The organism is Flavisolibacter nicotianae, assembly GCF_003628535.1.
Classification (GTDB): domain Bacteria; phylum Bacteroidota; class Bacteroidia; order Chitinophagales; family Chitinophagaceae; genus Flavisolibacter; species Flavisolibacter nicotianae.
In genome coordinates, this window is sequence record NZ_RBCI01000002.1 from 1 (window position 1) to 115,343 (window position 115,343).

General features: G+C 50.5%; 88 protein-coding genes and 1 pseudogene (1 of these 89 running past the window's edge). 55 read left to right on the top strand and 34 right to left on the bottom strand.

Features of this window, described 5'->3' with window-relative positions; genetic code table 11:
• Positions 1-327: 327 nt before the first annotated feature.
• From D6024_RS04965 to D6024_RS05010, 9 genes are all read left to right on the top strand, one after another.
• Positions 328-858 carry a hypothetical protein gene (locus D6024_RS04965; protein WP_162944551.1) on the top strand — a complete coding sequence of 177 codons (531 nt, stop codon included), beginning with the start codon at positions 328-330 and terminating at the stop codon, positions 856-858.
• Positions 859-1,695: 837 nt separating this feature from the next.
• A complete protein-coding gene (locus D6024_RS27560; RefSeq protein ID WP_121353510.1) occupies positions 1,696-1,902 on the top strand; it encodes a DUF3871 family protein in 207 nt (68 codons plus the stop codon).
• A gap of 217 nt (positions 1,903-2,119) precedes the next feature.
• Entirely contained in the window at positions 2,120-4,420 is a 2,301-nt protein-coding gene (locus D6024_RS27165; RefSeq protein ID WP_240409957.1) for an ATP-binding protein, read from the top strand.
• Positions 4,417-6,375: an ATP-binding protein gene (locus D6024_RS27170; protein WP_121353511.1), complete on the top strand. Its 1,959-nt coding sequence runs from the start codon at positions 4,417-4,419 to the stop codon at positions 6,373-6,375. The genes D6024_RS27165 and D6024_RS27170 overlap by 4 nt, the downstream gene beginning before the upstream one ends.
• 14 nt (positions 6,376-6,389) lie before the next feature.
• Positions 6,390-8,435, top strand: a complete 2,046-nt coding sequence (locus tag D6024_RS04985) for an ATP-binding protein (RefSeq protein WP_121353512.1) — start codon at positions 6,390-6,392, stop codon at positions 8,433-8,435.
• A gap of 240 nt (positions 8,436-8,675) precedes the next feature.
• On the top strand, positions 8,676-8,900 hold the full coding sequence (locus D6024_RS04990; protein ID WP_121353513.1) for a hypothetical protein: 225 nt from the start codon (positions 8,676-8,678) through the stop codon (positions 8,898-8,900).
• Positions 8,901-9,319: 419 nt separating this feature from the next.
• Positions 9,320-10,291, top strand: coding sequence for an IS481 family transposase (locus D6024_RS05000; protein WP_121353515.1), 972 nt, complete (start codon positions 9,320-9,322; stop codon positions 10,289-10,291).
• A 435-nt stretch (positions 10,292-10,726) separates the two neighbouring features.
• Positions 10,727-11,092: a hypothetical protein gene (locus D6024_RS05005; protein WP_121353516.1), complete on the top strand. Its 366-nt coding sequence runs from the start codon at positions 10,727-10,729 to the stop codon at positions 11,090-11,092.
• 360 nt (positions 11,093-11,452) lie between these two features.
• Positions 11,453-12,598 carry an alpha/beta hydrolase gene (locus D6024_RS05010; protein ID WP_205573226.1) on the top strand — a complete coding sequence of 382 codons (1,146 nt, stop codon included), beginning with the start codon at positions 11,453-11,455 and terminating at the stop codon, positions 12,596-12,598.
• Positions 12,599-12,601: 3 nt separating this feature from the next.
• Here the strand turns inward: D6024_RS05010 and D6024_RS27565 are convergent, their stop codons facing one another.
• Together D6024_RS27565 and D6024_RS05020 are read right to left on the bottom strand one after the other, a co-directional pair.
• Positions 12,602-12,814 (bottom strand): transposase, encoded by a 213-nt coding sequence (locus D6024_RS27565; RefSeq protein ID WP_205573247.1) that lies wholly within the window; start codon positions 12,812-12,814, stop codon positions 12,602-12,604.
• Between the two features lie 384 nt (positions 12,815-13,198).
• Positions 13,199-15,187: a M13 family metallopeptidase gene (locus D6024_RS05020; RefSeq protein WP_121353517.1), complete on the bottom strand. Its 1,989-nt coding sequence runs from the start codon at positions 15,185-15,187 to the stop codon at positions 13,199-13,201.
• 609 nt (positions 15,188-15,796) lie between these two features.
• Between D6024_RS05020 and D6024_RS05025 the strand changes: the two genes are divergently transcribed.
• The 3 genes from D6024_RS05025 to istB all read left to right on the top strand — a co-directional run bounded on the left by D6024_RS05025 (position 15,797) and on the right by istB (position 20,576).
• Entirely contained in the window at positions 15,797-16,237 is a 441-nt protein-coding gene (locus D6024_RS05025; RefSeq protein ID WP_121353518.1) for a DUF1569 domain-containing protein, read from the top strand.
• A gap of 2,036 nt (positions 16,238-18,273) precedes the next feature.
• Positions 18,274-19,812, top strand: coding sequence for an IS21 family transposase (istA, locus tag D6024_RS05030; RefSeq protein WP_162944552.1), 1,539 nt, complete (start codon positions 18,274-18,276; stop codon positions 19,810-19,812).
• Between the two features lie 14 nt (positions 19,813-19,826).
• Complete coding sequence (gene istB / locus D6024_RS05035) at positions 19,827-20,576, top strand: IS21-like element helper ATPase IstB (protein WP_121353520.1); 750 nt, start codon at positions 19,827-19,829, stop codon at positions 20,574-20,576.
• Positions 20,577-21,204: 628 nt separating this feature from the next.
• Here istB and D6024_RS05040 read toward each other — a convergent pair.
• From D6024_RS05040 to D6024_RS05050, 3 genes are read right to left on the bottom strand one after another with little or no spacing between them, the layout of a single operon-like run.
• Positions 21,205-21,600, bottom strand: coding sequence for a response regulator (locus D6024_RS05040; RefSeq protein ID WP_121353521.1), 396 nt, complete (start codon positions 21,598-21,600; stop codon positions 21,205-21,207).
• Between the two features lie 48 nt (positions 21,601-21,648).
• Positions 21,649-22,314 carry a GAF domain-containing protein gene (locus D6024_RS05045; RefSeq protein WP_121353522.1) on the bottom strand — a complete coding sequence of 222 codons (666 nt, stop codon included), beginning with the start codon at positions 22,312-22,314 and terminating at the stop codon, positions 21,649-21,651.
• Positions 22,315-22,331: 17 nt separating this feature from the next.
• Entirely contained in the window at positions 22,332-25,154 is a 2,823-nt protein-coding gene (locus tag D6024_RS05050) for a PAS domain-containing protein (protein WP_121353523.1), read from the bottom strand.
• Between the two features lie 870 nt (positions 25,155-26,024).
• Between D6024_RS05050 and D6024_RS26545 the strand changes: the two genes are divergently transcribed.
• Together D6024_RS26545 and D6024_RS05060 are read left to right on the top strand one after the other, a co-directional pair.
• Positions 26,025-26,198: an Arm DNA-binding domain-containing protein gene (locus D6024_RS26545; protein WP_162944553.1), complete on the top strand. Its 174-nt coding sequence runs from the start codon at positions 26,025-26,027 to the stop codon at positions 26,196-26,198.
• 593 nt (positions 26,199-26,791) lie between these two features.
• Positions 26,792-27,682, top strand: a complete 891-nt coding sequence (locus D6024_RS05060; RefSeq protein ID WP_121353525.1) for an alpha/beta hydrolase family esterase — start codon at positions 26,792-26,794, stop codon at positions 27,680-27,682.
• 38 nt (positions 27,683-27,720) lie between these two features.
• Here the strand turns inward: D6024_RS05060 and D6024_RS05065 are convergent, their stop codons facing one another.
• Positions 27,721-28,419: a GntR family transcriptional regulator gene (locus D6024_RS05065; protein ID WP_240409959.1), complete on the bottom strand. Its 699-nt coding sequence runs from the start codon at positions 28,417-28,419 to the stop codon at positions 27,721-27,723.
• A gap of 213 nt (positions 28,420-28,632) precedes the next feature.
• Between D6024_RS05065 and D6024_RS05070 the strand changes: the two genes are divergently transcribed.
• From D6024_RS05070 to D6024_RS27175, 15 genes and pseudogenes are all read left to right on the top strand, one after another.
• Positions 28,633-30,474: a class I mannose-6-phosphate isomerase gene (locus tag D6024_RS05070; RefSeq protein WP_240409960.1), complete on the top strand. Its 1,842-nt coding sequence runs from the start codon at positions 28,633-28,635 to the stop codon at positions 30,472-30,474.
• A 59-nt stretch (positions 30,475-30,533) separates the two neighbouring features.
• Positions 30,534-32,051 carry a sugar porter family MFS transporter gene (locus D6024_RS05075; protein WP_262670697.1) on the top strand — a complete coding sequence of 506 codons (1,518 nt, stop codon included), beginning with the start codon at positions 30,534-30,536 and terminating at the stop codon, positions 32,049-32,051.
• Between the two features lie 104 nt (positions 32,052-32,155).
• The gene (locus D6024_RS05080) at positions 32,156-34,504 is read left to right on the top strand and encodes a GH92 family glycosyl hydrolase (protein ID WP_121353528.1); all 2,349 of its coding nucleotides are present in this window, start codon (positions 32,156-32,158) and stop codon (positions 34,502-34,504) included.
• 120 nt (positions 34,505-34,624) lie between these two features.
• Complete coding sequence (locus D6024_RS05085; RefSeq protein WP_121353529.1) at positions 34,625-36,799, top strand: GH92 family glycosyl hydrolase; 2,175 nt, start codon at positions 34,625-34,627, stop codon at positions 36,797-36,799.
• Between the two features lie 246 nt (positions 36,800-37,045).
• Complete coding sequence (locus D6024_RS05090) at positions 37,046-40,144, top strand: SusC/RagA family TonB-linked outer membrane protein (RefSeq protein ID WP_162944554.1); 3,099 nt, start codon at positions 37,046-37,048, stop codon at positions 40,142-40,144.
• Between the two features lie 20 nt (positions 40,145-40,164).
• On the top strand, positions 40,165-41,793 hold the full coding sequence (locus tag D6024_RS05095) for a RagB/SusD family nutrient uptake outer membrane protein (RefSeq protein WP_162944555.1): 1,629 nt from the start codon (positions 40,165-40,167) through the stop codon (positions 41,791-41,793).
• Positions 41,794-41,828: 35 nt separating this feature from the next.
• A complete protein-coding gene (locus D6024_RS05100; RefSeq protein ID WP_121353532.1) occupies positions 41,829-42,974 on the top strand; it encodes a SusE domain-containing protein in 1,146 nt (381 codons plus the stop codon).
• Between the two features lie 107 nt (positions 42,975-43,081).
• Positions 43,082-44,245 carry a glycoside hydrolase family 76 protein gene (locus D6024_RS05105; RefSeq protein WP_121353533.1) on the top strand — a complete coding sequence of 388 codons (1,164 nt, stop codon included), beginning with the start codon at positions 43,082-43,084 and terminating at the stop codon, positions 44,243-44,245.
• 228 nt (positions 44,246-44,473) lie between these two features.
• Positions 44,474-45,382, top strand: a complete 909-nt coding sequence (locus D6024_RS05110; RefSeq protein WP_121353534.1) for an ROK family protein — start codon at positions 44,474-44,476, stop codon at positions 45,380-45,382.
• A 54-nt stretch (positions 45,383-45,436) separates the two neighbouring features.
• Entirely contained in the window at positions 45,437-46,453 is a 1,017-nt protein-coding gene (locus D6024_RS05115; protein WP_121353535.1) for a LacI family DNA-binding transcriptional regulator, read from the top strand.
• Positions 46,454-46,582: 129 nt separating this feature from the next.
• Positions 46,583-46,798: a hypothetical protein gene (locus D6024_RS05120; RefSeq protein ID WP_121353536.1), complete on the top strand. Its 216-nt coding sequence runs from the start codon at positions 46,583-46,585 to the stop codon at positions 46,796-46,798.
• Between the two features lie 71 nt (positions 46,799-46,869).
• On the top strand, positions 46,870-47,439 hold the full coding sequence (locus D6024_RS05125; protein WP_121353537.1) for an RNA polymerase sigma-70 factor: 570 nt from the start codon (positions 46,870-46,872) through the stop codon (positions 47,437-47,439).
• Between the two features lie 120 nt (positions 47,440-47,559).
• On the top strand, positions 47,560-48,978 hold the full coding sequence (locus D6024_RS05130; protein WP_121353538.1) for a glycoside hydrolase family 125 protein: 1,419 nt from the start codon (positions 47,560-47,562) through the stop codon (positions 48,976-48,978).
• An 87-nt stretch (positions 48,979-49,065) separates the two neighbouring features.
• A complete protein-coding gene (locus D6024_RS05135) occupies positions 49,066-49,524 on the top strand; it encodes a DUF4964 domain-containing protein (protein ID WP_121353539.1) in 459 nt (152 codons plus the stop codon).
• Positions 49,525-49,558: 34 nt separating this feature from the next.
• Positions 49,559-50,434, top strand: a pseudogene (locus D6024_RS27175) (DUF5127 domain-containing protein).
• 540 nt (positions 50,435-50,974) lie between these two features.
• On the opposite strand, the gene D6024_RS05150 reads toward D6024_RS27175, so the two are convergent.
• The gene (locus tag D6024_RS05150) at positions 50,975-52,582 is read right to left on the bottom strand and encodes an OmpA family protein (protein ID WP_121353542.1); all 1,608 of its coding nucleotides are present in this window, start codon (positions 52,580-52,582) and stop codon (positions 50,975-50,977) included.
• Positions 52,583-53,107: 525 nt separating this feature from the next.
• On the opposite strand from D6024_RS05150, the gene D6024_RS05155 reads away from it, so the two are divergent.
• From D6024_RS05155 to D6024_RS05190, 7 genes are all read left to right on the top strand, one after another.
• Positions 53,108-55,345, top strand: a complete 2,238-nt coding sequence (locus tag D6024_RS05155; RefSeq protein WP_205573227.1) for a glycoside hydrolase family 2 protein — start codon at positions 53,108-53,110, stop codon at positions 55,343-55,345.
• A gap of 10 nt (positions 55,346-55,355) precedes the next feature.
• Complete coding sequence (locus D6024_RS05160) at positions 55,356-56,369, top strand: glycoside hydrolase family 43 protein (protein WP_205573228.1); 1,014 nt, start codon at positions 55,356-55,358, stop codon at positions 56,367-56,369.
• A 34-nt stretch (positions 56,370-56,403) separates the two neighbouring features.
• Entirely contained in the window at positions 56,404-57,822 is a 1,419-nt protein-coding gene (locus tag D6024_RS05165; RefSeq protein ID WP_121353543.1) for a sulfatase-like hydrolase/transferase, read from the top strand.
• Positions 57,823-57,853: 31 nt separating this feature from the next.
• A complete protein-coding gene (locus D6024_RS05170) occupies positions 57,854-59,644 on the top strand; it encodes an arylsulfatase (protein ID WP_205573229.1) in 1,791 nt (596 codons plus the stop codon).
• A gap of 41 nt (positions 59,645-59,685) precedes the next feature.
• Positions 59,686-61,374 carry a sulfatase family protein gene (locus tag D6024_RS05175; RefSeq protein WP_121353544.1) on the top strand — a complete coding sequence of 563 codons (1,689 nt, stop codon included), beginning with the start codon at positions 59,686-59,688 and terminating at the stop codon, positions 61,372-61,374.
• Positions 61,375-61,699: 325 nt separating this feature from the next.
• The gene (locus D6024_RS05185; protein WP_121353546.1) at positions 61,700-64,768 is read left to right on the top strand and encodes a SusC/RagA family TonB-linked outer membrane protein; all 3,069 of its coding nucleotides are present in this window, start codon (positions 61,700-61,702) and stop codon (positions 64,766-64,768) included.
• A gap of 22 nt (positions 64,769-64,790) precedes the next feature.
• On the top strand, positions 64,791-66,224 hold the full coding sequence (locus tag D6024_RS05190) for a RagB/SusD family nutrient uptake outer membrane protein (RefSeq protein WP_162944558.1): 1,434 nt from the start codon (positions 64,791-64,793) through the stop codon (positions 66,222-66,224).
• Positions 66,225-66,426: 202 nt separating this feature from the next.
• On the opposite strand, the gene D6024_RS27180 is transcribed toward D6024_RS05190, so the two are convergent.
• From D6024_RS27180 to D6024_RS05200, 3 genes are all read right to left on the bottom strand, one after another.
• Positions 66,427-66,873 carry a family 43 glycosylhydrolase gene (locus D6024_RS27180; protein ID WP_240409961.1) on the bottom strand — a complete coding sequence of 149 codons (447 nt, stop codon included), beginning with the start codon at positions 66,871-66,873 and terminating at the stop codon, positions 66,427-66,429.
• A 72-nt stretch (positions 66,874-66,945) separates the two neighbouring features.
• On the bottom strand, positions 66,946-67,569 hold the full coding sequence (locus D6024_RS27185) for a family 43 glycosylhydrolase (RefSeq protein WP_240409962.1): 624 nt from the start codon (positions 67,567-67,569) through the stop codon (positions 66,946-66,948).
• 80 nt (positions 67,570-67,649) lie between these two features.
• On the bottom strand, positions 67,650-68,876 hold the full coding sequence (locus D6024_RS05200; protein ID WP_240409963.1) for a formylglycine-generating enzyme family protein: 1,227 nt from the start codon (positions 68,874-68,876) through the stop codon (positions 67,650-67,652).
• Positions 68,877-69,423: 547 nt separating this feature from the next.
• Between D6024_RS05200 and D6024_RS05205 the strand changes: the two genes are divergently transcribed.
• The 4 genes from D6024_RS05205 to D6024_RS05220 all read left to right on the top strand — a co-directional run bounded on the left by D6024_RS05205 (position 69,424) and on the right by D6024_RS05220 (position 77,857).
• Positions 69,424-70,752, top strand: a complete 1,329-nt coding sequence (locus D6024_RS05205) for an alkaline phosphatase family protein (RefSeq protein WP_121353548.1) — start codon at positions 69,424-69,426, stop codon at positions 70,750-70,752.
• Between the two features lie 71 nt (positions 70,753-70,823).
• Entirely contained in the window at positions 70,824-72,239 is a 1,416-nt protein-coding gene (locus D6024_RS05210; protein ID WP_121353549.1) for a sulfatase, read from the top strand.
• A 39-nt stretch (positions 72,240-72,278) separates the two neighbouring features.
• Positions 72,279-76,319 (top strand): hybrid sensor histidine kinase/response regulator transcription factor, encoded by a 4,041-nt coding sequence (locus D6024_RS05215; RefSeq protein WP_121353550.1) that lies wholly within the window; start codon positions 72,279-72,281, stop codon positions 76,317-76,319.
• A gap of 98 nt (positions 76,320-76,417) precedes the next feature.
• Entirely contained in the window at positions 76,418-77,857 is a 1,440-nt protein-coding gene (locus tag D6024_RS05220) for an arylsulfatase B (RefSeq protein ID WP_121353551.1), read from the top strand.
• Between the two features lie 137 nt (positions 77,858-77,994).
• Here D6024_RS05220 and D6024_RS05225 read toward each other — a convergent pair whose 3' ends face one another.
• The 4 genes from D6024_RS05225 to D6024_RS05240 all read right to left on the bottom strand — a co-directional run bounded on the left by D6024_RS05225 (position 77,995) and on the right by D6024_RS05240 (position 80,796).
• On the bottom strand, positions 77,995-78,708 hold the full coding sequence (locus D6024_RS05225) for an alpha/beta fold hydrolase (RefSeq protein WP_121353552.1): 714 nt from the start codon (positions 78,706-78,708) through the stop codon (positions 77,995-77,997).
• Positions 78,709-78,773: 65 nt separating this feature from the next.
• The gene (locus D6024_RS05230) at positions 78,774-79,622 is read right to left on the bottom strand and encodes a methylated-DNA--[protein]-cysteine S-methyltransferase (protein ID WP_121353553.1); all 849 of its coding nucleotides are present in this window, start codon (positions 79,620-79,622) and stop codon (positions 78,774-78,776) included.
• 124 nt (positions 79,623-79,746) lie between these two features.
• Positions 79,747-80,256: a DUF421 domain-containing protein gene (locus tag D6024_RS05235; protein ID WP_121353554.1), complete on the bottom strand. Its 510-nt coding sequence runs from the start codon at positions 80,254-80,256 to the stop codon at positions 79,747-79,749.
• 6 nt (positions 80,257-80,262) lie between these two features.
• Positions 80,263-80,796: a phosphatase PAP2 family protein gene (locus D6024_RS05240; RefSeq protein ID WP_121353555.1), complete on the bottom strand. Its 534-nt coding sequence runs from the start codon at positions 80,794-80,796 to the stop codon at positions 80,263-80,265.
• 379 nt (positions 80,797-81,175) lie between these two features.
• Here D6024_RS05240 and D6024_RS05245 point away from each other — a divergent pair, with 379 nt between their 5' ends.
• The 5 genes from D6024_RS05245 to D6024_RS05265 all read left to right on the top strand — a co-directional run bounded on the left by D6024_RS05245 (position 81,176) and on the right by D6024_RS05265 (position 85,625).
• Positions 81,176-82,426: a multidrug effflux MFS transporter gene (locus tag D6024_RS05245; RefSeq protein WP_121354119.1), complete on the top strand. Its 1,251-nt coding sequence runs from the start codon at positions 81,176-81,178 to the stop codon at positions 82,424-82,426.
• Positions 82,427-82,513: 87 nt separating this feature from the next.
• Positions 82,514-82,924, top strand: a complete 411-nt coding sequence (locus D6024_RS05250; protein ID WP_240409964.1) for a putative quinol monooxygenase — start codon at positions 82,514-82,516, stop codon at positions 82,922-82,924.
• Positions 82,925-83,027: 103 nt separating this feature from the next.
• Entirely contained in the window at positions 83,028-83,429 is a 402-nt protein-coding gene (locus tag D6024_RS05255) for a (R)-mandelonitrile lyase (protein ID WP_121353556.1), read from the top strand.
• Positions 83,430-83,547: 118 nt separating this feature from the next.
• Positions 83,548-85,167 carry a Na+/H+ antiporter gene (locus tag D6024_RS05260; protein WP_121353557.1) on the top strand — a complete coding sequence of 540 codons (1,620 nt, stop codon included), beginning with the start codon at positions 83,548-83,550 and terminating at the stop codon, positions 85,165-85,167.
• 140 nt (positions 85,168-85,307) lie between these two features.
• Entirely contained in the window at positions 85,308-85,625 is a 318-nt protein-coding gene (locus D6024_RS05265) for a heavy metal-binding domain-containing protein (RefSeq protein ID WP_121353558.1), read from the top strand.
• Positions 85,626-85,688: 63 nt separating this feature from the next.
• Here D6024_RS05265 and D6024_RS05270 read toward each other — a convergent pair whose 3' ends face one another.
• From D6024_RS05270 to D6024_RS05290, 5 genes are all read right to left on the bottom strand, one after another.
• A complete protein-coding gene (locus D6024_RS05270) occupies positions 85,689-86,780 on the bottom strand; it encodes a porin (protein WP_121353559.1) in 1,092 nt (363 codons plus the stop codon).
• Positions 86,781-86,791: 11 nt separating this feature from the next.
• Positions 86,792-88,756, bottom strand: coding sequence for a KUP/HAK/KT family potassium transporter (locus D6024_RS05275; protein ID WP_121354121.1), 1,965 nt, complete (start codon positions 88,754-88,756; stop codon positions 86,792-86,794).
• A 182-nt stretch (positions 88,757-88,938) separates the two neighbouring features.
• The gene (locus D6024_RS05280) at positions 88,939-89,625 is read right to left on the bottom strand and encodes a response regulator (RefSeq protein ID WP_121353560.1); all 687 of its coding nucleotides are present in this window, start codon (positions 89,623-89,625) and stop codon (positions 88,939-88,941) included.
• Entirely contained in the window at positions 89,597-90,682 is a 1,086-nt protein-coding gene (locus D6024_RS05285; protein WP_121354122.1) for a sensor histidine kinase, read from the bottom strand. The genes D6024_RS05280 and D6024_RS05285 overlap by 29 nt, the downstream gene beginning before the upstream one ends.
• A gap of 264 nt (positions 90,683-90,946) precedes the next feature.
• Positions 90,947-91,645, bottom strand: a complete 699-nt coding sequence (locus tag D6024_RS05290; RefSeq protein WP_162944560.1) for a GNAT family N-acetyltransferase — start codon at positions 91,643-91,645, stop codon at positions 90,947-90,949.
• Positions 91,646-91,929: 284 nt separating this feature from the next.
• On the opposite strand from D6024_RS05290, the gene D6024_RS05295 reads away from it, so the two are divergent.
• Positions 91,930-92,973, top strand: coding sequence for a sugar phosphate isomerase/epimerase family protein (locus D6024_RS05295; protein WP_121354123.1), 1,044 nt, complete (start codon positions 91,930-91,932; stop codon positions 92,971-92,973).
• 70 nt (positions 92,974-93,043) lie between these two features.
• Here the strand turns inward: D6024_RS05295 and D6024_RS05300 are convergent, their stop codons facing one another.
• The 4 genes from D6024_RS05300 to D6024_RS05315 all read right to left on the bottom strand — a co-directional run bounded on the left by D6024_RS05300 (position 93,044) and on the right by D6024_RS05315 (position 96,156).
• Positions 93,044-93,871 carry a phytanoyl-CoA dioxygenase family protein gene (locus D6024_RS05300; protein WP_121353562.1) on the bottom strand — a complete coding sequence of 276 codons (828 nt, stop codon included), beginning with the start codon at positions 93,869-93,871 and terminating at the stop codon, positions 93,044-93,046.
• Between the two features lie 72 nt (positions 93,872-93,943).
• On the bottom strand, positions 93,944-94,930 hold the full coding sequence (add, locus tag D6024_RS05305) for an adenosine deaminase (RefSeq protein WP_121353563.1): 987 nt from the start codon (positions 94,928-94,930) through the stop codon (positions 93,944-93,946).
• Between the two features lie 153 nt (positions 94,931-95,083).
• A complete protein-coding gene (locus D6024_RS05310; RefSeq protein ID WP_121353564.1) occupies positions 95,084-95,782 on the bottom strand; it encodes an HAD family hydrolase in 699 nt (232 codons plus the stop codon).
• Between the two features lie 80 nt (positions 95,783-95,862).
• Positions 95,863-96,156 (bottom strand): hypothetical protein, encoded by a 294-nt coding sequence (locus D6024_RS05315; RefSeq protein ID WP_162944562.1) that lies wholly within the window; start codon positions 96,154-96,156, stop codon positions 95,863-95,865.
• Between D6024_RS05315 and D6024_RS05320 the strand changes: the two genes are divergently transcribed.
• Positions 96,155-97,114, top strand: a complete 960-nt coding sequence (locus tag D6024_RS05320; protein ID WP_121353566.1) for an SDR family oxidoreductase — start codon at positions 96,155-96,157, stop codon at positions 97,112-97,114. The genes D6024_RS05315 and D6024_RS05320 overlap by 2 nt on opposite strands.
• A gap of 68 nt (positions 97,115-97,182) precedes the next feature.
• On the opposite strand, the gene D6024_RS05325 is transcribed toward D6024_RS05320, so the two are convergent.
• Entirely contained in the window at positions 97,183-98,133 is a 951-nt protein-coding gene (locus D6024_RS05325; protein WP_121353567.1) for a Ca2+-dependent phosphoinositide-specific phospholipase C, read from the bottom strand.
• A 358-nt stretch (positions 98,134-98,491) separates the two neighbouring features.
• Here D6024_RS05325 and D6024_RS05330 point away from each other — a divergent pair, with 358 nt between their 5' ends.
• Both D6024_RS05330 and D6024_RS05335 read left to right on the top strand, forming a co-directional pair.
• Positions 98,492-99,520 (top strand): sensor histidine kinase, encoded by a 1,029-nt coding sequence (locus D6024_RS05330; protein WP_240409965.1) that lies wholly within the window; start codon positions 98,492-98,494, stop codon positions 99,518-99,520.
• Between the two features lie 22 nt (positions 99,521-99,542).
• Positions 99,543-100,226: a LytR/AlgR family response regulator transcription factor gene (locus D6024_RS05335; RefSeq protein WP_121353569.1), complete on the top strand. Its 684-nt coding sequence runs from the start codon at positions 99,543-99,545 to the stop codon at positions 100,224-100,226.
• 117 nt (positions 100,227-100,343) lie between these two features.
• Here the strand turns inward: D6024_RS05335 and D6024_RS05340 are convergent, their stop codons facing one another.
• From D6024_RS05340 to D6024_RS05355, 4 genes are all read right to left on the bottom strand, one after another.
• On the bottom strand, positions 100,344-100,976 hold the full coding sequence (locus D6024_RS05340; protein ID WP_121353570.1) for an LUD domain-containing protein: 633 nt from the start codon (positions 100,974-100,976) through the stop codon (positions 100,344-100,346).
• 416 nt (positions 100,977-101,392) lie between these two features.
• A complete protein-coding gene (locus tag D6024_RS05345; protein ID WP_121353571.1) occupies positions 101,393-101,833 on the bottom strand; it encodes a VOC family protein in 441 nt (146 codons plus the stop codon).
• Between the two features lie 25 nt (positions 101,834-101,858).
• Positions 101,859-102,317, bottom strand: a complete 459-nt coding sequence (locus D6024_RS05350) for a VOC family protein (RefSeq protein ID WP_121353572.1) — start codon at positions 102,315-102,317, stop codon at positions 101,859-101,861.
• Positions 102,318-102,347: 30 nt separating this feature from the next.
• Complete coding sequence (locus D6024_RS05355) at positions 102,348-102,815, bottom strand: VOC family protein (RefSeq protein ID WP_240409966.1); 468 nt, start codon at positions 102,813-102,815, stop codon at positions 102,348-102,350.
• Between the two features lie 22 nt (positions 102,816-102,837).
• On the opposite strand from D6024_RS05355, the gene D6024_RS05360 reads away from it, so the two are divergent.
• Complete coding sequence (locus D6024_RS05360) at positions 102,838-103,827, top strand: GlxA family transcriptional regulator (RefSeq protein ID WP_121353573.1); 990 nt, start codon at positions 102,838-102,840, stop codon at positions 103,825-103,827.
• Positions 103,828-103,942: 115 nt separating this feature from the next.
• On the opposite strand, the gene D6024_RS05365 is transcribed toward D6024_RS05360, so the two are convergent.
• From D6024_RS05365 to D6024_RS05380, 4 genes are all read right to left on the bottom strand, one after another.
• Positions 103,943-104,674, bottom strand: coding sequence for a carbon-nitrogen hydrolase family protein (locus tag D6024_RS05365; RefSeq protein WP_121353574.1), 732 nt, complete (start codon positions 104,672-104,674; stop codon positions 103,943-103,945).
• Positions 104,675-104,809: 135 nt separating this feature from the next.
• Positions 104,810-105,820, bottom strand: a complete 1,011-nt coding sequence (locus tag D6024_RS05370) for an alpha/beta hydrolase (protein WP_162944563.1) — start codon at positions 105,818-105,820, stop codon at positions 104,810-104,812.
• A gap of 269 nt (positions 105,821-106,089) precedes the next feature.
• Positions 106,090-107,412, bottom strand: a complete 1,323-nt coding sequence (locus D6024_RS05375; protein ID WP_121353576.1) for a S41 family peptidase — start codon at positions 107,410-107,412, stop codon at positions 106,090-106,092.
• A 329-nt stretch (positions 107,413-107,741) separates the two neighbouring features.
• On the bottom strand, positions 107,742-108,458 hold the full coding sequence (locus D6024_RS05380) for a hypothetical protein (protein WP_121353577.1): 717 nt from the start codon (positions 108,456-108,458) through the stop codon (positions 107,742-107,744).
• Positions 108,459-108,763: 305 nt separating this feature from the next.
• Between D6024_RS05380 and D6024_RS05385 the strand changes: the two genes are divergently transcribed.
• Together D6024_RS05385 and D6024_RS05390 are read left to right on the top strand one after the other, a co-directional pair.
• On the top strand, positions 108,764-110,665 hold the full coding sequence (locus D6024_RS05385; RefSeq protein ID WP_121353578.1) for an AAA domain-containing protein: 1,902 nt from the start codon (positions 108,764-108,766) through the stop codon (positions 110,663-110,665).
• Between the two features lie 415 nt (positions 110,666-111,080).
• A complete protein-coding gene (locus D6024_RS05390; protein ID WP_121353579.1) occupies positions 111,081-111,488 on the top strand; it encodes a Dabb family protein in 408 nt (135 codons plus the stop codon).
• Positions 111,489-111,567: 79 nt separating this feature from the next.
• On the opposite strand, the gene D6024_RS05395 is transcribed toward D6024_RS05390, so the two are convergent.
• Positions 111,568-112,491, bottom strand: coding sequence for an alpha/beta hydrolase (locus D6024_RS05395; RefSeq protein WP_205573230.1), 924 nt, complete (start codon positions 112,489-112,491; stop codon positions 111,568-111,570).
• 305 nt (positions 112,492-112,796) lie between these two features.
• On the opposite strand from D6024_RS05395, the gene D6024_RS05400 reads away from it, so the two are divergent.
• A complete protein-coding gene (locus D6024_RS05400) occupies positions 112,797-113,954 on the top strand; it encodes a M23 family metallopeptidase (RefSeq protein WP_162944564.1) in 1,158 nt (385 codons plus the stop codon).
• A gap of 47 nt (positions 113,955-114,001) precedes the next feature.
• The gene (locus D6024_RS05405) at positions 114,002-114,235 is read left to right on the top strand and encodes a hypothetical protein (RefSeq protein ID WP_121353582.1); all 234 of its coding nucleotides are present in this window, start codon (positions 114,002-114,004) and stop codon (positions 114,233-114,235) included.
• A 134-nt stretch (positions 114,236-114,369) separates the two neighbouring features.
• Here the strand turns inward: D6024_RS05405 and D6024_RS05410 are convergent, their stop codons facing one another.
• Entirely contained in the window at positions 114,370-114,795 is a 426-nt protein-coding gene (locus tag D6024_RS05410) for a tellurite resistance TerB family protein (RefSeq protein WP_162944565.1), read from the bottom strand.
• A gap of 149 nt (positions 114,796-114,944) precedes the next feature.
• Here D6024_RS05410 and D6024_RS05415 point away from each other — a divergent pair, with 149 nt between their 5' ends.
• On the top strand, positions 114,945-115,343 hold the 5' portion of the coding sequence (locus D6024_RS05415) for an asparaginase domain-containing protein (RefSeq protein ID WP_121353584.1). The gene runs 111 nt beyond the window's last position; 399 of the gene's 510 nt are visible here — the first part of the coding sequence; the start codon lies at positions 114,945-114,947; its stop codon lies beyond the right edge, outside the window.

Consider the following 115,343-nt stretch of genomic DNA (forward strand, 5'->3'; position numbering starts at 1 on the left):
ACCTGTCCAATTGACCTGCCGGTCTCCCTCAGGCAAAAGGAAACCATTGTCTCGTATAGTTTAAATATACGGAAGAAGTCTAATTTGATGAACGTCGATGTTGGCTTGGTCATCTGGCAACTGGCAATTAATGTCCATACATCTTCACCCTTTAGGATTACGCCATATTTTCTTTGCTGCAATCTTAAAATGGAGTCTGCATTCTTATGAGTGCGTGTGCCTGAAGTACAACAATTTGGTTAATCCGGATACTGACAGGTGAACCGATGAGTAGCTTGATTTATAAAAATATCTTATGTATATTTATTTTAAACTAACGGTTATGAAGTGGATACGCCTGCTCCCGGTCTTCCTTTTTGTTTTTTGTTTACACGCCCCGGCCAATGCATTGCCTTTTCCTTTTTTATCAACCTGTGTTTTCAACGACACCACGTCAACCACAAAAATAAAAGTGAATGCACCCATAAAAGAGAAAAAGGGCTTTTTTATCAGTTGAAGGAAAAACTAACAGTGCTTTTTGCACGGACAGCACGACAGGATAACGTCGCAGCTGATCGGAAAAAGACGCTCACCATTGTGTCTGTAGCACTTGTGCTATTGAGTATAGTGCTTTGGGCTGCAACAGGCTCTCTTTTGCCTGGGTTGTTTGTAATGGGCGGACTTTTCACGGCAGTCATGGCCACACATGGGAAACAACAGGGAGAAATTCCAACAGCACCAAAAAACTCTGATACGCCTGGTGCCCCAAGCAAAAAAAGCTGGTTCAAGCGACATGCTGCAGTGATCATTGCCATCACCCTTCTCCTGGGTGGACTTGCGGCGCTAGCCATTGCTTTCGGAAATATGAAATTTCATTAGTGCTTTTTCTTTTCCGTCAGAAAAGAAAGATGCCGTTCGAAAAGCTACCTGCATTTTTCGTCGTTTCAACAAGGCTAAAAAATTGGTATAAGGCTATTCGCCTTGCAAGGAAGTGACTGATATTAAAATGTACTCTGTGGATCATGAGTAGCTTGAACCTTTTTAGGTAAGTTGTTCTTTATCAGTGAAATACGCTTGCAAAAAAGAAGTAGGTGACACGAGGGTGCACTGCCCGCGTTTGGCGTCGTTTCGGCTCGTTTTTAGAACTTCTTCGAAGATAAACACCTTTTTGTTTTTACAGTCATCGAAGATTAGTAACCAATGACAGATCGAAGATCTACGCTCTCAAATCTGTCAATGGTGTAGAATCGAGTAGAGGGAACACGCTGATTATTCTATTGCAAGAGACGCATTAATTCAAAGCTTTTCTTGAAAGTGACAGGGCATTCAGCCTTGGAATTCAAACTGGCAAAGGCGATAACCCGAGGACTGCTGAGGAGTGATGTCCTTACCAGGTACCTGGCGCAGAAAGAGCCTTGCCTTGGTGGTAGCTCACCTGCAGTTGCCCTTTCCCGGCGAGCGGTGGGGGCATTCCCCAAGGGGTATTTTCCGGGTGGGTCGGCAGGGATACTTTTGTAATTGATTGCGGACAATTGGCCTTCCGGAGCTGCTGGAGTTGGTGCGGCGTGACCAGGGAGTCCCGCCAGAAAGTGGCCCCAAGCAAAACCATGGCGCTTGTCCGCTTGCCGGTTTCGCTTTACCCTTCCTGTGACTGAGGCGTAGCAGCGCTTTGCCTTGACACATTGGGTAACCGCCTTTCAGTTTCACTCGTTTTAGGTGGCCAGGGATTATTACTCAGATGAACATTTTGGTCGGGAATGCAATGAAGAAATCAGCCTGTGGAAGTTCTACAACTTCCTCACGGCTGCCAACAAGTCGAGCTATATTGACCTGCTGCTCCCACGGGCTGCCAATGCCTCTGCGTTCGTGGATGGGGTGACTACGTCTTTCGAACACAGGAATCCGCATTGGTTCCTGAGTTAAGCTGCTGCTTTTTGCTGTCCGTTCGTCCATTTCTCTTTGGTGATTTGGATGGATGGACAGTTTTTCATTGGCATATTGTACAGAAAGTATTTTGTATCTTTTGCTACAACATATAGTTCCGATGCCTGCTTTGAGAAAATACTTGCTGTTTTTTTGGCCCTGTGCGATTTGGCTCTTCCATCCTGCTTTGCTTCTGGCTCAGCACAACGTCCGTTTTGTGGTAACCGAAAGGACAGCCATAAAGCACGACCGCATTTACCTGTCAGGGTCCTTCAACAATTGGGACTCCACAGCCAACGCAACGTACCGGTTGCAGCCTTCTGAGAATGGAGCAAAAAGTCTCACTCTTCAGCTTCCCGCAGGGAAATACGAGTACAAAATCACACGGGGTAACTGGTTGACGGTGGAAAAAGATTCCTGGGGTCTTGAAATTGCCAATCACGTTATTACAGTTAGCCGTGATACCGTTGTTCACCACACTGTTGAGGCATGGCGTGACCAAATCATTACCGACAAGTGGCAGGCGTTGGCAAATGCCAGAGAGGACACGGCAAAAGTTTTTTTACTGACACAACTGGCAAACATCTACGGCTACTATCCGGAGTGGTACAACGCCGATTCAGCTTTGTTTTACGTTCGCAAAACATTGTTGCTGTTGCAGGCCATTAAAACATCGATGGAGTTTAAGGCATGGACAGCCCAACAGTATGTAGGCCGTTTCATTGACCTCCAGGAAATGGCAGCCAGTCTGTTGCACGCCTTTGGCAATTACTCAAAAGCCTTGGAATTACGGCTGAAAAATCTTCAACTGGCCCAGACGGAAAACAACCCATTTGTGATGGTTCGGGTTCTTGATGGGGTAACAAAGGAATACATTGCCATGCACGATTATGCAAACGCCTTGATTTACGGCAGACGTTTGTTGCAGGGCCCAGTGTTATCTCCGTCGGGGGCCGATTACCTCGCGTGGCGTGGCAGTCTTACCTTAGCCGATGTCTATTACTACAACGGCAAGCTTGACTCAGCTCTATTCTTTAGTCGGCAAGCCTATGAACTGTCCGAAAAGTTAACGGCATTTTACCAGAAAGTTTTTGCCCCTCAGCAATTGGGTGATATCTATGCAAAGTTGCACAATCGCTCGTTGGCATTTGTCTACTACAGAGAGACAATGACCCTTGCCGCTAAAAACCGTGATCTGGCGGCGCTGGCCAAAGTGCAACAGAGCATGGCCTCCCTTTTTGAACAAAGCGGTGTTCCTGATTCAGCTTTGTATTATGCCAAACATGCCTTTGCGATGGTTCAGGGTGAACCAGCGGATGTCAAGGCGTGGGGCGAGAACCCGGACGATTTTCTTTTGATCACTGCGCCACTAATTGCCAGACTCTACAACCAAAAAAAACAAAATGACAGTGCCTACAAATACCTGAAGTTCTCTATTGATATCCGGGACCGGTTGTACAACGCAGAAAAGCTGCGAGAGTTTCAAAATGTCAGCTTTAACGAAAGCATCCGGCAGCAACAACAAGCACAGGAAGTCAAAGCAAAACAACAGGCGTATGAGACAAGAATGAAGTTGTACGGCCTTGCTTTTGGTATGTTGGTGTTGTTGATAGTTGCCGGGTTGTTGATACGGAATAATCGGAACAAGCAGAAGGCTTATACACTCGTGCAACACCAGAAAGTGGAAACAGAACGTGCCTATGAGCAGCTCAAAGCGGCGCAAAACCAATTAGTCCAACAGGAAAAAATGGCCTCACTTGGCGAACTCACCGCGGGCATTGCTCACGAGATCCAAAACCCCCTCAACTTCGTGAACAACTTCGCGGCAGTCAACAAGGAACTGCTTTCGGAGATGAGGGACGAAATTGAAAAAGGAAATTTTGAAGGCGTGAAAGGCATCGCGGGTGACCTGGAGGCCAACGAAGAAAAGATCAGCCACCATGGGAAAAGAGCTGATTCGATTGTCAAAGGCATGTTGCAACACGCAAGGGCCGGCACCGGCAGGAAGGAACCCACAGACATAAATCAACTGGCAGATGAATACCTCCGGCTTAGCTTTCAGGGCATGAGAGCCAAAGACAAAACCTTCACTGCTAACATAGAAACGCACTTTGACACGAGCCTTAGCACCATCCGTGCGGTGCCACAGGACATTGGCCGGGTGCTGCTCAATTTATTCAACAATGCGTTTTACGCGGTGCGTGAAAAGCAAAAATCTCTCAATGGCCAATATGATCCGAAGGTTGAAGTGAGCAGCAAGGGGGAAGGAGATCACGTCTTGATCATTGTAAAAGACAATGGTGTGGGCATGTCCCCAAAAGTGGCGGAGAAGGTCTTCCAGCCGTTCTTCACGACCAAACCCACCGGGGAGGGAACAGGCTTGGGTCTTTCACTGAGTTATGACATTGTTACCAAGGGGCATGGCGGTGAACTGAAAGTTGGTACAAAAGAGGGCGAGGGCAGTGAATTTATTGTGCAGTTGCCTAATTCAGGGCAGCAGTCAAACGGCCTGCAATGAGAAAAGTTCTCTTCATCATAGGCTTTTTATTATCCAATGGTTACGCGAATGCGCAACTGAACGAAGACAGTTTGTATGCCATCATCAATCAGCACAAGGGCGACACAGCCGAAGTCATTGCGTTGGTTTATCTCGGTGCTCTACAGCAGCAGATCGACTCACTTCAGGAGTATGCAATGCAAGGCATGAGCCTGGCTAAAAAAATAGAGTACAAAAAGGGGGAAGCCGATTGCCTTATGCTCTTTCAGGATATTTATGCTCGCCAGGGCAATTTCAGCCAGACGATACAAACGAATTTAGATGCCTTGGCTATTTACCAGGACCTGAAGGATTTTACAGGTATAACCTCGGCGCAGGCCGAGTTGCAAGGAACTTACAGGGAGGTCGGCGATTATCGCAAGGCTTTGTCGCATGGTTTTTCGGGCCTGCAGACAGCGGAGGCCCACAATGTTCATGGCTCATTCTTTTTTCGGGGCCACCGCTGGGCCCCGTTGCTGTTGGCAGAGATTGGGCAAACCTATCTGTTGATGAATCAATTAGACTCCGCCTTATTTTACACCAAACAATCCATTGCGCAAAAAGAGCTGTTTAATGGAACTCCGTGGGAGTTTCCACTTTACCTGCTGGCAACCATCCTAACCATGAAGGGAGAATACAAACTGGCACTGGAAAAATACCGCGAGGCCCTGGAGTTGTGTCTACCCAACGACTTTTTAAGGGACACGTTGCAGATTTATAGCGGTATGTCAACTCTCTTTATAAACACAAGGCAATATGATTCAGCCATTCACTATGCTAGCATTGTTACAAAAGGCTGGAATAGTCAGTCTGAGTACAAAAACCTGCTGGAAGCCGTTCGTAACCTGGCGCAAGCCTACAAAGCAACAGGGAGCAAAGACAGCGCACTGAAATATTTAGAGGTTAGCCAGATCATAAAAGACAGTGTTTTTAGTGCCGAAAAAGACCGCAGTGTGCAGCAGGTAGCCTTTGATGCAAAGCTGAATGAAGAAGCCTTCAAGGCAGACCGGATTCGCTACAAGAGCAGGGTGCAATTGTTTGTTCTTGTTTCCGGTGTATTTGTCTTGTTGTTGATTTCCGTCATCTTGTGGCGGAATAACCAGCACAAACAGAAAGCAAAAGCAAAAATTGAAAAAGCGTATGAGACGTTAAAAGCAACGCAGGCACAGTTGATTCAACAAGAGAAGATGGCTTCACTCGGCGAACTGACGGCGGGCATTGCGCATGAGATTCAGAACCCACTAAACTTCGTCAACAACTTTTCCGAAGTAAACTGTGAACTGCTGGATGAACTGGAGCAGGCCAATGCACGAGGCAGGCCGGAAGAAGTACAAGCCATCGCTCGTGAGTTAAAGCAAAACGAAGAAAAGATTGCCTACCATGGCAAACGTGCTGATAGCATAGTGAAAAGCATGCTGCAACACTCCCGAGCCAGCACCGGCGAAAAACAACCGACTGACATCAATGCCCTTGCTGATGAATACCTGCGCTTGAGTTACCAGGCGATGCGATCAAAAGACAAGTCGTTTCAGGCTGCGATAGAAACCCGTTTTGATAACGACCTTCCTAAAATCGATGTTATACCGCAAGACATTGGTAGAGTTTTGCTGAACCTGTTCCAGAACGCTTTTTATGCGGTAAACGAAAAAAGAAAAACACGGGACGGAACGTTTGCACCGGTTGTTTCAGTCAGTACCAACGAGCGGAACGGGAAAGCAGAAATTTGTGTAAAGGATAACGGCACCGGCATACCCCCAAAAGTACAAGACAAGATCTTTCAACCCTTTTTCACCAGCAAGCCAACGGGTGAGGGCACTGGACTGGGTCTATATCTCAGTTACGACATCATCACCAAAGGACACGGCGGTGAGTTGAAGGTGGAGACAAAGGAAGGCGAATACGCTCAGTTTACTGTCAAATTACCCATACTGACATAATTTAAACAGGTCCCATGCGCAAAGGGCTACTCTTCGCTTTATTCATTCTTTTCCGCTGGCTCACTGTCCAGGCCCAAGGAACTTCTGCCCAGCATCATTTGCAACAAATAAATCCGTTTAAAAATGATACGACCAACATGTTGCACCTCCAAACCTTGGCCGAGGCCTATGAAGAGACAAATCCAGATAGTTCCTATTTCTATGCCGAACAACAGCTAAGTCTTGCCCGCAGCTTGCAACTCAAATTGAATGAAGCCTACGCGTTAAACGACATGGGCTATGCGCAGTTGAACATGGGCAATTATCCCAAATCCTTGCGATTTCTGTTGGCAGCGCTCGAAATTGCCGAAGACCCTGAAAGCGAACGACACGTTCTCCCGGAAAAATACCTGAACCCGAAAGATTATTTAAAGCGACCGGTGACGGCTCACATGCTTCGTCTTGAAATGTTGGGCACTACGCACAGTAATTTGGCTATTTTATACGGTAACACCGCCAGTTACGAAAAAGAGCTTTCTCATTTCCTGCTGGCCCGGACACTTGTGGAGCAAGCAGGCAACGGCTTTTTATTGTATTCCATCGACATGGGTTTGGGCAGGATCTACTTATCCCGACAGCAGCTGGACTCGGCGCTGCGCTGCGAACAAAGGGCTTATCAGCTATGCCTGCAAACAGGCCATAAAAAATACCTCGGAAGCATTTTGCTGACTACCGCCAAGATTTACGCTGCACGAGGCAATCCCGCACAAGCCAAGAATTATTTCAGACAAGCGTTGCTGGCCAGTGCTGAGGAAAAATACTTCCGTGGTGTGGTGGCCTGCAACCTCGCCCTGGCGAATTTGTTCCGGCAAGGCGGGCAAAAAGACTCCAATTTTTACTACGCCAACACCGCCTTTCAGTTGGCGCGGCACCTAAACATTCCGGATTTGCTATTACGGTCCTATACCGAGCTGGCAGCATTTTATAAGTCTGTAAACAACAGCGATAGCGCCGTTAAATACCAGGGGCTCATCATTGGGGTGAAGGATAGCGTGTTCAATGCCAGACAAACGCAGCAGTTCAACAACATCGACGCATACGAGCAGCAACGCAAACAAGAATTGCAAGAGGCCAGGAAGTCCTTTCATAATCGTTTACGTCTGTACGGGCTTTCGGTCGGATTGCTTGTGTTTCTACTGCTGTCGGTTGTTTTGTGGCACAATAACCGGCAACGGAAAAAGACAAACTTTTTGTTGGAACACCAAAAAAGTAGAATTGAAAAGACGTTAGAACAACTCCAGGCCGCCCAAGCACAGCTCATCCAATCTGAGAAAATGGCCTCCCTTGGTGAACTGACTGCCGGCATAGCGCACGAAATTCAGAACCCACTCAACTTCGTGAACAATTTCTCGGAGACGAACAAGGAGTTAATTGAGGAGATACAACAAGCAGCACAACAGGGAAGTCTACAGGAGGTAATTGCCCTTGCAAATGACCTCAAAGCCAATGAGGAGAAGATAGCTCACCATGGTAAACGAGCTGACAGCATCGTCAAAGGGATGCTTGAGCATTCCAAGGGGACAACAGGAGAAAAGCAATCAACCGACCTCAATGCCCTGGTAGCTCAGTACCTGCAGCTGGCCTATAGCGGCTACCGGGCCAAAGACAAAACTTTCAATGCTGATTTAAACACTCAATACGATCAGGCAATTGGTAAACTAAGCCTTGTGCCACAGGAGATAGGAAGAGTATTGCTCAATCTTTTCAACAACGCTTTCTATGCCGTGCAGCAGCAGAAAGCACTACGCAATGGAACCTTTGAACCAGCGGTTACGGTTTGCACAAAACAAGAGGAAGGCAAGGTCATCATCACCGTGAAAGACAACGGCACGGGCATCTCTCAAAAATCAATGGGCAAAATCTTTCAACCTTTCTTTACCACCAAGCCTACAGGCGAAGCAACAGGACTTGGATTGTCGTTAAGCTACGATATTGTCACCAAGGGGCATGGCGGGACATTGTCCGTTCAGTCAGTAGAAGGCGCGGGGAGTGAGTTCGTGGTGCAATTGCCTACCATTTAACTATCAAACATTTATTCTTCAATACTCCTATTAATCTATTGCGGGTTGCAATAGCCCGATACCTTCTTTTTTCAGGATTACGCTGTATTTTCTTTGCCGCAGTTCCACATGGCTGCGGTTTTCTTTTGTGTGGCTTTGCCTGAAGTGCAACACTGAAAAGCGACTGAAAAGAAATGGATACTTCTTCAAGGGCTGGCAGGTACCACAGCCCTTCTTTCTTCACTTCAAAAACAAACAATTATGGCAAACAAACATCAACAACCGCAGTCCCAGCGTGGCTGCCTTATTGCTTTTATCATTGGTATCTTTATCGTTGTCGTCCTTGCAGGCGTGATAGACACCTGTGCTTCTCCCAGGAAGCCGGGTGATCCAATTTCAACGGTGCTGGTGTGGGCTTTTCTCCTAACCTCACTATATGTGTTGATCAACACAAAATTCAAGAAAGATGAGAATTGGTTCGAGTAGCTCTCAATAGCTCATTCATTATTACCTTTAAGATCAGGAAAACAAAAGTTCTTTGGTTTTGTGTCATTCGTTTGAGGTGTATGTACGGCGTATGTGCAATAAAAAAGGCTACAAGCTTTTTAACTTGTAACCTCTTGATTTCTAAGTGGATCCTGAGGGACTTGAACCTTTTTAAGTAAGTTGTTCTTTATCAGTGAAATACACTTGCAAATTAATCTGTGAAGTTTCAACACATTCGCTACATTTTTTGTATTTTGTGTGGAGCTGATGAAAAGGAGAAATTAAGGCTCGTTTCGAGCCGATGTCTTTTCTGATAAAAGCTGAATAGAATTCCTGCAGTTGCAAAAGACATCGGTGCCGAACGAGCAGGCCTGCCGCAGGCATTCTATATTGTTTTTTCATCTCACTTTCCAATTGCCATGGCTGAACAACATCGACAACTGAAAGCAAGAGAAGCGTGGATCCGGTGCTTTGTGCAGACAGCTTCCGTCAGCAAAGCAGCGCGGAAATGTGGTATTCCTCGCTCTACGCTGTACCGGTGGATCAAACGCTTTAATGCAGAAGGTAAAGAAGGGTTGCAGGGTCATTCCAAACGTCCCAAGAAACTGGCAAAACAAAAGCTCAATGCTTCTTTACAGCAGCTCATTCACTCCATTCGAACAGAATTTAAATTCGGACCGCAACGTATCCAAGTTCATTTACTCCGGGTGCATCAAATAGAACTCTCCGCTGCCACCATTTGGCGGGTGCTAAAGAAAAACAATGTACCAGCTATCAAAAAGTATCGCAAGAAAAGTGATTATACCCGCTACAGCAGGCCCATTCCGGGAGATCGAGTGCAAATGGATGTCAACAAAGTGGGAGTGAAATGCTACCAGTATACTGCCGTCGATGATTGTACCAGACTTCGAGCTTTGAAGTTGTACCCAAATAAAAAAGCTGAGTCCACGGTTGATTTTCTGGGCTATGTGCTGGATACATTTCAGTTCTCAATTCAGCGGGTGCAAACTGACTGGGGAACGGAGTTTTTCAACGATCTGTTTCAGTATGAGTTGGCCGATCACTTCATCAAATTCCGACCGATCAAGCCCAGAAGCCCGCACCTTAACGGAAAAGTAGAACGCTCTCAGCTCTCTGATAAGGCGGAGTTTTATGCAACGATTCCGCACAAAGAAAGAAACATGGCGTTAGCGCCAAAGCTCTCAGAGTGGCAGCACTTTTATAACCACAAAAGGCCACACGCTTCCCTGAATGGCAAGACACCGTACGAGAAGTACCATGAACTGGAGCACCTCATCCCGATCCAACCAGATGTAACCGCTAAGTACTGCGAAAAAGAAGTTGAAATCATCCCAAGAAACAGCAGTTGGTACTACAGAAAACGCATCTAAACTTGTCTCACATGTGTTGAAACATCACAATTAAAAATACGTGACACCAGGGTGAACTACCCGCGTTTTGCGTCGTTTCGGCCCGTTTTGAGAACTCCTTCAAAGATAAACAGCTTTCGTTTTCAAGAATTCTTTTGTTTCAGTGATCATCCCAAAATGACACCTACGACAGATCGTAGGTCGAAGCTCTCGATTTTGCCATTGGTGTCGAGTTGGACAGGGGGCAGCACTAATGTTGGTGTTCAATTCCTTGCCGGACAAATAACAGAAAGGGTCAATAATATCTTCGTAGGTGACCAGTTAGAAAATTGCCAATCTATCGAGAAAAAGGTCAATAGAATTCCGTTAAAATTCTGAAAGAACATGGATGAGAAACGATGCAGGTAATTTCACTTCCTCATTCTTTTTTCCTTTATTTATACCAAATTCCCAACTATGAAAACGAAAGCTGTATTCCTTTTTTGCGCTTCAGCAGTTTTATTCGCAAGTTCTTGTAAGAAAGAAAGCACGCCCAGGCCTCAAATTAGTTTTACCAACAACACCGCAGAAGGCACTGCCAACGCAAGTGGAGAGTACACGCTGGCTGGCCATATTTCCTCGCAGGTGTCACTGGCAAAAGTGACCCTAACGAAACAAGGCCAGTCAACAGTTTTTCTAAGTGATGAGTCTACGGCAAAAAACAAGAATGAATATGATTTCTCTTACGTCGTCACAGGCATCAATTCGAGTACAACAGTGATCATTGATGCCTACGATCAGCAAGGTGGCCAAACCAGTTCACAGTTCCTGATAAAGAAATAACGCCGTTCAGCAATCATTTGAGGCAAACCAAACAAGGGCAATATTTTTGTAAAAACTCTTGTTTGGTTTTTTAGTTTATGTCAAAAGTAAAAGGTTTCTTTCAGAAACCAGCCGGGCTTGATGGCTACTTGAAAATGATAAAGTTGGTGTCTGATTATCGGCAGGTGGTGTGCCGGCATGCGAACAATAAAGGTCAAGCTATTGCGTGGTTTGGGTGATTGGGGTATTTCGTTCTCCTTTTCGTTCTTCCGGGTTATTACAGCCTTATTGTCTATCGATGTCTTCTGAAAAGGCCCTGCTTTCTAAACAATTTTCATGGTCTGATTATTTCCGGGTTTACTAAACTTAATCATTTCATTCATGAAACCATTCGACACAACCCGGTTTAGGCAATCCCGTTTTTTCTATTCTGTTGCTTTTGGCTGCTGTGCCATTTTATTCACCGCCTGTGGTAACGACAGCGGTTCAGCTACAACCAATGCCGATAGTTCCAGTGTGATGAACAATACCGCTTCGTTAAAGCCAAAAGGTGAAGACCCCGCCTGGGGAAAAGACATTGATGACGAAATGCTGGTGGTGATCGAGAAACTGCAAAGCTATGGCGATAAACCGATTGAGACCGTGTCGGCACCGGAAGCACGAATGGGACATACACCAACCGACGCCGTGATGGATGTGATGAAAGAGCACAACATCCCGGTGCCGCCTTCCAACGTGGACACGATTGGAAAAGACATTCCGGTTGAAGGCGGCAGCATTCATGCCCGTATTTACACCCCAAAAACCACAGACAGCCTACACCCGGTGATTGTTTATTACCACGGCGGCGGTTGGGTGATTGCGGACCTTGACACCTATGACGCTTCGGCAAAAGGCTTAGCAGAGCAAACCGGCGCTGTGGTGGTATCAGTGCACTACCGGCAAGGCCCGGAACACAAATTTCCAACAGCCCATAACGATGCGTTTGCAGCATACCAGTGGGCACTGAAAAATGCGGCCTCCTTCAACGGCAATCCCAAAATGGTAGCTGTGGCCGGTGAAAGCGCCGGTGGCAACCTGGCTTGCAGCGTTAGCATGATGGCCCGGGACAAGGGTGTGCAGATGCCGGTGCACCAGCTTTTGGTTTATCCTATTGCCAATAGCGATATGAACAGCGAGTCGTACCAAAAATATGCACAGGCCAAACCGCTGAACAAACCTATGATGGAATGGTTTGCCAAAAATTACCTGGGTGATATGAGCAAGGCGGCTGACCCTCTGATTTCTCTTGTAACCGCCAATTTGAAAGGCCTTCCGCCAACAACGATTGTAGGGGCCGAAATTGACCCGTTGCAAACGGAAGGAAAGCTGCTTTCCGATAAGTTAAAAGAAGCAGGTGTTGAAGTTGACTACAAGTTATACAACGGCGTCACCCACGAGTTTTTTGGAATGGCAACTGTCGTTCCCGATGCCAAAGATGCCCAGGGATATGCTTCCGGCAGATTAAAGAATGCATTCAACAAATAATTGTCATCCGGCCATACACGACAGGGTATAAATATGTTGTGGTGTGTGGCCGGTGAAAAGCGACCCTAATTTGCCAGTAGTAAACGTACAGCCGCGATGATTGCTGATGGCCGCTTTGTGGGTATAGCGGCCCAGGTACTCAATGACCTGCTCTGCAAGGAATTGACTGATTTTGAAACTTACTCTGTGGCTCCTGAGGGACTTGAACCTTTTCAGGTAAGTTGTTCTTTATCAGTGGAATACGCTTGCAAATTTATAAAAGGTGACACGAGGGTGAACTGCCCGCGTTTTGCGTCGTTTCGGCTTATTTTGAGAACTTCTCCAAAGATAAATAGCTTGTTGTTTCTAGCAATACGCTTCTGCATGCCAGGTGAAAAATTTGGACACCTACGATCTGTCGTAGGTACAAACGCTCAATTTTGCCAATGATGCGGAACAAATGAGAAGGGACATTCTGAACGATGTATTCAATCTCTTGCCAGGGAAAGTTCTGGTTGGCACTAGCACGGCTGCAGGATTCTCGGATTCTTCAATGAGGCACATCGTACGCCATTGTTGGTGTTCTTTCACGCCACATCCAATTGAGCAGAAAACACCATATCAGAATATGGAAACTCTGGAATCTTTAGGTACAAACATTTTATCCCCCGGCTTCACATTAAAGGCATCATAGAATTCCGGTATGTTCACGACAGCTGCATTCACTCTAATTCTATCAGGCGAATGAAGATTTGACATTAACCAGGTAGGCATTCTTTCGCGGCGTACTGCATAACACTGTCGAAACGCAAAGCCAAGAAAATATCGCTGCATAGCCGTAAATCCACCTATGGTTTCATGCTGCTGGTATTGCTTTGTTTTCTTGAGCGCATCCAAACCAATTAGCAGTCCTGTAAGGTCCGCCATATTCTCTCTTTTTGTTAATTCACCATTCACATGCAAACTGTCTATTGCTATGTACTGATTATAATGATTTATAAGTTTGCTTAATCGCGAGTTATATTCTGCTTCATCTTCTTTTGTCCACCAGTTGTTTCTATTTCCATCCGCATCATACTGCATTCCGTCCGCATCAAAACCGTGTGCCATCTCATGACCTGCGAATGTATAACCATACATAAATGCATCGTCAACCTCGTTTGAGTTTACATTGGGGATTATGAACGATGCCGGCTCAAGGGTGAGTGCATTTTGTTCGTTTGCATACGAGGCTTCCATCATCGTTGGCCGCATTTTCCATTCATCTTTGTTAACAGGCTTTCCTACTTCAGCAATCCATTCTCGTGTCCTGTGATAGCCACCACGCATCATGTTTTCATAAAGTGAGTGACTGTCTATTTCAACGTCGGTGAGATCATCCCACTTGTCAGGATAACCAATACGAAATTTCATTTTTCTTATTTTCTGTATTGCTTTTTGCTTTGTTGAATTTTGCATCCACGAGACGTTTTCCAGTCGTTGCTGAAAAGCATCCCGAAAATCCTCAACCATTGTAGTATATCGTTTCTTTTGTTCAGGACTAAAATATTCTTGCACCATCAAATGCGTAATAGGCTCAGCGAGTATCGTATTTTCAAATGCCAGGATCATTCTCCACCTTGCAGGAGGTTGAGTTTGTCCTGTAAAACTCATGATAACTTTGAATTGGTCCATAAACGTTTGATTATCCAACAAAGGCGCAACAGAGGAAACTGACCAATAGAGAAGATAGTTTTTCCAAACCTCAACCGGAGTTGATTGCAAAAGGGTATCTACATTTTTAAAGAAAGCCGGGTCATCAACCTGGATCGAATCCAATTGTTTAAACCCGTAGGTTTTAAAATAACGTAGCCAATTGATATGTGGCGTTAACTGTTGCAGTTCACTTACCGACATAAGCCTGCCGTCGTAATCTCCAAATCCTTTGGCAATAGAAGCTTCCAGTGCATAAACATCATTGGTATTTTTTTTAGCGGTAACGCTATCTTGTCCAAGCCGGCGCAATGTCAAAAAAATGAAATGCTTTAGTGCGTCCTGGCTCTTTTTGAATTGTGGGTTGTTTGTTAAATAATAGGCGGCATTTGGAAGCTTAAGCCCTCCTTCATGTATAACAAACTCCATTTTGCCATTGTCGGCCGGTGCAGCCCATTCGGCAAACAAAAAATTGTTATATCCATTTGTTTGGATTTTTGCAACCTTCTCAATAATCTCACTGCGCAACTTTATTGCTCTAATTTCATTGAACTGTTGTTTTAGTGGTTTAAGCCCTTGCTGGTTGACGTAGTTTGTATCCATTCCTGCCCGCCAGAAGTCTCCAATTTTTTGCGGAATTGTTCCTCTTGCAGCATTTTGGTTTGCGGCTTCTTCAACCAGCGTTCTAACCCGTTCTGCAATTTGATTTTGAACTATCGTTGAAACGCCCCAAGACATTTGGTCTGGAGGTATAGGATGTTTCTTCAACCACCCACCATTTGCAAACTGGAAAAAATCGTCGCCGGGACGTATGGTACTATCTATATTTTCTTGCACGAAATCCCTGGCGGAATTTTTTTTGTGAAACGAAGCAAAGGCTAAGAAAACAAACGTTATCAGTGAAAAAATGTATCGCATAAGCAGAGGTGTTTACAACTGATGAAAGACAATTTCCACATACGTTAAGTTACAAAAAACTTGTTTTCCGTCGGCGGGTTTTTAAGTCTTGCTTTCCTTCCACGATGAGTCTCACCAATAGTCCTTGACGCCATTGATTACATAAAAAAAGGAAATTTCGTTTTTAGGGCAATCTGGAATATTGGAAATAAAACAGCTTCATTTCATAAGCATACATACAATGGTACGAATGGAACAATTTAAAGCTCCAAACACAAGATTGAAGTGGTGACCAATGCTGGAAGCCGGTTTGTAGAGTTTAATGAAGCGGAATTGTTGAATGCCTTAACCAAGCCTGATGCTGCTAACACAGGATTGGTGAAATAATGGCTGACGAACTATCTTTCAACGATAAAACAGTAATCAACGGCAGGAAGGAAGTGATGCAGCAGTTTTCTAAATGCCGCTACTTCACCAATCCTCTCTCCGTTAGCGGTCATTGTAGAGCGGTAGAAAAAGTAATAGGCTACCTAAATAAATTGTCGTAATCAACTACTTGTTTTGTCGTAATCACACCGCATTCATCTTGAAATAGACAATAGTTTTGTATTATTTAAATTATCTTGGTATATGAAATCAATGTGTGATAAAACAACAAGAGACGAATTGATAAAGAGGATAAATTCACTTAATGAAAATAGCAGGGCACAGTGGGGCAAAATGAACGTTTATGAGATGTTGAAACATTGTACGTTATGGGAGGAAATGTTGCTGGGCAAAAAGCAATACCGGCAATCCTTCCTTGGGCGCTTGTTTGGTAAAATAGCACTAAAGAATATGCTGAAAGATGAACCTATGAAGCCCAACTTACCCACTGTGCCATCTTTTAAAATCAGTGGAAAGGGCGACATCATTGCTGCAAAAGCTGAATGGATCAACCTGATTAGTGAACACGGGCAGAAGAAAAGTTGGGAATTTGTTCATCCCTTCTTCGGCAAACTAACTGATGAACAAGCTGGCAGAATAGCTTATAAACACATCGATCACCATTTAAGACAATTTGGGAGTTAGAAAATTTACAATAAGGCGACTTGATAAAACAACGAACCGCTAACAATGGTGGCCGTTGCACAACTCAGTTCTAAAAATTCATTTTCGCTGTTTTCAATTCGGTAGTTGACACTTGCTGCTTCGTCTACTCACAGCGACCGTCAAACGGCTTTTTCCACCCTGCTGCATTAGGACGGGCCACAGCACAAAAAAGCATTTTGCAAGCGTTTTTTTGATGTTTTCAATGCCCCCAGCTGTTCATTTTAATAGTCGTTTCAGGTTGTAACAGACCGCTGCCATGAGCAGGCAATTTCTTGCCATTCACAAGATGTGGTCAAATATCGTTGTCCACCAATGTAAAAAGTCCCAAATTGACAAAATCGAGCGCACCAGTCTTCTGAAACCCATGGATCCACAATTTTCAGAAAGGGGAGTCTCTTAAAACCTAACTGCAATAAATAATTATATTGAAGGTATTCGTACCGGCCTGTTGTCCGATTTGCCAGTATGTTATCCAAAAATCTTCCGCTTACGGTTCGGTTTCCACCCAGCACTTTCCCATTTTCTACAGATTGGTAATTATCGCTAAAAATGTGGGTGCAATGGGTCCGATAATGGGGCCAATACCGGGAATTGCCCGATGAAACCAGTGCACAATAAATAAGACTGTTTGGCAGAAAAAGCTGTTAGCGTTAAGTAGGATTTATCGGTGCACGTCCGGGTGAGTTCCGATAATTGTTCCGATAATTTGGTTCTGTTGCCCCATTTCAAGCTTTTATGTAGTTACCTGGTTACAGAGTTAGCGAAGGCCGTTTTCCCGAACTTTTAACCACTGCCACCCAATTCCTTGCCTGGACCACCAATATCATTATTGAGATTTTCCAAGTAGATGGGTACTTCCCCATTTCTCCCACTGAATTTAACCGATCTTTCGCCATCCACATAGTCAGCAGCCAGGAAAACAGCTATCGGACAATAACCCATAGAAATGGGAGAGTTGATGGGAGCGTTATCAGGAATTGAACCGCTCAATTCACCTGTGAAAAGGAAGAACTGAGCGCCGATCCTGGTTATGGGGAATGCCTGTCCTTTCCCGAAAAAAACGACCCATAAAAACGCTTTTTTGTCCAGTCGGGAAGGTCATAGCAAAGCGTTTGGTTTCTGGGAACATGGGCCACTACACTCATGTACTGTTATTCGCATCTACAAAGGTTGCAATGGTCGATTGATCTGAGGCTGGGTTTACCTGCAATGGCATGGTAGAGCCTAAATCGGAAGGCTCGGTGTAATTGATGGGGAAAACCCTGGGAAAATCGGTGGCAGGATGGTTTTTTGTCCGATGGTTAAATCAAATCACAATTAAGGACACTAGGTGTCTGTGGATGGGTAAACTCCCCATTTTCCTTCCGGTGAAGTCGCACAAATCAAAAGACGGGAAAATGGGGAAGAAAACGACATTTTGGTTATAAAAATGGGACGTTTGACCGGTGGACAATCGTCTCACCTTTCTTTTCGGTGCAGCGCTGGTCGTTCTTTTGGTTTACCCGGTAATGGATGAAAGAAAGCGTTGGGGCTTTACTACATTATGCCAGGGGCTTTCGGAAAAACAATTGGCCTATATCGAATGTATATGTGGGCACTTTCGAGAATTGGGCAACGCCCGATAATCGGCTGTTGAAATCAGATAGTTTGCCCGATAATCCGCATGTGTTACCTACTTTTTTCCCGATAATGCATTATGGGTGTAGAATCCGGATCATTGTTTCACCCCCATTCCGTTTTTTATTTTCACCCCTATTCCGGATGAAGCTTTCACCCCTTTGTTAGGTGAGTCAATCCTGCAAGTGCGCAGTATTGCGCCGGTACAACTTGACCACCCGATATAAAAAGGTGGGTGTGTCATTCCGGCGGATACTTTCACCCCGTTAGTGAAAGTTAAGCTGTCGTTCCGGCGTATTGTTTCACCCTGGTAGGTTCTTGAACAGTAAGGTAGCGGCTTTTTCCTCTTCATTTGCGCTCTTAAATCAAAAGCACAAATGGGAGCTAAACCAAAAGCCATGGAAGATATCAGATCGGTCATTCGGTTGCATAAGGATGGATTTTCTAACTATGCTATCAACGAACACACGGGTATTAGCCTACCCACTATACGAAAGTATCTAAGCCGGTTAAAGGGCTTGGATTTTAGCGCAGAACAACTGCTTGCCCTGGATAACCAGCTGCTGTCTCAAATCTGTTTTCCGGAGAAGATCAGGGAAGATGTTGATGGCCGGTTGCGTAAACTGCATGGCCATTTTGAATATGCTGAAAGAGAACTTACCAGGACAGGTGTAACCAGGCAGTTGCTCTGGATTGAATACAAGGAACAAAACCCGGATGGATATAACTATTCCCAATACTGTTATCACCTCGCTGAACACCTTAAAAACAAAGAAGTGGTCATGCACTTGGAACACAAGTCTGGTGAGACCATCATGGTTGACTTTGCAGGTAAAAAACTTTCTTATACTGACTCCTCAACCGGTGAGATCATCCCGTGCCAGGTGTTTGTTTGTGTACTTCCCTTTAGTGGGCTGATGTTCCTTTGTGCCGTTCACACACAAACGACACAGGATTTTGCGCACTGTATTAATGAGATGCTGCACTATTATGGCGGAGCGCCGCTGACGATCCTTACCGACAATCTGAAGACGGCTGTCACCCGCCCTTCCAAATATGAGCCGGTATTTACAGAAGTGTGCCACCAGCTATCGGAGCATTACTCGACGACCTTCTCTGCCACGCGTCCCTATCATCCCAGAGACAAGGCGATGGTGGAAAGATCGGTGATGATTGCTTATCAGCATGTCTATGCGCCGCTGCGTGGTGAAGTCTTTACTTCTCTTAAAGGGTTGAACAATGCCATCAGGGAGAAGCTGGAACGATTAAACAACAGACCATACAAGGGATCCCATTACAGCAGAAGAGACCTGTTTAACGGAGGTGAAAAGAATTTGCTTAAGCCCTTGACCCCTTTACCCTTTGCTCCTAAAAAAACGGTTGTGGCAACTGTACAACGCAACTATCACGTGCAGCTCTCGGAAGATCACCATTATTACTCGGTTCCCTACCGCTTCGCGGGGAAAAAGGTTAAGGTTCTTTATGACAGCAAATCAGTAGAGATCTACCTAGAACATGAACGTATTGCTGTTCACTCAAGAAGTTCTTTTGGAAGTGCTTACCATACCATCCCCGATCACATGCCTTCCAATCACCAACATGCAATTAATATCAAAGGTTGGACAAAGGATGATCTTCTGGGCCAGGCAAACAGTATAGGCCCTTGCACACATGCAGCTGTTGAACGTATCCTGATCAGCAGCTTTTACCCCGAGCAAAACTTTAAAAGTGCCCATGGTGTGCTGATGCTGGAAAAGATCTATCGAAAGGAAAGGCTTGAAGCTGCCTGCAAAAGAGTGCTCACCGGCACACGCATCAATTATACATTGATAAAAAATATACTCTCCTCTGGCCTGGACAAAGTGCCTCTGATGGTGGAACCAATGCTGCAGCTACCGCTGCATGAGAACATCAGAGGGGCAGATCAATACCGCTAATCAAAATCAATAATATGAACACGACTCAAACACTTCAGCAACTGAAAGATTTAAAATTAACGGGCATGGCTTCTTCTTACGGTTCCCAACTGGAGCTACCGCTCAACCAGCAGCTGGAAACACATGAACTCTTGGCGCACCTGGTCCAAACCGAAACACTGCACCGGTCAAATGAGAAAACAGCAGCCTATCTAAGGCTTGCCAAATTAAGATTGCCATCCACTGTAGAACAGGTGGAATGTTCTGCCACAAGAGGGCTCACCAAACAACAATTGTCATTGCTAATGGAAGGAAACTACATCAAGGCAGGAGAACCATTGCTGATTACCGGTGCTACCGGATCAGGAAAAAGCTTCCTGGCCTGCGCTCTTGGTCACCATGCATGCAGCGAAGGGGCTAAAGTGGCTTACCTGAACATGAACCGTTTTACTGAAAAGATTATGCTGGCAAAACTTGACGGTACTTATCTGAAAATCCTGAATCATTATGAAAGAATACCGTTGCTGATCCTGGATGACTTTGGGCTTGTGCCAATGGACCATACAATGAGGGTGGCCTTGCTTCAAATCGTGGAAGACCGGTATGCAAGAAAGAGTATTATCGTCACATCCCAGCTTCCTGTAAGTAAATGGCACGACTTTATCGGAGAACCAACACTTGCCGATGCCATAATGGACAGACTAACGGCCAGGGCACATCGAATAGAGCTTAAAGGAGAATCCAGACGAAGAAAATCTGTCGAAACGAACAATAACCAAGTTTAAATACATTTGAAAGATCAAAGCAACTACCAAGCTCTTTTAAAACCTACAAACAGAGGTGAAACAATCGCCCGGAATAGGGATGAAACGATCACCGGAATAAACAATGGGGAAAGACGGTTTTATCCCAAGTACTGGTAAGCTGCTTTACTGGTAGGGTGTGCCGATGATATGGTCATTTGCTTTTTTTCCCGGTAGCGGTGTTGTCCATTTTCGGTAATTGCCCAACCGTAATCCATTGCTTTTCCCAAATTGAAATAGTTCCTTTCATTCAATAGTCTTGTCAGACCTCGAACTAAATAATGGATAGCTTTGAATACAAATGGATTACTTATCCGTAAGAGAGTTATGGTGACGTAAGAGCGAAGTATTGCAACTTCAATATAATGAAGGTGCAAGCGCTCGATTTTGCCTAGAAGTATTTATAAAAGGTTAGATTCCTGATGGGGCTACAAATGTCCGATTTGGGCAGAAACGGGAAGGTTTGGAAAGTTTTGGGAAGGTAATCGTCAAAAAAGGTCAATAATCCCCGCAGAAAAGTTCGAGTGATTCCAGAAACTTTAAGAGTTGCAAGATCAAAATTAATGTGTTTGTAAACACGGCATCATGCGCCTTTCAAACACTTATCAACTCACAACAACGCTTTTGCTTTTATTGTTTCGGCCACACTTACATACTCTTCGTAGCTATGTGGCTTTACCACATAATCCAGAATGCCTATTCTTTGGTATTCTTGAATCTCTTCGTCTGTCTTCGAAGTGGACAGTATAACCACCGGAATGTGCCGGTATTTTTCCATGCCTTTTAGATCAGTTAAAAACTCCTTTCCGGAAATGCCGGGGAGGAAATTATCGGTAATGATAAGTTTTGGCAGACACTCCCGCTCTGCCGTTTCCAGGTACATAAATGCTTCCATCGCTGTGGTCACATGATGCATCGCATCGACACCACTTTGTAAAAAAGCGTTCGCCAAAATTTCTACGTCATCTTCATCATCGTCAATCACTAAAATTTTGCAGGCATTCATAAATGATTATACCGGTTAAAATATTTCTTCATTAATTAATTATGGTGCTTACATCAGGTTCAGCTGGTTTTCCACATGCTTTAAAAACGATTTAGAAGCATCGAGATAATCCAGCATTTTTTCTTTTTGCCCCTCACCAGTTTTTTCCACTTGTTTCATCGTATCCTCCAAGTGGTAACCAATGTCCGCTGTCAGTTTTTTCACATTTACTACGGTATTCCTCAGCGATAAGCGCAACTCCATTTCGTCCATCACAACATCTGCCAGCTCTTTCAAAATTTTTTGTTCTTTTTCTGTCAGCGTTCTGGGCGTTTTATCAATGATGCAAAGCGTTCCCAGGTTACACTGGTCTTCTGTTTGTAAAGGAGCCGCTGCATAAAAGCGCAGGCCAAACTCACCGGCAACCAGTGGATTGGATAAAGACCTGGGGTCATTGACCGCATCGCCAATGACATACAAGTCACTAGATAAAATAGCCGATGCACAAAGACCCGGCACCCTGTCAATCTGATTTACGGTTAAGCCGTGTGCCGATTTAAACCAGATCCGCTCTGTATCCACCAGGCTGATAATGGCAATGGGAACTTCAAAAATGGTAGATGCCAGTTTGGTGATGCGGTCAAAGCTGCCATCCGGCGGCGTGTCCAATATGTTGTAGCGTTTTAACGCTTCTATTCTTTTTTCCTCGTTTTCGGGCTTTTGTAAGGTTATCATATTTGTTCGTTTAAAGGTTATTGTGTCAATGGTAATACAACAGTAAACTTAGCACCCTTCTTTAGTTCTCCTTCGGCAAAGATCAGTCCTTTGTGTGCTTGCACCACCTTTTTGCACAGCGCAAGGCCAATGCCGTAACCTCCAAAGCTGCTTCGGTCATTCAGCCTTTGAAACACGGTAAATATCTTTGAAGCAAAGGCCTGGTCAAAACCAATTCCGTTATCCTGTATAGTAATTATGGTATAGTCTTTTTCCGGTTTAAGGTCAGTTAAGCGCTTTTTGCTTTCCTCAGCCAGCGGTTCCGCGCTGATTTTGATAAGCGGATACACCCCCCTTTTGGTAAACTTTAAGGCATTGCCAATCAGGTTAAAGAACAGCTGGTTCATTTGCAATGATACCCCCTCAATGACAGGCAGGGTACCAATTTCAAATGTTGCTCCTTTTTGTTCGATCAGCAATTCGTAATCCGTCAAAATCGTTTTCAACAAATCGTTCAAATCCAGTTCTTCAAACCTCGGTGTTGCATTGGTTGTCCGAGAATATTCCAGCAGGCTGTGAATGAGACTCGACATCCGTTCAGCCGACGCATTGATCTTTTGCAAATGCGTATTCGCCCCGCCTTCCTTTTCTATGCTTTGTGAAAGCAAGCTGGCGTATAGTCTGATTTTTCGAAGGGGCTCTTGAAGGTCGTGAGAAGATACGTAAGCGAATTGCTGCAGTTCATCATTAATTGCCAAAAGCTGTTTATTTGCCTGCTCCAGTTCTTCGGTTCGCTCCTCTACTTTTCGGGCAAGCGCTTCCGAAAAATTTTTATGCTCGGTTATTTCCTGCACAATACCCACCAGCCGTTCGGGCTCCTTGTTTTCGTCAAAATAGATCTTGCCTTTTACCCGTACCCAAATCACAAAGCCAATCTTTTTGATTACTCTTCCTTCGTATTCTAAAATGCTTGTCTGGTAAGCGCTTTTATAGGCATTTTCCCGCAGCACCAAATCATCCGGATGAATAGCGGAAATGTAGCGGTGGCGGTCGGCATCGTCTTCAACGTCAAAGATCTCCGCCAGTCGCCTTGAAGCCTTCATTTCATTTGTTTTCACGTTCACGTCAAACGTGCCCTGCTCCGAAGCCTCTATGCCAAGCCTTGTGCGGGCCTCCATTTCTTCAATTTGCTGGCGGGCTTTCACTTTTTCTGTTACGTCAATTACCAGTGCCATTACGCGGTTTACAGAACCATCGCTTTCCCGCAGTGGTTCATAAACAAAATCTACGTAGATAAGTTTTTTATTCTGCTCTTGATCTTCCAGCTCAATAGCGTATTCTGTCGCATAAAAAGGTTCGCCTGAATCCAACACCTTGTAAAGGATAGGCTCGTATTGACCGGCTATCGGCAAAACCGCTGTAATCGGTGCCCCTTCCAACTCGATGCGGCTACGGTTGATCATCTGCGCATAGCGGTCATTGGCAATTTCCACGGTTAGCTTATTTCGATGCAGGATACAAATCCCAACAGGCGCCTGCAAAATGAGTGAGCGAAAATTAGCTTCGCTTTCTGCTGCTTTTTTGCGGGCCAACACCTGCTCTGTTACATCTGTAGCAAGAACGAGCACCCCACTTATAAAACCATCTTTTTCTGTATAGGGATGATAGACAAAATTGAAATAATGCAGGTCTTGCTTACCGTCGCGTAAAAAATAAACCGGTGAATCGTATCCATAATGTATGTAGCCTTCCCTGTACACTTTTTGCAACAAGTCCCAAAAGCCCTGCTCCTTCATTTCGGGTAAAATATCCAGAAATGGGCGGCCCAGCGAAGTTTCGTCTATCCCCCAAAGTTTAAAAAGCGGCGGGTTGGCTACCTCCAACCGGAGCTCTTCTCCTTTCATAATTAAAATAGGATAGGGCGCCTGGGCTAATACATTGCGGAACTTTTGTTCCGACACTTCTACCGCTTTACGGCTAAGTACCTGCTCTGTCAGGTCGATGCCAAACGCCAATACGCCTTCAATGTCACCGTTTGCACTGTAATAGGGCTGGTAGATTAAGTCGAAATAAAAATCCTTCGGCTGCCCATCAATAATAATTGTAAGGAGGGTTTCATTGGCCCTAAAGATTTTGCCTGTCCTGTACACTTCTTTCAGAAGATTGTGGAACCCCTGGCTTTCCATTTCCGGTAGCACGTCAATAAAGCGTTTGCCAATTACCTCCGGCGTCTTGCCGGATATTTTAAAGGCTGTTTCATTGGCATAGCTTACTATCAACTCTTCCGTTTTATACAGGGACACAGCAACCGGTGCCTGGCTATAAAGGGCAAAAGCCTGCCCTTCTGCTTCATAAATTTTTAATTGCTGCAAGGCTTCGGCTACTTTTTCTTCCAGCACCTGTGCATAGTCCAGCGCGTCCCTGTGGTTCTCCATTTCTTTCAGCGCCAAGCGGGCAAACTGTTGCAGCAGGCGTTGCTCTTTAGTACTAAATGCTTTCGGCTTAAAGTCAGCAATGCATACCGTTCCAATGGCGGCGCCATCCCTCGTTACGATTGGTGCACCGGCATAGAACCGTAGACCCTTTGGTGGCGTAAAGCCAGGGTATATCTCGGTCCACTCAATGTTTTGAGTGTCTTCAAAAACAGTTACGTTTTTGCTTAAAATACTTAAGGAACAATAGCTATGATCACGTGGTACTTCAGTAGCTTCATAGGGGCCTTGTTTTGCTTTAAAAAAAACCTTGGCCTCATCAACCAGTGATACAAAGGCTAGCGGCACCTCAAATGTTTCAGCGAGTAATGCTGCTATTTCATCAAAAGCTTGTTCTGGCGAAGTATCCAGAATATAAAAACGGCGCATCGCGTCAATACGTACGGCGTCATCATGAGGGATGAATGAGGGTCTGCTTACAGCATGTAGTTGATCCAAAGGAAGCTAAGGGTTTGTGGAGGCTAAGTTAGTTCAATTGAAAGAAGATAATTTATTGGTTTGACAAAAAAATATAGCAAGGACAGCAGTAATTTGATTAGGCACTTGGTATTCCTTTATACGACGCACTTATTAAATACAATATCGTGTGATTAGGCAGTATAGACCTCTGAAAACTCGAACTTTTTACTGGCCGGTTTTACCCGGAAATACCCAATAAGGGACATAAATCCCGTAAATCTTGGAGCAAAAGGTTCGAGTTTTCAACCCTTGGGGCTGCAAGGAATTGACTGATTTTGAAACTTACTCTGTGGATCCTGAGGGACTTGAACCCCCGACCCTCTAATTATGAGAAAGAAGCTTGCATCAATAGCAGGATCGAGCGCTTTGACCTTCGTTATACCGTAGGTCCAATTCAAAACGAGGTAATGTTATACTAGTTATACCCATCGATTTGATGCACTTTATCCATTTTTAAAGTGGCCAGTGGTTTAAGTACGAAAGCTGACGGGACAATCATTGAACTGCGGGCAAGAATACGTTTGAACAAGTGAGCTGCTGTTTATCAGTGCTTTAGATGTGATAGTATCAACAGATCTTCCATAAAAGAGTTCGATAATCCTCCTGTTACCTCTACTTTCTGCAATGAAATTTTACGACTCAAAATTTCTTACAAAGTTTTGAAAGCCTTGCCCCGCAAGGCTTTCCGCTTGTTTGTACACTTGTTAAATCTTTTCAATTCGTGCTGATTTTTTTCCGGTTTGTTTTCCGGTTTTGCCTTTTTTTGCCGTAACTCTTGGTATGATTCTCCCGTTTGTCACGGTTGTTTTTAACTGGCGGAACGATGTCAACCAATCGGGCCTCTACTCCATTTACCTGCGCATCACCATCAACCGGGCATCTCGGTATTATAAGATCGAGGTGCCGCAAAAAATTGCGCCCCGCAGTGGACCGGTGTGGAGGATAACTGGGTAAAACCCTCGCACCCTTTCGGCTTCGAGATCAACAACAAGATCCGGGAAAAGAAAGCCATTGTCCTGGACCTCATTAAGCGCAGCTACAGTTTCAATAAGAACCTGGACTTTGGTCCATTCTTTCGCACCTTAACCGCGGCTAAGTACAAAGTCACAAATTTTTGCTCTTACTTATTCAAACCGCTCCAGCGGCTTACATAAATGGCAGAATCGAGCGCTTCGACCTACACTTCATCGAAGGCCAAGGGAGCGGTAGGGTCGCAGAGCGGACGATCATCGGACACAGATGTGGAAAATGGGAAAAGGGCTGAATAGCACAAACTCAACCATGTAGGCGACAAAACAGCATCCATACTTCCAGCGTGGTGTTCAATCACCATTCGCTCGGCTCCACATCGACGCGACACTTCATAGATATGCCTGCTCATCCTCGCCAGAAATCTAAATGCAAAAGAGAGGAAGACATGCTAAATCCATGGATTCGACAACTTGCTCTGCAGGGGTGGGATGGATCCACAGGGATATATTAAGACCCAACTACTTGCGGGGCAACGCAATTTGTTTTTCTTTGCTGCCACACGCTAAATTGATCTCATGAAGCTTTTTCTCTCGATACTCCTCACTGCCATTGTTTTCTTCCATGCGACTGGCCAGGTCAGAATCGACTCTTTGGTGGTTGAGGGGAAGTATAGGACCTTTCGTTTTCAACAGCCAACAAAGACCACAAAAGGAAACAACTTGGTTTTCATCCTTCACGGTTCGGGTGGCGACGGCAATGGAATGATGAAACCGGCATCGGCGCTGCAAGCCATCGCCGGGCAGGAACACCTGCTCCTGGTTTACCCGGACGGCTACAAGCGGTATTGGAATGAATGCCGTAAATACGCAACTTCAGAGGCAAACAAAGAAGACATCAATGAGCAGGCTTTCTTTGCTGCCATGCTCCGCTATTTCACCAAAAACTACAAGGTCGATAGCAAAGGCTTTTTTGTCATTGGCCTTTCCGGTGGCGGTCACATGGCCTACAAACTGGCCATGACCATGCCGCAGCAGTGCAGGGCCATCAGCGCCATTGTAGCCAATGTACCCGATACAACCAACCTCGATTGCGCCGAAGCCAAACAGCCGGTGGCGGTGCTAATATCCAACGGAACGGCTGATCAGCTTAATCCCTATTCCGGCGGAAAAATGATCATGAACGGTGCTTCGTGGGGAGAGGTTCGCTCCACCGAACGTTCGTTTCAGTACTGGGCAAACCTGGCCGGATACAAAGGGCAGCCAACCGTAAAGGAACTGCCGGACACCGATACCACAAACAAGCAAACCATCACGCAATACACTTATCAAGGGAAAGGAAAACCGGAAGTCACCTTGCTACGGGTGAATGGCGGTGCGCATGCCTTCCCGCAAGACATTGATATATTCCTGGAGTCCTGGGCTTTTTTCCAGCGGGAGATAAAGCGGGTTAGCAAGAAGGGCCATTGACGATAAGCATCGCATGCAGTAAAACCGGAATAAAAATTTTACCGCCTGCTTTCCACCGTATAAACAAAGGAGTCGGCTTTGTAATAACCAAGATTGTATTCGATGGGCCGGTCGCCATGGTCGAAAACATAGCGCTTGCGGAAAAGGATAGGACTGCCGGGTTCTATTTCCAGTTTGGCAGCAATGGCCTTGTCGGCCGCCTTCGCACTGATTTCTTCCTGCGATAGATTGGCCACCACCATATGGTCTTTCTCCAGTATCTCGTACAGGGGCCGCTTAAAATCTTCGTCGCCGGTGAGGCCGACACGGGGGTGAAAGTAGGACACAAAATAAACGAAAGGCCCTTCTGGCTTTCCCCGCAAACGTTCCAGCTTCAAAATCTTTTTGTCAGTACTGATTTCAAAAAAATTAGCCACTGCCTCAGGTGGAAGCACCCAGCTGACATGCAGCTCGAAGTTTTTGATGGGGATCCCACGAGCCTGCATTTCTTGTGAAAAGGAAAGCCAGTTATTTGATCTTGAGCTCACCGAAGGCACGGACACCTTTGTACCGATTCCTTTTTTACGAATGAGCAAACCTTCGTACACCAGCTTGTTCAAGGCCTGACGGATGGTGGTGCGGGAGATGGCTAATTGCCTGGCCAAATCAACCTCATTCGGCAGCAATTTGCCATCGGCATATTGCGGGTCGGCAATCAGGGTGCGCAGCAGGTTTTCTGCCTGAATATGCAGGGGCACATGGCTCTTATGATCGATGCTGAGTTTTAGTGGAGAATTTTCAGGCACAGTCAAAAATAGAAAACTTGACCATTTGTTGTAACATTTCATTTCACCAATAAAATTGTTTGGACCGAATGAATTATTTACCTAACTATGTACATACATTATAACATAAGGTGTTTTGCGGGCTCTTGCTGTTCACAATGCCTTTTTTGTCATCAATGCTATTGAATGATCATGCTTGAAATTTCCACTCAACCGGCAGCTACAAATGAGAGAGTAAAGCCTCTCGCAAGAAAAAGCACACAGGCGGTGATGCCCTCTCATCTCCCCCGTAAAACGGCCAATGAAGATGGCTACAACATTTACCCGGTCCATTCGCTTGGCAGCGGTAAAATAAAGAGTGGTTATGCATCGCTGGCTGCGTGGATAGCGTCGCAGCCGGCGGTTATCATCGACGGATTTAGCGGCGTGCTTTGGGACGAAGTACAACGTTGCCTGGAAGAAGCGTTTGAAAAAGAAGGGGTGAAAGCAGGATGGATGAAAGCAGCCGACTATCTCAAGGATGAAAAGGATGTATTAGACCTGGTAGAACCTTTTTTAGGTGAACGGGACGCCGTTTGGGGCACCCGCACAACACTTGAACTAAAAGACTTCTTTCGGGTCGATAGCCTGAAAGCGGTACAAGAAATAGAGGGTGTTCACTGCACCATCCTGATTGGCACCGGCGCCTCCCTGGTAGATTGGGACGTGCCGGTCATTTACCTGGATGTGCCCAAAAACGAAATCCAGTACCGCATGCGGGCCGGGTCCATCACCAACCTGGGAAGGCGCACCGCCGACGAGTCAGCACAGATGTACAAGCAGGCCTATTTTGTAGATTGGGTAGTATTGAACAAGTACAAGGCGTCCATCCAAAAGCGCATCACTATCCAGGGCGATGTACAATGGGAAGGAGACATCAACTGGATGTTTCGTAAAGACCTTGAAGACGGTCTTCGCCACCTAAGTACAACGGTGCTAAGGGTACGGCCCTGGTTTGAACCCGGTGCCTGGGGTGGCCAATGGATGAAGGAGCGCATCGAGGGCTTGAATAAAGAGGCCGTCAATTATGCCTGGTCCTTCGAGCTGATAGTGCCCGAAAACGGGATTGTGTTTGAAAGTGATGGCTACCTGTTGGAAGTGCCGTTCGACCTGCTGATGCTGGAAGACAATCAAAAAATTCTGGGTAAACACGCCGCTTTTTTCCGCAATGAATTCCCGATTCGGTTTGATTTTCTTGATACCTGGGAAGGAGGCAATCTTTCCATTCAATGCCATCCTTCGCTCGGATATATCCGCAAGCATTTTGGTGAACACATCACGCAGGACGAAACGTATTATATCCTTGATTGCAAGCCCGGCGCCCAGGTCTATCTTGGCTTTCAGGAAGGGATAAATCCCGACGAGTTCCGCAAGGAGCTTGAAATAAGCAAAGCAGAGAAAAAACCGGTGGAGATGGAAACTTTTGTACAGGCCCATACTGCCCAAAAGCACGACCTGTTCCTGATTCCAAATGGCACCGTTCACAGTGCCGGCGCCAACAACCTGGTGCTGGAAATCAGTGCCACGCCTTACATCTTTACGTTTAAAATGTACGACTGGCTGCGGATGGACCTCAATGGCCAACCGCGGGCCATCAATATCGAACATGCCTTCAACAACCTGCGCTTTGAGCGGCAGGGGAAAAGGGTAGCAGAAGAGTTGATTAGCCATCCGCAACTGCTGGAGCAGGCGGCGGATTGCGACATCTGGCACCTGCCTACGCATGCCGAACATTTATACGATGTGCACCGCCTGGAGTTTGATAAAATCATCGACGTGGATACAGCTGAAAGTTGCCATGTGTTAATGCTGGTAGAAGGTGTATCGGTGCTGGTGGAAGTCGGTGGCGAAACGCACCGCTTTCAGTATGCAGAAACCTTTGTCATTCCTGCCGCTGCTGGCCGCTATCGATTGATAAACGAAGGCCCGGCACGAGCAAAAGTTGTCAAAGCCTTTATCAAAGATGCAATCGACCACATATTTTTTTGAAGGTGAAAAGTGGAAAAGTTCTGTTAGACAATGGCAGTTTTGCCCTTTCGTGAATTAGGGTGGCAAGCCTGAACGCATTTCGCCTTCCGGGTAAATCAAAAAAAGAAAGAAAACTTTCAATCAACAAGCGTATGCAAACGCAAAAGAAAAGAACGTCAATCCTTACCATTACCCTCGTTGCGTCGCTCGGTGGTTTTCTGTTCGGGTTTGACATGGCCGTAATTTCCGGCGTGCTTCCGTTTTTGCAAAAGCAGTTTTCCTTATCCGCATTTGAGGAAGGTTGGTTTGTTTCGTCGGCCTTAATTGGATGCATCATCGGTGTTGCTTTTTCAGGTGAGGCCAGCGACCGGCTTGGACGGAAAAAGCCACTGCTGCTCTCGGCCATCTTTTTCTGCTTGTCAGCGGCGGGTTGCGCCTTTATGCCTTCCTTGTTCTGGATTGTTGTCTTCCGCTTTATCGGTGGCGTAGGCATTGGCCTGGCCTCGAACGTAGTGCCGCTTTATATTTCTGAAATAGCGCCGGCCAAAAGCCGTGGACGACTGATTACGTATTACCAGTTTGCCCTGACATTGGGCATCCTGGCGGCCTATCTTAGCAATGCCGGTTTAGTGAGTTACGCAACGGCACATCCGGCAAGCGGAGATGCAGGGCCCTTCAACTTTATCTTTTCACAGGAAGTTTGGCGGGGCATGTTGTTCCTTGGCGTTGTGCCGGCCATTTTGTTTTTAATGGGCTTATACCTTGTTCCCGAAAGTCCCCGCTGGCTGATGCAAAGGGGGAGGATTGAAGAAGGCCGGGCGGTGCTGGCACGTATCTCCGCAGACAAGGAATTTCAGCAGGAGGTAATACCGGTGAAAGAATCAGAAAATATTTCCTACAAAGAACTGTTTTCAACCCGCTGGCGCAAGGCGCTCCTGATTGGCATGCTGCTGCCCCTGTTTTCACAATTCAGCGGTATCAATGCCATCATCTATTACGGCCCAAGCATCTTAAGCAATGCTGGCATTTCGCTAAGCAACTCGCTTCTTAGCCAGGTGATATTTGGATTGGCGAATATGATTTTTACCCTCATTGCCATCTGGAAAGTGGACAGTGCGGGACGGCGTCCGCTTTACTTGTTCGGCACCGCCGGAGCAGCCCTCAGCCTTGCATTTACCGGCGCCTGTTTTGCCAGTGGTGCCACTGCCAGCATCTGGTTGTTGGTTTGTGTGCTCGCCTTCCTCGCTTGCTTTGCCTTCTCCATTGGTCCATTAAAATTTGTGGTGGCCGCCGAAATCTTTCCGGCGAAAATCCGGGGCCGTGCCATGGCCATTTCGATTATGGTCATGTGGATTGCTGATACCATCGTGGGCCAGTTAACGCCGGTTTTGCTCAAAAACATTGGCACTGCTGCCACCTTCTGGACCTTTGCAGCGTTTTGTGTGATTGCTTTTTTAACGGTGTACAAACTGCTCCCGGAAACCAAAGGCAAATCGCTGGAACAGATAGAGGCGGAGTGGAGCGGACAGGGTTTTGTTGATGGAACGGAAGTAAATAAAGAGCCGGCGCCTGAAAAAGTGAAAATATTTCATCCATAAGTAGCGAACGTGTTCTGCTAACAACCGATGCAGTCTGAATAAAAAACAACCTCTCGTAAAAATTACAGTGACCCCTATTCTTAACGGACATACCAGTTTTTTGCATGAAAAAATTTTTGATTGATACCTCCACGCTTGCTGTTGTTTTCTGCCTTTCGCTCATGGGCAATCCGGCGGCGGCGCAAAAAGATTTTACGCAGTATGTTGACCCCAACATCGGGACGGCGCATTGCCGGTGGTTTCACTACACACCGGGTGCGCAGCCGTTCGGCATGGCCAAGCCGGCACCCTCCACCAATGGCAGCTATGGCAACGCCAATGGCTGGGAAGCCACGGGTTACGATTACCGACATACATCCATTGAAGGCTTTCCCAATTTTCATGAGTTCCAGGTAGGAGGAGTTGTATTTGCGCCGCTGGTGGGCGGCCTGCAAACGGTTCCGGGCAAACTAGAAACGCCGGATGAAGGTTACCGCTCCCGCTTCAACCGCAAGGACGAAGTGAGTACGGCCGGTTACTACTCTGTGCTGCTTAAAGATTACAACATCAAAGCCGAACTGACAGCGACCAAACGGGTTGCCTTTCATCGCTACACCTTCCCGGCCAGCAGTGAAGCACATATCCTTTTCGATATTGGCAACCAGCAGGGCGAAAGCGGACCAGTGAAAGATGCCGAAGTGAAACTCCTGCCCAACGGGCGGGTGGAAGGTTGGGTTACAACACTCCCGGTGTACATTCAAAAATACCAGCCGGGTGCTTCGGTCACAATGTACTTTTCGGCAGTCATCAGCAAGAAGCCCACCGCTTATGGCACCTTCAACGGTACGGACGTAAGGGCCGGCCAAACAGCGACCACCGGCAAAGGCGCCGGGATTTATCTCACGTTTTCAACAAAGGCGAAAGAGGCCATTACCATCAAAGCCGGCCTTTCCTATACCTCCATCGCCAATGCCCGCCTGAACTTGCAGGCGGAAGCGGCTTCACTTTCCTTTGATGCGGCCAGAGCACAGTCGAAAAAGGTTTGGAATGAATACTTGGGCCGTATTGATGTGGAAGGAAAAAGGAAGGAAGACCTGGTGAAATTTTATACAGGGCTTTATCACGCAGTGTTAGGCCGTGGACTGGCCAGTGATGTAAACGGCGCTTATCCAAAGAACGACGGCACTGTTGGGCAAATAGAATTGGACAAAAGAGGCAAGCCGTTACATAACCATTACAACACAGACGCTATCTGGGGCGGCTATTGGAACCTCACCCAATTGTGGGCCCTGGCTTATCCGGAATACTATTCCGATTTTATCAAAAGCCAGTTGCTGGTGTACAAGGATGCCGGCTGGCTGGGCGATGGGATTGCCAACAGCAAATACGTATCAGGCGTCGGCACCAACATGGTGAGCATCGCCATTGCCGGCGCTTACATGGCAGGCATTCGCGACTTCAATGTGCCGCTGGCCTACGAAGCGGCCCGCAAAAATGAACTGGACTGGAAAGACCGTCCCGCAGGCGCAGGCAAACTGGATGTAGACCGCTTTCGCCGATATGGTTATGTGAACCACCTGGATTCAGGCAGTGGCAGCAGCGAACGCTGGCAGTTCTCGGTTTCGCATACGCTGGAATATTCGTTCAGTGGCTATGCGGTGGCACAATGGGCTAAACTGCTGGGTAAAGGGGAAGATTACAAAGAGCTGATGCGTCTTTCAAAAGCCTGGGAAAAAGTGTACGACCCGGCGCTTCAACTGGTTCATCCCCGGCTGGCCAATGGTCAGTTTATCGAACCCTTCGACCCCTCCCAACCGTGGCGCGGCTTTCAGGAAGGCAATGCCTGGCAGTACACCTATTTTGTGCCGCACGAACCCGAAGAGTTGGTAAAGAAAATGGGTGCAGAAACATTCAACCGCCGGCTGGATAGTGTTTTCACTATTGCCGAAAAAGCCATGTTTGGCGGCGGTGCCAACATTGATGCCTTTGCAGGGATTGCCGGCATCTACAACCACGGCAATCAACCCAACCTGCATGTGTCCTGGCTGTTTAATTATTCCGGAAAGCCTTCTCTGACGCAGAAATGGGTAAGGGCCATTTGCAATCAGTTTTACGGCACAGAAGGAATACACGGCTATGGCTTTGGACAGGATGAAGACCAGGGACAGTTAGGCGCCTGGTATGTGATGTCCTCCATTGGCCTGTTTGATGTGAAAGGACTGACGGAACCCAAACCGCAGATGGGGATTGGCAGTCCCTTGTTCGACAGGGTAAAAATTAAGCTGAGCCCCCGCTATTATTCCGGGAAAGAGTTCATCATTGAAACAAAAAGCAACAGTGCCGCCAATCAATATGTGCAAACCATCAATCTGAACGGACAGGCGCATCATCGTGCTTTTATTCCCTGGGAGAAAATAACAAGAGGCGGCAAGTTGGTCTTGCAAATGGGCCCTTCGGCCGTGGACAACTATTAGTGCAAGCCCAAAATTTTTCTTCGAAAGATTTTCGATTGCCACCCAAAGGGACCGAGTAGCGGAGAAACCTCTTCTACGTGACTAAGGAGTAAGTCATTCGTTGTTCAAACAAAATCTAGCATGCGTTCACTCTATTTACTGTTGGTGCTCCCGTTTTTTCTGGCTATTGCGCCGGGCAGGATTTCTGCGCAAAAAGCAACAAAAAAGAAAAGCGGCTTTACCAGCTATGTTAATCCCTTTGTCGGCACCACACCGTTGACCGATCCACGGATTGTTGGTTTTGTCACTCCAAAAGGCTGGCGACCCTGGTCTGGACTAACCTACCCCGGAGCGGCGCTGCCCAACGCCATGGTGCAGCTTAGCCCCATGACCGAATACGGCTCCGGTGCCGGTTACGAGTACGAGGATACCACCATCATTGGTTTTACACACACTAACAAAGGCCACTGGAATTTGTGCAACATTCCTGTTTTGCCGATCTCGGGTGAGCAAACCGGCAAGCCCTTTGCGTCCCGTTTTTCCCACCAAAAGGAATCTGCCGCACCTGGCTATTACCAGGTTTATTTGCAGGATTACGGCATCAATGTCCGCCTGACCTCAACACTGCGTTGCGGCTTTCACCAATACGAGTTTACCAACCACAAAGACCGCAAAATCCTGTTTGACCTGGCGAAGGCAAACAACCGGGTGCGGGACTGGAAGATTGAGCAGGCCGGCGAATCGGCTGTGCAGGGCTACCAGGATGTGGGAAATGACAAGATCTATTTCTACGCTATCCTCAACGGCACGATTGCGAACCTGGAGAAAGAGGCAGAAGGAAAGCGGGAGGGAAGAGCGATCCTGCATCTCAGTGACAACAATACCAGGCCGGTTGAATTGAAGATCGGCTTGTCATTCGTAAGTATCGACAATGCGAAGCAAAACCTGCAGCAGGAAATTGGTACAAAATCATTTGAAGAAATCAGAAAAACCGCAGACCAAACCTGGGAGTCCTTGCTCTCGAAGATTGCGGTGCAGGGCGGCACCGAAAAGCAAAGGGGAATGTTTTATTCCTCCCTGTACCGGGCCTTTCTTTGGCCGGCACTACGCAGCGACATAAACGGGGAATACACCGATGTAAAAAAGAAGGTGGTAAAAGCCTCCTTCAATTATTATGAGATACCGTCTCTTTGGGATACCTACCGGAACAAACTGGTGCTGTTAAGCATTGTTTCGCCAAAAGTCACCGCAGACGTGATTCAATCCCTCAAAGACCGGGGCGATAAAACCGGCTTTATTCCCACTTTTTTTCATGGTGATCATGCGGCTTCTTTTATTGCCGGCTCTTACCTGCGAGGGATCGAAGATTTTGATGTGAAAGGCGCCTACGAGCTCCTGCTGCGCAATGCCTTTGTGGAAGGCAGCAGCCGTCCGCACCTGAACGAGTACATCCAAAAAGGGTACATTTCGGAACCCGACATTGAAAAGCCCAACGTGGAGACGAAAGCCAACGCCGGTGTTTCCAAAACGTTGGAATATGCCTACGATGATTATGCCCTGGCGCAGATGGCAAAAAAGCTTGGCGACACGGCGCATTACCGGCAGCTAATGGAGCGCTCCAAAAATTACCGCAACGTTTTTGACCCCGCCACCCGCTTTATGCGTGGCCGGTTGGCAAATGGCGACTGGGTGAAGAACTTCAATCCGCAGTATCCGTATTACGAATACATGTACCGGGAAGCCAATGCCTGGCAGGTTTCCTTTTTTGCACCGCACGATATGGAAGGACTGGTGAATCTGTACGGCGGCAACAGGGGCTTCGAAAGCAAACTGGATTCGCTGTTCACTGTTCCCTGGAACCCGGCCTACATTGCCCGCAACGTGGAAACCATGGTGGGCCAGTATTGCCATGGCAATCAGCCCGACCACGAGGCGCCGTTTGGGTATTATTTTATCGGCAAGCCGGAGAAATCGCAAAAGATGATCGACTTTATCCTGGACAGCCTCTATGGTATGGGGCCGCAGGGGCTTGACCTGAGCGGCATGGACGATGCCGGCGAAATGTCGTCGTGGTATGTGTGCAGCGCCCTGGGTTTGTATCCCTATGCCGCCGTGGAGGACCGGTACCTGGTGACGGTTCCGCTTTTTACGGAAGTCAAATGGAAACAGGGTAACGGAAAGGTGCTGACCATCAAAAAGAGCGGAAAGAGCCGGAACCTGCAGGCCATCATGGTGAATGGCAAAACCATACAAGGCTATTTTGTTCCGCACGAGCTTTTTAAAGAAGGTGGTGTGATTGAGGTAAAAACAAAATAAGGCCGGCTTCAGTAAGAAGAAATAACCAGGCAAATTGTCCCGCAACTGCGGCGATCAAATTGCCGATTCGAGAGAGCGGGAACCGGTGAGGTTCCCGCTCTCTCTTTTCAGACATCCTTGTAAAGGCAACAGCCAAAAAAAATTTCGCGCCAGTAGCGGATAGCCCTTTTTCCCGTGACAATATACCGGATTGCTTTTCCATCTCAATCATTAATCATTTTAATCAGGAGTTTAAACTGCATGCTTATGTTACTATTGAACCGGCCAACCGAAGAGCACCAACGCTCAGGAATCAGGTTGTTGGCCACAGGCAAACGCATCTTCCTTTTCATGGCTTTGCTGCAGTGCCTTTCGGTGCTGGCTTACAGCCAAACGACGGCCCAGGGCAAAGTTGTCAACGAAAGCAACAGCCCGATTGCCGGCGTTACCGTTTCGCAAAAGAATTCAACCAACGCCACCACCACGGATGAAGGCGGGAACTTTACCCTTCGGCTGCCATCGGGCAACGAGGTACTGGTCTTTTCCTTCGTGGGCTACACCACCCGCGAGCTGGCGGCAGGCGCCAACATGTCCGTACAACTGCAACCCATGAACAACACCCTGGGTGAAGTAATTGTGGTGGGTTATGGTACACAGCGCCGGGTATCGGTGTCGGGTGCGGTGGATAAAATCTCTGCCGATGCGCTGGAAGGCAAGCCGGCGGTAAATGTTAGCCAGGCCTTGCAGGGCACGGCCCCTAACCTGATTATCCAGCAGCGGAACTTTGAGCCGGGCCAGGGCCTGAACATCAACATCCGGGGTTTGGGAACGCTGGGCAACAACAGTCCGCTGGTGGTGATTGATGGGATCATTGGCGGTGACCTCAACCTGCTAAACCCGGCTGATATTGAAAGCGTATCGGTGTTGAAAGACGCCGGAACGGCAGCCATCTACGGCTCGCGTTCCAACAATGGCGTTTTGCTCATTACCACGAAGAAAGGCCGCAAAAATCAAAAGGCCACACTCACCTACGAAGGCATGTATGGCATTACGCATCCCGAGATTACGGCACAACCGGTGCACGCCTGGGAAAATGCCTATTACAAAAATGAATCGCTGGTGAACTCCGGCCGTCAGCCGGTTTATTCCGCTTCCGACATTCAGCAGATTGCGGCGCAGGGCGATGGCGACTGGCGCCTATCCAGCATTCTGAAAAATGCGCCACAGCAAACGCACAACGTAAGCTTTCGCGGTGGCGGCGACAACAACACCTATTTCATGTCGTTTGGTTACATGGACCAGGCGAATAATTTTATCGGTCCCGATTATGGCTGGAAGCGTTACAACCTTCGCCTGAACCAGTCCACCGAAGTCGGCCGGTTCAAGCTGACCACCATATTAAGTTATGTTCGGTCAGACGGCAAGGATCATTCTTCCAGCACGGGTACACTCACGGTTGACGCATCCCGCGTTCCCCTGCTTTACAATTTCCAGGACTCTTTGGGCCGCTACCTGACCAATGCGGTTTCGTCTGAATTTAACCCCAAGGCCATTTTGGAAAACGGCGGTTACCGCCTGTATAACAATGACGAGGTCTTTGGCAATTTCACCGGCGAATTATCCATCACCCGTGATCTGAAGCTCCGTGGCGTTTTTGGTGGGACGGTACGCTCGAACCACACCTTTGCTCGCCGGATGGAACTTTCGTTCTTCCCGGGCGGCCGTTACGGGCAAGACAGGGAAGTGAACGACGATAACTACAAGTCGTTAATGACAAATACGCAACTGATCGCCGAATACAAAAAACGCTTTGGCATTCATGATGTGAACGTATTGGTGGGCGGCTCCAACGAGTCGTTCAAAGGCGAAGGCAACAACATTCGCAAAACGCTGACCGATCCTGTCTTTGGTATTCCGACAACGGGTACCGTGGTGGATGCCGGTTCGGCCAACACCAACCAGCGTACGTCTGAATCCAGCCTGAATTCCATGTTTGGACGGGCGGGTTATTCTTACAACGATAAATACTTTGGCGAGTTCTCGTTCCGTTTTGATGGCTCATCCAACTTTCCGAAAGAAGGTCGCTGGGGCTTTTTCCCTTCGGTGAGTGCCGCCTGGCGCTTAACGGAAGAGAACTTCCTGAGCAACTTTAAGTCGAATGTTGGTGACTTGAAATTGCGTGCATCCTACGGCATCCTGGGCAACCAGAATACGGATGCGTACCGATACCAGACGATGTATTTCAACTACACCAACGCGTATGGCTTTAACAACAATATCGTAGGCGGATCCGGTTTCCTTCTGGGCAACTCGGGCCTTACCTGGGAAAAAGCGGCCACCGCTAACGTGGGCCTGGATGCAGAACTGTTCAAGAGAAAGCTCTTTGTTTCGTTTGATGTGTTTGACAAAACCACCCGCGATATCCTGGTGCCAAGGGAAGACGTTCCGGCTTTGTTCGGCGCCAGCTTCCCCGCATATAACTCCGCAGAAGTACGCAACCGCGGCTGGGAGATCAATGCAACCTATCGCCTGTCGGGCAAAAACTTCAGGCATACCTTCAACTTCAACATTGCCGACAACAAGAACGAGCTGATTGATTACACATTTGGCGTGAAAGAACTGGTGTTGCGCAAAGAAGAATTCGAGTTTGTGCGCCGCATTGGCCTGCCGATTACCGTTTACCAGGGTTATCGTCGCGACGGCTATTTCCAAACGCTTGACGACATCAAGACCTATGCAAAACCCGCGAATGTGACCGTTGTTCCCGGCGACATCAAGTTCAAGGATAAAAACGGCGATGGCGTCATTGATGACCAGGATAAATACATCCTTGGTAATCCGTTCCCCCGCTACACCTTTGGATTTACCTATAACGTCAGCTTCAAAGGCTTCGATGCGCAGGTTTTTGTGCAGGGTGTGGGACGCCGCGACCAGATGATCCGTGGTGAACTGGTGGAACCTTTCCACGTGGGTTATTCCGGTACCATGTACACGCACCAAACGGATTACTGGACGCCAACGAATCCAAATGCAGCCTGGCCGCGTCTTGCCGAAGCCGGCAGCCCGTCCAATCAAAACAACTACCGCATTGGTTCGGACATCTACCTGTTTGATGCGGCGTATGCCCGCCTGAAAAACGTGCAGATCGGCTACAACCTGCCAGCCAACATTGCCGAAAAAGCCAAGCTGAAAGGCGCACGCATTTACTTCACGGGACAAAACCTGTTCACCCTTACCCGCCTGCAGTTTATTGACCCGGAAAACACCGAGTTTGGCAACAGCACTGACATGGGCGCAGGGGCCAACAGTGGCCGTGCATATCCGCTGCCGGTATTTTATGGCATGGGCCTGAACCTTACATTCTAAATTTTTTAATGCTTTTTTACATGGTCAAAATAATTTTTAAGTCAGTCCTTTCCTTCATGGTGCTTGTCGGCCTGCTGACCAGTTGCAAGAAGATGGATCTGGCGCCAACCGATCGGTTTTCCGAATTAAACTTCTGGGAGTCCAGCGAGAACGTCAACAATGCGTTGAACAATGTGTACAACCGGATGTACACGAGCCAGCTTTTCTTTTATAACGAAGCGCTGAGCGACAATGCATATACCCGGCTTGGGATTAGCGCCGGTTTTCCGGATGCCATCAGCAGCGGCAGCTTTACTCCTACACTGGCCCGCTTCCAGGATGAATGGAGCTACTACTACACGGGCATCAAGGCAGCCAACGTTTTTTTGGACAATGTGGACAAAAACACCACGCTTGACCCGGCATTGAAAAACCGAATGAAAGCAGAAGTGCGTTTCATTCGTGCTTTCCACTATTTCAAACTCACGAACTGGTGGGGCGATGTCCCCTTGCTTACACACGACATCACGCCTGATGAGTCCAAAGCCGTAACCCGCACACCCAAGGCCGACGTGGTGAAGTTCATCACCGATGAACTGGATGCCGTTGCCGCCATACTGCCCACCAATACGCAATACGCTGCCGCTGACCGTGGCCGTATTACCAAAGGCGCTGCAAAGGCCCTGAAGGCAAGAGTGCTTCTTTACCAGGGCAACCGCATGGCAGAAGTAGCCGCCATCTGCGAAGACCTGATGAACAACCAGTCGGCCAATGGTTCGTATAGCCTGGTAACGAAGTATGAAGATGTGTTCAGCCCTTCCAACGAATACAACAGCGAGGTGATGCTGGACATTCAATATGTACCGAACCTGCGCACCTGGGGCGAGTACATTGATTTTGCACCGCTGTCGGCAGGTGCCAGGGGCAACAACATGGCGCCTACGCAGGAACTGGTGAACAGCTATGTGATGCTGAACGGCAAAAAGATCAACGAAGCCGGTTCTGGTTTTGACGAGAACAATCCCTACACCGGCCGCGACCCGAGACTGGCCGCCACCATCATTTACCATGGTGCTACCTGGCGCAATGCGAACGGCACCAACCAAACCATTTATATCAAGCCGGGCAGCGATCCGGATGCATCGGCCAAGAACGAGTACAAGGCCTCCGGGCAGGGTACTGCTACCGGTTATTACTGGAAGAAATACTATGATCCTACGGCCACCGCGGGGTTCAATTCAGGGCTTAACCTGATCCTGATCCGTTATGCCGAAGTGTTGCTGATGTATGCCGAAGCCAAGAATGCCTTGGGGCAAATGGATGCCAGCGTTTGGGATAAAACGATTGGCGCTTTGCGCAGAAGGGCCGGTTTTACCGATCCTGCTGCACTGGCCTTTCCAGGTGGCGATCTCACGGAGATCATCCGCAACGAAAGAAGAACGGAATTTGCCATGGAAGGCCTGCGCATCGACGATATCCGTCGCTGGAAGATTGCCGAGCAGGTGATGAATGGTTGGGCTCATGGCGCCAGGTTTGGCGACCCTTCCGTTGACAATGGCTACCTCCGCGTGCAGCAGCGTGTTTTTGATCCGTCAAGGCATTACCTGTGGCCTCTTCCGGCTTCAGAGCTGGCAAAGAACACCAACCTTTCGCAAAACCCGAACTATTAAGCAAAACCCAACATCAACTTTTTAAAAACTTGTTTATGAAATATTCGATTTTCAATCTTTCATCCCTTTTCGTGCTGTTGGTGGCCTTCACCTTCGGCAGCTGCAAGAAAGACGAAAGGGCCATCAATATGAACATCACCGAAGTCTCCACCTTGTATGCACCTACCGACAACCTTCATGTGAAGCTGGAGCCGGCAACTTCTGCCAGCGTAGTGTTTGAATGGGACCAGGCAAAAGCCGAAGACGGTTCACTGGTGATGTACGAAGTGGCCTTTGACAAAGTGAACGGCGATTTTACAGCCCCTGTGTATAAAATGAGCTCGGATGGAAACGGCGTGCAAAACAAGCTCACACTGAGCCACAAGGACCTGAACCGCATTGCCAACTTTGCCGGCATTCAGTCGCTGGAAACCGGGAAGCTGCGCTGGACGGTATTGGCATCAAAAGGCACCAACGTAAAGAAAGCAACCGTGTCGCGTATCATTGAAGTGGAAAGGCCCGCAGGTTTTGCCGAAATTCCCACAGAGGTGTACCTCACCGGTAGCGGAACCGAAGCCGGCGCCACCCTGGGATCAGCGATAAAAATGAAATCAACCGGTCCGGGTGTGTTTGAAATTTACACGCAACTGAAGCCGGGAACTTACGGGTTTGTGAATAAAACCACCGGTACACCGACGTCGTACACCATCCAGGGAGCGTTCCTGAAAATAGGTGATGCGGCAGCAACGCCTGTTACCACACCAACCGTTTACCGCATTGAGCTTGACTTTAACAACGCGGCGGTGAAGCTGACAGAAATTACAAAGGTTGGCTACTGGTTTGCACCACGCAATGCGTTAGAAGCAGAACTGACCTATGCCGGAAACGGTGTTTTCAAGGCCGAGAATGTACCCGTTCAGTTCAAACAGGAAAGCTGGGGCCGTGATGAACGCTATAAATTCCGCATGACCCTGAAAGCTGCTGACGGAACAACATTCCAGGAAGACTGGGGCAGCGTGAACCGCGACAACAGCCGTCCGACTGCAACCACGCCGGCTGCCTGGTACAACGTGTTTAAGCAAAATGTCAACCAGTGGGATTATACGTTCAAGTTCCCCACAGAAGCCGATATGAAGAACGTGGACCTGATCCTGAACTTTAAGCCGGATGCAGCCTACAACCACCAGGTTGTAATTAAGTAATCTCTTTCTCTCTCATATAGCAGTTTCTCATGTCCTGGCCCTACTCCAGGGTCAGGACATTCCTTTCAAACATGATCAAGTCAGTGCCCTTCTAAAAAGCCGGAAACATGAAGAATAGAATTACCAGCGTTTTTTTACCCGCCGTTTTTGTTTTGTTAAGCGTTGTCGGTTGCAAAAAAGATTATGACAATGGTTCAACCGGCGGTGGTACAACGAACCCACCAGCAGCCATTAATTGGAGCAAGGCCGCAGACAGCAGCACGGGAGCAACCCTGGCGAAGTTTTGGAATGCGGGTGAAAATTACTTCAACGAAAAGAATAACGGAACGGCGTTCCACTACTGGCCGCAGGCGCATGGACTGGATATACTGGTGGATGCTTATCTGCGAACGGGCAAGGCAGAATATAAAACCTACATGGACAACTGGTTTGCCGGTGTCAACAAGAAAAACGGCAACACCTTTCTGAATGAATTTTACGATGACATGGACTGGAATTCGCTGGCTATGTTACGGGCTTATGAAGCCACCGGTGACCAAAAATTTAAAACGGCTGTAGATGCTGTTTGGGCTGATATAAAAACCGGTTGGAACAACACGATGGGTGGCGGTATTGCCTGGCGGAAAGCGATGCCGTACTATAAGAACACGCCAGCCAATGCACCTGCAGCCATCCTGGCTGCCCGCCTTTACAAGAAATTCAACAACGCAGATGATTTAGCGTGGTCAAAGAAGATTTACGCCTGGGTAAAAGACAGCCTTTATAACAAAAGCACCGGCATGGTGTACGATGGAATGAATTCCGACAATGATGGAAAACGAAACACGACCTGGAAGTTTACGTACAACCAGGGCACCTTCATTGGTGCAGCCGTGGAGTTGTATTCGATCACCAACGATGCCGGCTACCTGAACGATGCGTTGCAAGCCGCAAACTTTACCCTTACCGATAACACTTTGACAAACTTCACCGACAACCTCTTACGCGATGAAGGCGGTGGTGATGGCGGGTTGTTTAAAGGCGTTTTTGTCCGCTATCTCACGCAACTGATCCTGGCACCCGGCATGGTGAGCTCCGATAAGCAACGCTATGCAAATTTCCTGAAACAAAATGCCGAAATCCTTTGGAACAAAGGAACCGACAAATCTTATCTTCTGTACGGTACCTACTGGAAAAATCCTCCCGGTGCTTCTACTGACTTTACCACGCAGGCAAGTGGCGCCATGCTGATCGAGGCCGTTGCTTTGCTGAAAGAAAAAGGAATTTTGTAAACACGGACGAGCAAAACGCACGAAGCAGAAATGGTAATATTTTGACCATTTCTGATACCGTTTTGTCCGGCCTTCATCGAAGAACAATCGTGTGATTATCTTTGATCGTTTGCAAAGCAGCATCTTTCTTTCAGGGGAGCGATGTGAAATAACCTTACCAGACCAACATCAGGAAAAGTACAGAGGCGTTCTACGAAGCTTCTGGTTTTCTGCACAAATAAAATAACCATGGTTGAATCTTTGGCAATCGGCGTTGATATTGGCGGGTCGCACATTACGGCTGCGCAGGTTGATCTGGCTACGCAACGTATTTTATTGCCTTCATTAAAAAGGGCCGCTGTGAACACAAGGGGAGATGCGGACGAAATCATTTCGGCCTGGTGCAGCGTACTCGTTGAAAATTGCAAAGGCCTTTGCCCGCAAACGGTAAAAATAGGGATTGCCATGCCCGGCCCCTTCGACTACCAGCAGGGCGTTTCTTATATGCGGGAGCAAAACAAATTTGATAGCCTGTATGGCCTGAGCGTCCGCACTCTGTTGGCGGAAAAACTGGGTCTTGTACCGGAAAATATTTCTTTCCTGAATGACGCAGCCTGCTTCCTCAAAGGTGAAGTCTTCGGCGGCGCGGCGAAAGGTTGCAGCAGGGTATTAGGATTGACATTGGGAACAGGATTCGGGTCCGCTATCTTTGATAACGGTCTTGTGGAAGATGCCAATCTTTGGTGCGACCCTTACAAGGATGGTATTGCGGAGGACCTGTTTTCGACACGCTGGTTCGTGAAGCGCTATACTGAACTGACCGGAAGAAACGCGAAAGACGTGAAGGGTATTCTTGATTCTGGCTGTGATGATAAGTTTGTAAAGCAGGTCTTTCGTGAGTTTGGTGAAAACCTGGGTGAGTATCTTGTTGGACTTTCGAACAGGTTCGATTTTGATACGGTTGTGATAGGCGGAAATATTGCAAAATCATTTCCGCTGTTTGCAGAGCCGTTACAAAACTTCGTTAGAGAGACCAATCAGGCAATCGCATTTAAACAATCAGTGCTGAACGAGAATGCAGCCCTGGTTGGTGCAGCAAGCATTTGGCAGGACGTGCAAACAGGGCCCCGGGTTCTGCACAGTCAGGAACTTCGTTAAAATAATAGATACTTTTACAATGCCTGACATAAACAGCAAATAAATTGAGATCGTATGCGCAAGGTTTCCATCAAGGATATTGCAATGAAGGCAGGCGTGGTTCCTTCCACGGTATCGCTTGTCCTGAATGGAAAGTCCAAGCAAATGCGCATCAGCGACGAACTGGCTGAAAAGATTAAAGCCATTGCCGAACAAACAGGGTATATTCCCAACCAAACGGCAGTTAGTCTTCGCACCGGACGTTCAAAAATTTTAGGGCTCATTGTCGAAGATATTTCCAACGTCTTTTTCGCTTCACTGGCAAAGGTGATTGAGGACGAAGTGAATTCTCTGGGGTATAAAATTGTGTACTGCAGTACCGACAATAACGACGAGAAAGGCCGGGAACTGATCAAAGTTCTCCTGCACCGGCAGGTGGATGGATTTTTGATCACGCCAAGCACCGGCATGATGAACGAAGTGAAAAGGCTGGTTGAGCTGAAGAAGCCAGTCGTGCTGATGGACCGCTTTTTTCCACAGCTCAATAACTCGTATGTGCTGGTAGATAATTTTTCCGGTGTGCAGCAAGGTGTGGAGTACCTGGTCCAAAAAGGACACCGCAACATTGCTTACATCACCAACGACCTGGATCAAAACCAGATGCACGAACGGGAGCGGGCCTATCGTGACATCCTGAAGAAACACAAACTGCCGGTAAGTGAGGCGCAGATTCTTCGATTGCCCTATGAGATTAAAAGCGAAGAGGCCGTGGCGAAGATGACAGAATTCCTGCGTTCTTCTCCGCAGCTCGACGCCGCTTTTTTTGCCACGAACTATTTAGGCGTTTATGGTCTGGAGAGTATACAGCAACTAGGCTATCAAATCCCCCGTGATCTGGCGATCGTTTGCTTCGACGATCATGCGCTTTTCCGGCTGATGGCGCCAGGCATCACCTGCATCCGGCAACCGATTGAAGCCATTGCTACTACGGCTGTCAATTTCCTGCTTCAGCAGTTTGCCGATACAGTGCCGCCGCCGGAGCAACTACAGGAATTAAAAAAGCCAACTTTAGTCATTAGGGGCTCGGTATAGAAAGACAAAAACAAGATAGGATGTGAATGAATTCACCGACGGATTTATTGATTGTGAGGTAAGCGTACACAAACAAACAACTGGAGAGCTTATCTTTAAGTAAAGAAAAGACCCGGTTCAAACCAACAAATGAACGACGAGCTTTTGATATTAATTGAAAAATACCTGAATGGTGAAGCCACGGAAAGTGAACGGGAGGCCGTTGACGAATGGTATCTTTCATTTGAGTCGCATCCCGGGCTGACAGCGCAACTGGGCCCGGAAGAAGCGGCAAGAGCAATGACGGCGAGCTTTACCGCACTTTCCCGGAAATTAGAATCAACAGAAACTGACTTTCATCAATGAGCCGTTTAAATATTTCCTTACATTTGGAATCTCACTTTACTTTCCGTTGAATTGAATAAAAAACGAATTGCATGCTCCAAAGCCAAGTGCCATATCTCTCCTTAACCGATGCGGAGTTGTTCAGGATGACGCAGCAGGAGAACGATACAAAGGCCTACGAGATCCTCTATTACCGGTATTGGCCAAAGCTGATTGATACAGCTTACAGGCGGCTTTCTTCGCGACAGGCTGCTGAAGACCTGGTACAGGATCTCTTCGTCAACTTTTACCAGCGGCGGGCACAGATCGAATTCACCACCTCCATCCAGTCCTATTTAAATCAGGCATTGAAGTACAAAATTCTGAACGAATACCGGGCTGCCTCCACTCGTACCGCTTACAGCAACTTTTTTTTAAACACCGTTTGCAAAAACGATTTTGCAAATCCGGTTGAAGCAAAGGAATTAACACAGAAAATTGAAACAGTGCTGGCTTCCTTGCCCGAAAAGTGCAGGCAGGTCTTTCTGCTGAGCCGGAAGGAAAAGCTCTCCAACAAAGAGATTGCGGCGCGGCTGAATATTTCCGTCAGCACCGTGGAAAAGCACATTGTAAAGGCCCTCAAAATCCTTCGCAGTTCCGTTAGCGATTATCAGGCTTTATAAGCCGGGGTTTAGGATGATGCCTTAGTGCGAAAAGTTCACCGGCAATGATGGCGGAAAGGCCCTCGTTACGTGACTATTCAATAGCCATTTTTGTTTTGCCATCATTTCAAAAAACATCTTATGCAAAGAAGGGATTTTATCAGAACCTCCGGTGTAATCGGATCGGGTTTGATGCTTAGCGGACTGCCGGCCTTTGCCGCATCAGCGGCTTACCCGGTGGTGAGAACGCCGGAAAACGCACGACGGTTTACCAGTACGGCTGTTGAAAAAGCGATTGCCACGTTTGAAGCAGGCGTGAAGAACAAGGAGCTTGGTTGGCTTTTTGGCAACTGTTTTCCAAACACGCTGGACACCACTGTTTTTCACGAAATAAAAGATGGTGTTCCCGATACCTATGTCATTACCGGCGACATAGATGCCATGTGGCTCCGGGACAGCAGCGCACAGGTTTGGCCGTACCTGCAACTGGTAAAAGAAGACAAGGCACTGCAAAACCTCATTGCCGGCGTTATCAACCGCCAAACCGCCTGCATTCTGAAAGATCCCTATGCCAATGCATTCTATAACGACCCGAATAAACGGGGAGAATGGGCAAAAGACCACACGGATATGAAGCCCGGCGTGCACGAACGCAAGTGGGAGATTGACAGCCTTTGCTATCCAATCCGGTTGGCGTATAACTATTGGAAAAAGACCGGCGACACAAAGCCCTTTACCGGCCAATGGAAACAAGCGGTGTTGACGACCCTTCAGGTTTTTCGGGAGCAGCAGCGGAAGACAGGGAACGGACCGTACAAATTCCAGCGAAACACGCCTTTTGCCACCGATACCCTGCCGATGAATGGCTATGGTTACCCGGTAAAGCCGGTTGGTTTAATTTGTTCTGCGTTTCGCCCCAGCGACGATGCAACCGTTTATTCGTTTTTAATTCCCTCCAACTTTTTTGCTGTCGTTAGCCTGCGGCAGGCAGCCGAGATGATGACGGCTATTGCCAAAGACAAAGCATCCGCCGACCAACTGACAAACCTTGCGGCTGAAGTGGAGAAAGCGTTGAAAGAACATGCCATTGTCAACCACCCACGCTTCGGAAAAGTCTATGCTTTCGAGGTGAACGGCTTTGGCAGCTACAACCTGATGGACGACGCCAATGTTCCCAGTTTGTTGGCCATGCCTTACCTGGGCGCCATCAAAAACACCGATCCGGTTTACCAGAACACACGTCGATTGGTTCTTTCATCCGACAACCCGTTTTTTTTCAAGGGAACGGCCGGTGAGGGCATCGGTGGTCCGCACGTAGGGCAAGACATGATCTGGCCCATGGCCATTATCATGCGTGGCCTCACCAGCAACAACGATGCGGAAATAAAAAGCTGTATTGACATGCTTCGCAAAACGCATGGGGACACCGGTTTTATGCACGAGTCGTTTCACAAGGACGATCCAACAAAGTTTACCCGGAAATGGTTTGCCTGGGCCAATACCTTGTTTGGTGAGTTTTTGTGGAAGACGTACAGGGAGAAGCCGCACCTGCTTGCCTGAAAAACAGAAGACGAGCCTGACCTCTTTTAGTTGTCACGTTTTGTATTTCTACGACAAGTCTGCTTTTACCATTTCAACCCTTCAACCATGTTAGTTTCTTTCCGGAAACCAAGGCAAGCCGTTTTGCTTTCCTTGGTTTTGTTAGCGGTACAAGCCGGTGCTCAAATAAAGCAGGCACCTGCTTATCCGTTGATTACCCATGATCCGTATTTCAGTGTCTGGTCCTTTGCCGATACGTTAAGCAGCCGGACAACCACACACTGGACAGGTGCGCCGCAGTCACTTTTGGGAATGATAAAAGTAGATGGGAATGTTTACCGGTTTCTTGGCGCCGACGAACCGCACTATTCGGCTATTTTGCCAGCCTCCGACGAAGCAGACTACACCGTTCAGTACACCGAGGACAAACCAACCAATGACTGGATGCTTGGGTCCTTCAATGATGCCTCCTGGAAAACAGGCATGGCTCCATTCGGCGACGACGGTAAGGCGGAAACCAAATGGTCAAAAAGAAACCCTGTGGGTGAGGAGAGCGTTCCAGGTTGAAAATCCCATCAGCGAAGCGCTTTACCTGAAAACGATGCATGACGATGATTGCGAAATTTACCTGAATGGTGAAAAAGTATACACGTCAGGATTGGTCAACAATTTCAAGTACAGTAAAATTAACCAACAGCTAAAAAAAGGAAAGAATGTGCTGGCAGTACTGGCCACAAATACCGGTGGAGGTGCCTGGCTGGAGGTTGGGTTGGTGTACGAGCAGAAAGACAGCTCGCCACAGCCGCAGAAAGCCGTGCAGCGTGCCGTCACCGTTATCGCTACGCAGACCGTGTATGATTTCACTTGTGGCGGCGGTGACCTGAAACTGACTTTTCTTTCACCATTGTTGCTGAACAACCTGGACCTGCTGTCCCGTCCTGTGTCATACCTTGCAACCACAGTGGCCGCCAATGATGGCAAAACGCACCAGGTGCAGGTTTATTTGGGTGCTTCTACCAACCTGGCGGTGAACACGCCGGTCCAGGAAGTGCAGGCACAAAAAGGCAAAACGGGCAGCCTGTCGTATATAAAAGCGGGAACCACAGCTTAGCCGGTCCTGCAGAAGAAAGGCGACAATGTGCGCATCGATTGGGGCTACCTGTATGTGGCGGCACCGCAAACAGCCAACGCAGTTCAGTCCATTACGCCAGCTACCGAAGTGGTAAACTTTTTTCGCATGGGCAACACGACTGCGTCTTCTTCAACCGGTAAAGGACTGATGGTAAACACTGTCCTGAATTTGGGTATGGTAGGAAAGGCAGCAAATGAGCAGTTTATCCTTCTTGGCTATGATGATATTTATTCATTCATGACCAATGAAACAAATGCCTGTGTGTTTTTATTTTTCCAGGCGAGTGCTTTTGTTACCCATTTAAAACCACCGTATTTGGCAGGGGTTGTTTATCTGGAGAAGTGATACACACGCAGCAACGATTTTAAGATTTTTAAAACAGGCAACACTCCCCTTCACCCGCATTATGGTAAAAATCTTTCGGCTTTTCTTTTCAATGCAAGGGATTGACTGATGTGGAAACTTACTTGTTGGATGCACGGTGACCTGGACGTAGTCGGCCCTTTGCGTGAGAAACGGGATAGGGCGCCTCTGTCTATGTAGAAGAGAGGGTTTGTCATCTTTTCTGTTTTTCTGCGTTGTTAATTCAATTGCATGGAATTTCTCCGGAGAAATAAACCACGGGAGGCAGAGTTCCAATCTTCGCCATTTGATCATCAGGCCGTTAATCAGGCAAATAGTTTCCTGTCCTTTGCAATCGGTTCGGGATTTGTTTTGTTGGGGCTACCAGCCATAACAAGTGACGATGATAAAATGATTGTCGCCGCTTACATAGTTTGAGTAAGCCATGCTGACATAACTTGACGATACATATCCCGGGTCTCGCCATAAGCGCTTGTCCAAAGCGCCTTTCTGCGAAGACCCCGGGCAGGCAAAATCGACAGCCTAATTTTTCACGATTTTAAACTCCACCCGCCTGTTCAATTGCCTGTTCTCGTCGGTATCGTTCGGCGCAACCGGTCTTGTTTCGCCATAACCCTGTGAACTGATCCGGTTGGGCGCAATGCCTTTGGAAAGGATGTATTGCATCACCGAACGGGCCCGGTTATCACTCAGTTTGAAATTGTATTCATCAGCACCACGGCTATCCGTATGCGCACTCATTTCAATTTCGATGGCAGGGTTTTCGTTCAGCAACTTCACCACCCTGTCCAGCTCCAGGTACGACTCCGGCCGGAGATCCCATTTGTCGAAATCAAAGAACACGTTGTTCAGCCGGAACACCTGTCCCACTTCGATGGGCACCAGGAAGAGGTCTTTGTGGATCTCTTTGTACCCGGCTTTCACCAGCGAATCGAGGTTCAGGTTTTCCGAGATGGCGAAAAATTTATCGGCTGCAGCACGAATGCTGTAGTTCTTATCGTAGGGCAATACCATCTTGAACGAACCATCCGATGGACTCGACAGGCCGTTGCCGGCAACAGCACCATCCGGCAGGGTTTCGTACACAAGCGAAGCGCTGAGCGGCCGGCCGGTCTTTTTGTTGTACACATTGCCGCTGACCAGGACCACCGGCGCGGGTTTTTCTTTTTCCAGCAGTTTGATCCGCACAATATCACTGGAACCCAAACTATTCAGGTGGGTGCTCATGTACGCAAATTCGCCCCCTGCATCCATCGTGAAAAAGGCGTCCCAGTCGCTGGTGTTGATCGGGCTGCCCAGGTTCGCCGGCTCCGACCAGTTTTGCCAGGTGTCGTCGAGGCGTTTGGTCATCCAGATATCGTTATCACCCAGCCCGCCGGGCCGGTCGCTGCTGAAGTAGAGGGTTTTGCCGTCGGCAGCGAGATAGGGCGTCATTTCGTTGTATTTCTTCAGGTTGATTTTCTTCCCCAGGCTTTTCGGCTCCGACCAGGAATCGTCGGGCAGGAGGAAGCTGACATAGAGATCGTTGTTGTCGCCGCCTTTCTCTTCGCTCATGTAAAGCAACAGGGTCTGCCCGTTCTGTGCCATGCTGGCCCCGTTCTGGCTGCCGCGGTCGTACTTGTCGTAGTTCCGGATCCACAGTGCCTGGGGCTTGCTCCAGGTGCCGTCTTTCCTGCGATGGCTCATGCTCACGCCGTTGCCCGCATAGTCGCCATCCACAAAGGCATTGCGGATGAGGATGCGGTTGTTGTCGGGAGAGATCCAGAACACCGCGTTGTAGAAATAGGTATTCAGCGGGTATTCCATGTGAATGGCTTCGGACCATTTGCCGTTGCTGTCCCGCTCCGAATACCAGATGTCCTGCGAGTTGCGGATGGACGTGTATTTTGTATTGTAGGGATGATTTTCGCAGATAAAGAACAGGAGGTTGCCATCGGCCGAAATCGTTGGACGCAGCTCTGCCAGGTTGGAATTGATGTTCCGGCCGATATTTTCCACCTTGATGATGGTTTCGGCACCGATAAGGTTTTCTTTTTGCGGCACCAGTTTTTCGGCGCTGTCGGCGGCCAGTTGCGCTGAAACCGGTTGCAGCAGGGAAGACAGCAGAAGCCAGGCGATCACATTTTTCATAGGGTTGGCTTTGACGGGAAATTCAATTAAAATAACCCTACAAATACAATCAATTATTCCGACGTTTCAAAATCAGGTCGGCGTCGCCTTGCCCGGCCGCAAACGGAAAAGAAGAAGTGAACCTGGCTGGTTCTGCAGATAACAGGCCAGTCGGGAGAAGCCGGGAAGCCTTGGAAGAAGCGTTCACGGACCGTTAATCCGGTAAACAGAATCCCGGTTGTGTCGGCCCGGGGTTCGCCACGGCGTCTGTCTCGCCGGGTCAACGGCGAAGGGGCCGGGCGGACAGAAAATAAAGAATGAGACCAAACCACGACTCGGCATCATCATGCCACCGGATAGTTGGCCTGGACCCTGGTGCACCCACTGCCCGCCAGGGAACGTTGATGTGTAATTTTTCTTAACGGCACACGCTATTCTACAAATCTTATACACACAACGACAATCGTGTCAGGGGCCGCCAGCCCAGGCGTTTATTTTCGTGCCGGTCGGAAAAGACTATCTACTAACCATACAGAAAGAGATCGCATGCAGAAAGTCATTGTTTTATTGTTTGGCATGATTGCACTGGGAGCACAATCCCAAACCTGGAAACCGGCCAGCGTGAGCTTAACCACCCGGTGGGGGAAAGAGGTAACACCGTCCAATGCGTGGACAGAATATCCCCGCCCGCAACTGCAGCGGGCTTCCTGGATGAACCTGAACGGCCTTTGGAACTATGCTGTGCAGCCCAAGGGGCAGGCCATACCGGCTTCCTACGAAGGCCAGCTCCTGGTGCCGTTTTGTATTGAGTCGTCTTTGTCCGGCGTGGGAAAGCCCCTGTTGCCTTCGCAGGACCTGTGGTACAACCGGACGTTCACGCTCCCTGCGGCCTGGACCGGGAAAGACGTCTTGCTGCATTTTGATGCCGTGGATTGGGAAACCAAACTTTGGGTGAACGGGAAAAAAGTGGGCGAGCACAAAGGCGGATCCGATCCCTTTAGCTTCAACATTACCCCTTATTTAAAGAAGAAAGGCGAACAGGAGATCGTCCTCAGTGTGTGGGACCCAACCGACACCGGCCTGCAGCCAAGAGGCAAGCAGGTGCTCGATCCCAAGGGAATCTGGTACACGGCCGTTTCGGGCATCTGGCAAACCGTTTGGCTGGAACCGGTGCCAAAAACGACAGTGCAGCAATTTGTGCCTACGGCCGACATTGAGGGAGGCAAGATCCGTTTTGCGACCACGGCTTCCGGTTTAACGGGCAACGAGCAATTGCACCTTGTTATCAAAAGCAGGGGCAAAACAGTAAAAGATACCACTGCTGCATTCCAGCCCAACCTCGCTGTTTCACTCCCTTCTGTCAACCTGTGGACGCCGCAGACGCCCAACCTCTATACGGTTGATGTGGAACTGCGCCGCAACAACCAGGTGCTCGACCGGTTCAACTCGTATTTTGCCATGCGCAAAATTGCCCTGGGCAAAGACAAAAACGGTTACACCCGCCTGTTGCTGAACAACCAGCCGCTTTTCCAGTTTGGAACGCTGGACCAGGGCTGGTGGCCCGACGGGCTCTTAACGCCGCCGTCGGATGAGGCCATGGTCTACGACATGGTGAAGCTAAAAGAGATGGGCTTCAACATGCTGCGCAAACACATCAAGGTCGAACCTTCGCGTTATTATTACCACGCCGACTCGCTGGGAATTTTGTTGTGGCAGGATATGCCCTCGGGCTTTGCCGGTTTCAACACGCCATCACATGTGGCGGCAGAGGCCAGGGAGGACTGGAAGCGTCCCGCCGAATCCGCAACGCAGTTCGAAACCGAATGGCGGGCCATTATGGACCACCTGCGCTTTTTTCCCAGCATTGTGATGTGGGTGCCGCTCAACGAAGGCTGGGGCCAGTACGATACCAAACGCATTGCCGAACTGACAAAAAATTACGATCCCACACGACTGGTGGATGCTCCCAGCGGCTGGACCGATCGCGGGGTGGGTGATGTGAACGATGCACACCAGTATCCTGGTCCGGGTATGGAGCCGCCGGCGGCCAACCCCGGCCGGGCCATTGTGCTGGGCGAATTTGGTGGCCTTGGCCTGGTGGTAAAAGATCATATCTGGGACCCGAAAAAGCGCAACTGGGGTTACAAGACCTACCTGGAAAAAGACAAGCTGGTTTCGGAATACACCGAGTTGCTGTACAACCTGCAACTGATGGTGCCGCGGGGACTGGCCGCTGCCATCTATACCCAAACCACCGATGTGGAGGGGGAAGTCAACGGAATGTTGACCTACGACCGCGAAGTGATCAAGATACCCGAAGCGTTATTGCGCCAGTTGCATGCATCCCTGTATGCGCAGCCCAACGGAAAGATCACCTTCATCAATAAGGCCACCGAAACAGAGCCGAACAAATTTAAATACGTGATAGGCGCAGCCCCGGATGGCTGGCTGCAACAGGCCATGCCGGCCAGCTTTAAAGAAACGGAATCAAAACCCCTGCTGGCCAAAGGCGCTTCCATCTATGCTTACCAGGATTTTACTATCAATGAGATGCCCGAAGGATTGGGGGTGAAGCTCTATGGATTTGGCGATGCCAAAATTTATCTCAACGGCCGGTTGATCTGGGAGGAAGAGAAGATCCGCACAAAAAGGCATTACGACGACATTAATCTCTCCAACAAAATTTCCCTGCTGAAAAAAGGGAACAACCGCCTTGCGGTGGAATGCACCAACGCAACACAGGAGACCCATTTTGATTTTTGCCTGTATCGGTTAGATAAATGATCTTGCTACGATGATGAATAACCGTCTTACCTGGATCAATTGGCTGTTGCTGGCGTTTGTGGCCACCACGGTTTCCTGCTGCGCTGCAAAAAAAATGGCGCAGTCTTCACAGGAACAGGAGAATCTATTTCTGGCCGACCCTTCGATTTTTTATGAGAAGGGAACCTATTATTTGTCCGGAACCGGGGGTGCCCGGTTCACGTCCGGCTTTGCCGTTTACGCATCGAAAGATTTGAAAACCTGGACAGGTCCTGTCGGTGCCAAGGAAGGCTATGCCCTGAAAAAAGGCGATGCTTTTGGTGAGCAAGGTTTCTGGGCGCCGCAGGTGTTTTCCTATCGCAACAAATATTACATGGCCTATGCTGCCAACGAGCATATCGGCATTGCCGTAAGCGATAGCCCGGCTGGACCGTTTACACAACCCAATGGCCAAGCCATCTCGCAAGCGACGAAGCAGATCGATCCCTTTGTGTTCATCGATGACGATGGAAAAAAATACCTGTACTACGTAGTGGTGGCCGATGGCGGCAACCGGATTTATGTCGCAGAAATGAACGACGACCTGTTGTCGGTAAAAGAGGGAACCGCAAAGAAATGCATCGAGGCCACCGAAAAATGGGAAAACACCGACCCGGCTTACAGCAACTGGGCTGTGACAGAAGGCCCCACCGTTGTAAAGCACAACAACCTCTATTACCTGCTGTACAGTGCCAACCATTTTAAAAGCGTGGATTATGCGGTGGGGTATGCCACCAGCACTTCACCCTTCGGGCCCTGGAAGAAATACGGGGGAAACCCGGTTCTTCATCAAAGCTTGACCGGGCAAAACGGCAGTGGTCACGGTGACCTGGTGAGAGGAAAAAACAACGAGTGGTTCTATGTTTTTCACACGCATTTTTCAGCCGAAAAAATTTCGCCGCGTAAAACAGCGATCATCCAGGTGAAATTTGAAAAAGAGCCGCAAACAGGCATCGACAAACTGGTGGCAATGCCATCCACATTCCGGTATTTATATCAACAATGAAATCCCTGATTCCTTCATTTTATACCCTCGCGATATGCAAAAATTGATTTGTCTCTTTTTCGTTACAGTGGCTTGTATAGGCTTCTCTGTTGCAGAAGCCCAGCAAAACAAAAAGCCCAATGTCATCATCATTTTTATCGACGACATGGGCTATGGAGACCTGAGCAGCTATGGCAACACGCAGGTACAAACCACCAACATGGATGCCCTGGCGGCAAAGGGCACACGGGTATCGCAGTTCTATGTCAACTGCCCGGTGTGTTCGCCCTCCCGGGTGGCGATGATGACAGGACAGTACCCGGCACGGCACCGCTTTTACACCTACCTCGCGGGCCGCAAGAAAAACGCGGAAAACAAAATGCCCGACTACCTGCCCGCTACCGTACCAACGCTGGCGAAACTGATGAAGGCAAACGGTTATGCCACGGCGCATTTTGGCAAATGGCACCTGGGCGGCGGCCGGGATGTAGGCGATGCGCCGCTGCCCACGGAATACGGTTTCGATAAAACCTTTACCAGCTTTGAAGGCCTGGGCGACCGCACGCTGACCATGGCCGATAACCTGAACAAGCAAAGCGCTGAACTGGGTCGCGGCAATATTGTAGTAGCGCCGCAGCACAAGCAAACCGAAATGTATGTCGACAGCGCCATTGCATTTATTCAATCACATCAAAACCAGCCTTTCCTGGTCAATCTTTTCACCAATGATGTGCACGATCCCTACAATCCAGCCGACGGCGGGGCCCAGCAGTATGCAGCCGTGACTACCAATAAGGAGCAGCAAAAGTTTTTGGCTGTATTGAAAGATCTGGACAACCAGATCGGCCGTTTTATGACAGCGCTGAAGAACATGAACCTCCTGGAAAACACGCTGATCGTTTTTACCAGCGATAACGGTCCCACCGACTGGCCCTTTTACTACAAGAACGGCGGCGAGCCACCGTGCAGCGCCGGCGACCTGCGGGGACGTAAATGGAGCCTCTATGAAGGCGGTATCCGGGAGCCTTTTTTCGTGGTGTGGCCCGGGAAGATACCGGCGGGAAAAGTGAACGAAAAAGCCGTAATGAGCGTGGTGGACATTGTGCCAACTGTAGCGGCGCTGACCGGTGTAAAACTGCCCAACGACTACCGTTCGGATGGTGTGGATGAAAGCAAAGTGTTGCTGGGAAAACAGGCTAACGAACCGCACGACCTTTTCTGGTATTATAACAACGAACCCGTTCCGGGCAAGGCGGCCAACATTTCGCCAACATTGGCTATGCGCTCCGGGAAATGGAAGCTGCTCATGGAACCCGATGGCTCCAAGAAGCAGTTGTACAACCTGGAGAAAGACCACAAGGAAACCACCAACCTGGTGGACGCGGAGAAAAAAATCACCACGGAAATGACAAAGAAATTGGCCGGCTGGTACAAAGGCGTGGTGGTGGGAAACGCCCCTGCCGGCATGTTCTGAACCTCTTTTATTGTAAATCCATAATAGGCTCATGAGAAAGATTGCTGTCAAACTGGGTTGGCTTTTTACGGGGCTGGCCATGGGAAGTCCGCTTCTGCTGCAGGCGCAGCAACCGCAGCGCCCCAACATCATCCTCATTCTTTCCGACGACATGGGCTATTCGGATCTGGGCTGCTACGGTGGCGAGATCAAAACCCCCAACCTGGATGCCCTGGCAAAAGGCGGCTTGCGCTACACGCATTTTTACAATGTCGGGCATTGCTGTCCCTCCCGGGCGGCACTGCTGACGGGATTGTATCCCCAGCAAACGGGATTGGGCTGGATGGTGGATACAAAATTTGAGCAGCCCGGCTATACCGATGAATTGAACAACCACTGTGTGACGGTAGCCGAAGTATTGCAAAAGGCCGGTTATGCTACCTACATGGCGGGAAAGTGGCATCTGGCGCACAACATGCGGGACGATGGGCCCAAATACAACTGGCCCTTGCAGCGGGGCTTAGAAAAGTTTTACGGCATCATCACCGGTGCCGGCAATTTCTACGACCCGGCCACCCTTTGCCGTAACAACACGCTGATCACACCTTACACCGACTCACTGTACCACCCCAAAGACTTTTACTTCACCGATGCGATCTCGGACAACGCGGTTGCTTTTGTGAAAGAACACCAAAGCCCAAAGCCGTTTTTTCTGTACCTGGCCTACACGGCTGCGCACTGGCCCATGCAGGCGCCGGAAGCCGCCATTGCCAAATACAAGGGCCACTATGCTGCCGGTTGGGACAAGCTGCGGGCTGAGCGACTTAAGCGGGAAAAACAATTAGGCATGATCAATGCCAACGCTGTTCTTTCGCCCCTGGACACACATAGCTGGGAAGAGGAGCCCGACAAAGCTGCTATGGAGCGCCGGATGGAAACTTATGCAGCGATGGTAACGATCATGGACGAGGGCATCGGCCGCCTGGTTGCCGAGCTGAAAAAAGAAGGCAAGTTTGAAAACACGATCATTTTGTTTTTGCAGGACAACGGCGGCAATGCGGAAGGTGTTGGTTTTGGCGGTCCCAATGGCGAAACGCGGCCCGTGGCGAAAGACACGGCGGCGGTGAAGCGCCTGGCGAAAACCGATGTGCAATACAGCGTCATTTCTCCCATGACCCGTGACGGTCAAATGGTGAGAATGGGCAAGCAGGTGATGGCCGGACCGGCCGATACCTACCTGGCTTACCTGAAGCCCTGGGCCAATTTGTCCAACACGCCTTTTCTGAAGTATAAAAATTTCACCTACGAAGGCGGCATTGCCACGCCGCTGATCATTCACTGGCCGGCCGGCATCAAAGCAAAAGGTGCCACCCGGCAGCAGGTCGGCCACGAGGTTGACATCCTGCCAACCCTGGTGGCCCTGGCCGGGGCAACCTACCCGCAGCAGGTTCAGCAAAACAGCATTACACCGGTATCCGGTGTGAGCCTGGTGCCAACGTTTGCCGGCAGGCAACTGCCGGAGCGGGCCATTTATTGGGAACACCAGGCCAACCGGGCCATGCGCCTGGGAAAATGGAAGATCGTTTCCGGGGGGATCATGAACGGACCTTACGGCAAATGGAAAACCTATACCAGCCTTCCCTGGCAACTCTTCGACCTGGAAAAAGACCCGGCCGAACTCCAGGACCTGTCGGGTGCTTACCCGGATGTCGTCAAAAAAATGGTGGCCATGTGGGAGAAATGGGCACAGGAAACAAACGTCTATCCCATGCCGTGGAAAGAAGAGAAAAGACCGGCCGCGGCCAACTATATTTCAACGCCCTGGGAGTATCCAAATTTTTAAATGCCTTCTTTTTCTTCACCCAAACCCGATAGCAAGCTGCAATGAAAAAAGCCAATCTCAATCAAACAAAAACGGTGCTGCTGGCCAGTTTCCTGTTACTGGCGCTGAGCGGCTTTGCAGGAAAAAAGTTTGACCGGAACACCGCCAGCCCCGATACATCCGGGAAAGAAAAACTGCCCAACATTGTTCTGGTGATTACCGACCAGTTCCGGGCCGACGCCTGCAAACGGGAGGGTTTTGCCCTGAATACCACACCCTTCCTTGATAGCCTGGCTGCCAGTGGCACCTGGTTCAACAAAGCCTACTGCGCTTCGCCGGCATGCGTGCCCAGCCGCACATCGATGATGACAGGTCGCTTTCCCAGCGCCACACGGGTGCGGTCGAACATGAACCTGCAGGATGCCCTTTACCAAACAGACCTGGTGGATGTGCTCAAAGCGAAGGGTTATGCCACGGCCCTGATCGGGAAAAACCACAGCTACCTGAAGCCGGAGCGGTTTGATTACTGGGACAGTTATTTTCACCTGGGCAAAGACAAGCCGGAAAGCGAAGAAGACAAAGCCTTTAAAGCTTACCTGCAAACCACCAACTACTACGCCGATCTGAAACCGGCGCCATTTCCTGCCGAACAACAATTGCCGGCCCGGATTGTCAGCGATTCCAAAGCCTGGATCAGCCGGGTGCAGCAAACGCCGGACAAGCCGTTTTTCCTGTACATGTCCATTCCCGAGCCGCACAATCCTTACCAGGTGCCGGAACCCTATTATTCACTTTTTCCACCGTCATCGTTGCCGCCGGTACTGTCCGGCGATGAGGTGTTGCCGGCAAAAGGAAACAAATGGGTGCTGCAAAAAAAGCTGATGGAGATGGGTTATCCCGGCTTCGAAAAAAACATTCCCCGCGTTCGCAGCAATTATTACGGCATGATGCGGCTGATCGACGACCAGCTCAGAGGCTTTGTGGATTTTCTGCGCCAAACAAACCTTTCCGAAAATACGCTCTTCATTTTCGTGGCGGATCACGGCGACTACACCGGCGACTACGGCCTGATCAAAAAAGGCGTTGAAGTGCCCGAGTGTCTGACCCGCATCCCGATGATCTGGTACGGGCCGGCAATTACCAAAAGCAAACGGCCGCATACGGCACATGTCAGCAACGTGGACATCCTGCCCACCCTCTGTGAGATGCTGCACGTGGGCCTGCCCGAAGGTGTACAGGGCCGGAGCTTGTGGCCTTTGCTCACCGGCCAGTCTTACCCGAAAGAGGAATTTGCCAGCATGCTGGTGCAGCAGGGCTACGGCGGACTTCATTATACTGACCTGGAAGAATACGATCCCTATACCGGCGATGGGATGCTCACGAAAGGCAAGATCGAGTTTGATGAACTCAATACCTGGACGCAAAGCGGCACCATGCGTATGCTGCGGAAAGACGACTGGAAGCTGGTGTACGACATGCAGGGCAAAGGAGAGCTGTACAACCTGGCAAAAGACCCGGCCGAGATCAACAATCTTTTTGGCAATAAAAATTACACGGCAAAGCAATTGGAACTCCTGCAGGACATGATGGCCTGGGAACTGCGCACGCAGGATCCGTTGCCTTTGCCCCATCCAACCAGGGCCCGGCACTACGGCTTCAAACGCGATCCCCGGAATTACTGGTCGCCGTATAAAAAAGAGCCGGAACAAAAGCTGAAAGCAAACAATCACCAACAAACAAAGGGTAAATAACCGGCCACAGCTTCCATCCCCGGAGGTGGCTGCACACGGATGTTTTGCCAAAATTCCAATGTGCCGCGGGATGGCGCCGTTCCGCTGCATTGGCTGCGGCAGGGGTCCTTTTTTCTGTATGGGTGATTCCCGTGCAAACAACCGCGTTTGGTGAAAAGAATCGGCGGTTCGTCAAACCATTTTCACCGAATCACCACGAAACCCGCCACCAGCAACGCCTGCACAACGCAATAAAAGCCCCCTGCACAAAATTGACAGCCAAAAACACAAATGTGAAAGACCGCCTTGGGCACAACGGCTAATTTTTCACTTTCAAGTTGACTATATGAAAAGATGTAAAAACGCAATCTTCCTGCTGACGGTCGGACTGCTCTTTTCCCAATTCCTGCTGGCGCAAAATGCCGTACAGGGAAAGGTGACGGACGACAAAGGCACTCCTTTACCGGGAGTGAGTGTACGACTAAAAAATTCTTCTGCCGGGACCAGCACCGACTCTACGGGTGTGTTCAGGCTCGCCCTGCCGGAGGGCAGCGGTGTTCTGGTGATTTCTTCTGTTGGCTATACTACACAGGAAATGCCCGTGAAAAACCGTTCCGGCATGACCGTTCGTTTAGTCACCGCCGAAAACAGAGAAAACGAAGTGGTGGTGATCGGTTACGGTACCACCCGGAAAAAAGACCTGACCGGCTCCGTCACCTCGCTGAACGGCGATGATTTTAACAAGGGCTTGAACACTTCGGTCACCAACCTGATTGCCGGCCGGGCACCGGGTGTGAACATCACGCAAACGAGTTCGGAGCCCGGTGGCGGCTTGTCGGTGCGCATCCGGGGTGCCAGCTCGGTCAATGGCGGCAACGATCCCTTGTATGTGATCGACGGCCTGCCCGTCGAAAATGGTGCACCGGTCAGTGGGGATGCCGGCCGCGGTTTCCCTGCCGGCAGCCAGGCCCGCAATCCCCTGAATGCCTTGAATCCAAATGACATTGAATCGGTCGAGATCCTGAAAGATGCATCGGCCGCCGCCATTTACGGTTCACGGGGAGCCAACGGCGTTATCTTAATTACCACGAAAAAGGGAAAAACCGGTGCCCTGCAAGTGACCTACGACACCTATAGGGGTACCCAAAAGGTAGCACGGTCGCTACCGGTCTTAAGCACGTCGCAGTACATCCAGGCGCAGAACGAACTGGCGGTGGCCAGGGGCGGGGCGCCGCTCTTTTCGCAGGCCGACATTGCAGCCATTGGTGCCGGCACCAACTGGCAGGACCTGATCTTCCGCGATGCACCGATGCAAAATCACAACCTTTCCTTCTCCGGTGGTGCCGGCGGCACCCGGTATTACGCTTCGCTGAATTATTACGACCAGGATGGGGTCATCATCAGCTCGGGCATGAAGCGCTACATCGGCCGCATCAACCTGGAACACAAAGCAGGCAATTTCCGTTTTGGCATGAACCTCAATAGCTCGTTGATCAAAGACGACCTGGTGGCGTTTGGGGGAACCGGCTTCAATGCCGGTGCAGGCATTATCAATGCGGCCATCCAGTTCTTTCCCACCGTGTCGCCCTACGACTCGGCCGGCAATTTTGCCCGGTACTATAACATCGATATGGAAAACCCGCTGGCCGTGGCCAACGGGGTGGATGCCAAACAGGCCACCAGCCGCACCTTCGGAAATATCTTTGGCGAATACACCATCCTTCCCGGCCTGAAGGCAAAACTGAACCTCGGTTCCGACTACACCAATGCCCGGCGGGATGTGTACAATACAACGGCCACTAAAGCCGGCTTTGCCAACGGCGGCATTGGCTCCGTCTTCAACGGCACCAACTCCAATTACCTCGTCGAAGCCACGCTGGATTATGTCAAAAGCTTTCACGATCACCGGGTCAGCCTTTTGGGCGGCTACACCTACCAGTATTTCCTGAACACCAGTATCAGTGCCGGCAACGTGGGCTTTCCCTCTGACCTGAACGGCACCAACAGCCTTGGCTCGGGCAGCACCACGCTGGCCAGTGTGGGCAGCGGCAAAAGCACCAACAAGCTGCAGTCTTACCTCGGTCGTATCAATTACGACTACAAAGGAAAATACCTGCTCACCGCCACGTTGCGGGCCGACGGCTCGTCGCGTTTCGGGATCAACAACAAATACGGTTATTTTCCCTCGTTCTCCGGTGCCTGGCAGATCGGGCAGGAGGCCTTTATGCGCAACCTGCCGCAGGTTTCCAGCCTCAAGCTCCGCGCTGGCTATGGCCTCACCGGCAACCAGGACATCGGCAACCTGAATTCGGTGGCCACCTTCAACAATTCGGGTGGCGCCAATCTTGGCGGCACCACGCAGATTGGACAGGCGCCCACGCGAATTCCCAATCCCGACCTGAAATGGGAATCAACGGCGCAGTTTAATGTGGGTGTGGACCTGGGTCTCGTGGGCAACCGGGTGAACCTTTCGGTGGATTATTTCCGGAAGAATACCAAGGACATGCTGCTCAACCTGCCGGTCAGCGGCACCAGCGGTTTTACGTCCCAACTGACCAACATCGGCAGCATCGAAAACAAGGGCTGGGAATTTTTGCTGGAAACCAAAAATCTCACGGGTCTGTTCAACTGGACGACAACGCTGAATGCCGCTACGCTGGAAAACACGGTAAAAGACATCGGGCCGTTGTCGCAGATCCTGACCGGGTCCCTGCCGTTTACCACGCAGATCGTCGTCATCCAGCCGGGCTTTCCGCTGGCGGGCTATTATGGCTACAGGGTATCGGGAGTATTTCAGACCGGCGACGACATCGCCCATTCGGCACAGCCAGCTGCAAAGCCGGGCTACCTCAAATTTGAAGACGTGAACGGCGATGGCAAGATCACCACAGCCGACCGCACCCTTATCGGCAACCCGCTGCCCAGGTTTACGTACGGCATCAGCAACAGCCTGAGTTATAAGAATTTTGGCCTGGACTTTTTCCTGCAGGGCGTTTCTGGCGTGGACATCCTGAACCAGAATTTGCTGGAAGCCATTTTCCCGCTCGACCCGCTGCGCAACTCCCTGGCGGAGCCCCTGCTCAACCGCTGGACAAGCAGCAACCCGGGTGCAAAGTGGCCCTCGCTGGTAGGCTACAACGACTACTCGGCCCAGCGCATCAATTCGCTGACGGTGGAAGACGCCTCCTACCTGCGCCTGAAAAACATCACCCTTTCTTACCAGCTTCCGCTGCAGAACGGCCGGATGATCAAATCGGCAAGGATCTATCTCTCGGGACAAAACCTGAAAACCTTCACCCACTATTCCGGTTACGACCCGGAGGTGAACGTGAACGGCGATGGCAATGTGCGGGTGGATTACAATGCCTACCCGCTGGCGAAAACCTACCTGGTGGGACTGAACATTGGATTTTAAGATCGAACACAAAAAACGAATCATGAAAACAAACAGATTGACATACCTGGCAGGCCTTGCGTCCCTTTCGGTGGCCCTGTCGTTTGGCAGTTGTAAAAAGGGATTGGAAGAAGACAATTTTTCACAGCTTTCCACAGAGGACTTCCTGCGCACCGAAGCCGGGATCAAGGCCCTGAGTGTTTCGGCCTACAGCAATGCACAGTTCGTGGCCTTCCCGATGAACGCCAAAGTGGACTTTGCCGAGCTGCCGACCGAGATCATGTATCAGGCCGGCGGCGGTGTGGCCGGCAATGCCGCGCAGCTTTACAACTTTACCTGGGAACCCACCATGGCCTGGTTCAACGACCAGGGATGGAACAAACCCTACCGGGCCATCCGCGACGCCAACGTATTGCTCGACAACATTGACAAAGCGTCCATGACGGAGGCAAAGCGCAAAACCTTTGTTGGGGAAGCCCGCTTCCTGAGAGCTTACACCTATTTTATGCTGTACGACTGGTACGGGCCCGTACCGCTGGTAACCACTTCCGGGCAAGCGAAGGAAATTCGCCGGCCGACAGAGGATGAAATGAAATCCTTCCTGGAAAAAGAATTCACGGATGCGGCCGGCCTGCTGCCCGTAACACAAAGCGAATACGGCCGGGCCACCAAAGGGGCGGCGCTGGGCTTTCTTACCAAGTTTTACCTGAACACCAAGCAGTGGCAAAAATGTGCGGACGCCGCAAAAGCGGTGATGGACCTGGGTGTGTACCAGCTTTATCCCAATTACGTGGACATGTTCAAGGTACAAAACGAGCGGAACAAAGAATTCATTTTCGTCAGCCCCTGTGAGCCCATTGCCGGGCAGGGCAACCAGTGGATGGCTGTTTCGTTTCCGGCTACCTACCCCCGCCTGACCAACCAGGCCAGTTTTGCCGCCAATTACAAGTTGTACGACAAGTTTGTGAATTCGTTCGAAACCGGTGATGAACGCAGGGGATGCATTCTTACTTCGTACCAGACGGCAGCGGGAGCCACGGTTCAGTTGCTGGGCCGCAACGAGTCGCGGAGCTTTAAATATTTTCCCGATCCAGGCTCATTGAATGCCGATGCCGGCAACGACATCCCCGAACTGCGGTATGCCGATATCCTGCTGGCAAGGGCCGAAGCGCTGAACGAGATCAACGGGCCCACCGACGAAAGCATTGGTCTCATCAACCAGGTCAGGGGAAGGGCCAAGGCTTCGTTGTACACGGCAGCGGCCTTCACCAAAGACAGTTTCCGCGACGCCATCCTGAAGGAGCGCCTCTGGGAATTTTTCACCGAAGGCTTCCGCCGCCAGGACCTGATCCGCCACGGTAAATTCATCAGCGACGCCGTGGCCCGGGGCAAAAATGCTAAGCCTTTTCATGTGCATTTTCCCATTCCGCAGGCGGAAATCGATGTGAGCCATATTGAGCAAAACGAAGGCTATTGACGGAAGGACGGGCTGCAAGCCATTGCTGCCCGTCTCTCACAAAGCAGCAACGGGGCAGACCTTGTGCTCCTGCATCGCAGCAGGAAAAACGGGTCTGCCTTTTTGTTTGCCGGAAGGCCAATGCACCGCAAAATTTTTTGTTGTCGTAAAACAAAAATGTCCCCGCTGCCGGCAGGGACATGAACCAAAACGGCGCCTTGTTTTAGGGCCTGTTGACGCCGGATGGCAGCAGTTGCGGTTGGGTCGTGGGCCCTTCAACTACCAGTTTTCCGTTGGGCAGGATCTTCATTCGGTCAATGAACACCACCCGTTCGTCGCCGGTGGCCGTGGTGCGGCCGTGGTAAACGCAAAACATTTCTTTCCCGTCAGGCGAGTAGGTGATGCTGTTGTGGCCTGTACCGGTGACGGTTCCGTCTTTGTCCACATTCTTTTGCAGCACGGGATTGTTGGCTGCTTTGGTAAAAGGTCCCAGCGGGCTTTTGGCCGTGGCATAGCCCACCGCGTAATTCTTTCCTCCAAAATAATTGGCCGAATACATCATGTAATAGGTATCGCCTTTTTGAAAGGCAACCGAACCTTCGGTCCAGCGGCGGGCCACTTCTTTGGATGTTACCGAACGGCTTTCCCATTCGGCCTGCTTGTCTTTCATGGAGACCGGGGGCCGCAGCAAGAGCACCGGCTCGCCAATTACACCGCTGAAGTCGGGCTTCAGTTCGACACCCTAGACCCAGCTTTCTTCGATTTCTTTGAACCATCCCCTGGCTTTTGCCCAGTCGGCTACCTCGCTTTTCACCGGGTGTTTGTAGCAGCAGCGGGAGTAATACAGGTAGACTTTCCCGCTTTTGTCAAAGAGAACATTGGCATCGATGATGGGATAGCCGGGATCGAAAATGGGCCTGTCTGCCAGGTCAATAAAGGGGCCTGTTGGCTGATCCGCCACCGCCACGCCGATGCGGAAGTTTTCCGTTTCTTTGGCCGGGTTGACTTTCCACTGTGCACTGTAAAACAGGTAATATTTGCCTTGCCGCTCGTAAACTTCCGGTGCCCAGTAGGCCCCGTTCCAGGCAGCCGTGGGATCGGTCCAGCCGTTTTTGTTGTTATGGAAATACACCTGTCCTTCAGGCTTCCAGTTAACCACGTCGGTAGATGAATAGGCAGCGAAGCCCTTGTCTGCGCCTCCCGTTCCGTACATGTAATACCGGCCGTTGGCAGACAGCACAAAGGGGTCGCCCAACCTAACCGGCAGGGGATTTTGATAGGTAGCTTTGCTGTTTTGGGCTGCAACAGGCTGCAGGCTGCCGGCCAGCAGCAACACGAACAGGCCATTCATGATTTTTCTTGTCATATAGGTTTTCTTTTTCCGGCCCCGGTTCTTCGGCTGCCAGGCGTGCAAAACATCCCGGCACGTTAGCAAAGGCCGGTTGCTTATTTCAGGTCTTTCACGCAGCGAAAGCCCGTATGCTCCAACCCCGTATCGGGGCTGCTTTTCATACGGCGGGCTACGCGGTAGCCGCTGCAGTAACTGTCGTTGCACAGGAAGGAGCCGCCGCGTAATGAACGCTTGGGAGTATAGGGTTCGTCCGGGTCAAAGCTTTTTGCGGGTCCCTGCGGATTGGTGGTGGTTTTGCTGCTAAGGGATTTGTAATAGTTCGCGTCGTACCAGTCCTGGCACCATTCCCACACATTGCCGCTCATGTCGAACAGGCCATAACCGTTGGGTGCGTAAGACTTTACCGGGGCCGCGGTAACGTAGCGGTCTTTTTGCAGGTTGAGGTAAGGGAAATCTCCTTCCCAGCTGTTCATTTTTGCGTGGCCGTTCCCGATCGGCTCGTTACCCCAGGCATAAATGCCGTTTTGTGTTCCGCCCCTGGCGGCAAACTCCCATTCGGCTTCGGTGGGCAACCGCTTGCCGGCCCATTTGCAATAGGCCTGTGCATCGTACCAGGAAACCTGCACCACCGGATAGTTCTCTTTTCCTTTGATTGTGCTGCCAGCGCCTTCGGGGTGTTTCCAATCGGCGCCGGGCACCCACTGCCACCACTGGCTGTAGTCGTTGAGGTCAACCGGTCCGTTGGTCGAGTGGAAGACCAGTGATGAAGGCACCAGGACCGATTCGTCGGGTTTGGGGGTGCCGGGCGGAAGGGTTTTTTTCAATTCTTCCCAGTCGGGTTTGCGTTCGGCCGTGGTGACATAGCCGGTGGCATCCACAAATTTTTGAAACTGCGCATTGGTCACTTCCGTGGCATCGATCAGGAACGAATGCACCGTGACCTTGTGTTTTGGAAATTCATCGGCCGATGCCTGCTCATTATCGCCGCCCATCAGGTAGTCTCCGCCGGGGATGTACACCATGCCGCGGTTCGTGCTGTCGGCAGCAAGCGCCTGCTCGTTGTAGGAAGCAGGGCCGGTTGCGGCCAGCCGCGAAGGCACCCGCATGCAGGAAAGCACCTCCTTTTTTTGGGTGGCCGCTTCCTGTTTCGGGTTTTCGTTGTTGCAGGAAAAAATGGCTGCCCCAAGCAGCAGGGCAAAACCATATCGTTTCGCCTGAACCGTTTGAAAAAAGAGTGGTATACCCGTGCCTGGCCTGCACGGCCTGGACCGGGAAAGCAAACGATGCGGGCTTTGCAACGGGTGAAATTTCTTTATGCGCATGGGGCGGTCTTTTCTCTTTTACAAATGTGTTGGTCTGCTGTTCCGCAATAGCCCCGACGGGAGGGACCGATCCGGTAAAAGGGATGGACAGGCGGCATGAGCGATCGTTTGTTTAGCACCCTTTGAAGCAAAAACAACATCCTGCCGGCAAAATACGGATTATGCCCCGATGACGCTACCAGTATTGTCGCGGAGGCTAAAAAGAATGTACCGGCAGCGGCTTTCCGGCTTCATCACCGTTGCCGGGCATTTTCCGGCCGGCACTTCCTCCTTTTCGTCCGGAACTGCCTTTTGAAACAAATTTATTAGTGCAGGAGACAATTGTGACAGCCAAAACAAGGGTGACGGCGATAACTTGCTGGCGGCGGTTGAACGGAAGTGTAGCCTTGTAGTCTGTCCGCAGGCTTCGTAAGTCCTGAGAACCAGCCGAAACAAAAAGCTTTTTTCACCCTGCTACGGCTGCATTGCCTATTTTTCCAGGCGAAGAACCGGCTTTTGCGGCAGGTGCCGGACAAGTTTTCCGCACCGTGGTCTTGCAACACGAACGATGAAAAAAATTGTTTTCTTTCTCATTCTTGCGATCGGAACCGTGGTTGGCCACAGCCAGCCGGCGCGGCATGTGCTCCTGGTCAGTATCGATGGCTTCCGCCCTGACTTTTACCAGGACAAATCCTGGCCGGCGCCGAACCTGCAAAAGCTAAAAGCGGCCGGCGTTTACGCCACCGGTGTCCGCAGCGTCTTTCCTTCGGTCACCTATCCTTCGCACACCACCCTCGTAACCGGCGCATTTCCGGCACGTCATGGCATTTACTACAATGCGCCCTACAGGGCCAAAAAAGGGCAGTGGTACTGGGAGGAAAGCTACATCAGGGTGCCCACCTTGTGGGATGCCGTCAGGCAGGCCGGCCTTACCTCCGGTGCCGTGATGTGGCCGGTGACCGTTGGGGCCCCCATCGATTACAACTTCCCGGTGCGCCGGGCCGACAACGACGAAACCAGCAACCAACTCGAGATCACCCGGCCGCTGGTGACGCCGGCAGGCCTGCTGGATGAAATCGAAAAAAAGGAAACCGGTCCGCTAACCGTTGCCGATTTCGACGGCAACCATGCCATCGACAAAACCATTGGGAAGATGGCGGCCTACATCCTCAAAACCTACCAGCCGAATTTGATGGCGGTGCATTTCATTACGGTCGATCACATGGAGCATGCCCACGGACGGGATGCCGTTGAGGTCCGCCATGCCGTGGCGCTGGTCGACAGCATGATCGGTGTGCTGCTCAAAACCCTCAAAGAAGCCGGCCTTAAAAAAAACACGGCCGTGATCATCACCGGTGATCACGGTTTTGTCAACTCCACGCATACATTTTCACCGAATGTGTTGCTGCAACAGCACGGACTTTTGACGGCCGATGGTGGTCCTGCCAGCTTTCACCCCGCCGGTGGTTCGGCCTTTCTCTACCTGAAAGACAAGGGCGATACGGCAACTCTTAGCAAGGTCAAAGCAATTTTACAGGCCCTTCCTGCTGAGCAGAAAGCCGCTTTCCAGGTTGTTGACCGTGCCGAATTGGACCGGGTGGGAGCCAACCCCGACGTGGCGCTGGCCCTGGCCATGCAGGACGGCTACGTGGCCAACAACGAGGCAAAAGGAGAGTTGGTGAGGATGAAAAAAGGCGGTGGGAACCATGGCTATTTTCCTGATTTCAACGCCATCAACACCGGCTTTCTGGCCATTGGTGCAGGGATCGGGAAACCGAACCAGGTCGGCGATATGGGAATCCAGGATATTGCGCCGCTGGTTGGCAAGCTGCTGAACCTTCCGTTCAGGGCTCCCGACGGTGTGCTGGTTCCCGGGATCTTAAAACCGGGAAACTGACGGCAATGACGAAAACTCCTGTCCCTTTTTTTTATAACCGCTGTTCAGTACAATAACGAAAGCAAAATCGTATGCGAAAACTGGTAAGTGCTCTCCTCGTTTTTTTTCTTCTGCACGGCGCACTGTCTGCGCAGAAACCCGCCCGCAAGCCCAACATCATTTTTATCCTGGCCGATGACCTGGGCTGGGGAGAACTGGGTTGTTACGGAAACACCTACAACGAAACGCCCAACCTCGACAAGCTGTCTACGCAGGGGCTGAAATTCACCCAAGCCTATTCGGCGGCACCCATCTGCTCGCCTTCGAGGGTGGCCATCATGACCGGCCAATACCCGGCCAGGACGCGAATCACCGATTTTCTTCCCGCCAAAACAGACCGCTGGCTGGACCCGTCCAAATACCTCACCATCAACGAAGCACTTTCCAATGTCGGTTACTACACGGGCATGTTTGGCAAATGGCACCTCGATACCGATTACCTGACCAACAAAGGCGGCCCGAAGGCACACGGCTTCGACGAGGTGATCGGCACAGAAACCAAATACATTGCCGACGGCGATTATTTTTTTCCCTACGACAAGATCAACACCTTTACCACGGGGGCGGACGGCGAATACCTGACCGACCGGCAAAGTGCCGAAGCCTGCCGGTTTATTGAGCGCAACCAGGAGCGGCCCTTTTTTCTTTACCTTCCTTTTTACGCCGTGCACACCAAACTGGATGCCCCGGAAGACCTGGTGAACAAGTACAAAAAGAAATTCGACGCGAAATACGGCGAAGGCGAAGCCGAAAAATATTACGGTGCTGCCAACCCCAGGCACGAGGCGGACCATCGCGACAATCCCTACCTCGCGGCCATGCTGGAGCGCATTGACGCCGGCGTGGGCCAGATTATGCAAACGCTGGCGGCAACAGGGCTGGACAAAAACACGCTGCTGGTCTTTTTTTCCGACAACGGCGGTGCCGGTAAAGCCGGTAACAACGGCTTCCTCCGGGCGGGCAAGTCCTGGCTCTACGAAGGCGGCATCCGGGAATGCCTGCTGATGCGCTGGCCCGGTAAAATTGCAGCCAACACGGTGACCAACGAACCGATGGCAGGGACAGATTTTTACCCGACCTTCCTGGAGGTGGCCGGCACACAAAACCCGCCGGGAAACCTGGTGGACGGCAAAAGCATTGTTTCGCTGATGATGGGTAAAAAGGCGCCGGCGCGGGAGGCCTTCTACTGGCATTATCCCTCCGAAACCGGCAAATGGAAGCCACGCATGGCCAGTGCCGTGCGCAAAGGCGATTACAAGCTGATCGAGTTTTACCTCGGGGGGCGGCTGGAGCTTTACGACCTGAAGACCGACCCTTCGGAAAAACACAACCTGGCAACGGAAATGCCGGAAAAGGTGAAGGAACTGAAGGAAATGCTCGATACCTGGAAGATAGAGGTGAATGCGGAGATACCGGACCTCAATGCTGCGAAGGGTGTGACAGACTAAAAACAACCTGGTTTCAAACAGCAAATCAATCCTGCTTTTATGAAGTGCAATTGGCGTGAATGGAGAATGATCTTAGGTAGTGTTTGCCTCTTGCTGCTGGGCACCGCCGCCGGGGCGCAGCAGATCCTCTTTCGGAACTATTCGGTTTCGGATGGCCTGTGCTCCAACACGGTCTGGTCCATTGCGCAGGACAAGGAAGGCTACATGTGGTTTGGCACCAAGCATGGCCTCAACCGCTTCGACGGCTATGCGTTCAAATCGTACCAGTTCCGCAAAGACATTCCCGGTTCCATCGGCAACAATTTCATTCACGCCATCTGCCGTTACGACGACAAGAACTTCTGGATCGGCACGGAAAGTGGCGTTTACAATTTAAATCTCGAAACGGAGCGCTTTACACCGGTGTCCATTGCCGGCGATGACCTGGTTTTTGACCTGCTTCGCGATAGCAAGGGAACTCTATGGATCGCCACCAAAAGCAGGGGCTTGTACGGCTACCGGCCAGGCGATAAAAAGCTGGTTCATTTCACGGCAAATGCCGGCGGCGGCTTGTCGCTCAACCAGGTTAGGAATCTGGAAGAAGACAGCCGGGGACGAATCTGGATCGGCACCTTTGGCGAAGGCGTTGATGTGCTGGATCCTGCCACGCAGCAGGTGGCGCATTACAAAACAACATCGACGGATGCCGGCACCGGCATCAACAAGATCATTACCCTGTACAAAGACCTGCAGGGAAATATGTGGGCCGGTTCGCTGGGCGGGCTTGCCGTGTGGTATAGGGACGGTGGCCAGGCCGTTTTTACAAACGGAGCACCCGGCTCTATCAGCGACAACATCGTACGGGCCATTTACCAGCCTTCGCCGGACAAACTGTACGTGGGCACCGAAAAAGGTCTCAACATACTGGACACCCGCACCCAAACCTTCACGGCCTACACCCACAAAACCAACGATCCGCACAGCATCAGCGACAACGCGGTTTATTCCATTTACCCCGACCGGGAAGGCGGCACCTGGGTGGGTACGTTTTTCGGCGGGCTGAATTATTTCTCCACCAAGGGCTCCCGCTTCGAGCTGTATTACGCCACCGGCGAAAACAACACCCTGTCGGGCAATGCCGTCAGTTGCTTCCTCGAAGACAAACCCGGAACTTTCTGGGTGGGAACGGAAAACGGCGGGCTGAATTATTTCGATGCTCACGCCAAAACCTTCCGGCATTATCCCTTCACCGCGTCGCAGCAGCCGCTGTCCTATCACAACATCCACTCCCTGCTCAGGGACGACCAGCAGAACCTCTGGATCGGGACCTTTAGCGCCGGGTTGAACATTTACAACCCGGCAACCGGGCGGGTAAAAAAATACCAGCATGACCGGCTCGACACGACCTCGCTCAGCAACAACAACATCTATGCACTGTACAAGGACAGGGACGGTGTAATCTGGGTAGGCACCACCGAAGGGTTGAATGTTTATGATGCAAAGACGGATGCGTTTCACCGCGTTCGCGACAGGGGGTTGGACAAGAGCCTCGTCTACGGCATTTACGAAGATCACAATGGGTTCATCTGGTTTATTACCTACGATCTTGGCCTGGTCGGTAAAAACAAAAAGACGGGCAGGTGGGTGCAGTACACGGCAGGGAACCAGCCCAATGCACTTAGCTCCAACAAGCTGATTTCGCTCCTGGACGACCAGGCAGGCAACCTGTGGATCGGGACGGAAGGCGGTGGACTCAACTGTTTCAACCTGCAAACAAAAAAGATCACCGTTTACAACGAGCCGCAGGGCATCAACCCCATTGTGTACGGCATCCAGAAAGACGACAACAACAACCTGTGGCTGTCGACGAACAATGGCATCACCCGGTTTTCGCTGCAGACCGGGAAAACCAAAGTGTTTACCAACCTGGATAACCTCCAAAGCCCGCAGTTCAACTACAACGCCTCGCTGAAAGCAGCCGATGGCAAAATTTATTTTGGCGGCATCAACGGCTTCAACGCCTTTTATCCCGATAGCCTGGCAGATGCCGTGACCGTCAGTTCCCCGGTCATTACCGCCTTTAAATTGTTCAACAAAGACATTGTTCCCGGCAGTGAGGATAGCCCTTTGCAAAAGCTCATTGGCTTTGTAAAGAAGATGACGCTGTCGCACGATCAGTCGGTCATCAGCTTTGAATATTCTGCGTTGAGCTACCTGGCGCCGGAAAAGATCCAGTATGCCTACCTGATGGAAGGCTTTGACAAGAGCTGGAACAATGTGGGCAGCCAGCGCAAAGCCACGTACACCAACCTGCCGCCCGGCACCTACACGTTCAGGGTCAGAGCCACGGATATCGACGGGAACTGGAACGGGCAAACAGCCAGCGTGCAGATCGTGGTAAAGCCGCCCTTTTACCGCACGACGGCCGCCTACCTGTTTTATCTCTTGCTGCTGGCGGCAGCAGTGGTGGCCTTCCGCCATTACCTGCTGCGGAGAGCCCGGAAGAAAAACGAAGCCCGCCTGGAGCGGTTGAACGTGCAACGGGAAAAAGAGTTTTACAACCAGAAGATCGAGTTTTTTACCACCATGGCCCACGAGATCCGCACGCCTTTGTCGCTCATCATTGCACCGCTGGAAAAGCTGCTGACGGCCGAAGAGTGGAAGCCCGAGGTGCGGGAGCAGCTTAGCATCATGGACGAAAATTCGGACCGCCTGCTCAACCTCGTGAACCAGCTGCTGGATTTCCGGCGCATCGAAAGCGATATCTATACCATCCGTACCGAAGAACTGGAGCTGATTTCGTTTATCCATTCCCTTTATTCGCGTTTTTCGGCGATCTCGTTTCAAAAAGGCGTAAAGTTTTCCCTGGCAACCACCATCAACCGCCTCGATGTGGATGCCGACCCCGAAGCCCTGACCAAGATCCTCACCAACCTGCTGATCAACGCCTTCAAGTTCACCCGCAGCAAAGTGGAGCTCCGCATCAATGACGTCACGACCGGGGAGGACGAGAAGGAGTATTTCTCCATCAGCGTGGCCGACGATGGGATGGGCATCCCGGCGGACCAACTGGAAAATATTTTCAAAGCCTTCTACAAGGTGAATGACAACAACCAGAATGTGGGCGGCACCGGTATTGGGCTGGCACTGGCCAAATCACTGGCCGAAAAACACGGCGGCCAACTGCAGGTGGAAAGCCGCGAAGGCGTGGAAACCATTTTTACGCTGCTGATTCCCTACCGCTGTCCGGCCGGCGAAGCCACCGAAAGCAAGCCGGAACCGGCAGTGGCCGACGAAACCGAGGGCAAGCCTGCCGTCCTGGTCGTGGAAGACGACCTTTCCCTGCAGGCCTTTCTTGCCAAAAGCCTGCGGGCTGAAAATTACAAGAGTCTTTGTGCGGCGAATGGCGCAGAGGCCCTGCGGTTGCTGGAAACGCATTCGGTAGAACTGATTCTTTCGGATGTGATGATGCCCGAAATGGACGGCATTGCTTTTTGCCGCCAGGTTAAGAGCAACATCCAATACAGTCATATCCCGCTGGTTTTACTCACGGCCAAGGGAAATTCCGACGCCGAGATTGCGGGCATTGAAAACGGTGCCGACGCCTACATCACCAAGCCGTTCAAATGGAAACACCTGACGGTGGTGATGAAGAACCTCCTGGATTCAAGAGCGAAGCTGAAAAGCAAATTCACGCAGCAGCCCTTTGCCGACGTGGCCACGCTGACCACCAACACACAGGATAAAAAATTCATTGAAAAGCTCATCGCCATCATTGAAGAACGCATGACCGATTCGCAACTGTCGGTGGAAGAGCTGAGCCGCGAAATGGCCATGAGCCGCTCCAGCCTTCACAAGAAGCTAAAGGCCATGTCGGGCCATGTGCCCAACGAATTCATCCGCCTGATCCGGCTGAAGCATGCGGCGAAGTTGCTCCTGGGTGGCGAGCACAATATTTCGGAGGTTGGCTATTTGGCCGGGTTCAATTCACCCTCGTATTTCTCGAAATGCTTTCTGCAGCAGTTTGGCGTTACGCCAAGCGAGTTTTCGGAGAAGCAGGCCGCAAAGCCCAACCACAACCTGGAGGATATCCTGGGATAAGTTTTTGTGCGGCGACAATTGTGTTAGTCTCTTCGACAGGCGTGACAGGAAACCGTTGTCCCTTGTATTACTATTGTTGACCGTTAGCTATTTGTTGTATGAACCCAAGACCTTTCCTGTTGCTCTTATTCTTCGCCCTCGGCTTTGGCTGGCTCTGTGCCGGTGCCCAGTCGGCAAAGCATCCCAACATTGTCTTTATCCTCGCCGATGACCTGGGCTGGGGAGATGTGGGTTTTCATGGCAGTGAGATCAAAACTCCCAACCTGGACCGGCTGGCAGCGGAAGGCGTGGTGCTGAGCCGTTACTACACGGCACCCATTTGTTCGCCAACAAGAGCCGGTTTGATGACGGGGCGCTACCCCAATCGCTTTGGCCTGCGGGCCACCGTGGTGCCGCCCTGGAGCCAGTTTGGCGTGGACACCACCGAAGAGTTCCTGCCGCAAATGCTGCAGCAGGCCGGTTATGCCAACCGGGCGGTGATCGGCAAGTGGCATCTCGGGCAGGCGAAAAGAAGATACCTGCCGTTGCAAAGGGGCTTCACCCATTTTTACGGACACTACAACGGCGCCATCAACTATTTTACGCATGAGCGGGAAGGTGAGCTGGACTGGCACAACGACGAGGAAACCTCGTACGACAAAGGCTATTCGACGGACCTGCTCACCGACGAAGCAGTGCGTTGCATCCAAAGCTATTCAAAGCAAGGGGCGCCGTTCTTTGTTTACGTGGCGTACAATGCGCCGCACGGTCCCCTGCAGGCAAAAAAAGAGGACCTGCAGTTGTATGGCTTTGACGAAAGCAAGCCTTTGTTTGGCAAGAACGGATCGATCGGCGAAATCGACAAGGCCGACGAAGGCCGCGGCAATTCCCAACGGCAAACCTATTCAGCGATGGTTAACTGCATGGACCGTGGCATCGGTCGCATTCTTCAGGCCCTGAAAGAACAAGGACTTGAAGAAAATACGCTGGTCATCTTCCACAGCGACAACGGCGCGGCACCCAACGAAGGCGGCACGAGCGGCGAACTACGCGGATTGAAGTTCCAGGAATGGGAGGGTGGTGTCAGGGCGCCGGCGATCGTTCGGTGGCCGGGTGGATTTCGGGGCGGGAGAACCGTCGATGGGGTGATGGGCTACGTTGACCTGGCGCCAACGCTAAGGGAGATCACAGGCCTTCATTCTGCCCCGGCAAAACCGTACGATGGTGTCAGCATGCTGGCCGCCTGGAAAGGACAGAAAACAAAAAAGAATCGAGAACTCTACCTCGGTTACGGCAGCATCATCTCCAACAACTGGAAACTGGTAAAAGCCAATGCCGGCAACCCGAAAATGGAAGCAACTGAAGATCTTTTGTTCGACATTGTAAAAGACCCGTCTGAAAAAAATAATGTGAAGGCGGCGCACCCCGATGTGTATGCAGAACTCCTGGAAAAAGTAGCCGCTTACGACGCCATCAAACCCGCCGTGGAAGTACCGCCTTATGGCCAGGGACGCAAGGGGTACAAGGCGCCCAGGGAATGGAAAATTACGGAAGAATAAGAGCCGTCCACAACAACAACGCTGCCTTCGTCATCAACCTGTTTTCACATAGCAATCGTTAAGCCCTTTGTTTCTACAAAGGGCTTTTTTTAAGTAGGGCTGTGGCTGCGACTCCGGCGGGTTCGAAAGCCAAAATCCTATACATGTAGCAGGATATCCACCAGTTCCCTGGGTTTGCTGAAAAACGGCGAGTGACTTGTTGGCAATTGATACACGTTCTCACACGGCATTTCGGTATACATTTTCCGTTGGATAAACGGCGTGACCGCCCTGTCTTCCGTACATTCAATGTATACCCTTGGCACGCTGCCAAAATTTTCTTCGGTTAGTTCAAGCGGTGTGATACCCGATTCGACCGGTTCGTGGCTCAATAAAAGTTTTGCCAGTGCTGTGATGTCCTCATCGCAGTCGTGGTATAAACCTTCGCGGTAGATTTTGGGCTGCAGGGTGTGGGAAGAGGTTTCCGGGTGTTGCGTAACATAAGGTTTCAGCCAGCCTTCCGTATCCTGGAGCGAATACTCCCGCTGCGTTTTGCCGTTCGGAATTAAATAGGCCGCGAGGTAAACCAGTTTCTCAATTTTGCCGGGACGGTATTCTGCTACTTGCGAGATCATGATGCCGTTCTTGCTGTGGCCTACCAGGACGACTTTCCCGGGAATTTCATCAAGCAAGGCGCACAGTGTCTGCACCGTGTTTTTCATTTTCACGTCCCCGATCGGCGTCTTGTCACGCCCCATGCCCGGGAGGTCGACGGCGATGGCCTGGTGACCTGCTTTTTCCAAAAGCGGAATAACCTTGTGCCAGTTCCAGGCACTGTGCCAGGAACCATGAATTAAAACGAATGTTTTCATGCTAGTTGTTTTCTGCTGCAAAAGTGAACCACAGGCTTAGCGATGGCAACCCGGATCTTGCTGTTTTAAACAACCGTCGAAACCTTTGCCGCTTCCCAGCCGATCATGGCTGTTTTGCGGACAGGTCCCCAATGATAGTTGCCAAAGGTGCCCGCGGATTGAATGACGCGGTGACAGGGAATAATGAACGCAACCGGGTTTTGCCCGATGGCCGAACCAACGGCCCGCAATGCATTCGGGTTGTTGATTTGTTCGGCGATGGTCTTGTACGTTGAAAGCGCACCGGCCGGGATTTTCAGAAGCGTTTCCCATACTTTAAGTTGAAAGGCGGTGCCTTTTAAGTGAAGCTTGATTTGATAGAGCTGACTCCAGTCGTGCGTAAAAAGATAAAGGGCATTTTGCTGTATGCGATCCACCACCTGTTTGTACGAAGCATTGGGAAAATCCTGCTGCAGTTCGTGCAGTGCTTTTTGTTCATCGTCGGCAAAGGCCATGTGGCAAATTCCTTTTTGCGTGGAAGCTACCAGGATGGTTCCAAAGGGACTTTCGGCATAACTGTAGTTGATGGCAAGAGCAGCCCCACCGTTCTTGTATTCACCGGGTGTCATTCCCTCGATCCCGATAAAAAGATCGTGCAGCCGGCCCGTCCCGGACAGCCCGGTTTCAAAGGCAGCATCAAACAACGTGGTACCTTTTTCTTTCAACCTGTTTTTTGCATACTCAACGGTCAGGAACTGCAGGAACTTTTTCGGGCTAACTCCCGCCCAGTCGGAAAACAGGCGCTGGAAATGGAAAGGGCTCAGGTGTATTTTCTGTGCAACTTCTTCCAGCGTCGGTTGTGTTTTGAAGTTTTGCGTGAGATAGTCAATGGCTTCGGCAATGCGGTTGAAATTGATCGTCTCTTGCGGGTTCATGGCTGCTTTGTTTGTACCACAAAACTAGCTTGCCGGCGTGCTCCGGGAAACCCGGTTCTTGCGGAAGTGGAAAGCACACAAAAGAAAATTATCTTCAGGAGCCTTCGTTCTCACAAAAAAGAAACTATCCTGCCTCAGACCCCTGTTCCCGGCGCTTGACAAAACTGATCTCTCCTGTCCGTTCCAGATACACGTCCTTGATTGAATCCAACGCTTCCTCCTGTACGGTAAGGCGCAGTTCTTCCAGCACATCCTGCTCCGAAATCCCGGCTTTTTTCAGGTTGGCTGACCGGAACCGGCCATTTTCAAACAGAACCATTCGCCGGCCTTTCACGGCATCGCCAAACCATTTGCTGTACACCGACAGGCGGGAAAGGGCCTGGTGAATGAGCAGGATAACGATCACCGAAACCACCGTTGAAACAAAAGGCGTGGCACCGACTACGCCACGGCTGATGATGGCGCCGATCAGGAACGTGATGATTTTGTCGAAGCTTTCGCCCTTGCCAAAGGGACGCATGCCCGCAAGGCGCAGCAAAACAAGTGTGATCAAAAACATCACAGCCGACCGTGCGGCAATTTCGGCAAGGCCAATGTCTTCTTTCACGCCCCACCAGTGAATAGGATCTGTCATAATTTTTTATCTTAAATACACCGGGCGGGTTCTGTGTTTTTCCCGCTCTTTCGCCAGCCGGTTTATGAGAAGAGAGGCCAGTTTCACCGATGCAAAACCAACAACTGCTCCTGAGAGCACATCGGACAGCCAGTGCTTGTTTTTATACATCCGCAAAGCGCAAACTCCAAGCGCCGGCGCATAACCGGCGAAGGCCGCCAGCAGGGGCTTGTCCTCCAGTTCGAGCGCCAGGGCAGCGGCGCCCATGAAGGCCGTGGCGGCATGGCCCGACGGGAAGGAATTTTCTTTGAACGAGAAGTTGGGGCGAACATGGTGGGTCAGGCGTTTGAGCGACAGCACTACAGCTTTCTGCAAGCCCAGCGACACGAAATACACCAGGGCTTCGCGAAGAACAGTGTCTCTTTTTTTTCGCACCAGCGCCGAAGCCAGGGCCAACCCGGTTGGCATCCATTCGAGCAAGCTGTCAACGTGTGTGCGAACAACAGGATGCTTTCGGTGAATGAATAACTGCGTCAGCTCATCGATTTTCTTTACTGTCATACACTTCAGTTTTTGCCTCTCTTTCGTTTCCGGGAATCGCTGTTCTCAACGGATCAAAGCCAGTGCCAAAATAATTTTGTTCTGCACCGGCACGTGCATCGTCAAACAAAGCAAACCAGGCAGGTGTTTTCACCAACCGGAAGCGGTAAGAACCGGGGCGATTTCACCTTTAGAAATTTTTGTACAGGCAGGCGATGGGCACAAGCAGGTAGCGGCAGGAGGTTAGCGCAATAACGCGACGGGCTGCCGCAAAAAGATTTGCATTTTATCTGAAATGGTTTGATAACCGGTAGCAGCGGAGGCCGGGACGAAAATATCTTTGTGGCCTGATAAATGATGGAGTGCCACGTTCCTGATCTTGTCGCTTACCATTCATACGATGCCGCATACCACGACCAATAAAAAATTTCCTGTCATCCTGATCATGGGACTTCTTACCGCCATCGGCCCTTTATCGATCGACATGTACCTGCCCGCCTTCCCGTCAATTGCCAGAAGCCTTCATACGACGGTGGCGGAGGTAACGCTTTCTCTCTCCAGTTTTTTTATCGGCATTTCCGGCGGGCAGTTGATCTATGGTCCCCTGCTGGAACGGTATGGAAGAAAAAGGCCGCTATACTTTGGACTTAGCCTTTATTTCCTGGCCTCTTTTGGTTGTGCGCTGGCCCCGTCGGTGAATAGCCTGATTGTATTCCGGCTTTTCCAGGCACTGGGCGGCTGTGCCGGGATGGTGGCTGCACGGGCAATGGTGCGGGATCTTTTCGACGTAAAGGAAAATGCCAAAGTGTTTTCCATGCTGATGCTGGTGGTGGCTGTGTCGCCGATCATTGCACCGACGCTGGGAGGTTATATCACGGCTGCGTTTGGATGGCGCTATGTCTTTGCCGTTCTCATTCTTGTGATCCTGCTGATCCTGATCGGCACGCATTTTTTCCTGCCGGAAAGCAAAAAGCCGGACCCCTCGTTTTCCTTGCGGCCGGCCTCCATTCTGAAAAATTTTGCGTCGGTTTTGCGCCACCGTCAGTTCATGACCTATACGCTGACAGGTGCCATTTCCTATGGCGGCCTGTATGCCTATGTTGGCGGTTCGCCATCGGTGTTTATGGAACTTTTCAAGGTGAGTGAATCGGCATTTGGATTGATCTTCTCGCTGGTCGCTGCGGGAATCATCGGTGCCAGCCAGTTGAACAACCTTGCGTTACGGTATTACCCGGGCGAAAAGATCATCCGCTTTGCCTCCTTCTGCCAAAGCCTGCTTGGGATGTTGTTTGTTTGCCTGGTTTTGCTTCACTGGAACAACCTGGTGCTGACCATTTTGTTTGCCCTGCTTTTCCTGGGTTGCCAGGGTTTTGTGTTTCCCAATGCAACGGCACTTGCCCTGGCGCCCATGGGGCACAATGCGGGGAATGCGTCCGCATTGATCGGCGCCATCCAGATGTCCATTGGCGCAGGAGCCGCTGCCGTCATCAGCCTTGTCCAAAACCAAACGGCCCTGCCGATGGCGATCGTGATGACGAGTTGCGCTGTCGTGGCTTTTCTTGTTTTTGTATTCGGGCATAAATTTCTGCTTCAGCGTGTCGACGAATCCCTGCTGCAGCAACGGGATGTGGAAATGGCAACGACACTTTAACGTGCATCCCTGCGGGAGAGGAAAAGGCAAGGCGGCAGGGCAGCAGCAATCGGCGTAAATTCGCTGACACGATCAAACAGGAGCACTATGAATAATTCAATAGGTGCATTTTATCATTGTCTCTTACCCTTTCTTTTCTATATGCTGGCCGCTTTTTCAAGTCAAGATGCACTTGCGCAGGAGAAAAGCCCCTACGTCCGGGTTGCCTCGATCGTTGTCGATTCGGCACGTCTCGACAGCTTCAGGGCGGCCATTAAGGAAGGGATTGAAACCGCCGTCCGCACCGAGCCCGGTGTCCTGAGTTTGTATGCGGTGTATGATAAGAACAATCCTGCGCATGTAACCGTCTTCGAGATTTATGCAAGTGAACAGGCCTACCGCCTGCACATCCAGACGGCCCATTTTACCAGGTACAAGGCGGCGGTGCAGGACATGGTAAAATCGCTCGTGCTGACAGATGTGATACCGATTGCGCTGGAGGCCAAGTCCAACCGGTAACGGCGGCAGAAGACCTGACCGGGCAGGGTACACAAAGAGATAACGAACATTCAAATCACGAATCGCAAACCCGGCGATCATTACTTAACAAAAAGGAGTCATTATGGAAATTATACGAATCGGTTCACAGCCTTCCGGTAAAGGTCCAGGCGATTGGTTTACCGGCGCCGTACGCATCGATCCCCTGTTCCAGCCGAACGAGGCAAGACGTGCCGCCGCTGCCGCGGTAACATTTGAGCCGGGTGCCCGGACGGCCTGGCACACGCATCCGTTGGGCCAGACCCTGATCGTTACAGCAGGTTGCGGCTGGGTGCAGCGGGAAGGTGGCCCGGTGGAAGAAATACATCCCGGCGATGTCGTTTGGTTTGAGCCGGCCGAAAAACACTGGCATGGGGCAACGGCAACGACCGGCATGACGCACATTGCCATCCAGGAAAACCTGAACGGCAAAGTAGTCGAATGGATGGAAAAAGTAACCGACGAGGAGTACAACCACCCGCGGTAAGCATACTGGCAGCGATGATTTTTTCCGGGAAGATCGACGCTCCAGGCAGGCGATTGCATAAACTGTCACAGAAAGTCCGGACCGGGGCTTTCGTTATTTTTATCAGAATAAAAAGCACATGCAAATCGTCTTCATTCAATATATTTTTCTCATCCTGATCATCCTGGCACTGGTGATGGTTGCCAACAAACTTCGGTTGGCTTATCCGATTGTACTGGTCGTGGGCGGGTTGTTATTGAGTTTCACATCTGTTTTCTCGTATATCACCATCGATCCCGACCTGGTGTTCTTTATTTTTCTGCCGCCGCTTCTTTACGATGCCGCCTGGCAGGTGTCGTGGAAAGAGTTCTGGAAGTGGCGAAGGGTCATTACCAGTTTTGCCTTTCCGATCGTCATCATCACCTCGTGCGTCATTGCATTTGTCTCCAACGCCATCATTCCCGGCTTTACGCTGGCCCTGGGGTTTTTGCTGGGTGGAATCATTTCGCCTCCGGATGCGGTTTCGGCCACCACCATCATGCGCCAGGTAAAAGTTCCGCGGTCGCTCCTCAGCATCATCGAAGGCGAGAGCCTGCTCAACGACGCCTCCTCACTCATTGTTTTCCGGTTTGCGCTGGCGGCCGTGGTCACCGGGCAGTTTCATGTGGGAGAGGCTGCCATGAGCTTCGCCCTGGTCATTGCAATGGGCATTCTCATCGGGCTGGTCGTCGGGGCTGTGTTTTATGCCGTTCACCGCTTGCTGCCAACCAATTCCAACATCGAAACGGTGCTGACTCTCCTGGCGCCTTACTGCATGTACTATGCCGCGGAGCACTTTCATTTTTCAGGCGTTCTTTCTGTTGTTTGTGGCGGCCTTCTCCTGTCGAACCGCCGGCAGGACATGCTAAGCTACAGGAGCCGCCTGGAAGGAATCAACGTTTGGGCAAACGTGGTGTTTGTGTTGAACGGGCTGGTGTTTTTGCTCATCGGGCTCCAATTGCCAACGATCGAAAACCAGTTGGGAACAATCAGTACGGTCCGGGCCATCGGTTATGGCCTGGCTATTTCCGCCATCCTGATTGTTACCCGTATGCTGTGCACCTTCGGCGCTTCGCTTTTCACCCGTATGGCCAGTCGTTTCATCACCGTGGCCGACCCCGAACCGGGGTGGAAGGCGCCGCTGATTACGGGATGGGCAGGAATGCGTGGCGTGGTGTCGCTGGCTGCTGCATTATCCATTCCTTTACTGATCAACGGCGGGCAGGCGTTTCCCTACCGCAACCTGATCCTGTTTATCACCTTCATCGTTATCCTCGTTACCCTTGTGCTCCAGGGCCTGACGCTTCCGTGGCTGATCCGCAAAGTGGAAATGGAAGACAAGTTCTCGCCGCTGAGCGACCAGCAGCAGGAGTTCATCATTCAAAAGAAGATTGCCCAGAGCTCATTCAACTACCTGCAGCAGAAATACGGCGATGACCGGCTGCAAAACGACCACCTGAAAAACCTGCTGACGCGGTTGCAGCTTGACCTGAATTTTTTCGGCCAGGATATCGACGCGTTGAACAGCGCTAACGGCAACACCTTGTCGGATTACCGGCGCATTTACCTGGAACTGCTGGAAGAGCAACGAAAATTGCTCCACCAGATGAACCAGCGCACGGAATTCGATGAAGAGTTGATCCGGAAATACCTTGCCCTGATCGATTTGGAAGAACTCAAGGTACGGGAAAAGCGGCTGCAGGAACGCGAAGAGAACTGACAGTTTTGGCAACAGGAATTGATGTGTGCTTTTTTCTGGCCCAAATGTTCTGTACTCCCCTTGCATCATTCCCCTGTCTCGTGAGTCATGTTCGACTTTCTGCCGTTTGTGATTGTTTATCTTTCCCTGAAAAATTACGCATGTTGTTAACGACAACACCTACCATCGAAGGCCGGCCCATCCGGGAGTACCTTGGCATTGTGACGGCAGAAACCATCATCGGCGCCAATATCGTCAAGGACCTTTTTGCGGGTATCCGCGACATTGTCGGCGGCCGCAGCGGCACGTATGAAAGAGTGATAGAGCAGGCCCGGGTCAATGCCCTGCAGGAGCTGGAAGCAAAGGCTGCGCAGATGGGGGCGGATGCTGTGGTGGGCATCGATCTTGACTTCGAAACCGTGGGCAGTGGCGGCAGCATGCTGATGGTCGTGGCCAGCGGCACGGCGGTGAGACTTTGATGCCGGTTGGCAAACGGTGGCTTCCAATGCCCGGATAAAAGCCGATCCTGGCAAAGAAGCCTGTTAAAAACTGACCGCTATGGACGTGGCAAGCCATGTGCTGTTGGTTGTCAACACCCGGTTTCTTTTTTCAAAGATCTTGTCTTTGCTGTTCAGTGTTCTTGCCTCGATACGCCATAACAGATTTGCCTTTATGCTGAAGTCGAAATTGAGCGAGTAGCCCACTGTTTGAAACCCGTTTGCAGTTCGTGTGGGGATCACGACGCCCTGCTTGTCGGAATAAAATTCGGACCTTGCAGTCGCTGCTACTTTCTCATTCAGTTGATACCTTGCGATCACTACCGGTGCATACCAGCTATCCATTTTTACACTGCCTTTTGACTGCTGCTCCATTCCAGCATCTATTCCCGCGATGAGTGAAAATGCTTTGCTGATGTGGAAAGTGCCATAGATGTTTTGGAAGTATCGCCATCGCCTTGCACTATCCGGCTTATCGTTACCAATAAACGTACTCCAGTTTAGCGTACTCCTCGCCGACGGTTTGTAGGTGACCTGGGTTCCGAATGCGGGAGTGGTATTTCCATCCACCCGTTTTATTCGTTGCCAGCCGTTCAGCAGCAAAAGGGCGAGGTACCATTTCTCCTCTTTCGTGGTGTAGCCCAACTTCAGGCCTGCTTCGTAATAGGGAGAGTTTTCTGCCAGGATGCTTCTTGTAAGAGTAGGACAATCTTTCCCGACAGCGCTTTCAAAACCGATGTGCGAGGGTAGGATACCTGCATCGAGCCAGAGGTTTGATTTTGCCGACAGCTTTACGCCAATATCGGCTTCAAAAATATGCCGAAGCACCTCCGGCTCTGCCGCCAAATTTGCAACCGCGTAGGTGCCTGTCATCAGGGCAAGATTCGCTCTTACCCTATCTTCCGAGTAACTGCCTTTGATCCATCCCAGGTTGAGGTTGATCTCACCGACCCTGTGGTAGCTATACAGGAAAAATGGTTGGGTATTGTTCAACGGCCTGTTGAAGTTATAGAGATAATACACTTCGGCATAGGCCGTAATCGTTACCGGTTTTGTTGTGTCTTGCGCTCCTGCCGTAATCGGAAAAATTCCCCAAACCAACCCTGTCAACACATCGATGGCGAACGATTTCTTCATCTCCTTCAAATTTACCTTGACACCTTTACTTGTTTCAAAGAAATGTTCGCGACAGGTGCCACCACCAGGGGAAATTTTTCGATATCCACATTGCTTTGGTCCAGGCCAAATCCTTTTGCTTCGCTCAGGCTGTGGCCTTTGATCCAGAAATGAAATTTCATCACCAGGCGTTCAAAGAAGGGCAGTTCATTGTCTTCCGACAGGAACTTTTCCATTACCACAAACTGGATGTCGCCGACCGGGTTAAGGTGCTGCAGTCTTTCGTATTTGCTTTCAACATGCACCTTGCCTTCTTTCACCAGATCTTCCACAACTTTCCGGAACAGCAGGTTTATTCGTGGCTGCACCCTGAAGCCTAGCAGGAACTCAACCCTGATAATATCGTTGGGAATGATTTCCGTTACCTTGTATTCACTTGTATAAGGGTCGTCAACCGTGTGCACATGTACAAACCAATAGATATCGGCCCGCTTTGGCTTGCCGCTAAGGATGGAATAAATGATTTTATGCTCCACCTCCTTTGGATTGTCGGCACTGGTAAGGTAAACCAAATGGGTTGCGTATTTGGGAACGGTTGTATCGTTGCTTAGTTCTTTCAGCATGGGCAGGTAATGTTCCAGGCGTACAAATTCAACATACCTGTTCTTGATCTTTCTTGCCCGGTACATGACATACATTACGGCAATAATGCCGAATTCAAAAAACAGGAACATCCACCGTTGTTTTATTTTGGCGATGTTGGCAACGAAGAACGAAATTTCGACCGTGAGAAAAACAGCGAGGATCAGGCTTATCAGTGCAATGTGCCACTTCCTGACAAACTTCATAAAGTAAAACATCAGGATGGTTGTCATCAGCATGGCAATGGTGATGGAAAACCCGTAAGCTGCTTCCATCTTGCTGCTTTCCCTGAAATACAGCATCACCGCTATACAGCCAAACCATAAAATGAAATTAATACTTGGGATGTAAATCTGGCCCCGGACGACAGTCGGAAATTTCACCCTGACTTTTGACCAGAAGTTTAGCCGCATGGCTTCGCTGATCAGGGTAAAGGAGCCGCTGATCAAAGCCTGGCTGGCAATGATGGCTGCGGCAGTGGCGATGAAGATGCCAATGATTAAAAACCATTGCGGCATGATTTCGTAGAACGGATTTAAACCGTTCAGGTGACCATCTTTCCGCATCATCAACCATGCACCCTGTCCGAAATAGTTGAAGAGCAAAGCCGTCTTTACAAATATCCAGCTGATCCGGATGTTACCCCTTCCGCAGTGCCCCAGGTCGGAGTACAAAGCCTCCGCACCTGTTGTGCAAAGAAAGACGGAACCCAATAGCCAAAAGCCTCCCGGATATTTCGCTAACAGCTCATAGGCATAGACCGGACTGACGGCTTTTAAAATGGATGGATAAATCGCAATAGAATTCACTCCAAGTACGGCCAACATGACAAACCAGAGCAGCATAATCGGACCGAAGGAACTGCCGATAAGGTTTGTGCCAAACTGCTGAAAGAAAAACAGCAGCGAAATGATCGTGACAATAATACCGACTGTCAGCATGTTGCCCGGTGCGATGAGGTGTTCTAACCCGTGGACACCGCTAAGCCCTTCTATGGCAGAAGCAACAGAGATGGGGGGTGTAATGATGCCATCGGCCAGCAACGTCCCGGCGCCAATGATGGCCGGTATGTACAGCCATCTTCTGTAACGGCGCAGCAAGGCAAACAGGGAAAAGATGCCGCCTTCACCCCGGTTATCTGCTTGTAATGTCAGGATGATGTATTTGAACGTGGTCTGCAAGGTCAGTGTCCAGAACACACACGAAATGCCGCCGTAAACGAGGTGTTCCGATATTTCCCGCTTGCCGATAATTGAGCTCATGACATACAAGGGCGATGTGCCAATATCGCCATAGATAATGCCCAGTGCCACGATTAATCCTGCTGCTGTTGCTTTATTGAAATTCTTGTTCACGTTTGCGATTTTATGTTGAAAGGCTGTTGACATTTTAAAGCAGTCGAAGTTTTGCGATGACCAGGTAGAGAAGTGCCAGTGCGATAAGCCATGCCACAACGATCGTTAGAGTATCGCACAGGAGTTCCCCTTTCGAAAAATGCTTCTTCGATTTCATGGTGAGACAAACTGTTGAATGATGGTTATTCTCTTGCTACGAATCGGTACCCTACGCCTGCTTCCGTTACAATGTATTCGGGGCGGTTCGGGTCATTTTCCAGTTTTTTCCGCAGTTGTGCCGTAAATACCCGCAAATACTGCGACTGGTTGATAAAGCCGGGTCCCCAGATTTCCCTGAGCAAATAATGATGGGTCAGGACCTTGCCTTCGTTCCGTGCCAGGAGCGACAGCAGGTTGTATTCTGTTGAGGTGAGTTTGACAAACTCGCTGTTCTTTTTCACTGTGCGTGCCGACAGGTCGATGATCAAATCCCTGCACTTGATCACCGGGATGCTTTCTTCACCGTTGGTGCTTCGTAGCGAAGAACGGATGCGGGCTAAAAGCTCTCCTGTACGAAATGGTTTTACCAGGTAATCGTTCGCTCCGTTGTCCAGGGCTTTGATGATGTCTTCTTCGCTGTTTTGAACCGATAAAATAATGACCGGGTTGGTGTACCACTCCCGTAATTTCTTCAGTACCTCATGCCCGTTTTCATCAGGCAGGCCCAGGTCAAGAACAATCAAATCGGGCGGATGATTGGCGGCCATGATGGTTCCCTCTTTGGCTGTGGCAGCCTCCTTTACCGCGTAGTCGTTGCTTTGCAGGGTTATCTGCAGCAACTTGCGTATCTGCACCTCGTCATCAATGACTAAGATTTCTGCCCTGTTCATTTTGAAATTTTAAATGCGATGTTTCCCCTTTTATCGAAATGGTAAACTTCGCGCCGCCAGTTTTCACGTTCTCCAATGTAATGGTGCCATTCAGCGCTTCGACAAAACCCTTTACGATGGACAGCCCCAATCCCGTGCCGCCGGCGGCGGAATGCTTGAGCCGGTAAAACTTTTCAAAAACATAACCGATTTCATTCTCCGGAAATCCCGGTCCGTTGTCCTCTACAACAAGTTCCAGCACGTCAGCATAGGCGGTGGCCCTTATCCAAATGCTGCAATCGGCCCCGGTATACATGGCTGCATTGTTCAAAAGGTTGTACAGGATCTGTTCCAGCATTCCTTTGTCTAACCTGAAAAGCGGAATGCCGGGGTGAATCGTGATGTGTATCTGCTGGGCAATGTGATTTTCTTCCACCCGTTTTACGGCATCATAGATGATTTCCGAAATGTCGCACCAGTCTTTTTTAGGTTGAATAAAGCCTGCTTCGATCCGCGACATATTCAAAAGGTTATCGACTTGCTGGTTCAGCCGGAACGAAGCTTTGGCAATTTCGGAAATCAGTTCGCTTTTGTGCACAGCATTCAGTTTTGCATTTCCGGCCTGCAGGTTATCGGTCGCAGCAATGATCGTGGAAAGGGGAGTCCGCAATTCATGTGAAAGCGAATTGAGCAAGGTGTTATAGAGTTTTACGGTAGCTGCTTTTTCTTCCCGCTGCCTTGCCAGTTTTTCGATCTGCCGGATTTTATAGGTGAGAACCGCATTGACCAGGGCTATCACAAAATACATCAGCAGCAGAATTACATCTTCGGCAGAACTGACTTGCAGGGTGAAGTGTGGTGGAATGAAAAAATAGTCCCAAATGAACGCACTCAGGACGGCAGCGGCAAGAACCGGAAAAATGTCCAAGGTGATGGCAAGAAGTGAAACGGAAAAAAGTAAAATAAAGGCAACCACTCTGTACCCGATAACTGCTGACAGGCCATAGCAAACAATTGAAACAAGACAAACAAACCCGATGCTTATCATTAACTGTTTTGCCTTGCTTATCCTGTTCATAAAAAGTTCCATCAGTTGCTGTTCGCGATCAAAGAACAAAAGTAATTGGGCTCGTATAAAAGCGCTATAAAAGAAGACCCGGCTTCTATAAAGATTTTATAAAGACAGGCTGCCCTTTCAGCAGGAATGAAAATCTTCCGGTTCGTCGCAATGGTGCGTCAATTGCCTGCCCCGTTGAATGTTCTGCCTGTTTGTAAAACTTCGCTACTGTCGCCGGTATTGCCTCTTGCTCCCGCGTTTAACGCTTGCAAGAACTTTTATTTCTTAGACGGTTGCCCTTCGCCGTTTGCGTCTTTTCATGAAATAAAAATTCATGGGGCCGCGAACGCGAAAACCCATGCGTTGGTAAAGTGCGATGGCTCTTTCGTTGTCTTTCCGCACATGTAAAAACGGCGTTTGCTCCCGTTGCAGGATCAGGTTGGCCTCGTGCTGGACAAGCGCAAATGCATAGCCCTTGCCCAGGTAGTCGGGGTGGGTGCACACGGCGCTGATTTCGGTGAACGACTGTACGTGCAGGCGCTGGCCGGTCATCGCCACCAGCCTGCCGTTTTCGAAGATGCCGAAGTAATGGCCAAAGGCGATCGTTCGCGGACCAAAAGGACCGGGCTTTGTCAGTGCCGCCAGTTCCATCATCTGCTCCACATCTTTTTCCTGCAGCGCAATCGGTTGGATGGAAGCCGGTGCGGGTTTCCAATCTTCCAGGATCATCTGCAGTCCCTGGGCTTTTTGCAGCAACTGCCAGCCCCGTGGTGTACGGGTGTGCAGGGGAGTGGCCGAAAGCACTGCACGTCCTTCCGGCAGCAGTGCAAAAAGTTCGTCGAATCCGTTGTGGTAATCATCGGCAATGCCCACGAAAGGGGAAACAGCCGCGTCGAAGAATTTGACCTTCTCTGTTCCCTGGGCAAGGTGCCGGTCTCCGGACGCCAGTGCATGGTAAACAGGATTGTTCATCAGTGTGTTCACGCCGCAAAGATATTTAACCGGACAGCAGGTAGCCGCAACACGAAAGCATGGTGAAATCCAAAAAATTAATCACACGCATAACCGAAACGAAATATCTTTAAGAGGCCTTCGGCGGAGAAGTCGTTGTACAGCGAGGCGCCCGGAAGAAGCAGGTTTTTTTCGCTTGTTGCAAGGCGGCAAAATCGTTCCGGCACCAGCCGGTTTCGTTGGTTGCGCAGAAGGGCCGAATGGCTACCTTGTCGAATTGCTTGTTCATTCACATCACCGATAAACGCAATACATTCATGGAAAAAAAGTCAACCCGCCGCCAGTTTTTAGGAACGGCAACCACCCTTGCTTCCGGGGTCCTGCTCGGCAACCGCCTGTTTGGTGCTCCGGCCATTATCCGGGAACTTCGAAATTCCCGCTCGCTGGTCAATGGCGTACAGATTGGTGTGATCACCTATTCGTTTCGCGACCTGCCCGACCAGAGTGCCGAAGCCACATTGAAGTACATTCTCGAAAGCGGCGTGAATGCCATCGAGTTGATGGGCGGCCCTGCCGAGTCGTTTGCCGGTGCGCCGAAAAACCCGGTCGATTTCCGGGCTGTCATGCCGCTGATGCGAAAGCGGTTCAACAAGGAAACCCTGACCGAGTCGGAGCAGAAAGAGCTGGCCGACGTGGATGCCCGGAACAAAGCCTACCGGCAGGAGATGGCGAAGTGGCGTCTTTCCGCACCGATGGAAAAATTTGAGCAGATGCGCAAAATGTACAACAGTGCAGGCGTGCAGATTTATGCCTTCAAGCCCGATACGTTTGGCCTGCAAAGTTCCGACGCCGAAATCGATTACGGCCTGCGTGCGGCAAAGCTCCTGGGTGCCAGCCACGTCACCCTCGAACACCCGGGCAACGATGCCCATACCCTCAAACTGGGACAGATGGCGCAGAAGCATGGCCTGCGGGTGGGGTATCATGGCCACGAACAGCAAACCCCCACGCTTTGGGATACGGCCCTGTCGCAGTCGCCGGCCAATGCCATGAATTTGGACCTGGGTCATTTTATCGCCGCCGGCAATACCGATCCGCTGGGGCTGATCCGCGAAAAGCACGACCGCATTGCCAGCATGCACATCAAAGACCGGCAGACACCCGCACATGGCAAAGGCAATTTACCCTGGGGACAGGGCGATACACCCATTGCCGACGCCCTGCGGCTGATGCGGGACCAGAAGTATTCTTTCCCCGCTACGATCGAACTGGAATACCCGGTTCCGCAGGGTTCCAGCCCGATGGCAGAAGTGCGGAAATGCCTGGCGTTTTGCCAGAATGCACTCAGTGGAAAAGCCTGACCGGAAAGGAGAGGCCTGGCTACCAGGCGGCGGGTTTTCCGGTTTGTGGTGACGAAAGCAGGCGCACCAGCTAATACGAAAACAGCAAAGGGTTCAGCGGCGTGTCGATCACATCGCCCACGACCGCACCCGGGCACCAGGTGTTCCAGTCGTTCACCTGGTTTTTGTTTTCGGGTTGTTTCAGCCGCATATCCCTGTCCATGTAAATCACGGTCATTACCCGCCGCATAGCGGCCGTATTGTTGGCGCCGGCACGGTGAAACACCCAGCCGGAGTGGAAGCTGATCTCACCGGGTTCGAACGGTTCCACCACGTGTTTGAAGTCCGTTACCCGCAATTTCTGCTGAATGGCTATTTCACTTTCGTCGCCGATCTCCAGCTCGCGGCCATCAACGATCTGGTGGCTCCCGGCGCTGAATTCCAGCGGACCCATTTCCAGCGGTGTGGCCTGCAAGGGCATCCAGGCGGTGACGCTTTTGTCCGTTTCCAGCGGCCAGTAATACTGGTCGGCATGCCAGGGGGTAAAGCCGCCACCGGGTTCTTTGTACAGGGCCTGGTCGTGATAGAGCCGTGCGCCTTTTGTCTGCATCAGGTCTGTGGCAATCTTTGCCAGGCGTTTGCTGAAGACAAGGGCTTGAATGCGCTCGTCTTCCCGCCAGAGGTTGAAGAGTTGTAAAAAGGCTTTGCCATATGTATCGCGTTGTGTCAGGGGCCGCTCTTCGCGGCTCATTTCCGCTACTTTGTCGCTGATGACTTTTGCATAGAAGGCCAGCGTTTCTTCGTTCAGCACACCTTTCAGCTTGCAATAGCGGTTGGCATCATAAAACCGGATTTGCGCATCGATCAGCGGGTAGGGTTCCGCCAGGAAGGAAAGAATGGAAGAAGGAACAGTTTGCATGCAGGAAAGATTTCTGAAAAAATAGGGATTTTCTGTCGGACTCTTCTTCCTTCCGGGAAATGAGTTGCCGGCCTACCGGTAGGCTTGCTCGATGACCTGCCGCAGTCTTGCTTTTGTTTCCTCGTTCACAAACGCATGGTCAATGGCTTCGAGGTTGCATTTTTTGAAATGCGCCTTTGTCCAGCCGAAGATTTGGTGAAGACGGCCATACTCGCTGTCCAGCGTTACAGCGGAGATGGTGCGGGCATCGGTGTTAATGCCCAGGGAAACGCCGCTCCGGAAAAGTGTATCAACCGTATGGTCTTCGATGGAAGGGTACACGTTCGTCTGAACATTGCTGGTAGGGCAGACTTCCAGGTGAATGTTTTTGTCTTTCAACAACTGCAGCAGTCTTTCGTCCTCGCTGCTGCGCACGCCGTGCCCGATGCGCAGGGGATGAAAATTTTCCAGGGTTTCCCGCACGCTTTCGGGGCCTTTGGCTTCGCCGGCATGGGCCGTGCAGGGAATGCCTTTTTCTTTTGCATAAGCAAATGCAGAAAGGTGGTTGTCGATCGGGAATCCCGCTTCGTCTGCGGCAATGTCGAAGCCTGCCACACAGGTTCCGCTAAACTGCTCTACCAGGCCAACCGTTTCGAGGCTTTGCGCTTCGGTGTAGTGGCGAAGGGTGCACAGGAGCAGTCGTGCCTCCACACCGGTTTGCGAGATGCCTTCCGCCACCGCATCGTTCACCGTTCTGACCACGTCGGCCGCCGTCAGTCCGCCCTGCAAATGCTGCAACGGGGCAAAGCGGATTTCGGCATAAATCACGTTGTCGGCCTCCAGTTGCTGAAACAAATCCAGCGTTACCAGGCGAAGCTGTTCCCTTGTTTGCATCAGTTCGATGCCTTTCACTGCGCGGCTGATGTAATCGGCCAGGTCGGTGCATTTGGCCGGCGCAACAAACGACCGCCGGTATTCTTCCTCCGTAACGGAGGGGGCCAGTTGCCGCACCACGTCGTAGCTGAGCGAGCAGTCGAGGTGCAGGTGCAATTCGATTTTGGGGAAACGCGAATAATCCATTCTCGTGGTATTAGGCTGTTTGAAACTGGATGGTTCGGTAAGCAAGAAGTTTGGCAATCAGCAATCGGCCATCAGCCATCCACGTGATGCAACTGCCGCCTGCGTACTGCCTGCTTGTACTTCACCGCCATACGTTCGGTTTTTAAAATGGTATTACCGTCCGGCCGGTTCAAAATGTTCGAGCAGTTCGGTGAGCTTGTCGAGTTGCCTGAACTGTTCGTGTTCGATATTGCTGTCGACGTGCTCGTGGGCCCAGGTTACATGGTAGGGCACATGGTAGGCATGACCGCCAATGGCCAGCACGGGCAGGATATCCGATTTCAGTGAATTGCCCACCATCAAAAACTCATCGGCTTGGATATCGAGGTGCCGGATCAGTTTGAGATAATCCTTTTCCTGTTTGTCGCTCATGATCTCGATGTGGTGAAAATAATGTTCGAGGCCGGAAGCTTTCAGTTTGCGCTCCTGGTCGAGGAGGTCGCCCTTGGTGGCCACCACGAGCCGGTGACTGTTTGTTAGTTTGGTCAGCACTTCTTCCACGCCTTCGAGCAGTTCGATGGGTTTGGAGAGCAGGTCCTTGCCCAGTTCTATTGTTTTTTCAATCGCCTCCAGGCTGATGGTTTTGTTGGATACGGTCAGCGCCGTTTCGATCATGGACAGCATGAAACCTTTGATGCCATAGCCATACAGGGATAGGTTGTCCACTTCTGTTTTCAACAACTCCCTCGATACGGTGTGCTGGGGCAAATAGTCTTCGAGTAACTGGCAGAATTTGTGTTCCGTTTCCTGGAAATAAGGCTCATTGATCCACAGCGTGTCATCTGCATCAAAGGCAATCACTTTTATCGCCATATACAATTGCTTTCTGCAAAAATGGGTCTTTTTCCCGCAGGCCGCCCGAAACGATTCCCGTAGGCTTCAGGCGATCGGATTCAATCGAGCCCCTGCCCAAACCGGATGCCTGCCGTTGTTCCCGGCTGTTCATTGGGTGCCGCAGGGTGAATGATCCTGTGGCAAAGGAGGCTGGCTGCGCTGCCAATCACCGGAAGATCACCACCAGAGCATCGGCTTCGCGGCAAATTCTCCCTGACTTCATCCTTGTAGGGTTGTTCCACGCTGCATTCCGGCCCTGCAACTGGCACAATAATTTTGGCATTCCCTCCCGCAGTCAGCAAGGCCCGTTTACCAAAAAACGCTACAAAATCCTGCATTGCATTCTTTGCCATGAGTGAGATAAACGACAACACGAAAGGAAAAAAGGTCCCTGCACCCGGCGGGGAAGGACATAGGCCAGTACAAGCAACGGGGCTGGAAGACCCGCGGGAAAAATATCCAAAGCCTCCTTTCGAAAGCCAGTCGCAGCCCTGGCCCGGCCTTGCCCGGGACATGGATCCCAGGCCCGATCACGGCGAAGACAGCTACAAAGGAAGCGGTCGTTTGAACGGACGAAAGGCCCTGATCACAGGTGGCGATTCGGGAATGGGACGTGCAGCGGCCATTGCCTATGCCCGTGAAGGCGCAGACGTGGCGATCAACTATTTTCCCAACGAAGAGCCGGATGCGCAGGAAGTGATTGAACTGATCAGGGCCGAAGGCCGCACTGCCATCGCCATCCCGGGAGACCTGCGCAGCGAAGCGTTTTGCCGGCAACTGGTGGCCGATGCCGTGCAGGGGCTGGGCGGTTTGGATATCCTGGTGTGCAACGCAGCCCGCCAGCAAACGAGGCCTTCTATCTTGGATGTCAGCACGGAAGATTTTGATGCCACGATGAAGACCAACATTTATGCGCCTTTCTGGATCATCAAGGCCGCACTGCCGCACCTGAAACCGGGGTCGGTCATCATCGGGACCACGTCGGAGCAGGCTACCGATCCTTCGCCCGATCTCTACGATTATGCGCAAACGAAAGCCGCTACAACCAATTATGTGCGGTCGCTGGCCAAGCAACTCGCCCCGAAAGGAATCCGGGTGAACGGCGTGGCGCCGGGCCCGATCTGGACGCCCCTGCAGGTGAGCGGCGGCGCCACGCAGGAAAAGCTAAAACAGTTTGGCGGGCAAACGCCGCTGGGGCGTCCCGGCCAGCCGGTGGAACTGGCGTCGATCTATGTGCAACTGGCAGCGGCCGATGCCAGCTACGCCACCGGTCAGGTATACGGCGCCGCGGGTGGAGCGGGGCAGCCGTAGGCAATGAGTAATGAGTAATGAGTAATGAGAATTGCGCAGGATTGCAGTTGCAAACTGCCTGTTGATGTTTACAGGCCGGCTTTTCGCTGCGAGGAGAAGCCCTGTTCTTTTTCCTGTTCCCTGGAAAGTTTGTAATTGTAGAATGCCACGAAGTTGACTTTCTCGTTTACCAGTTGTTCGTAATAATCGTAGCTCTCCCGGCGCGAAGAGCCGTAAGCCCGTGTAATGCACCCCAGTGCATTGATTTTTTCGGCCAGGCTGCCGTGTTCTTCTTTCAGGTTGTAAAAGACGATGTTTTGCGCATTTTCCCGGGCGATGCCCCTGGGCCGAAAGATTTCTTTTTCAGAAGCGATACGTGGCGAAACAAAACAAACCGCGTTGGTTTTTTCCTGCGACAGGTATTCGTTCAACGGCTTGCGGTTGTTGAGAAAGGTGCCGTCCGTTATTACAAAAACAAATTTCCCTTTCAGCGATTGCAGCGAGGGCCAGTTGGTGCAGGCCGCTTCTTTCAGTGTGGCTTTGTCCTGCAGCAGGTCGGACGGCGTGAAGATGCTTTTTTTCGAAAACACCGAAAGTAACAGGCTGTCCATATCTGCCGGGCCTTTGCCGCCCGGCCCGTTCCACCAGTTTTGCTTTTTGTCGATAAATACCGTGATCACATCATGTTCCGGGTGCCGGTCGCTCCAGGCCTTGATCTGCAGCAGGCAGTCGCGAAAGGAGCCGCCAACGCAGTTCTTGTTGCCCCGTTGTTGCGGTTTGTGTTTGACGTACCAGTCGGCATTAATGCTTTTGCCCAGCAGGCCGGCAATAAAGCCAATCCCGAAGTTTTCGTTCCAGATATCCAGTTCAATGGTATTGGTGTAGGTAAAGACGTCCTGGAAATCGGAAGCCCGTTTTTTTTCGTAGCAATTGTGACAGGCAACGGAATAGCTGTTGTTGAATTTGACATCCTGGCCAAACAGGAGCAGGGGAAAGAGCGAAAGGGCTGTCATAACGAGGTTCTTCGGATTTACCTGCATACGCTTCTTGTGTTTTGAAGGATTGGATTTGCAAACCGGGTCATCGGGCCAGGCGGTAAACCGTTTCCGTCGACCCAACGAGACTTACCTGTTTTTTTCTGCTCCTGTAAGTTAGTCATCGCTGCGGCCTGGAAAGCAGGAAACGCCAAATGGGGTTTCCTGCTCTTTGAACAGGCATGTTCGGGCAGTGCGGCAGCGGAACGGTTCGGGTTTGCAAGGCGCACTTCCGCATTCGTTTGTCCCGGTCTTTTTCGTCCCTTTTTCTTCCGCTTTCATCACTTTTGCTTCAACAAGGGGAGAAATTGTTTTTGTTTTACAGCATTCGAAAACAATTAATGACCTTTTAATGGAAATGACAATGAACAGATGGGTGCCGGGAAAAGACGGCGAGATCACCCGTACGATTTTGCTGGTAGTAGGCTTGTGGGGGCTTAGCATTCCGCTGCTGATTTTGGGACATGCCGACCGTGATGGCATCGTGGTGTGGAGCATCTTTGCCTTGTTCGGCGTCTTTACCTACTGGTGGTTTTTCCGCAACCTGATTCCGGCTGCTTACACCAGGCGAAAGCCAGTCTGGAGCTATCTCGAAAAGGTGATCCTTTATTTGGTTGTTGCCTGGCTGCCGATGACCCTGTTGATCACGTTTCTGATGCACGGGGTGGATCATGCCGTGGAAGTGAGCATGGCCAACACGGCCTTCCAGTTCTTCGTTACGGCGCCGCTGCTTTGGTTTTTGTACCGCCGCCAATTGAAGGCAAAGGAAGAAGTGGTGTCGCTGAAACGCGAACTGGGCCAGTCCAACGCCAACATTGATTTTTTGCGGTCGCAGATCAACCCGCATTTTTTGTTCAATGTGCTGAACACGATCTACGGTACCGCCATCCAGGAAGGCGCCGAACGCACCAGCAGCGCCGTGGAAAAGCTGGGCGACATGATGCGCTTCATGCTGCACGAAAACATGCAGGAAAAAATCGGTCTCTCGCGGGAAATTGATTACCTCAATAATTACATCAGCCTGCAGCGGCTGCGCACCGACGGCAATGCGGCCCTGCAGGTGGAAGCCCACGTGGAAAGACCCGATACCGTTTTGCAGATCGCACCCATGCTGCTGATCCCCTTCGTGGAAAATGCATTCAAGCACGGCATCAGCTTCCGCGAGCCTTCGCACATCAAGGTCACGCTGGAAATAAGAGACAACACGCTTTATTTCGATGTCTACAACAGCAAACACACAAGGCCCGAGCACGACCCGGAAAAGGAAAGCAACGGCATTGGCCTGAGCAATGTGCGGCAACGCCTGCAACTGCTTTACCCGCAACGGCACGAGCTGGTTGTACGCGAAACGGTCAAGGACTTTTTTATTCATCTAACCCTGCAGCTAACTTAGCCTGTAATTGACGCAACGTTTCATGAAAGCCATTGCTGTTGACGACGAACCCATTGCCCTGCAGATCATCGAATCGCATGCAGCCAAAGTGCCTTTTGTAGAACTGAAGGCCAGCTTCACCGATGCCTTCAAGGCCATGGACTACCTGCAGAAAGAAAACATCGACCTGGTCTTTCTCGACATCAAGATGCCCGACATTTCCGGAATCGATTTTTACCGGAGCCTGAACAAAAAGCCCCTGCTGATTTTTACCACGGCCTATTCGGAGCATGCCGTCACCAGCTTTGAACTGGATGCGGTGGATTACCTGCTGAAGCCTTTTTCGCTGGCCCGTTTTATCAAGGCCTGCAACAAGGCTTTCGAGTTGTATAATTTTCGAAACGCCGGGCCCGCGCCGGATCATTTTTATTTGAAAACTGGCTACGAACAGGTGAAGCTGTTTTTCGACGACATTCTTTACCTGGAGGCCGCAGGCAATTATGTAACGTTCGTGCTGAAGGAAAAAAATGTTTTGTCGCGGATTACGTTCAGTGAAGCGGCCAGTCTTCTGCCCGCGCAAAAATTTGTGCGGATTCACCGCTCTTACATTGTTGCCACGGGCAAAATCGACAAGATCGAAAAGCACCAGGTCACCATCGGAAAAACCGTGCTGCCGGTGAGCGAGGCCTTTAGCCAGGACCTGGCTGCAGCGTTGAAAAAGAGCTAGGTATTCAGATAGTAGATATTGAGATATTAGATATTGGTGACAGAAAATATCCCAATAACCAATATCCAATATCATCCACCTAAGCAAGCAACCCTGGTCGGAAAAGATTCACAAAAACTAAAACCCCAGCGGCTCGTTCACCAGGAAGAGGTGCAGTTTGCGGTGGGAGGAAGGATCTTCCCGCTCGAAGATGAGGAACTTGCCGATAAAACTGCCGCCGTGTCCCAGCCGGCGTTGCTTTTCGTTTTCCTGCGGCAGCCAGTAACCCATCACCCGTTCAAGTGCAGCGGCTACATTGTTGGTGATTTTTTGTGCACCTACCACCCAGATTACGTTGGGACTGTTGAAGCAGTAGGCCGGTAACTGGCCTCCCGACGCAGAGGCAAACACCAACTCCCCCCGTTTGGAAATGGCGTGCACACTTCCCAGGTAAAAGTCGGCCATGGTGCTTTGCAGGAACAGGTGGTGATGCCGTTCGGGATCTTTCTCCGCCGTCACTTCTTTTGCGAGGTTGTGCCACTGGTGCCCTCCTTCGTTGAGATAGGCGGTGAAGCCGATCTCGTCGAGCGACTGCGAGCCGGAGACCATGACGGATACGCCAGCGGGAATGAGGGCTTTGATCCGCTCCAGCGCTTCCTGTTTCGTTTCGACGATTTCGGCCAGCACATTGCGGGATTGCAGGGCCCTGATGGTTTCGTCCATGACCTGCCTGCTGGCGATCTGCGTATAGGAAATTTCCGTGGTGTCCATAAACAATCAGTTTGATGAAGCGGGATCTGTTTGTTTTGTTGGTGCCTGTTAGCGGTGTTTTGCAGAAGGTGTACAGGATGGCGTTACCCGCCAAACAAGTTACAATGATTTCTTTGATTTTAGCAAGGGAGAACGAAGGGTAAAAAGGCCGGTAGTTCATTTGCCATGGTGGTGTTGTTTGTCGCTACAAATGGAATGTCCTGGTTCTTCCCACTGCTTCCAGCAGATTGCTGCGATGCCATAGCGGTTGCGTTTGCTCTTTCGCCTTTTCAAGGCTTGTCACTTATGCCCGGGCTGCGTCCCGGGTTTGTGATCACCGTCCCTTCGGGGCTTGGTTTTGCGGGGAAGGATCGCATAAAAAAGCGGAAGCACATTCGTACAAATATGCTTCCGCTTTTTTATGTTGTAACTGATGATCAGGCTTCTGCTGCCACAGGCGCGGCCGCCTCCTGCGGAACCACAGCTGCGGGATCCATCCACATGATCTCCCACACATGGCCGTCGGGGTCTTCGAAGCTGCGGCCGTACATGAAGCCGTGGTCTTCCGGCTGGCGGAATTCCCGGCCACCGGCGGCAATCACTTTTTCGATGTGCCGGTTCACCGCATCGCGGCTGTCGGCAGACAGGCAAACCAAAACCTCTTTTGCTTTTGCCGTGTCGGAAATTTCCTTGCCCGGCACAAAGGTTTGAAAAAAGGGCTCCGTGATCAGCATGGCGTAAATGTCTTCGCTGATCACCATGCAGGCGGCCTTTTCATCGGTAAATTGTTTGTTGAACGTGTAGCCCAGTTGGGAAAAAAAGTTCATTGACGTTTGCAGGTCTTTGACCGGGAGGTTGACAAAAATTTTCGTTGCCATAATCGTTGCATTTAAGATGAGGAGATCAGATGTTTTCCAAAACGGTGGGTTTTTCCAGGCTTTCGGCAGCCGGTGATTTCTTTTCATAATTCAGCATCCAGCGGGTACCGAATTGGTCGGTGACCATGCCAAACAGCGAGCCCCAGAACTGTGTTCTTACCGGTTCAACAACCTGCCCGCCCTCGGCCAGTTTATCGAACAGCGTATGGATTTGTTCCTCGGAACTGCAGTTCACCGTCAGCGAAAAATTGTTTCCCGGCTGGTAGCTGCCGCCGCTGAGCATGTCCGACGCCATCAGTGCAAAGCCATCGCCCTGCAGGTGCGCATGCATGATCTGGTTTTCGGTGCCGGCCGGGCACCGGGCTGCCATGGGCGTTTCTTTCACCGTCATCAGGTGCAGCTGGCCGCCCAGCGTGTTCCGGTAAAATGTCATGGCCTCGCGGCAATTGCCGTTGAAGTTGAGGTAAGCATTGATCTGTTTCATAACATGTTTGTTGGAGTGGTTAATTGGGTTTTAAAGCGCCTTCCTGTCTTCCTGCAAGACGCCGAAAATATTGTCGTCCGGATCGGTGAAAAAGGCCAGCCAGCCGACGGCCGGGATGGACTTTTTGGGTTTGATGATTTTGCCGCCGGCCGCTTCAATCTGCCGCAGGCTGCTGTCGATGTCGTCTACCGTGATGGTGTTGATGACCGGCTGTTGCGGCCCCAGCTCTTTCATCACGGCACCGTTGATGCCCTGCTCCCCGTCGCTGCCGGTGTGGGCAAACCAGTACTCCTGGGCGCCCCACTGCCGGAACTGCCAGCCAAAGGCTTTTTCGTAAAACTGCCGGTTGGCGTCGGGGTTCGCCGATGGAATTTCGAAATACGTGACCCGGTTGCTCATGCGGTTGTTTTTTGCGGGAAATGCCCAATACAAAATTGTTGCGGTTTTTGGAATTTCCGACAGGTTAAAGGCGGCAATTTCGCGGGTTGATTGCGCCACGGAATTGCCTTAGTTTTAGAGCATGAAACACATTTCCATCCTGATACCGGAAGGCGAATGCAGCCTGGTGAACATTGAAGGCACCCACCAGATTTTTACCGAAGTGAATTCGCTCCTGGCCCGTCTTGGCAAAGCACCGCTCTTCGAAGTGCAACTGGTAGGGCTGCGCAAAGAAACCACGATGCGCAAAGGCCTGTTTCATGTGCGGCCCGATGTGCTGATTGACGACGTGGTGCACACCGACCTGATTGTGATCCCGGCCATTCATGGCGAGAAAAACAAGGTGATTGCCGATAACAAGGCCTTCCTACCCTGGATGGTGCAGCAGTACAGGGGTGGCGCTTCCATTGCCACGCTTTGCATCGGCGTGTTCCTGCTGGCGGCCACCGGTTTGCTCAAAGGAAAGCGTTGCGCCACGCACTGGGTGGAGGCCGATACCTTCCGCAGCATGTTCCCCGATGTGAACCTTGTGCCCGATAAGATCATCACCGACGACAGCAACATCTACACCAGCGGCGGTGCTTATTCGTGGCTGAATCTGATCCTCTATATCATTGAAAAAATGGCCGGCCGCGACATGGCCATCACCTGCTCTAAATTGTTCGAGATCCAGATCGAACGCAACAGCCAGTCGGCCTTTATGATCTTTAGCCCGCAGAAGCGCCACGAAGACGACGCCGTAAAAAAAGCACAGGACTACCTGGAACAAAACTATGCGGACAGGATTTCGGTCGACGACCTGGCCCGGGAGGTCGGCGTCAGCCGCCGGAACCTGGAGCGCCGATTCCGCAAAGTGACCTTCAACTCCATCGCGGAATACCTGCAGCGGGTCCGCATCGAAGCGGCCAAGCAAACGCTGGAACAGGAGCGGGAAAACGTAAACGAAGCGATGTACAAAGCCGGCTACAACGACAGTAAGGCTTTTCGCACCACGTTCAAAAAACTCACGGGCTTGTCGCCCTTAGCCTACCGGAAAAAATACGTGCGGAACGAAGTGCTCGTAGAAGACTAAAACCGTCTTCATTTCCTTGGTGTGATAGAAGGATGGTAGAAGATTGGATATTGGATAGTAGATAGCAGTTATTGGTAACAGAAAATATCCCAATATCTAATATCCCAATATCTTTCTATCGAACGGTTTTCAGCAACACTTCCTGCGTGGCGATGTCGACCAGCAAAAGACCCTCGCTGTGGCAATCCAGTTGGCCAAGCAATTCTCCCTTTTTATTCCAGGCAGACGAGCGGCCGTCGCAAACCACGCCGTCACAAAGGCCAACGCAATTCACCAGCAACGTTGCCATCCCATACTGCCTGGCAATCTGCGCCATTCTTTCCGCAGCCTTGTTCATTCCCTCCGCTGTTTTGGCCACACTGGCGATATAGGTGTGGGCGCCTGCCAGATAGGCCGCTTCGGCATGCGCCGGTACAGACAGCTCGTAGCAAATGGCCAGGGCGGTGCCCGTGTTTTCCCCGATGGTGCCGGTGGTCGTTGAGCCGCTGATGAAGAAAGCTTCTTCATCGGGATGAAGGTAGTGCTTGGCGTAGGTCTCTACAGGTTTGTGCGGTTGAAACAAAAGAAGGCTGATGGTGATGCCGTCTTCTTTTCTGACCGGTGCACCAATCCCGATTGCGATGTTGTTTGCATCGCTGGTTTTTTGAAAGACAGCAAAGCGGTTGTCGCCAGCCGTGGTGGCCAGTTCTTTGGCAAGAGCGGGCTCGTAACCGGTCAGGGAAAGCTCGGGAAAGAAGATGGTGTCGGCGCCGTTGGCGATCGCTGCTTCAATCAGCGCCAGGTGACGGCTGGTATTGGCGGTGATGTCGCCTTTAACGGGTTTGGTTTGTGCAAGGCAGTGTTTCATGTGATTTCTTTTTCGCCGAAAGTGATTGAAAGCGACGGCCATGGTTAACCTACAATAAGCCGGCACTGGTTAAACGATGTGCGGCTGTTGTATCGTGGCGCATGAAGTCTCGCTGCACTACCGGTTATCTTCCTGTTACTTCCGGAAACATGCACCCATGGCTGTTTTTACGATGCCTTCGTATTCCTTTAGTTCCGCTGCATCGTCCGGCAAACCGATCAGGCAATGGATTTGCCCTGCGAAGCATTTGTCCCAAACCCTGACGCCGGCTTTTCTCAGTCTCGCGGCATACAAGATCCCGTCATCCCGCAACGGGTCAAATTCCGCATTGATGATCACGGCCGGCGGCAGGCCGGTTAAATCCGTCGCCAGGATCGGTGATACTTCGGGGTTGTTGTACTGGCCGGGGGCATAGGTTTCGATGGCAAAGAGGCAGGCGTCTTTGGTTTGAAAATAGCCCCTGGCGTTTTCCTGGTACGAAGCGGATGTTTGCATGTGTTGCGGGCTGCAATCGGCCGGCAGTCCGTTCATGACCTGCAGTTTTATGCGCTGGCTGATGCCGTCTTTTTTTGCTTTCTGCGCTATCACGGCAACGAGGTTTGCGCCGGCGCTGTTTCCCGTCAATACAACGCGGCTCGTGTCGCCGCCCCACTCGCCGCCGTGTTCCGCAATCCATTTGAACGCATGGTAACTGTCGTTCACCGCGGCCGGAAACCGGTGTTCGGGAGCCACGCGGTAATCAACGGCACAAACAAGAGCGTTATAGGTTTTGGCATCCTGCCAGAGCGAATATTCCAGCGCCGGCAACAGGGGCGAGATGAAGCCGCCGCCATGATAATTGATGAGGATGGGAAGGTTTGTCCCGTGCGTGGGATTGAACACCAAAACAGGGATGCTGTCTGCCGTTATTTTCATGCGTTGGACATCTTCTTTCGGGTAGGGCCGCGGCGGCGGGCCGGCAAACTTTATTTGCTCGATCGGCATTTGCCGCAGTTGCCCGATCGTCAGGTCTTCATACCCGATCATCTTCAGGAAGGCTGCAATTTTCGGATCGAGTTGCCGTGTGCCGCAGGCCTGTGCAAAAACCGGTTGCCGGGTAAAAAGGAGGAGAAGGGCTAACGCAAGAAGAGATCGTGACTTCTTCATAAAGCAATTTGTTTTTTGTTGAAGCAGTTCAAAGCGTTTGGCCAGGCAATCAATGATTGCAGTATCACGGAAAGAGATAAGCACTGTCATTGCAAACGCCAAAATAAAGATAGGTTGTTTGCGGTGTACCGCTCTTGCGGGTGAACCCGGCCAGACCTGCTCCCCTTCACTGGTGTGGCTCCACGGGAATATTCGTTAGACGTTCGTCATGACATCGGGAGACAGATCGGGAAAGGGAGTGGTATAGCGAGTTCATTGCTGCCTGTATTTTATTGCTTTTTTGACTCTTCGAAAACGCTTCCGTCATTTACATAAATCTTTATGGACGAATAGCGGCCTTTGGGATCCTTTAAAAACTCGATTTGCGCATTTTCTTCAAGAACAAATAGATTGTTGGCAATGTGTTTTAATTCAGACACCTTTCGATTATAATTGTTTTTGCTTAAAAGCTTGCTTTTGTCAAGGTAAATAGTCACATCAGGATAGTTGCCTATAAATTGGCTTAACAGGCTTGAGGGGATGTCATTCGTTTCTTTTGTGGGCATCAGTGACCGCAGGTAATATTCACTTTTGTGTTTTTCTTTTTCATTTTTTGCTGCCTGCAGTTGTTTTGTAAAAATGTGTTCCTGTGCTTTTAAAAGGGCCTTGCCAGCGTCCACTTTTACATCCGGTATGATACCCGTGCCTTCCCAATCCGTTTTGGTAACAGGGTTGTACGACCGGGCAAAAGGAATGGAACTTACAAAACCCTGGCCAACAGAAAATGGCATTTGAGGATGTGCACCACCGCCTGTAATTTCACCCACAATTGTTGCTCTTTTTGCCTGTTGCATGCCATAACCAAAGTCTTCTGCCGCTGAAAATGTTTTATGACTGGTAAGAATATAGACAGGCATAGCAAGGTTCAAACTGTCAGCCTTTGCAGGGTCTGCATAGAAGACTGTCGTGTCTTTAGTCGATCGGTTAATAAGATCGTTCATGTGCGTCTTTTCCTGGAAAAAGTAACTTTCAATTTGACTGACCATCTCCGGGCTGCCGCCCTGGTTCTCCCGCAAATCAATGATGATGGCGCTCGTATTAGACAAAAATTTCAGAGCCGAATAGATCGTTGGCTTCGCACTTTCTATATCGTCGACAAATCCAGTAAAAGGAAGGTAGCCAACGTTTCCTGGTAGTATCTCCAACTTGGGGAATGAATAGTTTTGCTCTTTCCAGTAGTTTTTGGACTGGTTTATTTCTTCTTCCGAAGGCTTGGAATAGGCCTGGGCAACAAAGCCGGGATCGTATTGAATGTGCAGGTGGGGATCATGATGTACGTGGTTAATATCAGTTTCTATCTGCTCCGCAAGTTTTTGAGGACTTTTTAAAAAGGGCCTATAAATGTTCTTTTTTTGTTGCGATTGCAAATACAGGGATATGCTTTTGGCTTTTTCAGGAAAAACATAATTATTGTTCAGGCTTACAGTCAAAGAGTCAATCAGTTGGTGGATATCGATAGGACTTTTTGTATTGGTTTGCCCGCTGCATAGATAAGGAGAACCAAACGCAAGTAAGAAAACAGAGCAGTAAGTTTTGAATAGTTTTTTATACATGTAATTGTTTTGAATGCTTAGATGCCTGCTCGTTCAGTTTCCATAAGCAATCAATATATTTTTTTACGCCGTTGGTGTTGAAGCAGGCGTATGATATCGACTCAACACAAATGGCATAAAATTATCTCCTTGGGAGATTTGGTGAATCATTTTAATGACAACCCTTCGCTAGTGTGTCTCCCGCAGTAGACTCATACTCGAGAGGGAAAGGTCAGGGGAAATGCAACGGGTTTGTAGTGAACCGATGATTCCCAAGGGAGTGTTTTTTAGAGGTGAGTTGCTACAGCGGAAGACGCATCGGATAAGGGAGAAGCTATTTATATAAATAGCTAAAGGCTATCATTAAAGAAGTTTAATTCCGTTTCATCAAGGAATTTTACTTCTTGCGAAATAGTATTTCTTTTTAAATCATATATACAGCTCAAATCTCTCCTGAGGTATTTAAGGCCCCAAAACTCTTGATAACTTGATTGTGATAAATCAGTAAAAGATTCATCAATTCCCAATGGCGGACGAAAAAAACAAATGCTCTTTTTTTCGTCTTTAATAGCAGGTATATGAATTTCTTCTGGAAAATGGTCTTCCAGCCAAAATGATTTGAATCTTTTACTTACTTCTGCAAGTATCGAATCTAGTGTTTCTAAAATGCCAACGTTATTTACAGAATAAATAATGATTTTTGAATCGGACAATTCTAGGCATAAAGTATTGACTTCTAAAAATTGATTTTTTTTCTTTAAATTTTCATATGCCCTTTTCAGCGGTTTAAATAGTAAAGAATCCAAATATGGGTCTGCAACCTTATCTATCGCTTTTCCGCCTAAATAGCCAACTACGATTTTTAAATAATTTTCAAGAGGAAGATTGATAAACCAATCTATAAAAAAATGATAGGCTCCAGCACCTCTTCCCTGAGGTATACCTTTAACCAGAGAGATATAAGACTCAGATAAAGATGATTTAAATGCCTCTATCTCTTCAAAATCTTCTTTTCCGTCTGGTCCTGTAAATAAACCGTAGCTAATTTTTAGTGAAGAATATCTCATACAATTCCGACTAACGTTTTGCAACTAATTGATAAGAACTTCCAGATTGTCAGTTGTGGATTAAACATAGTGATAAGTTTTTTCATTTACTGCACCTTTCGTTTCTTTCTTCTTGCATCTGGAAAAGAGAAGCACATCTGTACTCCCACTGAGTGGTTAATATGTAATGGTGCGATAAGTAACCAAAGACGTCATGAAATCTTTTCCGGATAACTTTCTGGCACGCATCAATACTTACCTTTTTCGTTTTTCATTTTATACCGTTTCGGCAATCGGTTTTTCGCTCTCCCGCTACCTTTGCCGCCATGGATTATTTCAAGCGGCTCGCCGAATTGCTGCAGACCGAAAAAGAGGAAGACCGCAGGCAGTACGAAAGCCTCACCTCCCATTTGCCTGTTGCGGAGCGAAGAGAGAACGGCATGAGCTGGTATCCCGTCGCCATCCGCGATACGGAAATCGGCCGCGGCGATTACCTGGCTGTCGAAGTGGAACGCACCACCCACCAGGATATCATTCACCAGTTTCGCTTTGGCACCACGGCCGCTCTTTTTTCCAACCACGATCCCCGGGCCGACAGGGTGGAGGGCACCGTTACCCACATCAGCGGCAACCGCCTGAAACTTTCGTTGCGCATCGATGAATTGCCCGACTGGTGCCGCAATGGCAAGCTGGGTATCGATGCCGTGTTTGACGAGAACAGTTACCAGGAAATGGAAGCAGCGCTAAAGCTGGCGCCGGCAATCGCGGAAAAAAAAGAGGAAGGGGAGTTGATCCAAATTCTCACCGGCGCAAAAAAGCCAACCTTTCACACAGAACATTCCATAGCCAAACCGGAACGGCTGAACAGGAGCCAGCAGGAGGCCGTTGAAAAAATCGTGGCCGCCAACAGCCTGGCCATCGTTCACGGCCCGCCGGGGACGGGCAAAACCACCACGCTGGTGCAGGCCATCAAGGCGCTGCTCCAAAAAGAGCACCGGCAAATCCTGGTCGTGGCACCCAGCAATGCAGCGGTTGACCTGCTGAGCGAAAAGCTTTCCGACGAAGGACTCAACGTGGTGCGTGTGGGCAACCCGGCCCGGGTGAACGAGCGGCAGATGGCGCTGACCCTCGACAGCAAGACGGCTGCACACAACAGCGCCAAAGAAATCAGACGGTTGAAAAAACAGGCAGCCGAGTACCGCGACCTGGCGCAGAAATACAAGCGCAATTTCGGTGCTGCCGAACGGGAGCAGCGCAAGGCCCTTTTTGCCGAAGCCCGCAACATCAGCAGGGAGGTGGAAAAGACGGAGCAGTACATCGTGGACGATATTCTCTCCCGGGCCGATGTGATCACGGCAACCCTTGTGGGTGCGGCCCATTACACCGTGCGGCAGCGGCGCTACCATACGGTGGTGATCGACGAAGCCGGGCAGGCCCTGGAACCGGCCTGCTGGATACCGGTGCCGAAAGCAGGGAAGCTGGTCATGGCGGGTGATCACCAACAGTTGCCGCCCACCATCAAATCGGGTGCGGCCGCAAAAGAGCTTGGCGTTACACTGCTGGAAAAAGCGGTTGCCTTGCACCCCGAAGCGGTGGTGCTGCTCGAAGAGCAATACCGCATGAACGAGATCATTGCCGGTTTCTCCTCGCAGGAGTTTTACGATAACCGCCTGAAGGCCGATGCGGCGGTTGCCCACTGGACAATCTTTAACGGCGACGACCCCCTGCTTTTTATCGACACGGCTGGCTGCGGCTACGAGGAGCTGCACGAAGGAACCGGTATCTCCAACCCGGAGGAAGCGGCTTTTTTGCTGCGGCAGGTGGCACACTACGCGGAGCGGTTAAAGAACTTCTTCGTCCCCGAACAGTTCCCCAGCATCGCCGTGATCTCGCCCTACCGTCACCAGGTGGAAGCGCTGAAGGAGGGTGTGCAAAACCATCCCTTGCTACGGGAAATGGGTGCGTCTCTTTCCGTCAATACCATCGACAGCTTCCAGGGACAGGAACGCGACGCTGTGTTTATCAGCCTCACCCGCAGCAATGCCGACAGCACCATTGGCTTTCTCTCCGACATCCGCCGCATGAACGTGGCCATGACCCGGGCCCGCAAAAAACTGGTGGTAGTGGGCGACAGCGCCACGCTTTCGCAGTTCCCGTTCTATGCCGATTTTATCCACTACGCACAGGCGCATAACGCGTACCAGAGTGCGTGGGAGCTGATGGAGTAAGCGCTCCTTCCATCCTCAAAAGGGGACTGAACGGGGCGCAGACCCTTGCCTGCAGTATCCTCATGCAGGTCGGCAAGCATTCTGCTTTCGCAGTGCCGTTTGTTTCGCTTTGCACTGCCAGTCCAGCTTTTAAATACACTGTAAAAGCGCAGTTTCTTGCTTGTCATCCCGGTGCAGGAGGGAGTTGTGTGCAAGGAGAAAGAAGGGTAAAAGCGTTACAGTGCCGTTGCTTTGCCTGCAGCAGTCAGAACGGAGTCCTTGTACCCTGGCATGACAGGCGGGTGGGCCTGGCAGGTGAATGGTTGCTGAGGGTAAGTGAGATGCTGCAAGCGGGCATTGGAGCGAACGCCAAATCCTCCTTGGGGGATCGAATGGGCTTCCGTAAATTCAGGGCTTCTTATCAACCCGATTGTTTATGTCAACCCAAAGCCGAAAATCATTTATGGCCACTTCTGCTCTTCTTGCGGCCGGCGTAGCCGCCACTGCACTTTCTTCTTTTTCCGAACCGGAGAAAAAAGGGATTATTCACCACGTCTTTTTCTGGCTCAAGAACCCGGGTTCCAAAGAAGACCAGGACAAGCTGATCGCGGGCCTGCAAACCCTGCGCAAAATCAAAGTGATCAAAAAAATGTACATCGGCGTGCCGGCTTCCACCGAAAAACGCGACGTCGTGGACAACAGCTACGCGGCTTCGGAACTGATGTTCTTCGACAATCTTGCCGACCAAAAGGCCTACCAGGATGATCCCATTCACCAGAAATTTATTGCCGACTGCTCGCACCTCTGGGAAAAAGTAGTCGTGTACGACGTGCAGGATGTTTGAATAAAAGATGTACGCACAGGCAGCACGGAAAGACACGGCTAATTTTTCCGTGTTCATTCGTGCGATCTGTGAGAAACCCTCACAAATACGTCTTCAAAAACCGGAAGAGTTGCTGCCGGATTTCCGGTGAATCGAACATGGGTCCGTAGTGCGGCGCACCGGGAACGATGATCAATTCGTTGGGTATGCCGTACACCTTCAGCCAGCCGCTTAACAGCTTCGAGAGGGTGTTGGGTACCGACTCGTCTTTTTCCCCGTTCACAATCAGGAAGGGCGGATCGCCCTTGTCGATGTAGGTGACAGGGCTTGCCCGCCGGGCAAGGTCGGGCCGCTCGAGGGGCTGGGCGCCGAGGAGCTGGGCCACCGGGCTGCCGGCATTGTTGGCCGCGGTGTCGGTGCTCATCGAGGCTGCCACCAGGTCGGAAGGACCATAGAAGTCGAGCACACATTTGATGCGGAAGGCCGGCTTTATACCGTTTGCATAAAATTCGTTTACCGTGTTGTTGTTCGACAGGCCCTGGAGGGAAGCCAGGTGTCCGCCGGCTGAAAAGCCGATCAGCGCTATGTGGGCAGGGTCCAGGTTGTACCGGGCGGCATTCCGGAAAAGAAAATCGAGGGCCTGGTTGCAGTCCCGGATCTGTGCCGGGAAGGGCGCCGTTGTGCTGAAGCGGTAGTCGATGGAAGCAAGGGCGTAGCCGCTGTCGACCAGGGCTTTTACCGTGGCCTTCATGTAACCCATATCGGCGTATTTGTCGTTGTGGTTCCAGGCGCCGCCGTGAACCCAGACAACCAGCGGCCGTTTGCCTTTTGCTCCTGCCGGAAGATAAAGGTCGAGCAGGTGTTTTTGCAGCGTGTCGCCGGCATAGGGGATGTTGCTGTGAAAAATGGTTCCTTTTGAAAAGAACGCCTGGGTGGTGGCCGCGTTTTGTGCGGATGCGTTTATGGCGCCGATAGCCCAAAGCAGCAGCAGCAGCCGGAAGGAGAGGGTCGTCATTCTTTTCATACAAGCGGTGTTGGTTAAATGTAGTGAAATTCGACCGGGCCTGTGCCGGTTGGTCTTTTCCTCTTCGACCCGTTTTTGTCTGATAACACGAGTGTCGGGTATCAAGATATTAAGATATTGGATATTGGGATATTTCCTGCTACCAATATCGCAATATCTACTAACCAATATCCGACATCCGACGACCAGGCCACCGAAGAAAAACGATGGAAAATGATGCGGCAAAAACCCTCGCCCTTTGCGAACGATCTTTTTTATTTTCCGCGGTTTCCGGCGTAATGTTTGCTGAGAGAGGCCGCACAACTATGAAAAACCGTTCACGCTTTCTCCTGCTCCCCGCCATATTCTGCATGGCCTGCAGCACACCCATTGGAAAGATCTTCGACAAGAAAACACCGCACGAGGAATACGCCGAAAAGCTCGATGACAAAGACCTCGATAAAACAGCCGACGGACTTGCCTGGCAGGCGGCTTCGCAGGCCGCACTGGAGGCCCCGGTAAGCATTGCCCTGCCCTACCGGCAGCAGGGCTTTTTTCATGCGGACAAACCCCGTGCGATGGGATTGCAGTTTACCGCCAGGCCCGGGGAGTTGCTGCGGTTTTCACTAACCCGGAAGAGCGGCAATGCATTGCCCATTTACGCCGACCTTTTCCGGCAGTCACAAACATCTGCACCGGTGCTTTCGGCCGATACCGGCAGCACAAGCTTCAGCTTTGCCGTGGAGGAAGCCGGCGCCTACGTGTTGCGCCTGCAACCGGAACTGTTCCGCTCCGGCGAATACACACTTTCCATTTCCATTGCTCCTTCCATCGGCTTTCCCGTTTCGGGTGGCAAGGCCCGTGTGGCCAGCGTGTGGGGCGACCGCCGCGACGGCGGCAGGCGTCGGCACGAAGGCATTGACATTTTTGCACCGAAGCTGACTCCTGCCGTGGCAGCGGCGGATGGAATAGTTACCGGGGTGCGGACCGGCGGCATCGGCGGGAAAACCGTTTGGCTGCGCCCCGAAGGAAAAACGTACACCTTGTATTATGCCCACCTCGACCGGCAACTGGTGCACGAAGGACAACGGGTGAAAAAAGGCGATGTCGTCGGGTTGGTTGGCAATACGGGCAATGCCCGGCACACGCCTTCGCACCTGCATTTTGGCGTGTACACCGCTGCCGGTCCGCTTGATCCGCTGCCCTTTGTCGACCGCGATGAAAAAGCCGCACCCGCCCTGGAATCAAAAACTCTCGCCAACCTGCTGAAGCTGAAAAAAGCACAGGTGGTGACGGGAGGCCCGGCCGTTAAGGGAGCCACCTCGCTGGTGCCGCTGGCGGTGGATGCACAGGGCTACCTGGCCGAAGCGCCGGATGGCCGGCGGCTGCAATTACCCTTCAGTGCCGTAGAGCCCACCAAAGAACCGGTGAAGCGGCTGAACGACATTGCCGTTTATCAGTCTCAGCCTGCACGCAAGTCATAAGCTTTTTTGAAGAAGTCTGAGTAAATTAGACGGACAAACCGTTTATTATGCCACAAAGCCGTCACCGCCAGGGCCACCCGTTTCAAAAACCGGCATCCATCCCGTCTGCCCAGCGGGTAAAAGGCCGGATTATCTGGGCTATTCTTTTTGCCGTCTTTGGTTTTGCGATCGTTTATTTTGCCTCCGAGGGCAGTTGGCTGGTTATTCTTGCCGGTGCGTTGATCGGTGCTTTTATCGGCTACTTTGCAGGCAAGAGCATGGAGCAGGACGCGAAGGCGTGAAAGGAGAAACGTCAAACGTCAAACAGGAGACTAAAGCGGTTCACGAGTTTGTTTGAAGAGAACTTCGGTACAAACTATCGTTCGGGGACTTACCATTGAATGTTTCCGTCGTTTCACGTTTGACGTCTCACCTCTCAGGTAAGCAGGTTCCACCGGTTGCGCATTAAAAAGGTGGCGATCATTACCCGCATCAGTTCAATGGAGATGCCCAGCGAGAGAGCGGCAAGCCCCACGATCTCGCTTTCGGCGGTCGAGAGTTCGCCATCGTTCGTGAGCAGCTCACAGATCATGGCAAACAGGGTTTCGCGGAAGGACTCCGAAATGAAAGACGCACTGTATTCAATGACATTTTTATTCCCGTAGGTTGCCAGCAGCGGCATGGCTTTATGGGCCAGCATGTCGAGCGGGTAACCCTGGAATTTAGCGGAATGGGCCAGCATGCGGGAAAGGTGGCGGAACTGTGCATCAATCACCGCCTGGTCGTGCTGCCCGATCATGCAGCTTAAGATGATGGCTACGGCGGCCTCCTGTTCGTTTTCGATGGCAACTGGTAATGTCATGGGATAACTGTTGGGATTCTTTACCAAGATACAGAACGCCGCCGATGTTTTTATGGTACCGGAGCAGGGAGCGGCAAAAACAGTTGTTCTCCGCGAAGGCTGCCTGAGGGGATGCCTTTCTTCGCCTATTTTTACACCAATCTTTTACCATGAGCATTCGGATTTTTATTACCGGCGGAACTTTTGACAAGGAATACAATGAGCTGGACGGGCAACTTTTTTTTAAAGACTCGCACCTGCCCGAAATGCTGGATTTGGGTCGCAACCTGGTGCCGGTGGAGATCCGCACGCTGATGATGGTGGACAGCCTGGAAATGACCGACGAAGACCGCGACCTGATTGCGGAGCACTGTAAAAAAAGCAAGGAAGACAAGATCATCATCACCCACGGTACCGATACCATGGCCGATACGGCCCAACTGCTGGACAAAAAAGTAAAAGGCAAAACCATTGTCATTACCGGTGCCATGATCCCCTATAAATTTGGCTCCTCGGATGGCTTGTTCAACCTGGGAAGTGCGCTGGCCTTTGTGCAAACCCTGAAGCAC

What these genes read in the sequence shown, in the direction of transcription:
- D6024_RS27170 (WP_121353511.1), top strand. Translation starts at nt 4,417, where the DNA reads ATGAGAAAAGTTCTCTTCATCATAGGCTTTTTATTATCCAATGGTTAC.
- D6024_RS04985 (WP_121353512.1), top strand. Translation starts at nt 6,390, where the DNA reads ATGCGCAAAGGGCTACTCTTCGCTTTATTCATTCTTTTCCGCTGGCTC.
- D6024_RS04990 (WP_121353513.1), top strand. Translation starts at nt 8,676, where the DNA reads ATGGCAAACAAACATCAACAACCGCAGTCCCAGCGTGGCTGCCTTATT.
- D6024_RS05000 (WP_121353515.1), top strand. Translation starts at nt 9,320, where the DNA reads ATGGCTGAACAACATCGACAACTGAAAGCAAGAGAAGCGTGGATCCGG.
- D6024_RS05005 (WP_121353516.1), top strand. Translation starts at nt 10,727, where the DNA reads ATGAAAACGAAAGCTGTATTCCTTTTTTGCGCTTCAGCAGTTTTATTC.
- D6024_RS05010 (WP_205573226.1), top strand. Translation starts at nt 11,453, where the DNA reads ATGAAACCATTCGACACAACCCGGTTTAGGCAATCCCGTTTTTTCTAT.
- D6024_RS05020 (WP_121353517.1), bottom strand. Translation starts at nt 15,187, where the DNA reads ATGCGATACATTTTTTCACTGATAACGTTTGTTTTCTTAGCCTTTGCT.
- D6024_RS05025 (WP_121353518.1), top strand. Translation starts at nt 15,797, where the DNA reads ATGAAATCAATGTGTGATAAAACAACAAGAGACGAATTGATAAAGAGG.
- istA (WP_162944552.1), top strand. Translation starts at nt 18,274, where the DNA reads ATGGAAGATATCAGATCGGTCATTCGGTTGCATAAGGATGGATTTTCT.
- istB (WP_121353520.1), top strand. Translation starts at nt 19,827, where the DNA reads ATGAACACGACTCAAACACTTCAGCAACTGAAAGATTTAAAATTAACG.
- D6024_RS05040 (WP_121353521.1), bottom strand. Translation starts at nt 21,600, where the DNA reads ATGAATGCCTGCAAAATTTTAGTGATTGACGATGATGAAGATGACGTA.
- D6024_RS05045 (WP_121353522.1), bottom strand. Translation starts at nt 22,314, where the DNA reads ATGATAACCTTACAAAAGCCCGAAAACGAGGAAAAAAGAATAGAAGCG.
- D6024_RS05050 (WP_121353523.1), bottom strand. Translation starts at nt 25,154, where the DNA reads ATGCGCCGTTTTTATATTCTGGATACTTCGCCAGAACAAGCTTTTGAT.
- D6024_RS26545 (WP_162944553.1), top strand. Translation starts at nt 26,025, where the DNA reads ATGATTCTCCCGTTTGTCACGGTTGTTTTTAACTGGCGGAACGATGTC.
- D6024_RS05060 (WP_121353525.1), top strand. Translation starts at nt 26,792, where the DNA reads ATGAAGCTTTTTCTCTCGATACTCCTCACTGCCATTGTTTTCTTCCAT.
- D6024_RS05070 (WP_240409960.1), top strand. Translation starts at nt 28,633, where the DNA reads ATGATCATGCTTGAAATTTCCACTCAACCGGCAGCTACAAATGAGAGA.
- D6024_RS05080 (WP_121353528.1), top strand. Translation starts at nt 32,156, where the DNA reads ATGAAAAAATTTTTGATTGATACCTCCACGCTTGCTGTTGTTTTCTGC.
- D6024_RS05085 (WP_121353529.1), top strand. Translation starts at nt 34,625, where the DNA reads ATGCGTTCACTCTATTTACTGTTGGTGCTCCCGTTTTTTCTGGCTATT.
- D6024_RS05090 (WP_162944554.1), top strand. Translation starts at nt 37,046, where the DNA reads ATGTTACTATTGAACCGGCCAACCGAAGAGCACCAACGCTCAGGAATC.
- D6024_RS05095 (WP_162944555.1), top strand. Translation starts at nt 40,165, where the DNA reads ATGGTCAAAATAATTTTTAAGTCAGTCCTTTCCTTCATGGTGCTTGTC.
- D6024_RS05100 (WP_121353532.1), top strand. Translation starts at nt 41,829, where the DNA reads ATGAAATATTCGATTTTCAATCTTTCATCCCTTTTCGTGCTGTTGGTG.
- D6024_RS05105 (WP_121353533.1), top strand. Translation starts at nt 43,082, where the DNA reads ATGAAGAATAGAATTACCAGCGTTTTTTTACCCGCCGTTTTTGTTTTG.
- D6024_RS05110 (WP_121353534.1), top strand. Translation starts at nt 44,474, where the DNA reads ATGGTTGAATCTTTGGCAATCGGCGTTGATATTGGCGGGTCGCACATT.
- D6024_RS05115 (WP_121353535.1), top strand. Translation starts at nt 45,437, where the DNA reads ATGCGCAAGGTTTCCATCAAGGATATTGCAATGAAGGCAGGCGTGGTT.
- D6024_RS05120 (WP_121353536.1), top strand. Translation starts at nt 46,583, where the DNA reads ATGAACGACGAGCTTTTGATATTAATTGAAAAATACCTGAATGGTGAA.
- D6024_RS05125 (WP_121353537.1), top strand. Translation starts at nt 46,870, where the DNA reads ATGCTCCAAAGCCAAGTGCCATATCTCTCCTTAACCGATGCGGAGTTG.
- D6024_RS05130 (WP_121353538.1), top strand. Translation starts at nt 47,560, where the DNA reads ATGCAAAGAAGGGATTTTATCAGAACCTCCGGTGTAATCGGATCGGGT.
- D6024_RS05135 (WP_121353539.1), top strand. Translation starts at nt 49,066, where the DNA reads ATGTTAGTTTCTTTCCGGAAACCAAGGCAAGCCGTTTTGCTTTCCTTG.
- D6024_RS05150 (WP_121353542.1), bottom strand. Translation starts at nt 52,582, where the DNA reads ATGAAAAATGTGATCGCCTGGCTTCTGCTGTCTTCCCTGCTGCAACCG.
- D6024_RS05155 (WP_205573227.1), top strand. Translation starts at nt 53,108, where the DNA reads ATGCAGAAAGTCATTGTTTTATTGTTTGGCATGATTGCACTGGGAGCA.
- D6024_RS05160 (WP_205573228.1), top strand. Translation starts at nt 55,356, where the DNA reads ATGATGAATAACCGTCTTACCTGGATCAATTGGCTGTTGCTGGCGTTT.
- D6024_RS05165 (WP_121353543.1), top strand. Translation starts at nt 56,404, where the DNA reads ATGCAAAAATTGATTTGTCTCTTTTTCGTTACAGTGGCTTGTATAGGC.
- D6024_RS05170 (WP_205573229.1), top strand. Translation starts at nt 57,854, where the DNA reads ATGAGAAAGATTGCTGTCAAACTGGGTTGGCTTTTTACGGGGCTGGCC.
- D6024_RS05175 (WP_121353544.1), top strand. Translation starts at nt 59,686, where the DNA reads ATGAAAAAAGCCAATCTCAATCAAACAAAAACGGTGCTGCTGGCCAGT.
- D6024_RS05185 (WP_121353546.1), top strand. Translation starts at nt 61,700, where the DNA reads ATGAAAAGATGTAAAAACGCAATCTTCCTGCTGACGGTCGGACTGCTC.
- D6024_RS05190 (WP_162944558.1), top strand. Translation starts at nt 64,791, where the DNA reads ATGAAAACAAACAGATTGACATACCTGGCAGGCCTTGCGTCCCTTTCG.
- D6024_RS27180 (WP_240409961.1), bottom strand. Translation starts at nt 66,873, where the DNA reads ATGAAAGACAAGCAGGCCGAATGGGAAAGCCGTTCGGTAACATCCAAA.
- D6024_RS27185 (WP_240409962.1), bottom strand. Translation starts at nt 67,569, where the DNA reads ATGACAAGAAAAATCATGAATGGCCTGTTCGTGTTGCTGCTGGCCGGC.
- D6024_RS05200 (WP_240409963.1), bottom strand. Translation starts at nt 68,876, where the DNA reads ATGCGCATAAAGAAATTTCACCCGTTGCAAAGCCCGCATCGTTTGCTT.
- D6024_RS05205 (WP_121353548.1), top strand. Translation starts at nt 69,424, where the DNA reads ATGAAAAAAATTGTTTTCTTTCTCATTCTTGCGATCGGAACCGTGGTT.
- D6024_RS05210 (WP_121353549.1), top strand. Translation starts at nt 70,824, where the DNA reads ATGCGAAAACTGGTAAGTGCTCTCCTCGTTTTTTTTCTTCTGCACGGC.
- D6024_RS05215 (WP_121353550.1), top strand. Translation starts at nt 72,279, where the DNA reads ATGAAGTGCAATTGGCGTGAATGGAGAATGATCTTAGGTAGTGTTTGC.
- D6024_RS05220 (WP_121353551.1), top strand. Translation starts at nt 76,418, where the DNA reads ATGAACCCAAGACCTTTCCTGTTGCTCTTATTCTTCGCCCTCGGCTTT.
- D6024_RS05225 (WP_121353552.1), bottom strand. Translation starts at nt 78,708, where the DNA reads ATGAAAACATTCGTTTTAATTCATGGTTCCTGGCACAGTGCCTGGAAC.
- D6024_RS05230 (WP_121353553.1), bottom strand. Translation starts at nt 79,622, where the DNA reads ATGAACCCGCAAGAGACGATCAATTTCAACCGCATTGCCGAAGCCATT.
- D6024_RS05235 (WP_121353554.1), bottom strand. Translation starts at nt 80,256, where the DNA reads ATGACAGATCCTATTCACTGGTGGGGCGTGAAAGAAGACATTGGCCTT.
- D6024_RS05240 (WP_121353555.1), bottom strand. Translation starts at nt 80,796, where the DNA reads ATGACAGTAAAGAAAATCGATGAGCTGACGCAGTTATTCATTCACCGA.
- D6024_RS05245 (WP_121354119.1), top strand. Translation starts at nt 81,176, where the DNA reads ATGCCGCATACCACGACCAATAAAAAATTTCCTGTCATCCTGATCATG.
- D6024_RS05250 (WP_240409964.1), top strand. Translation starts at nt 82,514, where the DNA reads ATGAATAATTCAATAGGTGCATTTTATCATTGTCTCTTACCCTTTCTT.
- D6024_RS05255 (WP_121353556.1), top strand. Translation starts at nt 83,028, where the DNA reads ATGGAAATTATACGAATCGGTTCACAGCCTTCCGGTAAAGGTCCAGGC.
- D6024_RS05260 (WP_121353557.1), top strand. Translation starts at nt 83,548, where the DNA reads ATGCAAATCGTCTTCATTCAATATATTTTTCTCATCCTGATCATCCTG.
- D6024_RS05265 (WP_121353558.1), top strand. Translation starts at nt 85,308, where the DNA reads ATGTTGTTAACGACAACACCTACCATCGAAGGCCGGCCCATCCGGGAG.
- D6024_RS05270 (WP_121353559.1), bottom strand. Translation starts at nt 86,780, where the DNA reads ATGAAGAAATCGTTCGCCATCGATGTGTTGACAGGGTTGGTTTGGGGA.
- D6024_RS05280 (WP_121353560.1), bottom strand. Translation starts at nt 89,625, where the DNA reads ATGAACAGGGCAGAAATCTTAGTCATTGATGACGAGGTGCAGATACGC.
- D6024_RS05285 (WP_121354122.1), bottom strand. Translation starts at nt 90,682, where the DNA reads ATGAACAGGATAAGCAAGGCAAAACAGTTAATGATAAGCATCGGGTTT.
- D6024_RS05295 (WP_121354123.1), top strand. Translation starts at nt 91,930, where the DNA reads ATGGAAAAAAAGTCAACCCGCCGCCAGTTTTTAGGAACGGCAACCACC.
- D6024_RS05300 (WP_121353562.1), bottom strand. Translation starts at nt 93,871, where the DNA reads ATGCAAACTGTTCCTTCTTCCATTCTTTCCTTCCTGGCGGAACCCTAC.
- add (WP_121353563.1), bottom strand. Translation starts at nt 94,930, where the DNA reads ATGGATTATTCGCGTTTCCCCAAAATCGAATTGCACCTGCACCTCGAC.
- D6024_RS05310 (WP_121353564.1), bottom strand. Translation starts at nt 95,782, where the DNA reads ATGGCGATAAAAGTGATTGCCTTTGATGCAGATGACACGCTGTGGATC.
- D6024_RS05320 (WP_121353566.1), top strand. Translation starts at nt 96,155, where the DNA reads ATGAGTGAGATAAACGACAACACGAAAGGAAAAAAGGTCCCTGCACCC.
- D6024_RS05315 (WP_162944562.1), bottom strand. Translation starts at nt 96,156, where the DNA reads ATGGCAAAGAATGCAATGCAGGATTTTGTAGCGTTTTTTGGTAAACGG.
- D6024_RS05325 (WP_121353567.1), bottom strand. Translation starts at nt 98,133, where the DNA reads ATGCAGGTAAATCCGAAGAACCTCGTTATGACAGCCCTTTCGCTCTTT.
- D6024_RS05330 (WP_240409965.1), top strand. Translation starts at nt 98,492, where the DNA reads ATGAACAGATGGGTGCCGGGAAAAGACGGCGAGATCACCCGTACGATT.
- D6024_RS05335 (WP_121353569.1), top strand. Translation starts at nt 99,543, where the DNA reads ATGAAAGCCATTGCTGTTGACGACGAACCCATTGCCCTGCAGATCATC.
- D6024_RS05340 (WP_121353570.1), bottom strand. Translation starts at nt 100,976, where the DNA reads ATGGACACCACGGAAATTTCCTATACGCAGATCGCCAGCAGGCAGGTC.
- D6024_RS05345 (WP_121353571.1), bottom strand. Translation starts at nt 101,833, where the DNA reads ATGGCAACGAAAATTTTTGTCAACCTCCCGGTCAAAGACCTGCAAACG.
- D6024_RS05350 (WP_121353572.1), bottom strand. Translation starts at nt 102,317, where the DNA reads ATGAAACAGATCAATGCTTACCTCAACTTCAACGGCAATTGCCGCGAG.
- D6024_RS05360 (WP_121353573.1), top strand. Translation starts at nt 102,838, where the DNA reads ATGAAACACATTTCCATCCTGATACCGGAAGGCGAATGCAGCCTGGTG.
- D6024_RS05365 (WP_121353574.1), bottom strand. Translation starts at nt 104,674, where the DNA reads ATGAAACACTGCCTTGCACAAACCAAACCCGTTAAAGGCGACATCACC.
- D6024_RS05370 (WP_162944563.1), bottom strand. Translation starts at nt 105,820, where the DNA reads ATGAAGAAGTCACGATCTCTTCTTGCGTTAGCCCTTCTCCTCCTTTTT.
- D6024_RS05375 (WP_121353576.1), bottom strand. Translation starts at nt 107,412, where the DNA reads ATGTATAAAAAACTATTCAAAACTTACTGCTCTGTTTTCTTACTTGCG.
- D6024_RS05380 (WP_121353577.1), bottom strand. Translation starts at nt 108,458, where the DNA reads ATGAGATATTCTTCACTAAAAATTAGCTACGGTTTATTTACAGGACCA.
- D6024_RS05385 (WP_121353578.1), top strand. Translation starts at nt 108,764, where the DNA reads ATGGATTATTTCAAGCGGCTCGCCGAATTGCTGCAGACCGAAAAAGAG.
- D6024_RS05390 (WP_121353579.1), top strand. Translation starts at nt 111,081, where the DNA reads ATGTCAACCCAAAGCCGAAAATCATTTATGGCCACTTCTGCTCTTCTT.
- D6024_RS05395 (WP_205573230.1), bottom strand. Translation starts at nt 112,491, where the DNA reads ATGAAAAGAATGACGACCCTCTCCTTCCGGCTGCTGCTGCTGCTTTGG.
- D6024_RS05400 (WP_162944564.1), top strand. Translation starts at nt 112,797, where the DNA reads ATGAAAAACCGTTCACGCTTTCTCCTGCTCCCCGCCATATTCTGCATG.
- D6024_RS05405 (WP_121353582.1), top strand. Translation starts at nt 114,002, where the DNA reads ATGCCACAAAGCCGTCACCGCCAGGGCCACCCGTTTCAAAAACCGGCA.
- D6024_RS05410 (WP_162944565.1), bottom strand. Translation starts at nt 114,795, where the DNA reads ATGACATTACCAGTTGCCATCGAAAACGAACAGGAGGCCGCCGTAGCC.